Below are 102158 nucleotides of genomic sequence, written 5' to 3' on the forward strand. Positions count from 1 at the left end.
TTTCCTTTAGCGATAGCTTCTAACTTTTGCTCCCATTCACCAGTTAGTGTAGGAGATTTCAGTTCTTCTGGCACTAAATCAAGTAACTGACGGCCTTTTGAAGTAATATGAATATCTTTACCACGTTTTTCAAGTAAGAACGAATTGAATAACTTGTCGATAATATCAGCACGCGTTGCTACAGTACCTAATCCACCAGTTGACTTTAACGTGTCAGCAAGTTGTTTGTTTTGCGTATCCATGTATTTTGTTGGGTTTTCCATCGCTGAAAGTAATGTTGCTTCATTAAAGCGTGCAGGTGCTTTCGTTTGACCTGATGTTTGGACAATTAGTTTTATGTTTAATGTATCGCCTTTTTCGATTCGAGGTAAGATTTGTTCTCTAACATCATCGATTGCATCATCATCTTCAAATCGATTTTCATAAACCTCTTTCCAACCAGCATGTAAAATCGTTTTTCCGCGTGCGATGAACGTTTCGTCACCAATTTTCGTGCGCAATGTTAGTTGTTCATATTCAAAGGCCGGGAATAAAACAGCTAAGAAACGTTTTACAACTAAGTCATAAATTTTACGTTCTTTATCTGTGAAAGCTGAGAAGTTTACATAGCTCTCTGTTGGAATAATTGCGTGATGATCACTTACTTTACTATCATCAACAAATGATTTATTAGATTTTACAGGTTTCTGCAATACTTTATGTGCTAAAGGACGGTATTCTCCAACTCCGCAAGCTTTCAGACGCTCTGGAAGTGTTCCGACAATATCAGATGAAATATAGCGTGAATCTGTACGAGGGTACGTTAAAACTTTATGCTGTTCATATAATTTTTGCATAATGTTTAATGTTTCTTTCGCAGAGTAACCAAATATTTTATTCGCATCACGTTGTAGCTCAGTTAAATCGTAAAGACCAGGAGCGAACGATTTCTTTTGTTTTTTATCAATGTCTACAACAGTAGCATTTTGCTTACTGATTTTATTCACAAGTGCATCGATTTTTTCTTTATTGAAGCTGCGACTATTTCCTTTTGTATCTTGCCAAGTTAGTTTTAATCTCTCAGCTGTTTGAGCTTCGATACCATAGTAAGTTTGAGCTTTGAAATGTTTGATTTCATCTTCACGGCTTGCAATCATGGCTACAGTAGGTGTTTGGACACGACCACAATTTAGTTGAGCATTAAAGCGAGTAGTTAATGCTCGAGTCGCATTAAGGCCGATATACCAGTCAGCCTCTGAACGTGCGACAGCAGAAGCGTATAGATTATCATATGCTTTTCCTGGTTTTAAATTTGCGAAGCCATCTTTAATTGCTTTATCGGTAACAGATGAAATCCATAGACGTTTAATTGGTTTCTGCATTTTAACTTTATCGATAATCCAGCGTGCGACCAACTCTCCCTCACGACCGGCGTCAGTAGCTATAATGATTTCATTTACATCTTTTCTAAGAAGCTGACTTTTTACAGCGTTAAACTGTTTTCCTGTTTGTTTAATAACGGTTAGTTTTAAACGCTCCGGTAGCATTGGTAAATCTTCTAAATTCCACTGTTTGTATTTTACATCATAGCTTTCTGGATCAGCTAATGTAACGAGATGACCTAAAGCCCAAGTAACAATATATTTACTACCTTCAAGATAGCCGTTCCCTTTTTTATCACATTTCAGTACACGTGCGATATCACGTGCAACAGAAGGTTTTTCAGCAATTACAATACTTTTTGCCATATTTAAAAACATCCTTTCAAATTTCCATACGTTAAATATAGCATACATCTTTGTTCTATTCAGTCTCGCGGAAGGTTTGAGTTATTTGTGATGAAATATACCGGGGAGAGTTTTACTTATGTAAATAAAAGATTTATATAAATGTCAGATTTTAAAGGGTATCCATTGACATTGTAAATGAATTTCATTTTTATTATATAAAGGCGAAAAATGGTTGAACCAGGAGAGTTAAGATCTCTATCATTCTTAAAAGGAAAGAACTTGTTATTTTATTAGAATAAGAGTAGACTCTGAAGTAGATGAATAAGTAACACATGGGAGTTTGTGGATGCAAACTGAGAGTATGACTAATCCGTCATTGACCATTTGAACCTGTTGGATAATGCCAGCGTAGGGAGAGTGTAAAAGCACATGTTCAGGCACTTTGCGTACGCGCAAAGTGCCTTTTTGTGTATCTCCCATCATTATAGTTAGGGGATGAGAAGGATGAATAGGAAAGAAATTAGTAAAGTAGTGGATTTGGTGAGAGAGTCTAATCCGCTCGTTCATAATATTACAAATGTTGTTGTAACAAATTTTACAGCTAACGGTTTGTTGGCGTTAGGGGCATCGCCTGTAATGGCGTATGCAAAAGAAGAAGTAGCAGAAATGGCTAGCATTGCTGGAGCGTTAGTATTAAATATGGGGACACTTCGTCCTGAAGAAGTAGAAGCGATGTTACTTGCGGGTAAATCAGCAAATGTGAATAATGTACCAGTATTGTTTGATCCAGTTGGTGCAGGAGCAACATCGTATCGGACAGAAGTTGCGAGACATATTCCGGCTGAAATCGATTTAGCGATTATCCGCGGAAATGCAGCTGAAATAGCGAACGTTATTAATGAAAGATGGGAAATTAAAGGGGTAGACGCCGGTGCTGGAAATGGCAATGTTGTAAATATTGCAAAACAGGCAGCGGATGAATTAAATACAGTTGCGGTAATTACTGGAGAAGAAGACGTTGTTACAGATGGAGAGCGAACTATTCTTATTCGAAATGGTCATCCCATTTTAACGAAAGTTACGGGAACTGGTTGTTTACTAACTTCTGTAATAGGAGCATTTGTAGCAGTAGAAAAGGATTATGTAAATGCAGCAGTAGCGGCATTAACTTTTTATGGTGTAGCTGCGGAACTGGCAGCTGCTAAGACAGTGGAAAAGGGACCTGGTAGTTTCCAAATTGAATTTTTAAATCAGTTAGCGAATACAACTTCAGATGATATTGAGAAGTATGGGAAGATTGAGCTTATACAGTAAGGAGGGGAACTAGATGCCGCGTATTACAAAGGCTGAAATGTCTAGATTACTATCGGTATATTTTATTATGGGAAGTAACAATTGTACGAAGGAGCCACTACAAGTATTGAGAGATGCACTTGAAGGCGGTATAACAATTTTTCAATTTCGTGAAAAGGGGGAAGGCGCTTTAACGGGAGAGAAACGTATTTGTTTCGCAAAAGAACTACAGGCAATTTGTAAGGAGTATGGTGTACCATTCATCGTAAATGATGATGTGGAACTAGCTCTTGAGTTAGATGCAGATGGCGTGCATGTTGGACAAGATGATGAAGGAATTACTTCTGTTCGTGAAAAAATGGGAGATAAAATTGTTGGTGTATCTACCCATACAATTGAAGAAGCACGCTGGGCAATTGAAAACGGAGCTGATTATTTAGGTGTTGGCCCTATTTTCCCAACGAGTACGAAAAAAGATACGAAAGCTGTGCAAGGAACGAAAGGTTTAGCTCATTTTAGAGAACAAGGAATTACAATACCGATTGTTGGCATTGGTGGGATTACGATTGAAAATACCGCTTCGGTTATAGAAGCCGGTGCGGATGGTGTCTCTGTTATTTCTGCGATTAGTTTAGCGGAATCTGCGTATGAGAGTACGAAGAAGCTAATAGAGGAAGTAAGTAAGAGTTTGTAGAAAAAAGCTATGTAGTATTAAAACGCTACATAGCTTTTGTTTGTTTTTGATATTAAAAATTAGAAATAGGGAGGAGATTGTTTGAAACGGAATAGGTTTGTAGAGTTGCAAAATGAGTTGTTTCGTTTATTTGAAAAAGGGGAATTTGATGCCGTTTATAGATGCATAGATGAAACGAAAAGGGAGTTTCCTGAAAGAATGGATAAAACGAGTTTTTGGCAAGCTTGTGCATATTCAGTGGAAGGTAAGCATGAAGAGGCAATTGCTATTCTTAATGAAGCCATACAAAGGGGAATTTGGTGGAACCCATATACACTCATGCATGATGAAGATTTAAAAGGATTACAGGATAAAATAGATTTTAAGCCGATAGTCAAAAAGTGCGAAGAGATTTTGAAGGAGCATCAGATGATGAGTCAGTCAAAATTATTTACTTATGGAAATGAAAAAGCGCAGGCAGGTATATTTTCTTTACATTGGAGAGGATCAAACATAAATGATTTTGCACCATATTGGTGTGAAGAAGAAATACTACATGAGTATATGTTAGGTTTTTCTCAATCCTCACAAATATATGGAATGAATTCTTATAGCTGGGATAATCATGAGATAGCTATAAAAGATGTTATGAAAAAATTTAATGATTTTACAAATAAATATAACTTGGAAGATATCATCATCGCGGGAGCTTCTCAAGGGGGGAATATAGCAATAGAGTTAGCGTTAAAGAATATGTTAGCGACTCAAAAGTTTATTGCGGTTATACCTGCTATTCGAGATGTAGAGGCAATTGAAAGTATCGTTATATCGAATGATATAACGAATGTGAAAGGGTATATTGTCACGGGAGATAAAGATCAATTTTATGAAAACACACTTCAAGTAATGTCTATGTTCGAGAAATATAATGTGAACTGTAAATTAATTGTGAGAGAAGGATTAGGTCATCTTTTCCCAGAGGACTTTACACAAATAGTAAAGAACATAATGGAAGAATGGACGGTTAAAAATATTTAAACAAACGTTTGATTAAAAAAGCACAAACCCTTTAAAATTTTAGGTTTGTGCTTTAATTTAAAACATAATGGAAATTAAGAGCATTCCAATTCCGATAGAAGTGAATGTTGCAATTAGGCCCGGAATCATAAAGCTATGATTTAATACATATTTACCGATGCCTGTTGTACCAGTACGATCAAAGTTAATTGCAGCAACGATTGTCCCGTAGTTTGGAATGAAGAAGTATCCATTTACTGCAGGGAACATTGCAATTAGTAAAGCTGGTGGAATACCAAGTGATAGTCCAAGTGGCATTAAAGCACGAACTGTCGCTGCTTGGCTATACAGTAAAATAGATAGAATGAATAATGCGATAGCAAATAGCCATGGTGCACTAGTCACTAAGTGCTGAATTGATCCTTGAATCATATTTAAGTTTCCGTTAAAGAAAGTATCTCCCATCCAAGCGATACCGAAAATAGCAACAACTGCTGTTGCCCCCGCTTTAAAGACGTTACCAGACACAATACTTTCTACATTTGGTTTACAGAAAATAATAATAAGAGCTGCAATAGTTAACATAACCATTTCAATTGTGTTTGGCATGGAAAGACGAGCTAACTTCCCGTCAACCATCCATCCCGGACGAAGTGCTTCAAATGAACCAAGAAGTACGACAAGGAAAGTTCCTACTAGGAACAGGATAACTGATAATTTAGCGCCTTTTGCACCCACAAATTCTTTTTTCTCTTCAAGCTTAGGAATCATTCCCTCTTTCAATCTCTTCAAGTATTCAGGGTCTTCATTTAATTCTTTTCCCATCTTACTAGCAACGAATGCAGCTACCATACAAGCGATAAAAGTAGAAGGGATACTGACTTTCAAAATATCTAATAAAGTGATTTTATAGTCGGCTAACATTGCTAAAAGTGCAACTGTTGCAGCCGATATTGGACTAGCTGTAATTGCCTGCTGTGAAGCGATAACGGCAATTGACATAGGTCGTTCAGGTCTAATTCCTGATTCACGAGATACTTCGGCGATAACAGGAAGTACAGAATAAGCGACATGACCTGTTCCTGCGCATAGTGTGAATAAATAAGTAACAATAGGAGCAAAAAATGTAATGCGCTTTGGATTTTTTCGTAATGCTTTCTCAGCAAGGTGAACAAGGTAATCCATTCCTCCAGCAGCTTGCAAAGCACCGGCAGCTGTAATTACTGCTAAAATCATAAGCATTACATCAATAGGAGGAGCTGTAGGTTGTAAGTGGAAGACGAAAACAAGTATTGCCATACCAACGCCACCCATTACTCCTAGGCCAACTCCGCCTAAGCGTGCGCCAATAAAAATGCAGAGTAGTAACGTAAGAAATTGTAGCCAAAACATGATAAACTACCTCCGAAATTCGTAAGTTAAGATATATTCGAATAGTTTAATTTGAATGAAAATTAAATGAATATCCAGAATAATCCTTGTGTTGTATACATTTTTTATTATATAACACAAGAAATGTAACATTCACGAACTTTGTTAAATTATTTCGAAAAAATAATACATTAAAACTTTATATTTACATCTTTAAATGGGTGGACATTTTAATTTTTATGTTGTAATATTTGGAAGAGAATATTTTAATTCTCATAGAACTCCCATATCGTTCAACTCGTTCAGCGAGAAAGGCAAACTTATGGAAACATGAGGACGCAAAACTACAGGGGCTAAGGTCAAACGACTATGCTAGCCAGTTACCGGACGGATAGGGTTGGTCTTGGCCGATGCTTTTTCATTGGTCTTTTTTTTATTTATAAACAAATGAGAACTGTTATCATTTATTAATAAGGTTTATATTTTAATAGTTTTACTTTATATTAAGTTAATTAAGAAAGGTGATGTTAATGAAAAAATATTGGCACAAACTATCATTTCTTCAAAAAAATGTATTGTTAACTGTGTCAGTTATTTTGACGCTTGTTGGTACTATGGGAGCGTTAAGTTTTAACATGTTTCAAAATAGTATGATGTCTATATTTGAAAGGCATTCTTTTGAAACAGGAGATACGGTGTTACATAAATTAGACGCAGAAATATTGAGAGATGTTGCAAAAGACCCAACGGCAGAAAGAGAAAAAAGAGAGAAATTAACAGAGAAATTAGATGAATCAACGAAAGAATTGAACAGTGTTGGACAAACGTATGTTGTTGGAGCGAAAAAAAATGAAAAAGGTGAGTTACAAATCGTCGGTTTGTCTACAGGTTTAGCAAATGTTGTTGAAGTAAAGCCGGGAGACTATTATAAACAACCAGATCGTTGGATGAAAGCATATAATAAAGTAATGAGCACGAAAAAAGCAAATATGACAGAAGTATATGAAGACGAATTAGGATCATGGGTAACGATATTAGAGCCAATTAAAGATGGAGAAGATAATATTGTGGCAATTGTTGCAGCTGATGTAGATGCCTCTATTGTTCCTATTACAAAGGAAAAATTCATTGTACAAGGTTTAATGTTTATTTGTATTTCTGTTTTAATTGCAACTGTTATTCAATTCTTAATTGTACGTAACGCACTTGCTCCATTGCGAGATTTACGTGAAGGATTACGCAAAGTCGGTGAAGGTGATTTAAGTATTAAATTAGAGGAAAGACCAGATGATATTGGTATTATTAATGCGTATTTTAATAATACCATCGAGAAGTTTAAAGGAATTATAGATAAAGTGAAGCAGACAGCAGAACAGGTTTCTTCATCTTCACAAGAATTGTCAGTGAGTACGAAAGAGAATAGCATGGCAGTCCAAGGAATCGTAAGTTCTATGGTTGAGTTAAGAGCTGGCGCTCAGTCACAAGAAACTTCAGTACCACAGTATTTAGGTATTGTATGTGAAATGGAAGATAAGATGGAAGAGACAACGAATGCTGCAAAACAAATGGCGAAAGAGTCTGAAGGTATGGAGCATCATTCAGTAAAAGGAAATGGTGTTATTGAACAGACGATTAATCAAATGAACATAATACAAAATACAGTACAAGATTTATCTTCTATCATTTATTCTTTGGAAACAAGATCAAAAGAAATTAGTGATATTGTAACAGTAATTACAGGTATTTCAAATCAAACTAATTCGCTAGCTTTAAATGCTTCTATTGAAGCTTCGCGTGCTGAGGAAACCGGAAGGGGATTTGCCGTTGTTGCTGATGAAGTGCGTAAATTAGCAGAGCAGACGGAAGCATCAGCAAAAGATATAGCAAAATTAATAGGGGAAACACAAGCTGAAACGGAAGAAGCTGTTGTTTCAATGCAAAAAGCTTCAAAAGAAGTAGAATCTGGAATTAAACTTGTTCAAAGTAGTGGTGCTTTCTTTGAAAAAATTTCAAAGTCAGCACAATCTGTTACAAATCAAGTTAGAGTTGTTTCTAGCAATTCAAGTGATATATTGCAAAATAGCCAAAATATTGTTCGTGTTGTAAATGAACTATCACTTATCGCAAATACGTATGCGAATAGTGGTAGTAATATTGAAGAAAGTATGAAAGAACAGGAAATGTCTGTACAAGATATTGCTGAATTAGCTAGTTCTTTAAGCTGGCTTTCACAGGAGTTACAAGAGTTAATTGGGGAATTCAAAAGTTAAATGAAATGATTATACATGCTTTTGTTTGTTCAATAAAATAAATCATGCTACAATGAAAACGAATTAAGAACCGGGGAGCCAATTGGCTGAGAGGATGTAAGTATACATCGACCCTCAACCTGATCTGGATAATGCCAGCGTAGGGAGTTACTTTAAAGTGATGTAGCATAAGTTATTATAGAATAACTTGTATACAAGGCTTTCCTACATGGTAGGAAAGCCTTTTCTTTTTTTGAAAACATATTTTGTAAAGGGGATTTTATTATGTCACAACAAGTTACAATTTCATTTTCAGTAGTACCACAAGCGAAGAATAAAGATGTGTATTCCGTTGTTGATAAAGCAATTGAAGTTGTACAACAATCGGGAGTTCGTTATGAAGTAGGGGCAATGGAAACAACGTTGGAAGGAGAATTAGATGTACTTCTTGACGTCATTAAACGCGCGCAACAAGCTTGCGTCGATGCTGGAGCAGAAGAAGTAATCACTTCTATTAAAATTCACTATCGTCCAAGTACGGGCGTAACGATTGACGAAAAAGTTTGGAAGTACCGTGATGAATATGCAAAACCAGAAGCGATCTAAAATAATTACAACAATTTGGCTTATCCTTCTCATTGCTATATGGGAAGGATCTGTTTCATTATTTAAAATTGAGCCGTGGATTTTACCGAAGCCGTCTGCAATTGTGCAAGAGCTAATTGGAATGAAAGATTTACTATTACCGAATACAGTGCAAACGTTACAGGAAGTAATAATTGGGTTGTTTTTTGCAATTATACTTGGGACGAGTATTGCTATCATTATGGATGTTATCCCTTTATTTCGGATTTTAATGAATCCGTTGCTCGTTATTTCGCAAACAATTCCCATCGTTGTGCTCGCTCCATTATTTATTATTTGGTTTGGGTACGGGATGTTGCCAAAAGTAATGGTTGTTATTCTTGTTTGTTTCTTCCCAATTGCGCTTAGCATTTTAGAAGGTTTCCAAACGGTAGATAAAAATATGCTGAAACTGTTACAAACAATGAAGGCAACGAAATGGCAAGTTTACCAGAAAGTAAAGTTTCCAGCAGTACTCCCATACTTTTTCTCAGGTTTAAAAATTGCAGTTACATATAGCGTAATGGGGGCAATTATCGGAGAATGGCTCGGTGCAAGTGAAGGGTTAGGGGTTATGCTTACGAGAGCGACAAAATCCTTTTTAACTGCTCGAGTATTTGGTGTTGCAGCGATTATCGTCATGGTGACATTATGCCTGTACTTTATTGTTGAATTTATGGCAAGAATAACAGCACCATGGATATACAGAAAGGGCGGCAGAAAATGAAAAAAGGTTTAAAAATTATGTTAGCTGCATTATTAGCAGTTGGTGTTGTCGGATGTAATCCGGCGAAGAAAGAAGAAAGTTCAAGTAAAGATAAAAAAGTAAAAGTCGTTTTAGATTGGTTTCCAAATACGAATCATACTGGCTTATATGTAGCGCAAGCGAAAGATTATTACAAAAAGCAAGGGCTTGATGTAGAAATTATCCAGCCTGGTGATAATGTAACGGCAGAGCAGATGATTGCTTCTGGGAAAGCAGACTTTGCGATAAGCGCACAAGAAAATGTAACGTTGGCTCGTGTAGAAGGTATTCCTGTTGTATCTGTAGGAGCGATTATTCAGCATAATACCTCTGCTTTTGCATCGCTAAAAAAAGATAATATGACGTCACCGAAAGATTTTGAAGGTAAACGTTATGGCGGCTGGGGAGGACCAGCAGAAGAAGCGACGTTAAAAACGATTATGGAGAAACATCAAGCTGATTTTAATAAAGTCGAAAAAATTATTCTTGGACAAACGGACTTCTTCAAATCAATCGGTCGTGATGCAGATTTCGAATGGATTTATTACGGATGGGATGGAATTGAAGCGAAGCGTCAAGGAAAAGAGTTAAATACGATTATGGTGAAAGACTTAGATCCAGCGCTTGATTTCTATAGTCCTGTTATTATTACAAGTGAAAAACATACGAAGCAAGATAAAGATTTTGTGAAAAAGTTTATGACTGCAACGACAGAAGGTTATGATTTTGCAATTAAAGAACCGAAAGAAGCTGCGGATATTTTAATTAAAGCTGTTCCAGATGTGAATAAAGAATTAGTGAAAGAAAGTCAAAAGTGGTTAAGTACAAAGTATCAAGATGATGCAAAAGCGTGGGGAGTACAGAAGGAAGAAGTTTGGACGAATTACATGAATTTCTTATATGACAACAAAGTTATTAAGAAGAAAATTGATGTGAAAGATGCCTTTACAAATGAATTCCTTCCAAGTGAAAAATGAGTGGATTACTAATAAAAGAGGTTGTAAAAGCTTTCGATGGAAAGAATGTATTAAAAAATATTAGTGCTTCTATACAAGAGGGGGAATTCGTCTCTTTTGTAGGTCCAAGTGGTTGTGGAAAAAGCACTTTGTTAAATATGATCGCGAGTGTTGAAGAGCCAACGAGTGGAGAGGTATTTTATAACGAGGAACATGTGACAAAACAAGATGTTGTAAGTTATATGCCGCAACAAGATTTATTACTACCGTGGCGATCGGCTTTGCAAAATATAGTACTTCCATTAGAAATTGAAGGAAAGCCGAAAAAACAAAGGTTAACAGAGGGAATGGAAGCATTAAAGCAGTTTGAGCTAGATGAATATGCAGACCATTATCCAGATGAACTGTCTGGTGGTATGCGTCAAAGAATTAGTTTTTTGCGCACATATTTATGTGAAAAACCAATTATGCTACTTGATGAGCCTTTTGGAAAATTAGATGCCTTTACAAAAATGGAAGTACATAGTTGGCTTTTAAACTCTTGGCACCAAGAGAAGCAAACAATCGTTATGGTTACACACGACTTAGATGAGGCAATCTTGCTTTCTGATCGCGTATTTATTTTATCTCAAAGACCAGCATCAATAGTTGGTGAGGTACAAGTGAAATTACCTAGACCACGAACGATGGATATGTTGACATCACTTGAGTTGAAGAAGGATAAGGAAGAAATTCTGAGAGTGTTAGCTCCTTATATGAAAAAATAGAAAAAGTCTTTTAACAGTTTTTGGTATAATCGCTGTTAAGAGGCTTTTTTATATAGGGGGAGAAAGATGAAATCTATAGAGAAAATGGTCGATTCATTAACAGCTGATAATCTTGAAGAAGGAAAGGTTTTATTAAAAAATCATATTTTATTAATGAAGTATGGTATGGAACGCCATGAATTAAAAGAAGAAGAAATGACAAAAATTTTAAAGTGGGTTCAAGGTCGAGATCAATTGAGAGAAGATGTTCCAGAATTACGTGATTTACATTTAGTTAAAAAGTTTCAAGCGGTATTAGATGAATTTATTCATTCTATAATTTCAAATGGTTATGTAGAAGACGCAGTAGAAATTTTAGAGAGTGTATTAAAAAGTATGGGGGCAGTCGCTCATATTGTAAAAATTATGTTTGTCGGCAAAATGACAGTTAATAGAAATTCTTTAGAAATGGTAGAAGTATTAAAGCGAGAGTGCTACAACTTAATGGAACAGCGTGCTGCTGTCGGATTACATGCTCAAATCTTTCACGTTTTAGGTTTTGTGCATTCAATTCAGTTTGATTTAGAAGAAAGATCACAGGAACATGGACGAACTGTAATAGGCTTTTTAACGGATTTTAAGACGAAGGAATTGAAATCTGTACAACAATTTCAAAACGAAGAGCATATTTCAGAAGTGAAAAATATGGTTAGTAAAGAGTATGGGATAGAATTACAAAGAAGAATTTATATTTGGAAATCGTTAACGCTCATCTTTACAAGTCCATACGCATTAGAAAAGATGTATAAAGAAATTTACGCAGAATATGAAAAAACTGAGAAGGAACAAAAGAAAAAATAGAGAATAGAATATAAGAGAGTAGTTTATACTCTTAATATAACAAATGTTAAAGGAGTGAAAGGATAAAATGACTTTATCAACTGTTCTTCAAATGGTTTTAGCTTGATATGGGAGAAGTCTGCCCATTTTTAACAAATAAGCTAAATTGAAGACAGCAGGTAAAGAACCTTAATCCTTTCTTACGATAATATGTAATGGGTAAGGTGTATTCACCTTACCCATTTTTTATATGTATAACTAAATAAGGCTTTATACTGTTGTTCTCTCTATTTAGCTTATGGATCATAAGAAAAGGAGAGAGAAAAAATGAGTATATTAACAGTAGAAAATGTAAGTCATTCATATGGTGAGAAAACCATTTTATATAATACATGCTTTCGATTATTAAAGGGTGAACATGTTGGGCTAGTAGGGAAAAATGGAATTGGAAAATCAACATTATTACGCTTGTTAACAGGAGAACTTATACATGATGATGGGAAAATTGAATGGTTTCCACATGTGAAGATTGGCTTTTTACAACAACATATAGATTTGCAAGAAGGTATAACAATTGAAGAATACTTGCAAAGTGCGTTTTCTAATCTGTATGAGTTTGAACGTGAAATGTTAAAACTTACAGAAGAGATGGCTGGAGCAGGAGAAGTAGGGAAATTGTTAGTAAGGTATGGAGAGTTACAAACTATATTGGAGAATTCTAATTTTTATCAAATTCATACAGAAATTGAAGAAGTAGCGATTGGCTTAGGGTTGTTTGAAGTAGGAATGGAAAAGGATGTTTCAAAGTTAAGCGGTGGTCAACGGACAAAGTTATTACTTGGTAAACTCCTTTTAGAAAAAGCTGATGTTTTATTATTAGATGAGCCAACTAACTATTTAGACACAGCTCATATAGAATGGTTGCAATCATATTTACAAATGTATGAAAAAGCTTATATTATCATTTCGCACGATGAAGTATTTTTGAACAATATTACGAAAGTTATTTACCATCTAGATGAGCGCACAATTAAGCGCTATGTAGGTGATTATAATAGTTTTGTGCGTAATTATGAACTGCAAAAGAAACAATTACAGGCAGCATATACGAAACAGCAAAAGGAAATTGCACATTTAGAGAGCTTCATTCAAAAAAATAAAATTCGTAAAGCGAAACAAGCAAAAAGTCGTGAAAAAGTATTAGAGAAAATGCAAAAGGTTGAAAAGGTTAACTATGTACCTCGCGCTCGTTTTGATTTTAATGTTTATACTGAGCCAGTGAGTCGTATATTACAGGTAGAGAAACTGAAAATTGGTTATGGTGAACCGTTATTTTCGGAATTGGATTTTCAAGTGAAAAAAGGGGAAAAGATTGCGATTATTGGTCATAATGGGATTGGAAAAACAACAATGTTAAAAACATTACTAGGACAAATAAAACCGTTAGGCGGTTCAGTTTCTATTGGGGAACGAGTAAAACCCGCTTATTTTGCACAAGAGGAATTTTCCTCAGAAATAACTGCACTAGAGAGAGTATGGGCAGGAAGGCCAGACATGACAAGAAAAGAAATCCGACAAGCATTAGCAAAGTGCGGATTGAAAGAAGAACATGTATTAAAACCTATTCAATTATTAAGTGGAGGAGAACAAACAAAAGTACGGTTATGCGAACTTATCGTAACTAAAAGCAATGTTTTAATTTTAGATGAACCAACTAACCATTTGGATACAGAGACTAAGAGGGCTTTACAGGAAGCGTTAAAACAATATAAAGGTACGGTTTTAATTGTTTCACATGAGCCTTCTTTCTATGAAGCGTGGATAACGAAAATATGGAATATCGAAGAATGGAACGTTTAACAATATGAATAAAGAAAAGGCATTAGCTTTTATGAGCTAATGCCTTTTCTTTGTGATTAACATGATTTTCGAAAATTCTTACATGAGAATTGTATGAAGAAGCACTCTTATGGTGCGCTTATATAAGAAGGAATGTGACCATTTTTTTATACATTATTAATTTTATATATCGTTTAAAAGAATTTTCGGTGAATTTATAGAGTCAATTTTGAATGACGTAGCAGGATGATGAAATTTCATGTAAAATAATAGTAAAAATATGTAAAGGAGGGGATAGTGTGGATGTGTTTTTGAACATTGCTGAGGAAAAAATTCGTCAAGCGATACGGAATGGTGATCTTGATAATATTCCGGGACAAGGAAAACCACTACAATTAGAAGATCTTTCAATGGTACCTCCAGAATTAAGAATGAGTTATAAAATCTTGAAAAATGCAGGCATGATTCCACCAGAAATGGAATTGCAAAAAGATATATTGAAAATAGAGGATTTAATCGCTTGTTGTTATGATGAAGCAGAGAGAAAAAAATTACAAGAAGAGTTAACAGCAAAAACACTACGCTTTCAGCAGGTAATGGAAAAGAGAAAGATTAAAGATAGTTCAGCATTTCGTATGTATCAAGATAAAGTATTTCGTAAATTACGTTAAGAGGGATAAGATGAATAAATTTGAAACGATAGAAGAATTAGCACTATATATTGAAAAACAACAATTGGTACTTCTATTTATTAAAACGGAAAATTGTGGCGTTTGTGATGTTATGCTACGGAAAGTAAACTATGTATTAGAGAATTATGATTACGTAGAGAAAGTAGAAATATTACTACAAGACATGCAAGAGATTGCAGGGCGATATGCGATATTTACAGGACCGACAATTTTATTATTTCATAATGGAAAAGAGATTCTTCGTGAATCGCGCTTTATTTCGCTTGAAAATCTAGAGAGGACTATTCAATTATTCGAGGATTAAGGGAGGCTTTTATATGGAATTTATTATTGTCATACTATTATTTGTTGTAGTTGGAACAATTGTAACAGCAGTTCGATCAAACAAAAAGAAGGTAAATCTTACGAAACAAAATAACATTCATAATTCATCTAACAGCTCATCACCATTATTTTTCTTTGCTGGATCTGATAATGATAGCTCGCACGGAGGTTCACATGATTGTGGAGGGTCTTTCGGTGGAGATAGCGGAGGCAGCTGCGATGGTGGTGGAGGTGGCGGTGATTGATGAGAATACGCCCTATAGGGGGCGTATTTCTTTTTAAACAAACGTTTGATTAGTTGGCTTACATATGCATAAAAACAGTTAAACAAACGTTTGTTTAAATACTTTTAATATACTAAGGGGAATGGAAATGAAAAGGGAACCGAAAGTGAAAAACAAGGGGAAAGTAATGTTATTTTTATTAGCTGCGGGAGGCTTATTTCTTGTTAAATTAGGATTTAAAATTGGAATAATACATATGATTCGAACGTGGTTTGAGAATACGTTTTCTTAAATAAGGAATATAGCCTCTTGTAATAGAGGTTTTTAATTTGTTATTATTAGACTGAATGGTCGGTTTAAAGAGGTGTGAATATGAGAAGAAGTGCAGAAGAGATAAAGAAAGAAATTGCATATAAAGTAGAAAGTTTGTTTTCACAGCAGGGCTATGCAGCTACATCTATGGAAGAGATTTGTGAAATTACAGAGCGAAGTAAAGGCAGCATTTATTATCACTTTAAAAGTAAAGAAGAATTATTTTTATTTGTAGTGAAACAGCATACGTATGATTGGCTTGAAAAATGGAATGAAAAAGAGAAGTTGTATAGTACTAGTACTGAAAAACTATATGGTCTCGCGGAATATCATGTAGAGGACATACAGCAACCAATTTCAAATGCAATAGAGGAATTCTCTATGAGCCAAGTTGTAAGTAAAGAGATCTTGGATGAACTATTAGCTTTAACAAGAGAATCATATGTTATGTTCGAGAAACTAATTGAAGCAGGCATACAGTCTGGAGAGTTTCGTGAAGATAATACGCGCGATCTTATGTATATTGTGAATGGATTATTATCAGGGCTTGGAGTACTTTACTACGAGTTAGATTATAAAGAGTTGAAACGTATTTATAAAAAGGCAATAGATGTATTGTTAAAAGGAATGGCAGCTGAATAATAGGTCAGTTGCTTTTCTTACAAATTAAATTAGACCGAACGGTCGGTTTATGAAAGGGGAATGAAAATGAACGATTTATTTAAAAACCGAGCATTTATGCTCGTTATGGCGTCTGATATTTTACAACAATTTGCAATTTGGATTAGAAATATGGCTCTTTTGTATTTCATAATGGAGCGAACGAATAATGACCCGGTTTCTGTTTCGTTGTTATCAGTTATGGAATATGCACCTATTTTTATTTTCTCGTTTATCGGTGGTGCGCTAGCTGATCGCTGGAATCCGAAAAGAACAATGGTCGCTGGAGATGTATTAAGTGTACTGTCTATTATAGGAATTGTCCTGTTGTTAAAACTGGATTATTGGCAGGCTATATTTTTTGCAACACTCATTTCCGCGATTGTAGGTCAGTTTTCTCAGCCATCATCTTCGCGTATATTTAAGCGCTATGTAAAAGAAGAACAGGTAGCAAATGCGATTGCATTTAACCAAACATTACAGTCATTATTTCTGATTTTTGGACCAGTGGTAGGATCGCTTGTGTATACACAACTTGGTTTATTTACGTCACTATATAGCTTAATCATTTTATTTTTGTTATCTGCTATCGCTCTTTCATTCTTACCAAAATGGGTTGAAAAAGAGCAAGTGGTGAGGGATTCATTAAAAAATGATATAAAAGAAGGTTGGAAATATGTCCTTCATACGAAAAATTTACGTATGATTACGATCACTTTCACCATTATGGGCTTAGCTGTTGGATTAACAAATCCATTAGAGGTGTTTCTTGTAATGGAACGTCTTGGAATGGAAAAGGAAGCAGTTCAATATTTAGCTGCAGCTGATGGAATAGGTATGTTAATTGGTGGTATTGTTGCTGCAATTTTCGCTTCAAAAGTGAACCCGAAAAAGATGTTCGTATTCGGTATGGGCATATTAGCGATATCATTTTTAGTAGAAGGGCTATCTACATCATTTTGGATTACCAGTTTCATGAGATTTGGAACAGGTATTTGTTTAGCCTGTGTTAATATTGTTGTCGGTACGCTTATGATTCAACTTGTACCAGAAAATATGGTTGGAAGAGTAAATGGGACGATTTTACCGTTGTTTATGGGGGCAATGTTAATTGGAACCTCACTAGCTGGAGGATTAAAGGAGCTGACCTCACTAGTTACCGTATTTTGTATAGCAATGTTACTTATTTTATTAGCAATAGGTCCGGTTTTACGTATGCAAATAAAGAAAGAAGATGTTGTTAATCGAGAGGAAATGACGAATTCATTGGTTTCGAAATAGCTATTGCAAGGGGGCTGAATTGCTCCTTTTTTCATGGCGATCTTTTGACAATGAAATGTACCGACTATATACTAATGTTGTAAAAACGATTTTACATGTTAGGAGAAAAGATGTGAAAAATCAAATTTATGAATTACGCACTGAGAATAATATTTCACAAGGTGCATTAGCTGATAAGTGTAAAGTTTCAAGACAGACGATAAATGCAATTGAGAATAATAAATATGATCCAAGCTTAGCGTTAGCTTTTCGTTTAGCGGAAGTATTAGGAACAACTGTTGATAAACTATTTTTGTATAAGATGTAGCGTCTTTCATAGTGGGGCGCTATAAGAAAAAGATCCTCTTCTTATGTGAAGAGGATCTTTTTCTTATAGCGTTTTAGTTTTTGGACTAGGTGGTGTAACAGATGTATCATTTTCAGGGACTTTAGTTAATAGGAATCCACCTATAATAAACAATACAATAATACTAAGGACACCAGCGTTCGTTTTTCCTGTTAATTGCGTTGTGACACCGACTAATACTGGACCCATAATGGCTGCGAATTTACCAAAGATATTATAAAATCCGAAGAATTCATTAGCGGATTCTTTAGGTACTAGTTTTGCAAAATAGGAACGACTAAGTGCTTGAATACCACCTTGAGAAGTGGCAACTAACATTGCTAAAATCCAGAAATCGAGTGTTGTTTTTAAGAAATAAGCATATGTGCAGATAATGATATAAATAATAATACCGACATATAGCATTTTTTTACCTGTAAATGTTTCTGATAATTTTCCGTATAATAAAGCGAATGGACAAGCTACAATTTGTGTGACAAATAAGATGATTAATAGATTAGTTGCACTAATACCGAGATCTGTTCCGTAAGCGGTAGACATAGTAATAATTGTATCGACCCCGTCAATATAGAAAAAGTAAGCTATTAGGAACATAAATACAGTTTTATATTCTTTAATATTTTTAAAAGTATCAGCAAGGCGCTTGAAGCTCATTGCAATTGGTCTTGGGTGGCGTTCAATATAGTGTGTTTGCTCTACATTTTTTAGCATTGGAATTGTAAATAACCCCCACCAAAGTGCTGTTATCGCGAATGAAATTTGACTAGCGATGCCAACAGATAAAGGAATAGTTCCTTTTTGAGCAAGAATAATAAGAGCGATACAACCGATAAAAGGGATAGTACTCCCAATATAGCCTAAAGCGAAACCTCTCGTAGAAATTCGGTCCATTCTATCTTTAGAGGTAACATCTACTAAAAATGCATCATAAAAAATATTTGCTCCAGCAAAGCCAACTAATGCAAGCATATAGCATCCTAGTAATAAGTACCACTGAGATGTTGGCACAACTGCTAGCATACTTGTAAATACGATGCCAAGTCCAAAAAAGAATGTGAAAAATCTTTTTTTAAACCCTTTATAATCAGCAACTGTGCCGAGAATAGGAGCAAGTATAGAAATTAAAAGTGTAGCGAACGAGTTTGCATATCCCCAATAGGCTGTTGAAGTTGCACCAGATAGTCCAGCTTCTTTTGCAGCTGCCTTAAAGTAAATTGGGAATAATGCAGTTGTAATGACGAGCGAATATACGGAGTTCGCCCAATCGTATAATATCCAGCTTTTTTCTTGTCTGGACATTTTTTTCATATAGTGTTCCCCCTTAAATTTGTTCTACTAACAGTGTACAAAAATAAAAATTATAAAAAGAGAAACAGTGATGATTTTTACATAACTTTTACATATATACACAGTTCTTTACAATTGAAGTAAATCCTCTACAATTGATCCGTCTGTTTCACCTAAGTGTAAACCGAGTAGTCTAGCGATAGTTGGACCTTCATCAATAAGTCTCATATACGGGATAGTAACACCGCTTTTTATCCCTTTCCCAGCAGCGATAAAAATTGTTTCATAGTTAGGTTTTGTTGGAGAGTATCCATGTGTACCAAATGTATATTTTTTACTAGGCGTAACATCTTTTTCAGTAATTTCTTTTATAAAATCTCCTATATAGTTTTCAGTGAAATAATATCCTTCACGCGCTTCTAACATAAATAAACAATTACCATCTGCACCGCAGTCTTTTGCAGCTTCATCATGAAGCATAAATTCAATACCGTTTTGTTTATTTTGAAGCAGTTCATCAAGTAGTAGCTGTACGTCTCGAATTGTATCGGTATCGTTCTTATCTTTCACATATACATAGGCAGATCCGTCACAACTTTGGCAATAGGCCTTCCAGTCTACTAATTTTCCTTTGGAATTTATAGATATAAGCCCTTTTTGATGAAATAGTACATTTAATTGAATGGCTTTGTTTTCACTTAAAGCGCTATGATCACCAAGAGCGATAATTGTACTTTCTTCGTATAGGTCACTGTCTTTTAAAGCTTGAATAATTTTCCCTAGTCGCTCATCATGTCTATGAATTGCGGCTATTGTTTCTTTTGATTCAAAGCCGTGATAGTGTCTTTGAGTGTCTAAATCGGTGAAATGTACGAACATAACATTAGGCTTTTTCGTATGGATTGTATGTACAGTAGAAGCGAGGACGAAATCATCAAGTTCAGGCTGTGACAGTCCATTTCGTATATGACCGAAACGACGATTTAAATCTAGTTGATATAGCGGACTACCGCTAAATAATGAAACTAAAATTTGATTTTGCCACGGTCTATTTGGAAAGATTTCTGGTAAATTGTAATCAATATTTGCTCTTCCAGTAACAGGCCATAGAAGGGCAGCTGTCGTTAAATTTGCTTTGCGTGCTTCATCGTATAAAGTTGTTCCTTTAATGGACTTTCGATACCAATGCCAATCTGGTGACTCACGTCCTGGTTGAAGTAATGTATTGCTGACAACGCCATGTTTATTAGGATAGTTTCCAGTAACGATTGTTGAGTGACTTGGATATGTTACAGAAGGATAAATAGGTTCCACTTTTTTTGCAATCGCACCCCTGTTTATTAATGTTTGGAAATTAGGGAGTTTTTGTAATATAGGAAAATCTAAAGCTGATAAGCAATCGAAAGATAAAATAATGACGTGGTTTGTTAATGCTTTATCCATAAAGTTCCCTCCTGATTATATAAAACCTATTCTTATATATTACTATTAATACCTAGTGATAAAAATATATTTCTAGGTGAAAATTTATTATTTATTTTCAGAAAAATTAAACATATAATTAAGTATAAGAGAATCCATGGAAGGAGGAAACAATATGGATTGGCTAGATGGATTTGGTATCTTTTATATCATTGGCGGAATTACGATTATCCTTGTATTTGCTATTTCGTATTTACTAAAGAAACGGTTTCCAAACAAACAGTTCGATATTATATTTGCACTTAGTTTAATACTTCTTTGCTTAGCATCCTTTCCGGTTACAATGATGGTAATTGGTGGATGGGAAGGAATGGGATATGGATTTATTGGTTTCTTCGTTCTACTTGGTACACTTATCGGTATGATTGCACATCAACTTGTAAAAATCACGAGAAAAAGCTACGTATAAAACTGCAAAAAATGAAAAGAATATATAAAAATGAGAAAATTAGCTATTGTTTAAAAAAAGAATTTGTATTATGATAATCAACAAATTTATTTCGTTATAACGATGAAAAAGGACTAGTACATGTTCAACCTTTTTATCAGAGAGAGAATCCGCCCGGCTGAAAGATTCTTAAAAAGGCGATATGGAACCTACCTTTGCGTTCTGTATATGCAGCGGGAATTCCCCGTTATCAAAAAGAGAGCATGCGCAATTTTTGTGCATGAATCAGGGTGGTAACGCCGGCAAAGCTCGGTCCCTATTTAGGGGCACGGGCTTTTTTGTATTTTCAAAAGGAGGAAGACGGACTATGGCAAAAGAACAAGTACAAGCGATTACGAAGATGGAAGAGGACTTTGCACAGTGGTACACAGATATTGTAAAAAAAGCAGAACTTGTTGATTATTCAAGTGTAAAAGGATGTATGATTTTACGCCCGTACGGCTATGCCTTATGGGAAAATATGCAAAAAGTGATGGGTGAGAAGTTGAAAGCAACTGGTCATGAAAATGTGTATATGCCAATGTTTATCCCAGAGAGTTTATTGCAAAAAGAGAAGGATCATGTAGAAGGATTTGCTCCTGAAGTAGCATGGGTGACACATGGTGGGGATGAAAGGTTAGCGGAAAGACTTTGTGTACGCCCTACATCTGAAACGTTATTTTGTGAGCATTTTTCAAAAATTGTACAATCCTATAATGATTTGCCGAAGCTATATAATCAGTGGTGTTCAGTAGTTCGTTGGGAGAAAACAACGCGACCATTCCTTCGTACGACTGAATTTTTATGGCAAGAGGGTCATACAATTCATGAAACAGCAGAGGAATCTCAAAATGAAACATTAAATATTTTAAATTTGTATGCTGCTTTTTGTGAAGATTACCTAGCCATTCCAGTTATTAAGGGGCAAAAAACAGAAAAAGAAAAGTTTGCCGGAGCGAAGGCAACTTATACGATTGAAAGCTTAATGCATGATGGAAAAGCACTTCAAACAGGAACATCTCATAACTTTGGGACGAACTTCTCAGAAGCATTTGATATTAAGTTTTTAGATCGTAACGGTAAATGGCAATATGTACACCAAACATCTTGGGGTGTATCAACAAGGATGATAGGTGGACTGATTATGGTTCATAGTGATAACAATGGGCTTGTAATGCCACCAAAAGTTGCTCCAGTGCAAGTTGTTATCGTACCGATTGCGCAGCATAAAGAAGGTGTGTTAGAAAAGGCAACAGAGTTACAAGGGCGTATTCAAAACGTTGCACGTGTAAAAGTAGATGCTAGCAATAAAACACCTGGTTGGAAATTTAATGAGTATGAAATGAAGGGAATTCCAATCCGATTAGAAGTTGGTCCAAAGGATATTGAAAAGAATCAAGTCGTACTTGTAAGAAGAGATACGAAGGAAAAAGAGTTTATATCAATGGATCAATTAGAAGAACGCATTCCATCATTACTTGAGGAGATTCATCATTCTTTATTTAATAAAGCAAAAGTATTTAGAGATGAGAGTACTTATAGTGTGACGAATTTCGAAGAGATGAAAAAAATAGCTGATGAAAAACAAGGTTTTATTAAAGCAATGTGGTGCGGAGAACTAGCTTGTGAAGAAAAATTAAAAGAAGAAGTTGGAGTATCTTCACGCTGTATGCCTTTTGAGCAAGAGCATTTAGCTGACGAATGTATTTGTTGTGGTAAAGAAGCTAAGCAAATGGTGTATTGGGGAAAAGCGTATTAATACTCTTTTTTATAGATGATAAAAAGGACCTTGGATTGTATGATAAAATGCGATCCAAGGTCCTTTTTCATTTTATTGTTTGTATCATGTAATTTTTAGATGGAAGGATGTTATTTTTTTATTTTGCGTTTTTACGACGAATAAATAGTAACATACCAATTAGGAATGTTGAAAGACCAATTAAAATAGAAGCAGGATAATGTGTTGCAGTATTAGGTAACTTATCGCCTTGTTTTACTGAATTATCTTTTACTTTGCCGTTTTGAGAGCCGTTATCACTTTGAGAACTGCTGTCGCCTTTAACACGGTTGCCCCCCTGAGAGCCACCACCTTGAGAATTGCTGTCGCCTTTAACACGGTTGCCTCCCTGAGAGCCATTGCCGCCTTGAGAACCGTTACCACCAGAACCGTTGCCACCAGAGCCACTGCCACCAGAGCCACTGCCACCAGAACCGTTGCCACCAGAACCACTGCCGCCAGAACCACTGCCACCAGAACCGTTACCACCAGAACCGTTGCCATCAGAGCCACTGCCACCAGAGCCACTGCCACCAGAACCACTGCCGCCAGAACCACTGCCACCAGAACCGTTGTCACCAGAACCGTTGCCGCTAGAACCACTGCCACCAGAGCCACTGCCACCAGAACCGTTGCCACCAGAACCACTGCCACCAGAGCCACTGCCACCAGAGCCGTTGCCACCAGAACCACTGCCGCCAGAACCATTGTCACCAGAACCGTTGCCGCCAGAACCACTGCCGCCAGAACCGTTGCCACCAGAGCCACTGCCGCCAGAGCCGCTACCGCCAGAACCGTTGCCACCAGAACCACTGCCATCAGAGCCATTGCCACCAGAACCATTGCCGCCAGAACCACTGCCATCAGAACCGTTGCCGCCAGAACCACTGCCATCAGAGCCATTGCCACCAGAACCGTTGCCACCAGAACCACTGCCACCAGAACCGTTGCCACCAGAACCACTGCCACCAGAACCGTTGTCATCAGAACCGCTACCACCGGAGCTGTTGCCGCCAGAACCACTATCGTCTTGAGAACCGCTGTTTCCTGGTGGTTTATTATTATCTTTTGAGTTGCCTTCTGCTAAATGATCGTTATTTTGTACAATTGCGTTTGTTACTGGAGAGAAGTTTTCCGTTGCTGCATTACCGATATTTAAACCACTAAAAAAAGATAAAGAGAGTGTTGATGCTAAAATGAAGATTTTCGTCATTGTTTTCCTCCTAAGAAATTAATATTCCATCTAAAATACATCCCTTTGTAATATTTCATAGGAAAAAGAGTTTTATGCAAAAAAAACTATATATAGAAAAAGGTGGTGTATTTCTAAAGAGAGAAAAGAGTTAGTGTAAACTCTTTACCCCGCTATTCGCCGGGCAGTAAGACCCCCACCTCAAAATTCAGCGAAAGCAAAGAAGTTAGGTGGGGGGCGGGCTGCCCGTAAAAGCCCGATTGGTGAGAGCTGATTAAAGTTTCACTTTATAAATAGTAGAGCAATGAGAATTTTACATTTAGTACAGTAGAGGAAGTGACAGCAGATGAAAGAATATATTGCATTTGATATTGGTGGTACACAAATTAAATATGGAATTGTTTCAGAAACAGGAACAGTACTAAAGCATAAAACAGCTCCAACAGAAATTCATTTGGGTGGGGAACAAATCATTCAAAAACTTATTCTTCTATCCCGAAAATTAATGAATGAACATACGATTTCGGGAATTGGCATTAGTACTGCGGGAATTGTTAATATTCATAAAGGAGTTGTAACGGGAGGGGCGGAGCATATTCCGAACTACGCGACTATTCCTATTATTGATAGATTGCAAGAGGTATTACAAGTTCCTGTGTCCGTTGAAAATGATGTGAATTGTGCAGCTTTGGGTGAGAAGTGGAAAGGTATTGGAAACGGAAAAAGAAATTTTATTATGCTTACTCTTGGAACTGGTATTGGAGGAGCGATTTTTATAGATGGAGAGTTATACAGGGGACATTCTTTTAGTGCTGGTGAATGGGGAAATATGTTAATAGAAGGAAAGCAGTTTGAAGAGGTCGCTTCCATTTCAGGGTTAATTCGTCTTGTGCGAAAATACAAAGGGGAAAGTGATTGGAATGGAAAAACAATTTTCGAATTGTATGATAAAGGAGATAGGGAAGTTACGCAAGCAGTTGAGGTTTTCTTTAAACATTTAGCGATTGGAATTAGTAACCTTGCTCATATTTTTAATCCAGAAATGATTGTTATAGGTGGCGGAATTACTGATAGAGGAAATCAGTTCTTAAAAGAAGTAAAAGAAGAGGTAGAAAAATATTTAAACAAAGAGATTTATAATAATTGTGAGATTAAACTTGCACAAAACGGTAATTGTGCAGGAATGATTGGTGCTATTTACCACTTCTTACATCATCATAAGTAAATTATATGAATGTTTTCATATAACTGAGAATTTATCCTTTTTATCACTAGGTAAATAATGCTACAATATAAGGGAAGAATACAATATTTTCCGCCTTGGAAAATGCTTTGTAGAAAGGAAGAAACTGCATGCCTATTATTTTAGAAAAAGGTCAAAAAATCGATTTAACGAAAGGACAACCAAAAGTAGCAAAACTACAGGTTGGCTTAGGCTGGGATCCAATTGGGCAATCAGGTGGGTTTCTGTCTTCATTATTTGGAAGTAAACCAAATGTAGATTGTGATGCATCTGTTGTTATGTTAGAAGGGGATCGTTTTTTAAACAAAAACGATTTAGTTTACTTCGGAAACAAACTTTCTACTTGTGGTAGTATTATTCATTCAGGAGATAATTTAACAGGTGAAGGCGCTGGTGATGACGAAACAATTTTCGTAGAATTACATAAAGTTCCGAGCCGTATTAATCGTTTAGTATTCGTTGTAAATATTTATGACTGTGTAAATCGTCGTCAAGATTTCGGGATGATTCGTAATGCATATATTCGCATTCAAAACCCGCAAACTGGTGAAGAATTAGCACGCTATAATTTATCGGATAATTATGCTGGCAAAACGACTCTAATTGCAGGTGAAATGTATCGCCACGGAAGTGAATGGAAGTTTTCAGCTGTTGGAGAAGGTACACAAGATAAAAACTTAAGTGAGATTGTATCACGTTATCAATAAAATAAACCGGGGAGGAATTGAATATGGCATCAATTTCATTGAAAAAAGGACAAAAAGTAGACTTAACAAAAACGAATCCAGGTCTTTCAAAAGTTCTTGTAGGACTTGGTTGGGATACGAATCGTTATGACGGACAAAACGATTTCGATTTAGATGTTAGTATTTTCTTAGTAGGTGCGAATGGTAAAGTTTCAGGAGCAGAGGATTTCGTCTTCTATAATAACCCAAAAGGTGCGAATGGTGCTGTAGAGCATTTAGGAGATAACCGAACTGGTGAAGGTGAAGGCGATGACGAATCGATTAAAATAGACTTGAAAAATGTTCCTGCACATATTGAACGTATTTGTTTCACAATCACAATTTACGATGGAGAAGGCCGTAGCCAAAACTTCGGACAAGTTTCTAACTCTTTCGTACGTATTCTAGATGAAGAAAAGAATGCAGAATTAATTCGTTACGATTTAGGAGAAGATTTCTCTATTGAAACTGCTGTAGTAGTAGGAGAGTTATACCGTCACGCAGGTGAGTGGAAATTCAATGCAATCGGAAGTGGATTCCAAGGTGGATTAGGTTCTCTATGTAATAACTTTGGTTTAGATGTAGAGTAATAGACTTATATATCCATCAGTGAAATGTATATTTACTGATGGATATATTTTTAAAGATTAAAATATAGAGGTGAATATAAATGGTTATTCAGTTACAAAAAGGACAGAAGATTGATTTAGGTAAGACAAGCCCTGGTTTAACAAAAGCGGTAATTGGTCTTGGGTGGGATATTAAATCTTATGATGGTGGATCTGATTTTGATTTAGATGCATCGGCATTCCTATTAGATGCGAATGGAAAATGTACGAAGGAAACTGATTTTATTTTCTATAACAATTTACAGTCTCCTTGTGGATCTGTTCTGCATACAGGAGATAACCGCACAGGTGAAGGTGAAGGCGATGATGAGCAACTTGTTGTAGATTTGAAAAAGGTTCCAGCAGATGTTCATAAAATTGCTATTACAGTTACAATTTATGATGGAGAAGGCCGTAATCAAAACTTTGGACAGGTTGCAAATGCATTTGTTCGCCTAGCAAATGAAGAAACGAATGAAGAAGTTCTTCGTTTTGATTTAGGAGAAGATTTTTCTATCGAAACAGCAGTTGTCTTTTGTGAATTATACCGTCATAATGGACAGTGGAAGTTTAATGCAGTAGGAAGCGGTTTCCAAGGTGGATTAGGTGCGCTTGTAAGAGCGTACGGCCTGGACGCATAGGAAAGGAAACGACATTCGTTTCCTTTTTTTGACCTTTCTATAAATCTAGCAAAGAATAGGGGATAAATGTAAGATGAGTATTTTGCAAGGAATCCTTGATACGTATGCTCAGTTTTTCGACTTGGACATGTGGATTAAAGTGTTGCAAGATCCAGTATCTTGGGGATTAATTGGTACACTTGTTGTACTTGAAGGATTGTTATCTGCTGATAACGCACTTGTGTTAGCAGTAATGGTAAAACACCTTCCGGAAGAGAAACGTAAAAAAGCATTATTCTATGGACTTATTGGAGCTTATGTATTCCGCTTTATTGCAATTGGAATCGGAATGTTCTTAATTAAATTAGCATGGGTAAAGGTGTTAGGTGCACTTTACTTAGCTTGGCTTTCAATTAAATACTTCATTGATAAACGAAAAGGTAATGCAGAAGAAGAAGAGGCTCATGGTATGAACCAAAATAGCATTCTCTTCAGAATGTTTGGTGTCTTCTGGGGAACGGTTGCGATGGTTGAGTTAATGGATATTGCGTTCTCTGTAGATAGCGTACTTGCTGCATTTGGTGTATCGAATGAAGTTTGGATTTTATTATTAGGCGGAATGCTTGGTATTTTAATGATGCGTGGTATCGCTGGCGTATTCTTAAAATTGTTAGAGCGTATTCCAGAACTTGAAACGACAGCATATATTTTAATCTTAATTATTGCGGCAAAAATGCTGTTGTCTGTCATTCATATTGAAATAAGTCATATGCTGTTCTTTATTATTTTAGTTGTAGCGTTTGGAGCAACATTTATACTTCACTACATGAAGAATTCTGGACAAGCTAAAGAAGAAGTTGCAGCTACTAAAAATGAACATAAATAATTGAAATGGGTTTGCTCGTTATACGAGCGCCCATTTTTTATAACTAAAAATAGTTTATAATAGAAGAGAGACTTTATAAAAAACGTAAATGTTTTTGGAGGTGAACTGTTGTGTTCTCACGTTTTACACTTCAACCATGTGCATTAAAAGAAGAATCAGATTTAAAGCAATTTGAAGCGCTTTTAGAAAAACGCCCACAATATGAACTGACAGAGAATGAGATGAAATTTAGTTATATAGCGACTCGTATTCTTGGTGTTCCCAATGATGTAGATGAATATTTCAATGAGCTATTTGATTATAGTGAAGCAAAAGGGATCGAGGTTTTGCATGAACGAAATTTAAATAAGGTAATTGATCCCGAAAAACTGCGCCATATTCAAGAAGTTTTTACATTACATCAAGAAGCACCGAATGGACTTACAGTAAATAGACTTGTAGCCCATTTGTCTGGAAAACAACTATTACCGCAAGTAGACAATCCTGATTTACAGCATTATATACATACGACGTTTATTTCGGTATTAAAATTGTATGAAAAACAACATAATCAATCTTTAAAAACAGAAGGGTTCCGTCGTTTCTTAATCGATATGATTAAATTAAGTGAAAATTACGTAGCGAAGTGGTTCTCTACGATTAATTATAAGAAACAAATGCCGCGTATCGTTTGGTATGGTGATGCGCAGGAAAGTCGTATATATTTCTTATATTTTCTTATTATGCTCGGTTGTGATGTGCTTTATTATCACCCGGAAGGAAAAGATGGCTTTGAGATTATTGATGAAGAGGGAAGGACTTTTATTGTGTCTCATCCAGGTCGTATTTCTCTTGAACCATTCCCAGATCGCCGCCGCGAGCGTGTTGCAACAGTAGCATATCAGGCTTCGAAAGAAATTGAACAAGTACTTCACCACGATAATTCACTACTGTACAAGCCGTGGCAATTCCGTTCATATACACCTGTAGCTCGCACGTTAAAAACGACATACGATGAACTCTTTTTAATTACGAAAGAAAAGGCGTTTGTACGCCCAACCTTCTTTGTTGAAAATAAACACATTTATATCCCTTCTTTATTTGCGAAAATATCAGGTGTTTCCAAAAATGATAAAGAATATTTTCAGCGACTAAAGGCTGTTACATCATTTGATAACAGTTTATTAATTAATACATTTCCATTTACGAAAGAACAAAAAGCAAATTTCCAATATCATTACAGAGATGCATTAGATCGCGGGGGGAAATTACATCCAGATTTAATTATGAATAGTCATTGGTGGCCACATAAACGTTTACCAGAAGGTTTACAACATGGTATTGCAGAGGCAATCATTCATACGTGCGAAAGTGAAATGTGTAAGCCAATTGCAAAAGAGACGAAACAAGATGTAGCATTGTATGTTTTTGCACAGCTTTCTCAAATCCCACCGAACATTTTAGAACAGCTTGAGAAATTTGATTATTCACAAGATGTACCGAAAATTGTTATATTTAATAATGAGAAGAGTGGAGAATTAACTCGTTCTGATGCAGTTTTATTACTATTTTTAAATCAAATTGGAGTAGATGTATTCCACTTTAATCCAACGGGAAGAAACGATATTGAACCGTATATTGAAGCAGGAGCATTTGATTCTCATTGGCTTGAAGAAGTTAATTTCGATCTTGAGTTTCATGGTTCATCAGCCTATAAAAATTTATCACAAACAATAAAAGGACTATTTCGTCCATTCTTATAAGGAAAGGGAGAATACCATATGAATAATCCAGTCGTACTAGATTCGAAAACAGAATTAAATGAGCAAACCGCACAAGATGTGCGTTTACAACTTAGACAAGATGCAGATGTGCAACGTATTTATAACGCAGTAGATATTAAAGACCAATTAGAATTAATTGAACTTGGAAAAGAACCTTCTATGGAAATTTCACGTTTTGCTGATCAAATTTTACATACAATGTCTTTATCAAAAATAGAAGACTCTGGTGAATTATTAAAACAACTTGGTAAAATTATGGACAGATTTGATAGTAAAGACTTTGCTGAAGAGAAAAGTGGTTTCTTCTCTCGCATGTTCAAAAAAGCGGATAAAATGATTGAACAAATCTTTAGTAAATATCAAACGATGGGCCGAGAAATTGATAAAGTTTATGTGGAAATTACGAAGTATCAAGATGAAATGAAAAAATCAATTGGTACATTAGATGGCCTGTATGAGCAAAACTTAAAATATTACTTAGACTTAGAAAAGTATGTAGTAGCAGGAGAAATGTTATTAGATCGTTTAAATACAGAGCTAGTTCCGATGTACGAAGAGCGTGTACGTAATAATGATCAATTAGCAGGTATTGAATTAGAATCTCTGAAAAACTCTGTTGAAATTTTAGAACAACGTATTGACGATTTAGAAAAAGCACGTATGGTTGCTCTACTTACAGCACCACAAATTCGTATGATTCAACGTGGTAACAATAAATTAATCGGTAAGATCAATACGGCATTTATTACAACAATTCCTATCTTTAAAAATGGTATCATCCAAGCTGTAAATGCGAAACGTCAAAAGCTAGTTGCAGATTCTATGGCTGAACTCGATCGCCGTACGAATGAATTACTTAAGAAGAATGCACAAAATATCGCAACGCAAAGTGTGGAAGTAGCGAGATTATCAGGTTCTTCTAGTATTAAGATGGAAACGCTTGAAGAAACTTGGAATATTATTTCGAGAGGTATGCAAGAAACACAACAAATTGAAGAGCAAAATAAACGTGAGCGTGAAGAAAGTCGCAAACGTATGGCTACATTAACAGAGAATATTAAAAAAGAATTACAAGGATAAATGGAAAGGCAATGAGGAACAATCCTCATTGCCTTTTAGTTTCTTCTAACTAATTTAATGATTTCATTCAAAACAAGCGGAATGATACTTAATAAGAGAACAAAGCCCCAATCTCGCATTGTTAATGCATGTACACCGAATATATTTGCAAGAGGTGGGATGGAGATGATACAAACTTGCATAAGAACCCCGATAAGAAGTGAGAAGACTAAATATTTATTTGTAAATAGCCCAATTGAAAAAATGGATTTCGTTCTTGAACGCAAGTTAAATGAATGAACGAGCTGAGAAAAACTAAGAACAACAAATGCCATCGTTTGAGCATGTAATAGAGCATCTTCATCAATTTTCTCTGGGAAAAGAGGAAATAAGTTTGTATCTCCGGTATAGAATTTTGCCCCGACGATAAAGGCTGCTAACGTTAAAAGTCCAATTACAACCCCGTTGAAAATAAGAAAAGGAACGCTACCACTAAATAGGCTTTCTTTCGCGCGTCGTGGCTTTTCTTTCATCACATCTGAATCTTCAGGGTCAACACCAAGTGATAGCGCAGGAAGTGTGTCGGTAATTAAATTGACCCACAAAATGTGGATTGGGCGTAAAGGTGTCGCCCAGCCAAGTAAAATTGCTAAAAATAACGTGATAATTTCTCCAAAGTTACAAGACAGTAGGAAGAGAATAGATTTTTTTATGTTCCGGTAAATATTTCTACCTTCTTCAACGGCTTTCACGATAGATGAGAAGTTATCGTCTGTTAAAACGACATCTGCTGCGCCTTTTGCGACATCTGTCCCTGTAATGCCCATTGCTACTCCAACATCTGCTTGTTTTAAAGATGGAGCATCATTGACGCCATCACCAGTCATAGAAACGATATTTCCTTTAGCACGTAATGCTTTTACGATCTTTACTTTATGCTCTGGAGAGACTCTAGCGAATACATTTAAGTGATTAATTTTGCTTGCTAGTTCTGTATCTGAAATGTTATCTAGTTCAGTTCCGATCATAATTTCAGATTTTTCTTCAGCGATACCAAGTTCTTTGGCAATTGCAAAGGCGGTATCCTTATGATCGCCAGTAATCATAACTGTACGAATACCAGCTTTTTTACACTCTGTAATGGAATCTTTTACTTCTGTACGTGGTGGATCAATCATACCGACAAGACCGATAAAGATGAGGTTTTCTTCGAGATGATTTATATCTACATCGTTCGCATTATGTTGTTTAAATGCGAATGAAAGTACTCTTAAAGCTTCTTGAGACATTGACCCGGCAGCTTCTAATATTTGATTTTTATCAGCATCTGTTAGAACTTCGATTTTACCGCTTTTAAATATGTGGGTACATCGAGGTAAGAGTTTATCAATAGCACCTTTCGTCATGCTATAGTAGCTTTCATCGTATGTATGCACGGTCGACATCATTTTACGATCTGAATCGAAAGGCAATTCGTTAACGCGTTCATGTATTTTTTCTAAATGATCCTTTTGCATGTTAAAAGTGTTTCCAGCAACGAGAAGCGCAATTTCAGTCGGGTCTCCAGTTTGTGAGTCATTATTGTAAGACGCATCATTACATAGCACCATATTTTCTAACAATAGACGTTGCGCATCATTATTTACATCTAGATTTTCTAAATGATCGTATGTGTTATCACTATAAAAGTGAGTAACAGTCATTTTATTTTGTGTTAACGTACCTGTTTTATCTGAACAAATAATTGTGACAGAACCGAGAGCTTCAACAGCTGGTAGTTTACGAATAATAACATTTTGTTTAATCATACGCTGAACACCAATTGCAAGAACGATGGAAACGATAGCTGGTAAGCCTTCTGGAATGGCTGCAACAGCTAAACTAATTGCAGTCATAAACATTTCTAACGTATCTCGTCCTTGTAAAAAACCGATGAGAAACATAATGACGCAAATAGCTACAGCGACAAAGCCTAAATATTTTCCTACCTGTGCTAAGCTTTTTTGAAGTGGTGTCATATCATCGTCTGCTTCATGTAAAAGGGTAGCAATCTTACCAATTTGTGAGTGCATCCCAGTTTCAACAGCAACGCCGACGCCACGTCCGTATGTTACTAGCGTCGACATAAAGGCCATATTTTTTTGATCGCCTAATGGTACTTGCTCATCACTTTGCATGGAAGGGTGGTAGATTGCATCTTTATCGACAGGGACAGATTCACCAGTTAGGGCAGATTCTTCAACCTTTAAATTAGCAGTTTCGATAAGCCGTAAATCACATGGTATATATCGTCCGGCATCAAGCATAACGATATCACCTGGAACGACGTACTCAGATGGGATTTCTTTAAGTTCGCCGTCTCGTTTTACGATAGCTTTAGGTGTCGCCATTTTCTTTAGTGCTTCTAAAGCTTGCTCGGCCTTGGATTCTTGGATGACACCAATAACTGCATTTAAAATAACAACGAGCGCGATAATACTTGCATCGGCCCATTCACCTACAAAGGCGGAAATAAGGGCAGCAATAATAAGGACGTATACGAGGACGTCGTTAATTTGGGAGAAAATGCGTTGCCATAAAGTACGTTTTTGTTTTGTTGTTAATTCATTAGGGCCATATTGCTTTAAACGTTCATTTACGATTTCATCTGTTAAACCGTGTTGTTCATTTGTTTCTAGATCGATTAATGTTTGATCTTTCGTCTTACTGTACCAATTGCTCATAAGTAAGCACCCCCAGTAAAAACAGTTAGCAATGGTAGTGTGGCAATTTTTTTAGAGTAGTATGTATGGAGAAAAAAATCTAAGATGAGGTTCTACTTTCATTGTACAGTATTTTAGAATGTGATGAGGAAAAGCGCAGAGTTGTCATGAATTTGTTGAAATTAAAAAGAGCCTCTATTTATGAGGCTCTTTGTTATTTTTTAATTAATGTACCTAACTCTTCTGTAATAGCTTGCATTTCACTAATGCTAAATGTTTCACGTTTCATAACATGCTCATAAATGTCACGTAAGTCCTCGTACATTTCTTCGTTAAAGCTAGCTGCTCTCATTGCCCCAGCATTAACCATGCGTAGTTTTTCTTTAATAGCTTCTACCATGTATTCAACGTTTTCTTCTGATTTTACGGATAAATCCACCGAAGTGTCCCCCTTTAAAATAACATAAGGATATCTTAACATTTTTTATCATTTTCGTTAATGAAACTTTTCAATCCTATTAAATTAGTAGGGATTTCCTTTATAATTAATAATTGGTTGTTTATACTATAAGTATATATAAAGAAATGCACCAAGAAGGGAAGAAACAAAAATATGGTCCAAGTATTGTTTGTTTGTTTGTCTTGGGAACATTTGCCGTTCTCCAATGGCAGAAGCGATTTTTCGAGATTTTGTCGTAAAAGAGGGACTCGAAGAGAAAATTGTCATTGATTCTGCAGGAACTGGAGATTGGCATATTGGTCATCCACCACATAAAGGAACACAAAAAATTTTAAAAGAAAATGAAGTCGCTTTTGAAGGAATTAAAGCAAGGCAAGTAGAAAAAGAAGACTTAACAAAGTTTGATTATATTATTGCCATGGACAACAAGAATATAGCAGATTTAAAAAGTTTAGGTAAAACTGGAGGCTATATTGGTATGCTGTCCGATTTTGTTCCAGACGGTGGCTGGACAGGCGTTCCTGACCCTTACTTTACAGGGAACTTCCAAGAAGTGTATGACCTTGTAACAGAAGGGTGTGCAAAGCTATTAGCTTTCATTCGAAATGAACAAGGAATATGAGGAAGCTTAGAAAGAAATACTTTCTAACATAAGAAATGAAAGGGTGAAGGAATATGGCAAAGAAAAATAATATTGCTCGAAATATTGCGATTGGTGTAGCTGCAGGTGTAGCTGTATCTATGTTAAAGAAAGAAAACCGTGAAAAAGTAAAAAATACGGCAGAAAAAGCAAAAACAAAGATGATTGAAATTGGTGAAAATGCGAAAATCAAAGAAAAAGTGCAAACTGTTACAGATAAAGGACGCGAGCTTGCTGATTTCAATGTAGTGAAAGCGAAAGTAGCAGAAATTAAAAAATTGACGCCGTCTGTTGTAGAAACGTTAAAAGAAACGAAAGAAATTTTTAGTAAGAGAAAAGTTGAGCGAGAAGAAAAGCCAGAAACGATTGAAATTCAAGCTGTATCTCCGAAGGTAGATGAGCTTAAAGCAGAAGAAGAGCCGGTAGTTGCTGAAGATGGCGGTATGAAAGAAGCGCGTGAATTATTTATGAAAGACTCAAATGCAGAGGAAAAAAAAACTGAAGCGTACATTGAGTTAAAGCAAGATAAAGAAGAGAAGAAAAGCGTTTAAACATATATGAGAAAAATTTTAGAAAAGGTGAGAAGAAATCGCACTTATTCGTTTGGAAAAGATTTATATGACCGGACAATGCGCGATGATGTAGCGGGCTTGGCAGCACAGCTCGCTTATTTCTTCTTGCTTGCAATTTTTCCTGGGCTCGTTTTCTTAATTACGCTTCTTGGATTTATTCCCATTCAAACAGAGGATGTGCTTAGTTTATTAGAGGTTTATGTACCAGATGATGCGATGAACTTAATTGAAGTAAACGTAGATAAAGTTGTAAATCAGCAAAATGGTGGTTTATTATCATTCGGTTTACTATCGATGTTATGGTTTGCTTCAAACGGGGTGAATGCGGTTATGAACGCTTTTAACCGCGCCTATGATGTGAACGAAACACGATCTTTTATTAAAACAAGAGCGTTATCAATTGTGTTTACATTAGCTATTATTTTTATGATTGTCTTTGCTTTAATTGTCCCGGTATTCGGACAAGTTATTGGAGCAGCGGTGTTTAAAGCGCTCGGTTTATCAGATAGTTTTTCTTACGTGTGGAGTATTACGCGGTTAGTAGCGAGTTTCTTCGTTTTATTCGCATTGTTTAGTTTTTTATATACATTTGCACCAGATCGAAAGTTAAAAAGAAGAGAAGTCATTTCAGGAGCAACATTTGCTACTGTAGGATGGATTGTGGTATCGTACTCATTTGCTTATTATGTAGATAAGTTTGCGAATTACGCAAATACATATGGTGGTCTCGGTGGTATTATTATTTTAATGTTATGGTTTTACTTGACTGGGTGGGTAATTTTACTTGGCGGTGAAATTAATGGCTTACTCCATCATTATAGAACGGGTGACAATAATTCCCGTAATGAAAAGTGAGCTCTTGTTCCATAATAAAAGGGAACAGGGGGGATATTTCATGAGTAATAATAAAAAGAATCACAACAATAAAAATAACAATAAACAAAAGAGCAGTTCGCATCCAAAGCATAAAACGAGTAGTAGTGCGAACGGGCATAATAGCTACCATTAGAAAAAAACGGGTCCTCTATGAGGGACCCGTTTTTATTTGTTTCCTTTTAATAATCGTAAGCCATTCAAAATGACAAGAATCGTACTTCCTTCATGCCCAATAACACCGAATGGAAGAGCTAAAAATTGCAAGAAGTTTGAACAAATCAGCATTGCAATTACAGCTAGCGAAAAGATTACATTTTGCTTCACAATACGGTTCATTCGTTTTGATAAACGGATTGCTTGAGAGAGACGAGATAATTCGTTCTTCATGAGAACAACGTCTGCAGTCTCTAATGCTACATCTGTTCCTTCACCCATTGCCACACCAATACTAGCAGTAGCGAGCGCAGGTGCGTCATTTATACCGTCTCCGACCATTGCTACTGTACCGTACTTTTCTTTTAACTGCTTTATCGTTTCAACTTTCGTTTCTGGTAAACATGATGCGTAATATTCTTTTATATTACTTTCATTGGCAATTGCTTTTGCTGTTTCTTCATTATCACCAGTAATCATGATTGCTTCTACACCAATGCTTTGCAAATCACGAATAGCGGCTATTGTTTCTTGGCGAAGGGTATCTTTTAAAGCGATCAGTCCAAGAATACCATCCTCATCACTAATATAAACGACAGTTTTTCCCTCTTTTTCAAGTGAGGTAGAAATGCCATTATGAAATGTTTTTGTTTCTTCTCCGATAAAATCAGCTTTACCAATTTTATAAGCGTTGTTTTCTAATATTCCTTTTAATCCAAAACCAGTTACATCTTCAACGTTTTCTGGTTTTTTTATCGTAATGTCGTAAGCATGTTTTGCATATTTAACAATTGCTTCTGCTAAAGGATGTGTAGAGTGACTTTCAATCGCTGCTGTAATAGAAAGTACTTCACTTTCTGCTATGCCTTCTCGAACATATACATCTGTTACAGTAGGTTTTCCTTGTGTTAATGTTCCTGTTTTATCAAAGGCAATCGCCTTTACTGAAGCTAGACGTTCTAAATGAATACCACCTTTAAAGAGAATACCATTTCTCGCTCCGTTTGAAATTGCTGATAAAGTTGCTGGTGTAATGGCTGCAACTAGCGCACAAGGAGAAGCGACTACAAGTAAGATCATAGCGCGATAAAACGTTTCATTCCAGCTCCAATCAAGTAAGAAATGAGGGACGAACATCATAAGCGCAACAACGAGTAGTACACCTTTTACGTATGTTCCTTCAAATTTTTCGATGAATAGTTGTGATGGTGATTTTTCGCTTTGTGCACTTTGAACGAGACGAATAATCTTTTGGAATAATGTTTGATCGCTCGGTTTCGTAATTTTAACTTCGATAGCACCACGTAAATTTACAGTGCCGGCAAATACTTCATCGCCGAATTTTTTCTCATTCGGAATAGGTTCTCCTGTAATAGCTGCTTCATCAATATTTGTTTCACCATTATGAATTGTGCCATCAGCAGGAACACGCTCACCTGGCTTAATTAAAATAATATCGTTAATTTCTAATTGTCCAACGGGAATACGTTCCTCAGTTCCGTTGGAAATACGTAATGCTTCTTCCGGTTGTAGATCAAGAAGCGCTGAAATTTCTTTTTGGCTTTTACTTAATGTATAAGATTCCATTGCTCCACTTAATGCAAAGATGAAGATTAAAATAGCACCCTCTGCCCAGTAGCCAATAATTGCAGCACCGATAGCTGCAAAGAGCATGAGCATTTCAACATTTAGCTCTTTCTCTTCAATTGTGTCTTCGATACCTTCTTTCGCTTTTGCAAATCCTCCAACTATATAAGCAAGGATATAGAAAGTAATACCTGCACTTATTGCCTCATTTTTTGTGAATAACCAACCAGCTAAAATGAAAATACCAGATGCGATTGCAAATATAAGTTCATAATGTTTCTTTAATGTGTCCCATAAAGAGGGATTGGGAATATCTTTTTTTTCTTGTAATGTTTTTACTTCTGAGTTCATTAATACTCGCTCCTTCCGAATTCTTATTGAGAAAAAGAATCAAAATCGAAACCCCTATAAAACGACGAAAGCTGCCATCCGTAACGGATAGCAGCATTTCTGTTGAAACTGATTTTAATAGTTATTAAGTTGTAATTATTCTACAGTATAGCATATGTTTTTATGAGATGATATGTTTTTGTTTCTATTATAAACGGAAAACTTGTGTTTTTGCACTTCCTTTGGTATATATGAATATTGTTCATAAAAAGATCGGAAAGGAAGACAGCAAGTTGAAGACAGAGAAATTTTTCACCCATCCGATTGGCGTATTTATTGCTGCAATAGTAGCAACCTTTTTATGGGGAAGCGCATTTCCCTTTATTAAATTAAGCTATGTTGAACTTGGAATTCAGCCACAAGAAGTCGGAGAACAAATATTATTTGCGGGTTATCGCTTTTTCTTATCTGGTGCAATGCTCTTATTATTTTTTAAAGCGTTAGGAAAAGATATGCAGTTCAAAAAGGGAACAGGGAAGCAGTTAGTTCAAATTGGTTTGTTCCAAACTTTTCTTCAATATATATGTTTTTATATTGGAATGAGTTACAGTTCAGGAATTGAAGGAGCGATTATTTCAGGAACATCATCATTCTTTCAAATTTTACTCGCGCACTTTTTATATAAAGATGATGCTCTAAATATGAGAAAAGTAATTGGGGTATCTATCGGTTTTTGTGGTGTGATTTTGGTGAATGTACCGAGTGATGGAAGCTTATCATTCCACTTTGGAATAGGTAGCTTATTACTTCTTGGGGCAGCAATGATGTATTCGTATGGAAATATACTAGCAAAAGAAGGTAGTAAAACGTTAGATATTGGGTATATGACAGCATACCAAATGATTTTTGGATCAATTGGGTTACTATGTATAGGGGCATTTCAAGTTGGAGTAATACCATTTACATTTAACCTACATGCAATACTTATGCTCATATATTTATCGTTCTTATCGGCAGCGGGATTTTGTATATGGAATACAATTATGAAGTATAACAAAGTAGGAAAAGTTTCGATGTATATGTTCTTTATACCAGTGTTTGGTGTGTTACTATCCAGTCTAATTTTAGGTGAAGCAATTCATTCCTTTGTACTATTTGGATTAGCATGTGTTGCAGCGGGAATTATTGTAGTAAATCGTGCTCCGGCTAAACAGAAAATTGAGCAAGAAAAACAGGTAGCATAGAGAACAGAAAAACGATTAAAATGGAAGAACAGCACTGTTCTTCTTTTTTTTACATAGAAAAAGGAAAACGTGCTATATGTAACGAAAAAAAGATAGAAAAAGCATTTATTGAGGAGAACATATTATGAATGTACTTTACATTGTGTTAGTCGGGCAAATTATTCTTTTTTTAATGGGAGCAATTTATGCAATAGGACAGACGAAAAGAACGAGAAATAATATGCCGTTGCCGTTAGTGGTTCGTCTTATTCTGAGTTTTTCTTTAACTGGTAGTGCAATTTGGATATGGTTACAAGATCCGTCGGTAGAATACAGTACATGGGTTGCACTTGGTATGACTTTATCAACTATAGGAGATTTATTTATGGCAGGATTGATTCCAATTGGTCATCGATTAATTGGAGGAATGGTTACTTTCGCTCTTGCACATTGCTTCTATGTGAAAGCATTTTTACAAACAGGTATTTCATGGAATGGTTTTTGGATTGGTTTACTCGTATACGGACTCTTTTTAATTATAGGATGGTTCTTTTTTATCCGAAATGAAAAACAGGATAAATTATTTACGATAGGGGCTCTAATTTACGGTTTGTGGGTCGGAGGAATGGCTTGTTTTGCATTCGCCTTATATTACGAGAATACAGGAATATGGTGGGTGCCAGCACTTGGTGGTTTATTGTTCGTGATTTCTGATTTTATTATCGGTGTTACAGATATCGGGGGGCGCAAACTGAAGTATGAACCACTTTGGATTTGGTTTACATATGTCGCAGCGCAGATGTGTATTGTATATGTAGGATTATAAAAAGATACTCTCAAAAATAGTAGATAGGCTATTTTGAGAGTATCTTTTTTATTACTATGCTACTATATTTTTCTGTTTGATTTATGTAGTACTTTATATTTTCTAAGCATGAATTTAATAGAAAAAGTCCCGCTTGGTAGATAGGGGATATAGTATATAAAAATAGCAAATTTATGAGAGTTATTATTTTTATATTTGTAATATTCTAATGTTGTAATTCAGAATTTTGTGGAAATTAATCGGTCGGAGTACTTATAATAAAAATAAAAAGATGATGAGATGGTGGAATGATGCAAAAGAAAAAACGTTTGCGTGAATTCTTTGAAATAATTGCAATAGCATGTTTATTAGTGTTTTTGGCAAAAATCTTTTTGTTTTTTCCTACGACTGTAAAAGGAGCATCGATGAGGCCGACGTTACAAGATGGAGATAAAGTAATCATTAATAAACTTGCCAAGAAATTTGAAAGTTATGAGAGAGAGGATATTATTGTCGTGAAGACAGATAATTTTTACGTGAAGAGAGTTATTGGATTGCCAGGAGATGTAATTGAGATGAAGAATGATCAATTATATGTTAATCATCAAGTGAAAAACGAAGAGTATTTAAATAATAATAAAAAACAGGCAGAAAAATTACTTATCAATTTAACTGAAGATTTTGGACCGATTACAATTCCTAAAAATAAAATTTTTGTGATGGGAGATAATCGTTTAGTTAGTAGGGATAGTAGGAACGGCTTAGGGCTCATTGATAGAACAGAAGTATTAGGAAAGCTCATGGCGATATATTATCCATTTGAACATGTGAAAATTGTAAATTAAAAATAAGAAAAACCAAGCGAATTAGTTGCTTGGTTTTTCTTGTTTAAACAGTTGATGTTGTATTTATCCCGCATCCACTGCCCATAAACGCCCGATTGATGCGGGCTAATAATCAGTGGGGGATGAACAAAAACCCCACTGATTAAAGTTTCACTTTATTGTTTCTTGTGAAGCGATAGTTTCAATATTTAACATGAATTTTTTTTGTAACAATTGCAATTTAAATAGTGTTAAAGGATCATGATAAGTTTCTGGATTGGTTCTTAGCTTTGTTAATGTTTGCTCATCTTCTTGTATTTCAAGTTGGGCCGCTTCTACAGTTTGTTTCAATATGCTAAGAGGGTCTTTAAAGAACATCATGATATCACGTTCTAGCGCACCTTCAAATACTTCAAATTGAAGGAAGAATTGTTTTGAAATCATCTGAGCAACTTCTGTATAATCTTCTGTTTCAATATATTGTTTATATTTATTTGATAGCATAGATTGGTTTTTTTGCATATTACCGAATAATTTCCCTGCACTTTTTAAGAAAAATTGTGTTGGTGTAAAGCGTAATAAAATATTGATGTTAGCCACTGTAATTCTGTTCGTCATTCTTGCAACATCTCTATCCCAGTCATCTAGTAATTTGAAATCGCAAGGAAGTTTAATACGCTCTTCCTCATAGAGTTTATTAAAGGTATCGCCCATTTCATCTAAATAAGCCTGAGCTTGGATGAATTCATTATGAGCAGTTTCAATCCACTCTTGAATAGACTGAGTAAACTTAGGAAGAAGCACTTGCTGTACATGCTTTTGAATTCTTTCATTCATTGCTACATTTAGTTCTTCATGGACTAATTTGAAATCACTATCTTCTTGAACGAGATCAGAGCAACTCTGCAACAATTCAGGGATTTGAGAATGTATATCCCGCGTAATCTCTTCTTTCGTTAAAAGATAAGATTCTGTAATAGAACGAATTTTATCTTTTTGGATGGCAGTAAGATTATTAATAAAACCATCAAGTTTCACTAAAATATGCTTATTCCAGCGGACTGATTTCACTAACGTATTTTCTAATTCCACACGTTCATTTAAAAGGTATGCAATTGTTTTTTGGATAAACCATAATAATTTTTCAATGCGTTCTTTTTCCACGTTACGCTGAGTAAGGTTAGAAAGAATAGAGTCTGTTACATTACCTAGCTGTTCACTACTCTCTTGGGAAGGAGAATAAGGGAACAATTGTGCTTCAGGGAAATGTACGAGTATTTTCTTTTTAATGTTGTTCGTGATGTTTTCGCTAGTATTCGTATCAATTGTTTGTAAGATGAATTGAATCTGTAAATTAGGTACTTGCTCACGAATATATAGTAATGTATTGAGCTCTTCATCATGTAATGGTGAAGCTGAATTTAGTACATAGATGAGACTATCTGCTGCCTGTAAGTATTCGAAATGAGAGCTGTTTTTGTCAAGTTGTCCATGCATAGTAGGTGTGACAAGGAATGAAAACTTATTTTTTCGTAAAAATCTACTTGGTAATTTAACTTCAATACATTTTTTTTCTAGTTCTGACTGAGAAGGTACCGCCAGTATGTTATGAAGTTCGTCAAAGTTTGGTATATTTCGTATATCTAGCTCTGTAAGCTCAGTTATTTCAGTTTGACTATCATCTTTAAATGTAATTGCAGTTGTTATAGTCTCATTTAATATATTTTCGCCTAGTATAGAGTTAATAAAGGCTGATTTATCATAATCGCTAGCTCCTGCTACTAGAAGTTGTGCAACGTTTAAATCGTATAACTCACGAACAAGTAGTGTGAATTGATGACCTAAATCTACATCATTCTTCTCAGCCCATACAGCAATCGTTTCAAATAATGTTGATACGTCAGCCATATCAACATTTGAATGAGCTGATGCATTTGAGAGTAAGGCACCTGCACTTTTTACAAGTAATGATTCTAGGGTTGTCGGTGAAACTTCATTCCATGCTAATACTGCTGCGGAGACAAGTAAAGAATCTTCCGCTTTTGTTAAACTAAACCAATTTGTTAATAAATCTGGTACAAGTCCTTGTAATTCGTGCATGAAATGTTGTCCAGTAATCAATTCGAAGTACGTCTCTTGATAGCGAGTAGAAATTTCATTCCAATCGTCATTAGCATCTACTTCAATATGTAAGAATAAGTGATTTATTGTTTGAATCCAAGGTAGATGGAATGATTCATTTTCATAGCTATTCCAAAGTGAAATAACAAGTTCTTTAAACTGAACTTGATCAATAGCGTATAAGGCTTTTAAAGATTCATAGAAATACTCAGGTTTTATTTTGTTGGTAAAGCCTCTGTTTACATAATTGATTAAAGTATCAAACCAGTGTAATGATTTTGTTCGAATTCCTTCTTGAACAGCGAGTTCAATAGCATTATTCCAATCTTCTTGTTTTTCATAGAATGATCGAGCGATTGCAGTAATATTTGGATAGTTCGGTTGAAACGCAACAGCTTCACTAATCGTCTTAAATGCTAGACCTAAACGATTTTGCTCGATATAAAGAGAAAGAAGTTGTAGGGAAACTTCCATCGTAAGAGTTGTATCTTCTGTTTGGATAGATGTATAAATTTCTTCTGCTTTTGGTAAGAAATCTAATTCGAAATAAGCATCTGCAATATTCTTCATGGCCCAGAGAGCAAGTTCATTATTTACTTTCTCCCATTTGAATATAGCGGCTTCAAAGTCTTTAGTTTGAAAATAAACTTCACCTTGTGCAAAGCGAATATTAGATATATTGGAGAATTCATTTTTCGATTCATTTATATATGCTTCACCGAGTACTTCCGTTACCGGGATGGAAGGGTCTTCTGTTAAAAATGTTTTATAGTAAATCTTTTGGATAAATTGTTTTTCAATGGTCATGTTCGTTCCCCCTGTATAATTTAGAAAAATGATGTTGTATGTAAAAGGGTGCGTGTTACTCTAATAGGTAGAAGTTGCATCATATAGACCAAACTATGTTTTTGCTAGATATATCATTTTTCCTGAGAGTTAAACCGTTGCAAAAAGTAACTTTCCTTTATTGTAACAAAAAAATAAGCCTATGAATTTTTATTTTTTAATCCTGCTATTTGCGGGCTGTCCGTAAAAGCCCGATTGCTGTGGGCTAATAATCAGTGGAGATGGACAAAACCCTACGGATTAAAGTTTTACCTTATCTCTGTTAAAGGAATGAATAGAAGTAGAGTTCAATATAAAAACACTGTATATTGAATATGTATACCATGTTTGCCTTAAAGATAGAACGGGCACAATATGGAATAACGATCGTGCATAGGATGTGTCTTCCGAATGGAACAACATGTTGGCGAGTTAATCGCACATTATGGGTATTTTGGAATTATTATAGCTTTAGCTGGTGGGATTGTTGGATTACCGATACCGGATGAGTTTTTATTGACTTTTATCGGTTATAATATTTCAAAAGGAGTTATGTCAGGAACAGCTGCATTTTTAAGTGGAATGGCAGGTGCGATGATTGGTATTACATTAAGTTACATCTTAGGTTTAAAACTCGGGCTCCCTGTTTTAAAAAAATACGGTCCGAAAATTAGAATTAAAGAACATCATATTGAAAAAACACATATCTTATTTGAAAAATACGGTCCGTTTCTTTTAATGATTGGCTACTTTATACCGGGAGTACGTCACCTAACAGCATATTTTGCTGGGGTTTCGAATTTAACATGGTGGCGTTTTTGTCTGTATGCTTACGGTGGTGCACTAATTTGGATAAGTGTTTTTATTGGCCTAGGTTGGAAACTAGGAGAGAAGTGGCGCTTCGTTGAGTATAGTTTACATCATTATGGAATGTGGATTTTATTTATTTCGGCAATTGTAACATTGATTGTGTGGATTTACATAAGGAAAAGAAAAAACCGCTAATAATAGCGGTTTTTTAGCTGAAAGCAACAAATAATACACCAGCTGTAATAAAGACTACACCAATACCAGTCATAAAGTTTAACTTTTCCCCCAATATAATCATTGCGAGAATAATGGAAAATACTACACTTAATTTATCGATAGGTGCTACTTGTGAGACTTTTCCTGTTTTTAGTGCAAGAAAATAAAATAGCCATGACGAAGCACCAGCGATTCCACTTAATGTGATAAATAGCAGTGCTTTTTTATTTAGGAGGACATCACCGATATTTTGAAATTTACCTTGTATAATAATAACCCCTACCATAAATAATGCCATAATAATAGATCGAATAGTTGTTGCAACGTTAGCATCGATTCCATCTAAGCCAATCTTTCCAAAAATAGATACGAGGGCGGCAGCAATTGCTGATAATAGTGCGAATAATAGCCATGAACTCATAGTGAAATTCCTCCAATCTTACATTATTATACATGAAAATCATTCTCATGTATAAAAACGAAACAACCCCCCACTTTATATTTTTAATAAGGTGGGGGGGTATTATACTACTCTGCTATTTCTTCATATAAAAAGTACGTTACATTATAAATATGCTCTACTTCATCATCCGTCATAAATAATAATTCGTCACGTTCAATCCCTTTTTTCTTTTCAATAAACTCAATCATGTTTTTTCGTTCTTCTCTTTTCATCAATTTTTATTTCTCCTCTCAATCTGTTTTAATACAGTTTATTTAAGTTACTGCTATTATATAACAGAATCTTTAGAAAGTTCCACCTATTTTATTGTTTTTTTCAGAAGAACCTTTCGACAAAACAAGCCCACCTAAGGGGGCTTGTTTTTATTTTATAGTCGTAAAAACTCGGGCTCGGTCGTACCAGCACCATCGATGTAATAAATTGTGTCGGGATTGATTTTAATTAGTACATAATTAGGATCTTCCGCACCGAGTAACCAGCGTTTTAAGCTATTAGTCCAAAACTTGTTTTTTAACGTTTGATCTTCTTCAATGGAAGCTATACCTTCAACTTCAATGTAATCTTCATCTAATTTCTTTCCCTCTCGCCCAAGTAGTACATGTACATTTGGATTCTTTTCGATATCTGTTATCTTTTTTGAATTTCGATCTGTTGCAACATATAGTACAAAATCTTCGTGGAAAAACATCATAAAGGCACCATGTGGCTTATCGTTACGTACAGTAGATAATACGCCAGTACGTTGACCTTGAATAATAGTTGCGATTTTTTCTTTTAAGTGCATATTTTTAACCCCTTTTCATAATTTATAATTTTCTCCGTTTAAACAAGATAATTTAAATATCTTTCATACTGTTTTCTTCAATCTGATTTTTTAAACACAATTGTGATGAAATCGGACAAGTTAGGAGAAGAATAATATTAATGATGAGGAGAAATACATACGATGGAAGGATGGAAAGCATGTTTAATAAAATATTTCTTATAGTAGCGCTTATAGGTGTACCACTTTCTGTACTCGGGAAAACAATGCATTGGCCTCAAACAATTATGTTTGCTGTATATTGCATTACGATTATCGCATTAGCGGGGTTTATGGGGAGAGCAACAGAAAGTTTAGCAATTGTCTCTGGACCTCGGATAGGTGGATTATTAAATGCAACGTTCGGTAATGCCGTTGAACTTATCATTTCAATTTTCGCACTTCAGGCAGGATTAATTGAAGTAGTGCTAGCATCTTTAACTGGTTCTGTACTTGGAAACTTACTATTAGTAGGAGGGCTATCCTTCTTTATAGGAGGCCTTAAATATAAAAGACAAAGCTTTAATGTTTATGATGCAAGGCATAATTCAGCTTTATTAATATTTGCTGTTGTTGTAGCCTTTGTTATTCCAGAGATTTTTTCAATGAAGATGGATGCTGGAAAGACGTATCAATTAAGTATTGGTGTTTCTATTATCATGATTCTTATGTACCTTGCTGCATTGTTATTTAAGTTAGTTACGCACCGTGGTGTATATCAACATAAAAGTGATGAAGTAGCACATGAGGAAGAGCCAGAGTGGTCCAGAGGTAAAGCGTTACTCATTTTAGCGATAGCAACACTTGCAGTTGCTTATGTGTCAGAGGCTCTCGTACATACTTTTGAAACGGTCGCAAAGTCGTTTGGCTGGTCGGAGTTATTTATCGGGGTTATTATCGTTGCAATTGTTGGTAATGCAGCAGAACATGCATCTGCGATTATTATGGCGTATAAAAATAAAGTGAATATCGCAGTAGAAATTGCAGTAGGTTCTACATTACAAATCGCGATGTTTGTTGCTCCTGTATTAGTACTACTATCCATGTCCTTTGCACAAAGGATGCCTTTAGTATTTACAATACCAGAACTCGTGTCCATGATTACAGCCGTTTTCTTAACGATTGCGATTTCAAATGATGGAGATACAAACTGGTTTGAAGGAGGCACTTTATTAGCAGCGTATGTCATTATGGGAATTGGTTTTTATTTATTATGAAAAATAGGCATAACAATTGTGCCCAGAGAAAACAATAAACAAAGTAGCATATATACCTTTATGTAGGAAGGAGCCAGACAGGTGAAACGAGTATACAGCATATGTCTTTCAACCATGGTCTCGTTTATTTTATTATTTCCTAACAGTAGTTTTGCAAAGACAACGGTAGAAGTAAAAATGCCTTCATCTGTTTTAAATATTTCAAAAGATAATACATTTCCAAATGACGCACAAGATTTACCGCGTTTACAGCCAAGTAAGTTTGCGCAAGAACTATTGAAAACAGCAAATATCAAAATTGAAAACCCTGATTTAATTCGAATGTTTAATGAAACAACAATTTCGAATGCGCCACTTGCAGTAGGATACCGAGCAAAAATTTATTTAGGTCAATGGGCATTAAATTATGAATCAATAGATACATCGATTAACTGGGAATATAAGCAAGTGAATCGAAATGTATATGACAATCGCGGGGGGGATCGCTTATACCCACTTCGCTATAAACAAGAAACCCAAAAGACAATCGAAGGTGATTTAACAGCAGATATGAAAGATGCTGCAGATGTGAAAAAAATGATGCTTTTAAAAGCGCTTGAAAAAGTACAATTGCCACTTTCATTTAAAACGACAATTGGTTATGGTACAGGACATGAGCGTGTATATAATATTAGTCCGAGTCAACTTGGATATTTATACGCTTATACACCAGCAGTAAATGAAAAAGGAAAAGTAACATTTGGCGAAGTCTACCTTGTGTTAAAAGGGAATCAAAAAAGGCTTGTCGTGAAAAATATTACATCTCAAGGAATTGGGGCAGCTATTCCAATTCATGATCATTTGTTTTTTAAATTTATTTCTTCATCGCATTCGCAATAATATGAAAAACGTCAGCTTATAAGCTGACGTTTCTATTTATAATGTAATATTTGCTGTTTTTGATAAGAAATCTTCTGTCGGATAGTAGCTGTTTTTTACAAGAACATTTGGTCCAAGACATTTTACTGCAGGACAGTGACAGCTTAATGATTTTGCTGTTTTTGAAGCGCTCCATTTTTCATACGCTTCTTGTAATGTGTTTGTTTGTATGTTTCCTAGAAGTGGAACATCACCAAAGTCGGTCACAATAATATTTCCATCGAAAATATTTACGTTTAAACGAGAACGGCCATCGGGGTCATTACGAACTGTTACATTTTTGCTTTCTTGTAATTTTTTAAATGTAGCGATGTCTCGCTCATCATCACTGCAAGCATAGAAAGGTAATGTTCCGAATAACATCCATACATTTTCATCGCGAATTTCTAGTAAATGCTCAATTGCATCACGAATTTCAGCTTTCGTTAAAATTTCTAAATTGCTCGCGAAGTCACTCGGATACATCGGATGAACTTCATGACGCTTACATCCCATTTCTTCGACAATTTGACGATGAATATGTTCCATATGTGGTAGGGTTCTTTTGTTTAACATTGTTTCTGCTGATACGAGTACACCTGCATTTGATAGAGCTTTACTATTTGTAATCATTCTTTCGAATAATTTTGCGCGTTGTTCATAAGTAGGTTTACGCTCCATCATTGCAAATCCGCCTTCAACAAAGTCATCAATTGTTCCCCAGTTATGTGAAATGTGCAATACATCTAAGTAGGGAATAATTTGTTCATAACGTGCTAAATCTATAGTTAAGTTTGAGTTGATTTGAGTGCGAACGCCTCGTTCATGAGCGTATTTTAAGAGTGGTGTTACATAGTTGTCGACGGATTTCTTTGAAAGCATAGGTTCTCCGCCAGTAATACTTAAAGAACGTAAATGAGGAATCTCATCTAATCGTTTTAATAAAAGCTCCATCGGAAGCGGATTTGGATCTTTCGGCTGTAATGTGTAACCAACAGCACAATGCTCGCAACGCATATTGCATAACGTTGTCGTTGTAAACTCAACGTTTGTTAATAGTAGTTTGCCGTACTCTTCAAGGTCCATATACGCTTCCCATGGATCGTAAGAAGGAGTAATCGGCTTCATTTTTTGTGATATCGTCATATGAAATACTCCTTTGACTATTGAAATAACAATTTGTCCATTCTCTATAATAGAAGAATATGTACTTTTTATAAAGTGAAACTTTTTAGCGGAAAAAGAGAGAGGGCTTACATTATAGCGGATGACCGTGACAAAATTGATGAAATTTCATGCCCATAGCAATCATTTTTGCGGTATAATAAAAGCAACTCGAATTAAAAGGAGAGTGCCTTCATGGGAAAAGCAATTCAAGATAAAGATACACAATTAGTATATTTAAAAGAGCGTTTAAATATGTTCATTGAAGTAATTGATACAATTGAACCTGAAGAAGTAGAGTTAGAAGATGTAGATCGTCTTCTTGCGATGTTAGATGAATTAGAATTAAAATGTGAGCAATTTAAAAAAGACGAATAATATATTAAAAAGGCTGCCAATACAAAATTGGTAGCCTTTTTCTGTACGGATAATAGAAGGAATATAGAAAAAAAGGTATAATCAAGTTGTGAAAAATTTCATTTATACTTTAATAGCGTGATAAATAAAAAGCTGAAGAGCATAACAATGGAATTTTCATCTCATAACGTTTTGGTAGCGTTCACAATTGAGGGGGAAGTAACAATGGAAAAGCTTCAAGAAAGCATGTATCAACTAGTTGTTGAAACGTCAACGAACTTACCGAAAGATGTTCGTCGTGCGATTCAACAAGCGAAAGAGCGAGAAAACGCAGGGACTCGTTCAGCGATGGCACTTGGCACAATTACGAATAACATTAAAATGGCAGATGATAATATCTCGCCAATTTGCCAAGATACAGGGATGCCAACGTTTAAAATTTATACACCAGTTGGTGTGAATCAATTAAAACTGAAGGAAGCTATCTATAGTGCGCTTGAGCGGGCGACAAAAGATGGTAAACTTCGCCCTAACTCTGTTGATTCTCTTTTTGGAGATAATAGTGGAAACAATTTAGGACCGGGAACACCAGTTATTAAGTTTGAGCAATGGGAAAAAGATTACATTGATGCACGTTTAATTTTAAAGGGCGGCGGCTGTGAGAATAAAAATATTCAATATAGTTTACCGTGTGAATTAGAAGGGCTTGGACGTGCAGGTCGTGATTTAGAAGGAATTCGTAAATGCCTTCTTCATGCAGTATATCAAGCACAAGGCCAAGGGTGTAGTGCAGGTGTAATCGGCGTCGGTATCGGGGGAGACCGCACATCAGGTTACGAATTAGCAAAAAATCAATTATTCCGCACATTAGATGATGTCAATCCAGTACCAGAGTTACAAAAACTTGAAGAGTACGTATTAGAAAATGCGAATAAACTTGGCATTGGTACGATGGGATTCGGCGGAGAGACAACTTTACTTGGTTGTAAAATTGGCGTATATAATCGCCTGCCAGCTAGCTTCTATGTATCTGTTGCCTATAATTGTTGGGCATATCGCCGCCTTGGTGTAAAAATCCATCCTGAAACAGGAGAAATTATGGATTGGTTATACCAAGAAGGTGAAGACACACTTCAGCAAGAAGCTGCACAAGAACAATCAGAGCAGCGTGAAATCGTATTACAAGCTCCAATTACAGAAGAGCAAATTCGTGAACTTCGTGTTGGTGATGTTGTTACAATTAACGGCATGATGTATACCGGACGTGATGCGATTCATAAACATTTAATGGATAATGATTGTCCAGTAGATTTAAATGGACAAATTATTTATCACTGTGGTCCAGTTGTAGTGAAAGATGAAAATGATAATTGGCAAATTAAAGCGGCAGGTCCAACGACAAGTATCCGTGAAGAGCCATATCAAGGCGATATTATGAAAAAGTTCGGTATTCGTGCTGTAATTGGTAAGGGTGGTATGGGTGCTAAAACATTAGCTGCTTTAGAAGAACACGGTGGTGTGTACTTAAATGCAATTGGTGGTGCAGCACAATATTATGCTGAATGTATTAAAGAAGTGAAAGATGTTGATTTCTTACAATTCGGTATCCCGGAAGCAATGTGGCATTTACGTATCGATGGTTTTAAAGCAGTTGTAACGATGGATTCTCATGGGAAAAGCCTACATGCTGATGTTGATAAAACATCACTTGAAAAATTGGCGAGCTTTAAAGAACCTGTATTTAAGTAAAGAGAAATACACCTCGAATCATTCGAGGTGTATTTTTTTGGTATATATAGAAAAACATGTTCAGCATGAAAGGAAGAACGAAAACAGAAACTACAGGTACGATTATATATGGAAAGGAGACTATTTATGAAATATAAATGGTTATATATAGGTCTCATTTTTTCAATTATGATGGCACTTGTTCCAGTTTCAACATTTGCTTATACGAATACACCACATAACTGGGGAATCCCACGCCCTAAAAATGAAACGGTGCCAGATGCAGGGAAATTATATACAGAATTACTACAAAAAAATGGTGGGTTTTACTTAGGCGATACGAAGAAAAAAGATATTTATTTAACATTCGATAATGGATACGAAAATGGATATACAGGGAAGATTTTAGATGTACTGAAGGAGAAAAAAGTACCAGCAACTTTCTTTGTGACGGGACATTATATAAAAACACAAAAAGATTTATTATTAAGAATGAAAAATGAAGGACATATTATCGGTAATCATTCTTGGAGTCACCCTGATTTTACAACGGTAAATGACGCAAAACTTCGTGAAGAATTAACGAGTGTAACGGAAGAAATTAAAAAAGTAACTGGGCAAAAAGAAGTGAAATATGTACGTCCTCCGCGAGGGGTGTTTAGTGAAAGAACGCTAGCTCTTACGAAAGAAATGGGATACTATAACGTGTTTTGGTCGCTTGCATTCCTTGATTGGAAAGTAGATCAGCAAAGAGGATGGCAATACGCTCATAATAATGTAATGACTATGATTCACCCAGGATCTGTTTTGTTACTTCATGCGATATCAAAAGATAATGCGGAAGCACTTGCGAAAATCATTGATGATTTGCGCGAGAAAGGGTATCATTTTAAAAGCCTAGATGATTTAGTAAACAGCAATCAACCGTAAGCATGTATGCTTGCGGTTTTCTCATGCTATAATGATGTGTAAAAAGGATGGGGAAACGTATGTGGAGCGAACATGTTACGTTAGAATATCCGTACCATTTTGAGGAAGTACTAAAGCGTTTATCTTTCGATCCGTTAAACGTCATTCAATTAGACGAGAAAGTAATTTATGTCCCGCTTTTTATAGACGAAGAACAGATTGTTGTTCGTTTGCAAGGGATTGGTACTGTTCAAAATCCACAGTTTTGGATTTCTAGTCAGACAGGAGATCCAGAGAAAGTAATGAAACGAATGAGGTCCATCTTTCATTGGAATGATTCGTTTCAAGATATACAAAATCATTTTTCAAACACATCATTACGTCCACTATTTGAAATGTATGCCTATACTCCAATTATTTTAGAATTCGATTATTTTGCATGTTTACTTCGCTGTATCATTCATCAACAAATAAATTTGAAATTTGCTACTGTGTTAACAGAACAATTTGTAAAACGATATGGAATAGAGAAGAACGGTGTATTCTTTTTCCCCACTCCGGAAATAGTAGCAAATATTTCAATAGAAGAATTGAGAGAGCAGAAGTTTAGTCAGCGGAAGGCTGAATATATAGTAGGATTGGCAAAACATATTGTAGACGGTAAATTAGATTTAGCGAGTATAGAAACCAGGGCGGAAGAAGAGGTTTCGGCACAATTGTTACCAATTAGGGGGATTGGTGCATGGACAGTGCAAAACTTTTTAATGTTTGGGCTTGGACGGAAAAATATGTTTCCAAAAGCAGACATCGGAATTCAGCGCGCAGTGCAAGGTATATTTCAATTAGATGATAAACCGGATGATGCATTTTTAGAAAACGTGAAACAAGAGTGTGAACCATACTGCAGTTATGCAGCGTTATATTTATGGAAAAGTATAGAGTAGAGGTGTAATAATGATACAAAAACAACAAGAGAGTAAGTTGGAAGTTGGTCAAACGTTTCCTGTGACAATTAAACGTCTTGGGATTAACGGAGAAGGCGTTGGTTATTTTAAGAGACAAGTTGTATTCATTCCAGGGGCATTACCAGGAGAAGAAGTTGTTGCTGAAGCAACGAAAATTCAGCGTGGCTTCGCTGAAGCAAAAGTGAAAAAAGTTCGTAAATCGTCACCACATCGTGTGAAAGCACCGTGCTCAGTATATGAGGAATGTGGTGGCTGTCAATTGCAACATTTAGATTATAAAGAACAATTAAATCAAAAGCGTGATATCGTTGTACAAGCATTCGAGAAGTATATGAATAACAGTCTAGAAGAGAAAATTCGTCCAACGCTTGGAATGGAAAATCCATGGCATTATCGTAATAAAAGTCAATTACAAGTGGGACGTAAAGATGAAAAGGTTATTACAGGATTATATAAACAAAACTCACATCAGTTAATTGATATTTCTCATTGTATGATTCAACATAAAGCAACGAATGAAGCGACAAAAGTCGTAAGACGTATATTAGAAAAATTAAATGTTTCTATTTACAATGAGAAAAAACAAAAAGGTTTAGTACGTACAATTGTGACACGTACTGCAGTTCAAACAGGGGAAGTACAAGTCACACTTATTACAACAAAAGAAGAATTACCAAATAAAGAGCAGTTTATCACAGAAGTACAAAAGCAGATGCCAAGTGTGAAATCAATTATGCAAAACGTGAACTGGCGTAAAACATCTGTTATTTTCGGTGATAAAACATTTAAATTAGCTGGAAAAGACGTAATTCAAGAAACACTTGGTGATTTATCATTTGAATTATCAGCGCGTGCATTCTTCCAGTTGAATCCAGAACAGACGGTTGTTTTATACGATGAAGCGAAAAAAGCAGCTGCTTTAACAGGCAATGAGAAAATTGTAGATGCTTATTGTGGTGTTGGTACGATTGGACTTTGGCTTGCGAATGATGCAGCGGAAGTACGTGGTATGGATGTAATTCCAGAAGCGATTGAAGATGCAAAGAAAAATGCAAAACGCCACGGATTTACAAACACAAAATATGAAGCTGGAAAAGCGGAACAATGGTTACCAAAGTGGGTAAAAGAAGGCTGGCGTCCAGATGTCATTGTTGTCGATCCACCGCGTACAGGTTGCGATGATAAATTACTTGAAACGATTTTAAAAGTGAAACCGAAACAAGTTGTTTATGTGTCTTGTAACCCGTCATCGCTAGCACGTGATGTAAATGCATTAATGCAGAGTTATGAAGTGGAGTATGTGCAACCAGTTGATATGTTCCCACATACAGCTCATGTAGAAAATGTAGTGAAGCTTGTTAGAAAGTAAAGTTTATTCATATTCCCTCATGGTATGAGGGAATATTTTCTATGAAGGAGAATACTATGCACAATTATAAATTAACGATTCAGTATGACGGTGCGCGTTATAAAGGGTGGCAACGTCTTGGTAATAACGATAATACGATTCAAGGGAAAATCGAAAGCGTAATATCTGAAATGGTCGGGAAAGAAATTGAAATTATCGGCTGTAGTAGAACAGATGCGGGTGTACATGCTTTGAATCAAGTAGCTAATTTTAAAAGTGATGAAAAGTTAGTGGAACATAAAGTGAAAAAGTATTTAAATCAATACTTACCAAATGATATTAGTATTACGAGTGTAGAAGAAGTATCAGATCGTTTCCATGCTCGTTACAATTCTAAAGCAAAAACATATCTTTATAAAATTTGGAATGAAGAGCATACGAACCCATTTATGCGTAAACACAGCATGCACGTGAATAAACAATTAAATGTGGAAAGTATGAAAGAAGCGGCGAAACATTTAGTTGGTTCACATGACTTTACTGCTTTTTCGAATGCAAAATCTAAGAAAAAGTCTATGGTTCGTGAAGTGTATACACTTGATGTGATAGAAGAGGCAGGATTTGTACAAATTAGAGTAAGTGGTAATGGATTCCTTCATAACATGGTGCGAAAAATTGTTGGGGCATTAATTGAAGTTGGATTAGGACAATTAGATGCTGAAGCAATTCCAAACATTTTGGAGGAAAAACAGCGCAATCAAATTAATTGCCTTGCTGAGGCGAGTGGTTTGTATTTGGAGAATGTTGAATTTTAATAATAAGTAAAAAAATCGAGCTGATAAGGCTCGATTTTTTTATGTTTTGGCGTTAAGAAGATTTCTCTCTCTTCATACGCAACTTCAAATTCCAAAAAGCAGCAAGCATAATAGCTGCAAAGGAGCCGCTAATTGTTCCTAAAAGTTTTGCATAAGGAAAACTACTCATATCAGTATTAATAAATAACATCATACATAGCATGGCAGGGAAAAAGTATAAATATTGTAATAGCTTTAACTTGTTATTATTACTCATATATATCGCCCCCTTCTAGCATGTTATATGTTTATCATAACATCAATTTCCATTTTTTTGCACCTGGTGAAATATTCATTTCATATGTGTAAATGCAATTTTTTAATTCGATATTGTAAGTTTTGCCTACTTAATCCTAAAAACTTTGCAGCTTGTGAGATATTACCATGATTCTCTTTAAGGATTTGATTGATGTAGTTCTTTTCCATTTCTTCTATTGTGCGCTTTAAAGTTTTAGGTGTATCAGCAGTCTGACTAGTTAGGGAAGGTTGTATATGGAATTCTTTTTTTATTCGTTCGCGAAAGCGAGTGGGAAGATGAAACGCTGTAATGACATTTTCATCTTCTATTAAGTTCATTGAACCTTCTATTATATGTTCCAATTCTCGTACGTTTCCGGGCCAATCGTGTGCATAAAAGAATTCTCTTACATGTACATCTATATCCGTTACGCTGAGCCCAAATTGAGTGTTATACTTTTCGATAAAGTGCTGAATAAGAGCTGAAATATCTTCTTTTCTTTCACGTAAAGGTGGAAGACATAAAGTAACGACGCTTAATCGATAATATAAGTCTTCCCTTAAGCGATTGTGCGTAATAGCTTCAAGAGGATCTTCATTAATAGTTGCTATAATACGAACATCAATTTCTTTTTCTTGTGTGCCTCCGATTCTTCTTATTGTTTTTTCTTGTATAGCTCGTAATAACTTCGCTTGAAGTGCTGGACTTAATGAATTGATCTCATCTAATAATAAAGTTCCTCCGTTTGCTTCTTCAAATAAACCAGCTTTATCGATAGCTCCTGTAAAAGCACCTCGGTTCGTACCAAATAATAAGCTTTCCATGAGTGTATCAGGTATAGCGGCACAGTTTTGTGAAATAAATGGTTTTGTTGAACGCTGACTTTCATTATGGATACTTTGTGCAAATAGTTCTTTACCGGTCCCTGTTTCTCCTACGAGAAGTATGGATGAGGAGGTACGAATTACCCTCTTTGCTTCTGTAATGACCGATTGAATAGCACTAGAATCACCGATTATGTGATCAAAGGTAAACTTAGTATTTTGTTTTCGAGAAAGGCTCGTTTTCATTGTTTGCTTTAAATAGCTTATCTCTTTGGAAATTTCAATAGCACCTTTAATTTTTCCATTTTCTATTATAGGAAAAGTATCATTAATCGTCGTAATTTCTTGCCCTTTATTGTTAAAATACGTTTGTTTTATATTTTTGTTTGTTTTTCCAAGCTTTAATGCCTCTATAAGAGTACTACTTTTATTTTCTTCAAATGCAAATACTTCTAAAGGATTTTTATATAGCACATCTAAGCGGTCCATTGATTCAATTTCCATCATTTTGCGGTTATAGATAATCGTTTTACTTTCCTCATTAATAATATGAATCCCAATATCTAGTTCATTGAGTAAAGTTTCGTATAGCATATTCATTTCAATAATCTTTTTAAAATTGATTTCTTCTGTATACATGTATTATCTTCTCCTCGTTATACCCTATGAAGACTGACTTTTTATAATTTTATTAAAATTCTTATAAAATCGCAAAAATTTTTTGCTATTTTCCCTTAAAACTTTTCAAATGATAGAAAAATTTTGCGGTTATGCAGATTTTTTTCGTAAGAAATCCTAATTTTACATAGGTGTTGAGGTTGGTACGTATTTTGCATGAATAGTAGTTGAAATCTTTAAATTGAAGGAGTGGGTGGATTAGAATTTTTCATAGGGTATACGACATTTCAGTGCAAATTAATTAAGAGGAGGAATTTATAAAGTGAAGACGGTTATAGAAGGCGTGTATAGTCCTTGTTACGGGAAAGTAGAGAAATTATTTGTTACTGAAAGTTCTTACGTATATGAGTGGGAGAAATTAGCGTTAATTGAAACAAAAGATAAGCAGCAAGTGGAAATTAAAGTGGGAATCAGTGGTTATATTGAATCATTAGAAGTGGTAGAAGGAGAAGCTATCGCTGATCAAAAACTATTAATAACAGTGAGGGATGATCTATTAATAACAGGAAGTGATTAATAGAAGTAATATGTATTTTGCACTTTTTAATAATTATTTTTACTATGAAGAATCTTAAAAGCGCTTACATTAAATGGGTTTGCAAAGTGAAAAGGGGGGAGTTATATGATGGATCAAAACCAAGGATTAAAAAGGGAATTGAAAAGTCGGCACATATTTATGATTGCACTCGGGGGAGTTATTGGTACAGGACTTTTTTTAGGATCGGGTTATACAATTCATGAAGCTGGACCTGGAGGAGCAATTGTAGCGTATCTTGTTGGTGGGTTTGTTATGTATTTAACGATGCTCTGTCTAGGAGAGTTAACGGTTGCGATGCCTGATGCAGGATCTTATCAAACATATGCTACAAAGCACATTTCTCCTGCAGCAGGTTATGTAGTCGGATGGATGTCGTGGCTAAACTGGTCCGCTACGATAGGTATTGAATTAATTGCAGTTAGTATTTTGATGAAACGATGGTTTCCTGATGTACCGTCATGGATTTGGTGTGTAGTGTTTGCAGTGTTGCTCTTTGGTATTAATGCGTTATCTTCAAGAAGTTTTGCGGAAGTTGAATTCTGGTTTGCAAGTATTAAAGTAATTACAATCATTGCATTTATTATTTTGGGCGGGGCAGCAATGTTTGGTTTTCTAGATATGAAAGGAAATGAACCAGCACCGATGTTTTCTAGCTTTACTGATTATGGTGGATTGTTCCCAAATGGATTATCAGCAATTTTAATTACGATGATTGCAGTTAACTTTTCCTTCCAAGGAACAGAACTAGTTGGTATTGCAGCTGGTGAGAGTGAAAATCCAGAGAAAACGATCCCGAAGGCAATTAATAATACGGTTTGGCGCATACTTGTTTTCTTTGTACTATCTATTTTTATTCTTGCGGGACTATTTCCTTGGCAGCAAGCAGGCGTGATAGAAAGTCCATTCGTAGTTGTATTTGATAAAATTGGTATTCCTTATGCGGCTGATATTATAAATTTCGTTATTATTACAGCGGTACTATCAGTTGCGAATTCAGGATTATATGCAACTTCCCGTATGCTATGGTCGATGTCTAAGCAAGGAATGATTAGCCCGATTTTTAGTAAGTTATCTAAAAACGGTGTTCCTATTTATGCATTGATTGTAAGCACGATTGTAGGGTGTCTCTCATTACTATCAGGTATTTATGCGGAAGATACAGTTTATTTATGGCTTCTTTCAATTGCAGGGTTCGGAGCGATATTAGTTTGGGCATCAATCGCTCTATCTAATCTATTAGCTAGAAGGACATACGTGAAGCAAGGTGGGGATATTAAAGACTTGAAATTTAAAACGCCATTGTATCCATTCGTACCACTGCTTGCTTTAGTATTAAATTTAACAGTAATTGTAGCTATGGCTTTTATTCCAGAACAAAGAATGGCATTGTATTGTGGTATTCCATTTATGATAGTTTGTTTACTGTTTTATCGTGCTACCAAAAATAAAAGAAGTAAAGTAGAACTTATTGAAAAGACAAATACAACCGAATTAGAAAGTTTATCCCGCATTAACGGGCAGTAAAACTCCCACCTCAAAATTCGGCTGGAGCAAAGAAGTTAGGTGGGAGTCGGGCTGCCCGTAAACGCCCGATTGGTGAGGAATGATAATTAGTGGGGATGAACACCCCCACTAATTATAGTTTCACTTTATAATATTGATTGATTTGGAGACTGTAAGATTGTAAACAGTCTCTTTTTTTGTGAAAATAAAGCTGGAAACATACTACGTATGCAAAGGGGAATTAGCAATGAATCAAGAAGTTTCACAGCTATTAGAACAGATTGATTTACGAAAAGAGGAGCTACTAGAACTCACAAAAACTTTAATTCGTTTTGAAACACCAGCACCGCCGGCGAGAAATACAAATGAGGCGCAAGAATTTGTTGCAGAGTTTCTAAAAAAACGAAATTTCAGTATTGATAAATGGGATGTATATCCAAATGATCCGAATGTTGTTGGGGTAAAAAAAGGGACGGAAAGTGAGTTGTATAAAAGTCTTATTATTAATGGCCATATGGATGTAGCTGAAGTATCGGTAGATGAGGCGTGGGAAACAAATCCGTTTGAGCCATTTATAAAAGATGGTTGGTTAGTTGGGAGAGGCGCGGCAGATATGAAAGGTGGACTAGCTGGAGCCTTATTTGCAATTCAGCTTTTAGAAGAAGCGGGAATTGAATTGCCAGGTGACTTAATGTTTCAATCGGTAATTGGAGAAGAAGTGGGAGAAGCAGGAACACTTCAATGTTGTAAGCGTGGTTATGATGCTGATTTTGCAGTAGTAGTTGATACAAGTAATTTACATATGCAAGGGCAGGGTGGCGTAATTACTGGATGGATTACAGTGAAAAGCCCGCAAACGTTTCATGATGCAACACGTAGACAAATGATTCATGCTGGAGGCCGTTTATTCGGGGCGAGTGCTATTGAGAAAATGATGAAAATTGTTCAAAGCTTACAGGAGTTAGAGCGTCATTGGGCAGTCATGAAAACGTATGAAGGGTATCCATCAGGGACGACAACAATTAATCCAGCTGTCATTGAAGGAGGGCGTCATGCGGCATTTATTGCGGATGAGTGCCGGTTATGGATAACGGTTCACTTTTATCCAAATGAAACGCATGAACAAATAATAAAAGAAATAGAAGAGTATTTAGGAAAAGTGGCAGCAGCAGATCCATGGTTAAGCGAGAACCCACTACAATTTAAGTGGGGCGGAGAATCAATGATTGTTGATCGAGGTGAGATTTTCCCCTCTTTAGAAGTAGATAGTAATCATCCGGCTATTCAGAAACTAAGTTCCACACATGAATCTATATTACAGAAAGTTGCAACTTTAGATATGTCTGCTACAGTAACGGATGGCGGATGGTTTAGTGAGTTTAATATTCCAGCTATTATTTACGGACCAGGCACATTAGAAGAAGCTCATTCAATAAATGAGAAAGTTGAAGTTGAGCAGTTAGTTGAGTTTACAAAAGTAATTACTGCTTTTATATATGAATGGTGTCATATGAATAAATAAGAAAATAGTTTGATTTTTGAATTGTGCGAGTAAGTATGCTTGTACGATTTTTTTGTAACTATTTCAGAGGCGGATAAATTCAATATCTGAAATAGCTTGTTATGCTTTCTATGTTTTTCGTTTTATTTCAATTAATTTTTCCTTAGCTAATTCAACGGCAATTGCATCATCTAAATAGCCGATTGGAAAAAGATAATCAGGGATAATGTCTGTTGATAAAATGAAATATAGTAAGGCACCCCCAAGAATCGCACGCTCTTCGGTTGAAATGGTTTCTGTACAAAATTGTTGATACATATCTGTTAATTGTTCAATAAAAGGACCAGCGCTATCAATTTGTTCTAATTTACTTGCGAAACTTTCGTGAATACGTTTTTCACCTTCTGTTGTTTGAGCATAGCGTTCATAGTTTTCAAGTTCTTGTTTTACGCGCGTTGTTGTGTAGTCGAAATCAAATAAGTTAGAGGATTGCAGAGTTTGCTGAATTGTATCAAGAGATGTGTACATATCCGTCTTTTCTTTATTTATGTGAGGAGAATCAGGATACATCGCATCAAATAACAATTGTGGTGGAACTTGTAGACATTCTGCAAATTTTTGTAGATGTTTTTGTTTTGGCGGTTGTTTGCCATTCATAATTCTTGAGATTGTTGCGGGATCAATATTTGTAAGCATTCCTAATTGGCGCATGGATAAAGCACGTTCTTTTAAAAGCTTTTTTATTAATGTACTAAGCCGCTCATTCGAATTTTCTTTAGGCATAGTGAAGGCACTCCTTTTTTATTGTTGAAAAAATGTTGAGCATTTATTACAAGTATATGAAACAGACAGGCACAGTTGCTCAACATTTTCATAATATGCATTGAAAAGTAAGAAAAAGGGGTGACTGTTTATGAGTACGGCAGGTCTATTTTCAATTTTTTTAATCGGAATTGCTTCTAATTTAGATAATGCAGGTGTTGGGATTGCATATGGCATTCGTAAAATTCGAATTTCGTGGTTTAATAATTTTATCATTGCATTTTTTGGATTTTTATTTACTTTATTAGCTGGATTTTTTGGGAATTGGATCGCATTATTTATTTCAGAGTCTACGGCAAATTTGATTGGGGCAATTGTTTTAGGAATAATTGGAGTGTTTATTTTATGCCAGCCTTTTTTGAGTAAAAAAGAAACCATAGAATCTAAAGATGGTAGTGTACTTATGGGGATCTTACGTGATCCAGAAAAAGCAGATTTTGATGGATCTAAAACAATTAGTTTTTCTGAAGCTATCATTTTAGGGGTGGCATTATCTATTAATAATATTGCAGGTGGATTTGATGCTGGAGTAACAAATTTAAATCTTTGGCTTACAGCATGTATTTCTGGGGCGTTTAGTTTTATTTGTATTAGTGGTTTTGCGTATGTAGGAAAACGATTTTTAGCTGAATACTTAGGGAAATGGGCTACAGTTATTGCAGGCGTGTTATTAATTCTTATAGGGATAGATCAGTTATTATAAAAAATACAATGTTCGAGCATTTCCTCGGAAATACTCGAATGAATCGCATATATCGACATCGGATATTTTCTTCTGTAAATGTAAAGTAGATATCGTATAAAAGTGCATTATGTATAAATATTTGTTAATAAACATTAAAAGCACCTACATAGGTGCTTTTTTAACGTATATCTTCAATTAATTGTTCCGATTCTTCATGCATACTGTACTCACTTAATACTTGGATGCAAAGCCACTTTAATTCTTCGATAGTATGCTCAAGTTCTTCAGGAAGCACATGATGAATGTCTTCAAGTCCCATTCCGAAATGAATAAGCTCTAGTACTTGATCATCGATGTTCCGATCCATTAATAATTCAAGCACCTCTAAATTGAATATGTATCGGTGAGCTTCATCGAGTGAAACAACTTTTAACTTCAAGCTTTCTACAATACTCAATATAAAAAGAAGAATTGTCTTTTCAAGAACAGGTTGTTTTTCCATTTGAAATATCAGTTTCATCTTTTACACCTCCACATATAGCGTTAGGTTGTACTATATTATTCAGGAGGGGGGAGCAAATATGCATAATAAAGCGAAACTTTCATTATTGTTTTTGTTTTGTTATTGATGATTGGTGAAACTAAATTTTTCGTGAAATAAAAAATCCTGCTAGTATAGCAGGATAACTTCCGAATTTAAAATATACTCCAACCTTCTTGGGCAGAAAGTAATTCAAGAATTTTAAAACCAGCGATACTATTTCCGTTTGCATCTAAAGCGGGTCCGAAAATGCCGATTCCCATTTCGCCTTTTATGCAGCCGAAAATACCGCCCGCTACACCACTTTTTGCAGGGATTCCAACGCGAATTGCAAATTCACCAGATTCATTATACATCCCGCAAGTAACCATAAATGTTTTACAAATTTTTGTAATATGTTTAGGGATAATTTGTTTTTTCTTGTATGGATCGTAGCCGTCCATTGCAAAAATTAAACCAATACGTGCTAAATCGATACAGTTTACTTCAACTGCACATTGACGAGTGTATAAATCCATAAGTTCTTCAATGTCACAATCGATAATGCCGTTTTGTTTCATATAGTAACAAAGTGAACGGTTTAAGTAAGCAGTCTCTAATTCTGAATTGGCAACTTTAGAAGAATAGTTAATTGTAGGATTATCTGTTATTTCACGTACAAAATGAAGAATACGCTCCATTTTTTCTTCGTTATTTTTTCCAGCTAACATGCTTGTAATAGCTAGTGCACCTGCATTAATCATTGGATTAAGCGGTTTGGAAGGACTTGTCGTTTCTAACTTAATAATAGAATTAAAAGGGTCACCAGTTGGCTCCATTCCAACTTTAGAAAATACATATTCTTCACCACGATCTAAAAGGGCAAGTGCAAGTGTAATTACTTTGGAAATACTTTGAAGAGTAAATAGTGTTTGTGAGTTGCCAGCATGGATATATTCTGTTTCTTTATGGAAAATGGCAATCCCTAGATCATCTGGATTTGCATTTCCTAGTTCGGGGATATAAGTAGCAAGTTTTCCTTTTTTCGTATATGGTTTTACTTGTTCTAACAACTGTTGTAAGTTGTTTGTTTCAATGCACTGCATAGTACCAACGCTCCTATTTCGAATTAACTAAGTTTACTTTTCCCGATATGCTCGGAAATAAATAATAACATGAAAAAGTGGAATGATAAAACGAAAGTTATTTGTGTTATAATAAGTTTTTTTGTCTGTGTATTGTGTAGCTAACAAGGAGAATTTCCCTTTTATATAACAGTTTGGAAATAGAAAACTTATCCATAAAAAGTTCGAAAATAAAAACTACACATCTATACAACTATATGTTATTATGATTATGTAATAGAAAGCGTTTTCTAAAGCGTACTTATAATGATAACGATTTCATAAATTTGATAGGGGGAATTAAAATGTTGCAGTTTTTACAACGTATTGGTAAAGCGTTAATGCTTCCAATCGCCGTACTACCAGCAGCAGGATTATTGCTTCGTTTAGGACAAGAAGACGTATTTAATATTCCTGTTATGGCACAGGCCGGTGCAGCAATTTTTGATAATTTAGCACTTATTTTTGCAATTGGTGTTGCAATCGGTTTGTCTATTGATGGTAGTGGAGCAGCTGGACTTGCTGGGGCAATCGGATATCTTGTTTTACAAAATACAACGAATGCTTTAAGTAAGGCGTATTCAGCAGCAGAGCTGAATGATAAATTAAAAAGTGTTCAAGATTTAGTCGGTTCAGTAGATCCAACTAAATTAGCAGATACAATGACAAAAGTTTCAAAAGCAGCGGCGTTAACGCCGAAAATAAATATGGCCATACTTGGTGGTATTATTGCTGGGGTTGTTGCTGGATTACTATATAACAAATTCCATAAGATTAAATTACCAGAATGGTTAGGTTTCTTTGCGGGGAAACGTTTCGTACCAATCATTACTTCTATTGTAATGCTTCTTTTAGGATTAGTATTCGGTCAAGTTTGGCCAACAATTCAAAGTGGTATTGATGCGGTAGCACACGGCATCGTGAACTTAGGTTCAGTTGGTGCTGGTTTATTCGGATTATTAAACCGTTTATTAATCCCAATCGGTTTACACCATGTAATGAACACATACTTCTGGTTTGTACTTGGTGACTTTACAAATGCAGCTGGTGATATCGTTCATGGTGATATTGCACGCTTCTTTGCAAAAGATCCATCAGCAGGTATGTTCATGACTGGTTTCTTCCCGATCATGATGTTCGGTTTACCAGCAGCGTGTTTCGCAATGATTGCGGCTGCTAAACCAGAGAAACGTAAGATGGTTACAGGTATGTTAGGTGGTCTAGCATTAACTTCATTCTTAACTGGTATTACAGAACCAATTGAATTCTCATTCATGTTCTTATCACCAGTATTATACGGTATTCATGCAGTGTTAACAGGTCTTTCTTTATTCATTACAACAACACTTGGCATTCACGATGGTTTCTCATTTAGTGCCGGTGCAATCGATTACGTTTTAAACTTTGGTATTGCAACAAAACCAGTACTGCTAGCCGGAATCGGTTTAATTTACGCAGCAATTTACTTCGTTGTATTCTACTTCTTAATTAAGAAGTTCGATTTAAAAACTCCTGGTCGTGAAGATGACGATGAGTTAGCTGAAGAGGGTGATGCACCAGTTGCAGGCTCAATTGGTGAAACTTACGTAGCAGCTTTAGGTGGAAAAGAAAACTTAACAGTTATTGATAACTGTGCAACACGTTTACGCTTACAAGTGAAAGATGCTGGTCAAGTAAACGAAGCAGCATTAAAACGTGCTGGTGCAAAAGGTGTTATGAAATTAAGTAACACAAGTGTACAAGTTATCGTAGGTACAAATGTTGAATCTGTTGCCGATGATATGAAAAAACACGTATAAATAGTTAGATAAGAGGATATCCAAAAAGATTGATAACACCAGTCTTTTACAGGATATCCTCTTTTATTATGTTGAAATTTTAAAGGGAATCTTACTTTTGTAAATTTTCTTTTTCTTTTTTACACATATAGGTTGGTAATATGTTCAGCGCGTGATAAAGTAGGGATGACATAGAATGGAGTGTCTATAATCTACTGAAATGATTTGGAAAAAGTCTTATGTAGGTGAATTAAATTATCGGTAAATAAGGGGAAAAAGGCAATCATGGATCAGGAAAAAAATAATGCGAATGGGAAAGCACGTCGGCCGATTGTATACATAAAAAGAACAATCATTCTCGTCTTACTATTATCACTTGTATATTTCATGTATACAAAAATTGTTGCGCATAATAAGAAAGAGGAAACTTTAAAAGCGGCAGCAGAAATGAAAAAACAAGAAGAGCTAAAAAAGAAAGAAGAAGAAAAAAAGAAGCAAGAAGTACAAAAACAAAAAGAGCAGGAAAAACAAGTGAAGCAAGCACAAGCTGTGGAGAAGCCTGCTGAGGGACCACCTCAAGAAATTAATGAAAATGCTCAATTGGATCAATATTTACAGAGCATGGGATTTAGTGGGACAGCTGTTATTGTGAAGAATGGGAAAGTTCTTGTGAATAAAGGATACGGCATGGCGAATAAAGAGAAGCAAGTGCCGAATAATTCAGAGACGACCTTTTATATTGGTTCTATTTCAAAAGCATTTGTAGCGACTGCTATTATGCAATTAAAAGATCAAAATAAGTTACAAGTAGAGGATACAGTTGCAAAGTATATTCCAGACTTTCCTCAAGGTAATAGCATTCAGTTAAAACATTTATTAACACATACATCAGGCATTCCGGAATATGAGCAGGGAAAAGAGGATATTTCTCATGAAGAACTGATAAAGCGGATAGGAAATCAAAAGCGTATCGGGAGTCCAGGAGAGAAATGGAAGTATTCCGATTCGAACTACTCTATACTTGCTTACATTGCTGAGAAGGTAAGTGGACAGTCGCTCGAAGAATATATAAAACAACATATTTTTGCGATTGCGGGTATGAAACATTCTGGTTTTGGTACAGCGTTGGAACAAACAAGATTCCCATCAACGGGTTATAAAATAGTGAATAACAATATGACAACACCTAATATTCCGAGCATGTCACAACTATATGGTTGTGGTGATATATATACGAGCGCACATGATTTATATTTATTTAATGAAGCACTCTTTTCTGGAAAATTAATTTCAAAAGAGAGTTATAATCAAATGTTTACAGCCGTGAAAAAGGATTATGGATTTGGCTGGTATGTAGATCCAGGAAGCTATTCAAATCATGGTGTAATGCCAGGTTGGAATTGCTTAAATGGTTTTAGTAAAAATGGCAGTGTATATGTGGTTTTATTATCTAACATTCAAAATAACATTAAATCATTTGGAAAAGTGAATAACGATATTTATACGATGTTGCGGAATATTGAAGTGTAAAAGACTATCCTTTTGGATAGTCTTTTTTCATGCTCAGGAAATATATCCACAATTATTACTTAATGTAATACAAAAATAATCAATATATTCTAGAAAATGTATGCCTTACCTATCACAAAAAAAGCCTGCTTTGTATAAATTAAGATGTATGGATGTAAATTTTATACTTTAAAAATAATAGGAGGAGAAGCATATGTGTCTGTTCAGAAAATATTGGCATAAATTATCCCGACTGTTTAATAGACAATTAGGCTATTTTTTAGATGACAAGTTACTGCCTGCTGTGGAACGACTTTTATTTTCACAAAACTTCGCAAAGTTTATTCAAAGAAATTCTAAGCAAGCTACGGAAGATTTTATAGAATCAAGTCAATTCCAATCTATTATTTGTAACATTTTAAAAGAATGTAATACATCACCATTTAAAGAAATTGCAAAGCAGTATTTAGGTAAAAACGTCGAAATTACTGTGACAGTTGGACAGTTAACGGGTGTTATTGTAGCAGTTGGTGACGATTTCTTAACACTACAAGAAGGAATAGGAACTGAAGTTTTATTACCATTTACAAGTATTATATCAATTAAAGAAGTGTAAGAAAGGAGACTTATATATGTTATTTACTGATGAATTGCGTAACCATGTTGGTGAGTTAGTGCAAGTTGTGACAGCTGTAGAAATTGTTGCAGGCATTCTTTTATCTGTGACGGATGGAGCAGTAAGTGTTCGTACTTCTCCTTCTTATGGACCACCGGAAGATGTACTTGTACGCATGCCTATTATTTCTTATGTTCGCTTGGAAGGGTAAGAGTGATGCAAGTATGAAAGTATCAGTTGTTATTCCAGTGCATAATGAAGCAAGTACTTTATCACAAGTTTTAGTAGAAGTGGAGAAGCTCGAGCCTTATGAAATTATCGTAGTAGATAATGGATCGACAGATGAGACAAAGGAAATAGCCGTCCAACATCATTGCCATGTAATTTATTATAAATATTCTCTTGGCAATGATGTTGGACGGGCAATTGGAGCTAGAGAAGCAAAAGGTGACATCGTATTATTTTTAGATGGTGATATCGTTATTGATAATATAGAGCTACAACGTTTTGTGAAAGGAATCCAGCAGGGGCATCAAATTGTTGTGAATAATTTAACTTGGTCTGTGTATTTAAAGGTGAGACCACATTATACGACAGTTGGAAAATGTATGTTGAATCGTTATTTGAATAAAAAAGAGCTTGTTGTCGGATCTTTAATCGCAATTCCACATGCGATGAGTAGAGAAGTTATCAAGAGGCTTGGATGGTGGAATTTAGCAGATCCAGCATTATTTCAAGCAATGGCGATGTCTAGAGGAGTAGATATTGTCGATATGGCTTCGGTCGATGTAATTCACACAAATAAAATTCGTCCTGTGCATACTGGCACATCACCTGGTTCTCCTTATCCGAAAGCGACTAGTCGTATTATGGGTGATCATTTACGTGCTTTGCAATATGTAATCGAAACATATGGTAAACGTGGCGGTTTTTCGGAGGGAAACAGGGATAGAGAGTTTATAGGGAAGTATAAACCAGCTTTATTACAAAAGGAAAAGGCGAAATATAGTGCGATTATACCAGTGTCAGAAGAAAAAATGACTATCAGATCTGTTATACAAGAAGTGAAAAAAGCAGGTGTAGATGAAATTATAGTTGTTGCGAATGGAGCAGATGATGAGACGATTAAACAAGCAAAGTTAGAGAATGTTATTGTAGTGGAATTCACGAAGGCGCTTGGACATAATGTAGCACGAGCGATAGGGGCTATGCATGCTACGGCAGATATTTGTTTATTTGTTGATGGTGACTTTGCTATTCCGGCAAAAAAACTAATTCCATTTTTGCATGCTATTGAAGACGGGAATGATGTGGCGTTAAATGATTTGCAATGTTTGTTAGATATGTTTCATCCAGCAGATCCAATTAGTATGGGGAAATATTTCGTGAATTTGGTAGCAAAACGACCAGACTTATGGAACAACTCGTTAACGGCAGTACCACATGCTATGCGTAAAAAGGTAATAGAGAAAATTGGGTATGATTCTCTTATCATTCCACCATTAGCTCAAATGAAAGCTATTTTAGAAGAGTGTTCTATTACAGCAGTGGAATTTGTAGATGTTATAAAAACAAATCGAGTACGCCCAGAGCAACATGGGTTTGTAAATGGACGTATTCCAGCATTTGACCGTATTTTTGGTGATCAGCTTGAGGCGATTGCGTATTTATTACAATATAAGGACGAACGCGGAGGATTTACAGATGGAGAGCGGGATAGAGATATAATTCAACAATTGAGAAAGGAAGAAGAAAATATAGATGGATGCTAGTAGTAAAGTAACCATTATTGGATTAGGATATGTTGGTCTTCCTTTGGCTGTCCTTTTTGCAGAAAGAGGACATGCTGTACTTGGATTAGATAAAGATACTAGGAAGATAGAATTAATAATCAAAGGAGAAAGTTATATTCCTGATGTTTCTTCTAGCGTATTACAAAATTTATTGAACGAGAGAAAATTAATAGTAAATACACCAGATAAAGGTGTTACGGAGTTCCAAAATAGTGAGTATGTTATTGTGACTGTGCCAACGCCAATTAATGAGAATAAAGAACCCGATTTAAGTGCCCTCGTTTCAGCCTCTTATTATATACAACAACACCTTAAAAAAGGACAAACCTTCATTTTTGAAAGCTCCACATATCCAGGTACACTGGAGGAAGTTATCATTCCTATTATTTCTCAAACAGGTAAAAAGGTAGGAGAAGATTATTATATTGGGTATTCTCCAGAGCGAATTGATCCAGCGAATAGCCAGTATTCAGTCGAAACAATTCCAAAAGTTATTAGTGGACAAACCGAGCAGTGTAAACAAAAAGTACAGGATTTGTATAGCACTATATTTGATGTAGTCGTTCCAGTTAGCTCTCCGAAAGTAGCCGAGATGTGTAAGCTATTTGAAAATATTCAGCGCTTAGTTAATATTTCATTAGTAAATGAGTTAAATATACTTTGTGAAAGTTTGAATATTAATTTTTATGAGGCGCTTGAAGCTGCATCTACAAAACCGTTTGGATTTACTCCGTATTGGCCAGGTCCAGGAATAGGGGGACATTGTATCCCGGTAGATCCTTTGTATTTTCAATGGAGAATAAGAAAGGCTGGAGCAATTAGTCAATTAATTGAGGCAGCACATGTAATTAATGAAGAAATGCCAGAGAAAATAATCGGGAAAGTAAAAGGTGTGATGCAATCACCAGCAACGGTTTTAATTGTAGGGATTGCATATAAGAAAGATGTAAATGATTTGAGAGAATCACCAGCGTTGCCAATTATTCAATTATTAATAAAAGAAGGATACAAGATAGAATATCATGATCCGTATATTTCTACAGCGAAAATTGGAGATACACTATATCAATCCGTCCCATTAGATGAACAAATAATTAAAGAAGCGGATTGTATTTTAATTGTAACGGATCACTCTAATATCGATTGGAATCTATTTAAAGGAATTGAGCGATTAATAGATACACGTGGAATTATAAAGAAGGTGAGTGTATGAGTAAGAAATGTTTAATTACAGGTGGGGCAGGATTTATTGGATCGCATTTAGCTGAAGAGCTGGTGAAAAGAGGTTATGTGGTCACAATCGTTGATAACTTCTATAAAGGAAAAAATAAATATCATGATGAGTTAATGAAAGAAATTCGGGTTATTCCAATAAGTGTTTTAGATAAAAATTCTATTTATGAATTAGTAAATCAACATGATGTAGTATTTCATTTAGCGGCAATTTTAGGTGTAAAAACGACAATGGAAAAGAGTATAGAGCTTATTGAAACGAATTTTGATGGAACGAGAAACATTTTACAAGCAGCGCTAAAAGGAAAGAAGAAAGTAGTCTTTGCGTCTACTTCAGAAGTATATGGTAAGGCAAAGCCACCCTTCTCTGAAGAGGGGGATCGATTATACGGGGCAACTTCTAAAATACGTTGGAGTTATGCGGTGTGTAAAACGTTAGAAGAAACATTATGTTTAGGATACGCTTTAGAAGGTTTACCTATAACGGTTGTTCGTTATTTTAATATTTATGGTCCAAGAGCGAAAGATGGTCCGTATGCAGGGGTAATCCCACGATTTATCAGTGCGGCCTTGCAAGGAGAAGACATCCTTGTATATGGAGATGGAATGCAGACGCGTTGCTTTACGCATGTAAGTGATGCGGTAGAGGCAACGATTCGAGCGATGGATGAGAAGGTAAATGGTGAGATTATTAATATAGGTTCTGAGAATGAAAAAAGTATAAAAGAAGTAGCAGAAGTAATTAAAAAGCTAACGAAATCTTCTTCAAAGATTGTCCAAGTTCCTTTCGAAGAGGTATACCCATATGGCTTTGAAGAAATTCCAAATAGAAGACCGGATGTAACGAAATTAAAAGAACTTGTGCAGTTTCAAGCGACAGTAACGTGGGAACAAGGATTGAAAGAAACTATTAAGTGGTTTCGTGAAGAAAATAATGGCTAAGTCGCTATCAATTATTATACCTGTATGTAATGAAGTGGATACGATTTCAGACGTTATTCAATCGGTAAAAGGATTAAATCCAGTAGAGATTATTGTAGTAGCAAACGGTTGTAATGATGGTACAGAAGAGGTTGCTGATCGATTAGGATGTAAAGTAATCAAGTATACAGAGTTACTAGGGAATGATGTTGGTCGTGCAGTTGGCGCAAAACACGCCATAGGTGATGTATTACTATTTATAGATGGAGATTTTGCTATTCAAACTTCAAAATTACAATTATTCCTAAATCCAATTTTACATGATCAGGCCGACATCGTTTTAAATAATTTGGACGCACTATTTTTAAAAAAACAAAAACCGCACTCTGTGACAGTATGGCGTCAAATATTAAATGCAATGTTAGAGCGTGAAGCGTTAAAAATTGATTCTTTATTATCCGTACCTCATGCGTTGACGAAAGAAGTTGTTCAAAGTATTGGATATGAATGTTTTGTTAATCCTATTGTGGCTCATTTACGCCTAGTTCAAAGTAAATGGAGAATTAGTCGTCATTGTGCAATTGATGTTATTACGCCAAATAAATTTCGGCCGACTGAGCATGCTGCGTATGGCACGGGTCTTTCTCCATCTGAAAAACGGATGATAGGTGATCATATAGAAGCTGTAGCGGAGCGGATAGTAGGCAGTGATGAGCGCGGAGGATATTATGACGGAAATAGGAAAAGAGAAAGTGTCTATCATACGTTAAGTTTCGAAGATTTTTATCAAGGATGGGGCGTTACATCTAAGTTGTATAAAGGAAAGCAATTATCGGTCATTATTCCTGTACAAGATGAAGAAAAAACGATTGGAAATGTTATAGAAGAGATTCGCAAAATTGAACCTTTTGAAATTATCGTTGTTGTAAATGGGTCGTCTGATCAAACAGTAACGATTGCAAAAGAAAAGGGAGCAACAACAATTGTATATAAAGAAGCACTTGGAAACGATGTAGGGCGTTCACTTGGAACTTATTTTGCAAAAGGGGATATTGTGTTGTTTATAGACGGTGACTTTGTTATTCCGGCTAGAGAATTATATCCTTTCGCAAAAGCTATTGCAGATGGAATGGATGTCGCATTAAATGATCTAAATCATTATTTAGATTTAAGAGTACCGCTTCATCTTGTAACTGCATTTAAATATGCATTAAATTTAGCTTGTGATAGAAAAGATCTAGGAGTAGGCTCTCTTATCGCTGTACCGAATGCGTTTAGCCGTAAGTGTTTGAAAGAAATCGGGTATAGATCTTTACTGTCACCGTGTGTAGCACAAGTGAAAGCTATTCTGTCAGGATTCGAAATTGCATGTGTAAGTCGTATAGAGGTAGATAAGATGAATCGTATTCGTCCCAATGAACATTTTGCAAAAATAGGTCATCCTCCAGCTGTTTTGCGTATTATAGGTGATCATATAGAAGGATTAGAGCAATTAATTGTATTAGAAGGCAGTCGTGGTGGATTCTATGATGGGAATAGAAAAAGAGATGTTTTAGAGTAGTAACAAAAAAAGTGTACAACATATGTACACTTTTTTGTTCTGTTATAAAAACTATAACAGATTAGGAGATAAGAGTATTACAGCTCTACAATGGGTATTGTTCTTATATTACAAAATAGGACTCGTATATAAGGATACCAAAAAAATACAATTAAGGAAAGGGTTAATTATAAAGACTTTTAAGTGAAGTTAACACTATACATATAGTAGTTTGCTCAACATTTCACAAACATGTCACAACTATTTCGTTCACTTTCGCCAAAAAGTAGTATTCTAAGTGTGTAAGCTGTTATATAAAAAATCTTAGTCCTGTACTAATCAAAAATGGAGGAGATTAGGATGACTCAAGTATTAGAAAATGTTAAAAACGCATGGGAAAACTTTAAAGGTGAAAAATGGAAAGCAGAGATTGATGTTCGCGATTTCATTTTAAATAATGTAAACGTTTACGAGGGAGAGGACTCTTTCTTAGCGGAGGCAACTGAAGCAACGAAGAAACTTTGGGATCAAGTAATGGATTTAACAACAAAGGAACGTGAAAACGGTGGCGTTCTTGATATGGATACAAAAATTGTTTCTTCTATTACATCACATGAACCAGGATATTTAAATAAAGATATTGAGAAAGTGGTCGGTTTCCAAACTGATAAACCATTTAAACGTTCTTTACAACCATATGGTGGTATTCGTATGGCGGAACAAGCTTGTGAAGCGTATGGATATGAAATGGATAAAGAACTTAGCAGTATTTTCAGAGACTGGCGTAAAACTCATAATCAAGGTGTATTTGATGCATACACACCAGAAATGAAAGCGGCTCGTAAGTCAGGTGTTATTACTGGTCTTCCAGATGCATATGGACGTGGACGTATTATCGGTGATTATCGCCGCGTAGCATTATATGGTATAGATCGTTTAATTGAAGCGAAAAAAGCTGATTTTAATTTAACTGGTGGTGTAATGAGCGAAGAGACAATGCGCTTACGCGAAGAATTATCTGAGCAAATGCGTGCACTTCAAGAGTTAAAACAGATGGCTGCTTCTCATGGATTCGATATTTCTAAGCCAGCTACAAATACACAAGAGGCTTTCCAATGGTTATACTTTGCTTATCTTGCAGCAATTAAAGAGCAAAACGGGGCAGCAATGAGTCTTGGACGTACATCTACATTCTTAGATGTTTACATTGAAAGAGATTTAGCAAATGGTACTTTAACAGAAGAAGAAGCACAAGAAATCGTGGATCATTTCATTATGAAGTTACGTCTTGTGAAATTCGCAAGAACACCTGATTATAATGAACTATTCTCTGGTGATCCAACTTGGGTAACTGAATCTATCGGTGGTATGGCGTTAGACGGTCGTCCGTTAGTAACAAAAAACTCATTCCGTTTCTTGCATACATTAGATAATTTAGGACCAGCTCCAGAACCAAACTTAACAGTTCTTTGGTCTAAACAATTACCAGAGAACTTTAAAAACTACTGTGCGAAAATGTCTATTAAAACATCAGCAATTCAATATGAAAATGATGACATTATGCGTCCTGATTACGGCGATGACTACGGTATTGCTTGTTGTGTATCTGCAATGAGAATTGGTAAACAAATGCAGTTCTTCGGAGCACGTGCAAACTTAGCGAAAGCATTACTATATGCGATTAATGGCGGTAAAGATGAAAAATCGAAAGCGCAAGTTGGTCCTGAGTATGCACCAATTGCTTCTGAAGTATTAGATTACGAAGAAGTTATGCATAAGTTTGATATGACAATGGAATGGTTAGCAGGTCTATATTTAAACACATTAAATGTTATCCACTACATGCACGATAAATATAGCTACGAACGTATTGAAATGGCGCTTCATGATACAAATGTTCTTCGTACAATGGCAACAGGTATCGCAGGATTGTCTGTAGTAGCAGACTCATTAAGTGCAATTAAATACGCAAAAGTAAAACCAGTTCGTGATGAAAATGGTATTGCAGTTGACTTCGAAATTGAGGGGGATTTCCCTAAATACGGTAACAATGATGATCGTGTAGATGAAATCGCAGTAAATCTTGTGAAAACATTTATGAACAAGATTCGCAAACATAAAACATACCGTAACTCTGTTCATACAATGTCAATCTTAACAATTACATCTAACGTCGTATACGGTAAGAAAACTGGTAACACTCCAGATGGCCGTCGTACTGGAGAACCATTTGCACCGGGTGCAAACCCAATGCATGGCCGTGATACAAAAGGTGCATTGGCGTCATTATTATCTGTAGCTAAATTACCATATGAAGATGCACAAGATGGTATTTCAAATACATTCTCTATTATTCCAAAAGCACTTGGTAAAGAAGATGATGTACAAGTACGCAACTTAGTATCTATGCTTGATGGATATGCAATAAAAGAAGGACATCACTTAAATATTAACGTATTTAATCGTGAAACATTAATGGATGCAATGGAGCACCCTGAAAAATATCCACAATTAACAATTCGTGTATCTGGTTACGCTGTTAACTTTATTAAATTAACTCGTGAACAACAAATTGATGTAATTAACCGTACAATGCATGAAAGCATGTAAGTGAAAAAAGTGTCCCTCCGCTTTTAATCTATATAGCGGAGGGGGGCTGTTTCAATAAAGGAGGAAGTAACATGGTAAAAGGAAGAATACATTCTGTAGAGTCTTGTGGTACTGTTGATGGCCCAGGGATTCGTTATGTCATATTTACACAAGGGTGTTTATTACGTTGTCAATATTGTCATAATGCTGATACGTGGGAAATCGGTAAGGGTAAAGAAATAACAGTTGAAGAAGTGATGCAGGATGTGACATGTTACCTTCCATTTATTGAAGCTTCTGGAGGCGGTATAACAGTTAGCGGTGGAGAGCCACTATTACAGCTAGACTTCTTAATTGAGTTGTTTAAAAAGTGTAAAGAAGCTGGTATCCATACAACGATCGATTCTTCTGGCGGTTGTTATTCTGAAGAACCAGAATTCCAAAATAAGCTAGATATGTTAATGGATTATACAGATTTAGTTTTATTGGATTTGAAGCATATTGATTCAAAGAAACATCGTAAATTAACAGGGAAACCAAATGAACACATTTTACAATTTGCTCGTTATTTATCGGATAAAAAGAAACCAATTTGGGTAAGACATGTATTGGTTCCTGGTGTTACCGATGGTGAAGAGGATCTGCAAAAATTATCAAGTTTTATTCAAAGTCTATCGAATGTTAAGAAAGTGGAAGTGTTGCCATATCATAAACTCGGTGTTTATAAATGGGAGGCACTTGGGCATAAGTATCCACTTGCGGATGTGAATCCACCGACAGAAGAAAATGTTGAGCATGCAAAACATATTTTAAAAGCAGTCTAATCCAAATATTGGATTAGACTTTTTGTTTCTTTATCCCGCTATTTGTGGACAGTAAACACCCGATTGGTGAAGGCTAATAATTAGCGGGGGACGAAAAACCCCCCACTGATTAAAGTTTCACTTTATAATAAAATCTAGAGTATATATTCGGAACAGAGTATACTGAAGATAGAATATCCATATTTTTGTAAAGAATAAGCGGAGAAATTTACATAATTGTAAAGGGAAATCAAAATAGTAAAAAGAATTAAGAAGTAAAAGAGTGAGTATCATGAAATATAGAACATTTGTAAGTTATTGCGAAAGCTCTTATAGGAAAGTATAATGTAAAGATATGAGCACAGATAGGATTAAGGGGTCAATCTTATATGCTTTGCATATCCACGACAGGTACATAGCTAACAGGAGAATATTGGAATCCGAGTATGTAATGTTTAAGGAAAATGTTTTTCCTATTGTCGTATATGCAATATGGAGAAACAAAAAGCTAGGAGTGGATTTGTTTGATAAAAAACCCCAAGGTTTTAATATTAACTGCACATTACGGTAACGGCCATGTGCAAGTAGCGAAAACATTAGAACAAACCTTTCGCCAAAAAGGAATCAAAGATGTAATTGTATGCGACTTGTTTGGAGAATCACATCCAGTTATAACCGATATTACAAAATATTTATATTTAAAAAGTTATACGATAGGAAAAGAATTATATCGTTTGTTTTATTATGGTGTAGAGAAAATTTATGATAAAAAAATAGCATCTTGGTATGCGAATTTTGGGAGAAAGCGTTTGAAATCGCTATTACAGGTAGAGAAACCGGATATTGTTATTAATACCTTTCCAATCATCGCTGTACCAGAATTGAAAAAGCAAATAGGTATTTCTATTCCTGTTTATAACGTATTAACGGATTTTTGCGTTCATAAAATATGGATCCATCGAGAAGTAGATCGTTATTTTGTAGCAACCGATCATGTGAAAAAAGTGATGGTTGATATTGGTGTGCCTGCAGAGCAAATTGTTGAAACAGGGATTCCGATTCGTGGTAGTTTTGAGCTAAAGATAAATCCAGAAATTATATATAATAAATATCAGTTATGTAAGGATAAAAAGATTTTACTAATTGTAGCAGGTGCTCATGGTGTGCTAGGAAGTGTAAAAGAGCTATGCCAGTCATTTATGTCAGTACCAAACTTACAAGTGGTTGTCGTTTGTGGAAAAAACGAAGCTTTAAAGCAGGATTTATTGGGGCTGCAGGAGCAAAGTTCTGATACTTTAAAAGTATTTGGTTATGTTGAAAACATTGATGAATTATTCCGTGTTACTTCTTGTATGATTACGAAGCCTGGTGGTATTACATTAAGCGAAGCAGCAGCATTACAAGTACCTGTCATTTTATATAAGCCTGTCCCAGGACAAGAAAATGAAAATGCGTTGTATTTTGAAAGAAAAGGGGCTGCAGTTGTAATCCGTGATGATAGTGAAGTTTTTGCAAAAACAGAGGCGTTATTGCAAGATGATATAAAGCTTCTCCAAATGAAAGAAGCGATGAAAAGTATTTATCGTCCTGAACCAGCTGGTCATATCGTGGATGCAATTTTGGCAGAAAATCATGCAGAGCCGAGTCGTATACCTATTAAATCACCAGCTCTTGCCGAATCTTTTACTTAATATGAAACCCCTCTTTTAAACTTTTAAAGAGGGTTTTTTTATTATTGTAACAAAAGTAAGCCTGAATTATTAACTTATCCACAAAGGATTACGCTTTCATTAGACAGTAAAATCGGAATATTAACAACTATATCCACATAGTCCACAATTTTTAGAAAATTATCCACAATTCGTGCGTTTGGTGTTTAGTTAAATAAATGAATTCGCAAAAGATTTTTGGAATTTATGCACAATTCTATGGATTTTGTGGATAAAGTTGTCCACAAAAAAGGTTCCTTATTTATAAGGAACCTTTTTTGCCAATTCATTGAAAAATCTTATACAATGAAACTGAATAATTAGGGGGGAAAACCTTCTAATTATTCAGTTTCACTTTAAATACTTTTTGAGCGATATCCCGCTGCACGATCTGCTTTTCGAAATTCTCGTTGATAAAGAACTTCTTGTGTACTAGATAATGTGTTTTTCGCTTTGTCACGTTTCTTTTTATCCATTACAAATCACCTCGTGTCTTAAAGTCACTATCTATCGTTTCCAAAGACATGGGGTGATATACATATATGTCAAACGGTTAATGATTAATTATTATTTCTAAAAATTTAGATTACGCTTCTTTTAAGTGGTGGGCGTCTTGGAATGTTGTATCTCGCATTGTAGCAAGTGTATATTGATCTTTTGGAATTTCATATAGGTTATATACTTCTTCATTTGCGTTAATTTCATCATAAACGGCTTTTCTTGTTTCATTTGCTAGATTTACATATTGTAGTTTTTCGGCAGCTTTAATAGAACGAATATTTATTTTGCGAATACGCATAAAAATTGTTTCAATATCTAATTCGTAGAAAAGTTCGCTAAAAAATGAATCTTTCGCCAATTTATTATAGCCTTTGCCATGGTATGGTTTTCCAAGCCATGTTCCAAGGAATCCGGCTTTTTCTTGCACATCAAATAAGGTAATTGTTCCGATAGGGTTACCCCATTCATCTAAAATTGTGCGTGAAATTAATTCCCCACGCTCTTCAGCTTCAATCGTTTGTTTCGTTAAAAATAAATATTCCTCATAAGAATAAGCCTTTTGACGCACAAAAGGGAAGACAGCTGGATCCACCATTAATTCGTATAGAACGTGGCTGTCGTGTAAGTCGCGTTTTTTCAACACACTAACTCCTCCTCACACGAGGGTAGCATGACGAAAAAGCACCCCACCCTCGAAATTTTTATATCAATCTTTAAAAAATTTCGGGGTGGGAATCGAACCCACTAGAACCAGTTTATAACGCTGGTGGCGCACCATTTGCCTTCCCCATTCATCAATTTGAAAATGATAATCACGACACAAATTGATTATGGTTTCATTCAGTTTATAATCGTATAATACTTTATCTAGTCAAAAAAATAAACTAGTTTTTTTTATTTTTTTTGTAAATTATTTTCCCATCAATCATAGTTAGTACAGGCTTGGCTAAATAATGGAAAGGATGATGTGTCCATAACACGAGATCGGCGTCTTTTCCAACCTCAATGCTTCCAATTCTATCCTCTAAACGTAAATTTCGCGCTGGAAATATAGTGATTCCTTCCAATGCAGTTTTCTCGTCTAATCCTTCCCTTACTGCGACAGCAGCACAAACATTTAAATATTGAATGGGTGTATAGGGATGATCTGTTGTTATAGAAACTTCCACTCCATTTTTTGATAATATATGGTAAGTATCCCATGTTTTGTTTTTTAGTTCGATTTTAGAACGGCGTGTAAGAGTGGGGCCAACTGAAACCTTCAAATTGTGTTTCGAAAGCTCTTCAACAATAAAGTGTCCTTCTGTACAATGCTCAATACGTAAATCAAGATTGAATTCTGTTGCAAAGCGTAAAGCAGAACTAATATCGTCAGCACGGTGAGCGTGAATACGTACCGGTATTTCGCGGCGTAGTGCTTTTAAAATAGGAAGCATTCGAAAATCTGCTTCATGCCCGTAGTGCTGTGCTTCATAGAATGATTCGCGAAGTACCCCCATAATCCCCATACGTGTTATGGATTCTTTTGTTCCATTACTATGGATCTTTTTGGGATTTTCTCCAAAGGCAATTTTTAAACCAGCAGGTTCTTGAATAATCATGTGATCAATACAAGTTCCAGCAGTTTTTATTACACAAGTAGTACCGCCGATAATATTTTGACTCCCAGGCATAACGTGAACAGTTGTGATCCCGTTTTGTACAGCGTCTTGAAATGCAATATCAAAAGGATGGATTCCGTCTAAAGAGCGGATATGTGGTGTTGAAACTTCAGATGTTTCATTTGCATCATTGCCAGCCCAACCAGTGCCTTCATCATAGAGACCAAGGTGAGTATGGACATCAATAAATCCAGGTAAGAGATGAAGGGCTCGTGCATCTATAACGGTCATATCTTGAGTAGGCTGAATAGAAGGTTTGACCTCAGCAATTCGTTCTCCTATAACAAGTACATCCCCTTGAAATTTTTGAGATGTAATAGGATATACAATGGCTTGTTTGAGCAATATTTTCATAGGTACCTCATTTCTGTTACTTTACAATGTTAATGGAATTTAAGAAAAAGTAACTGAAAGGTTATTTGTGCAGTAATGCTCTGGATCCTAGAAAATGAAAGTTTTGAAAGGGGACCCCCTTGTAAAGCTGTGTTTTAGAAGTACTACATTGTATGCGAAAGTATATTTTGTAATGCATGGTTTACTGTCGGAAATGTGTATTGGTACCCATGTTCAATTGCTTTAATAGGTAATACATGTTGCCCTTCTAGTACAAGTATACTCATCTCACCCAATAAAGCGTGAAGCATAAATGAAGGGACAGGTAACCAATGAGGCTTTCCCATTATAGTTGCAATGGTTTCTCCAAATTCCTTCATTCGTATAGGTAGGGGGGCTGTAATATTAAGAGGACCATCAATTTCTTCTTTGTGTATGATGAAGTCAATCATGCGAACGACATCGTCTATATGAATCCATGATAACCATTGGTTTCCAGATCCAATTGTACCTCCGATATAGAATCGATAGGGAAGTAGCATTTTTGGAAGAGCTCCTCCGTCGGCACCTAATACGACTCCGAATCTTGAGTAGATTGTTCTTATTCCAAGAGAATGTGCTTTAGATGATTCTTGCTCCCATAAAAATACTGTTTCTGCTAAAAAGTCATTTCCTGGAATTTCTTGTTGCTCGGTAAAAGACTCTGTTTCAGATGTTCCGTAGTATCCAATAGCGCTTGCGTTAATAAATGTGTGTGGTTTTGTACCAAGTGCTTGCAATTGTTTAATGAGTCCTTTTGTTGTTTGAATTCTACTGTTTAAAATTGCTGCTTTTTGTTTCTTTGTCCATCTACCATTAATAGACTCTCCAGCTAGATTAATAACTACATCGATAGAAGAGAGGGGGAAGGTCTGTAAATCCGGTGTCCATTGTACGTATTGAAGGTTAGTGTGTGAAGTTTTAGTAGTTTTTTTTCGAGTGAGAATGTAAACAGTATATCCTTTTTGAATAAAAAAACTAGAAAGGTATTTGCCGATAAAGCCAGAGCCACCAGAAATTGCGATTTTCACAATCATTTCCTCCTCATTATATATATTCTTGAAAAACAAAAATGTTTCTCGACTATGTTAAAATAGTAGAGAGGTGAGAGTATGGCTGTCATTACAAAAATAGAAGTGCAAAAACGATCGAAAGAACGATTTAATATTTATATTGATAAAGGTCAAGGTGAAGAGTACGGATTTAGTGTGGATCAAGTAATCTTAATGAAACACGGATTACAAAAAGGCTTAGAAATTGATGAAATAGCGTTAGGAAATATTTTGTACAATGAAGAGGTACAAAAAGCATATTTACAAGCAATCTCCTATTTATCCTATCAAATGAGAACAAAACAAGAAATAGAAGATTTTTTACGAAAAAAAGAAGTGGGACAGGCCATCATCTCTGAAGTCGTTTCGAAATTATTACATGACCGATATATTAATGATAAAGAGTACGCCATTTTATATACGCGAACGCAAAGTAATGTGAATCGAAAAGGTCCAACTGTTATAAAGAGAGAGCTGTTAAATAAAGGTGTTCAGGATCTAATCATTACACATAGTTTACAAGAGTATCCAAAGGAGAAGCAAATTGAAAATGCTTTGGTTCTTATAGAAAAGAAGAAAAGATCTTATCAAAAACATTCTTTTTTACAAATGAAGCTAAAGTTAGACGAAATGCTTGTGCGTAAAGGATATTCTAGAGATGTGATTCAAATTTGTCTAGAAGAATTGAAAGACGAAAAAGATGACGAACAGCAACAAGAAGCGTTACACTATCATGGGAATAAATATTATGAGAAATATAAGAAGTATGATGGATGGATATTCGAAAATAAGATGAAACAAGCGTTATATCGAAAAGGATTCTCTATTGATGAGATAGAGATATTTTTACAAATGAAACGTGAAGAGGGATGAGGAGAATAATAAAATGAATATGCCAAAACGCTACAGTGAAATGACAACGCATGAGCTTAGAGAAGAAATTGGGGCTTTGAAGGAGCAAGCAGTAAAGGCTGAGCAACTTGGAATTGTAAATGAATTCGATGTGTTAATGAGAAAGATGGCCATGGCCCGTGCTTACATGACTGATATAAATAAATTCCATATTGGTGAGACATATGAATTAGTAGAAGAACCTGGTGTATTATTTAAAATCACGTACTTCAATGGGGTATTTGCTTGGGGTTATAAGCAAAATGATAATGAAGAGATTGGGATACCAATTTCCTTGTTGCAAGAAAAATAAAAACCAGAGAGCGAATATCTCTCTGGTTTTCATCTTTGGTAGGCGTTAAAGGAGATAGGAGATTCTAAAATTGGCGTTTTTTACATTCATTGGCCAATATAATGAGAGACTGGGTTTGTTGCGTCTGTCCGTTAACTTGCGCTTTCGCATGTTTCGGACGAGTCCACGTATGGTTAAATAATTCAGAACGACTATCTAAACGATCACGGTAGCTCATCTTTATCACCTCGTGTAGGAAGTTAATTTTTTAGGTTGTACCTGTATTACTCTTCCTGCTGATTTGCAGCACGCATACGTTCTTGTGGGTGCGTGTTAATTGTGCCGTTAGGTCGTTTCGAAGCGAAGCGTGATTTCGCTTTCGGCTGACCATCGATTTTGCTGTTGTTTTTTGACTCAGACCAAAATTCGGCTTGTTTACCCATTGCGAACGCCCTCCTCATCATCAGTTGATACCTCTTTAAGAAGTATCACTTATAGAATGTGCAAAATAGAAGAAACTATCCTTTAGAAATGAAGGTATAAATAGGTAAAAGGAGATTAGAACATGAATGATATTTATGAAGCATTAACGAAAGAATTATTAGACAAGAATGACAAGCTTTCTTATGGACAAGCTCGTGCGTGGGTTGAATTACTGTGGGAAGATTTTCAAACAACTTATGCGAAATCGGGTCGTTATCAAGGTGAGGAAATGACTGAGCAAGTAGTACGAACATGGATTAATAATCATGGAGCGCGTCTTCATGAAATGCGTACAAATAATCCGAAGTATAGCCATTTAATCAATCAAGAAGATCATTTGAAACATTAAAAAAAAGCGACTTAAGTCGCTTTTTTTAATGTGGAAGCAATTCTAATTTCTTTCGAAGTTTTTCTTCGCTGAAAATCCATCCCGTATATGAATTAATAATATTTAAATTTTGATCGAGTTGAACGATTGCGACGAATGGATAATAATCTTTGCTTCGATACCGCAAATCAATGAACCGAACTTCATAATAGTTATCATAATCGAAAATATCCCAGCGATATACAGGTGAAAAAGATAAGAAAGCAGATATATTTTCATCTCGCACAGCAGCCTGCATAATGGCAGTATTCGGGAATGGTACGCGATCAAATTTATCGTATACGAGAATGTTACCGCGGTGCCATCTTGCGACGTAGTAATGTTCCGTTGTAACGACGGCTAAATGATAATGGTAAAATTTATAAGAAGGAGAAATAATTACTTTCTCTACATTTTTGAAACGTTTGTATACTACACTTTTAATATTTCGATGCATCATAACGCGGCCGATGTAGTAAACAAACATTAATATATACGCTGCTAAAGCAGTATATCCTTTATGTGATCCGACAAGCATACAAGCAATCGCAAGTATATGGATAAAGAAAATGACAGTATCGAACGTATTAATTATGCCAAGTGCTACCCATTTTTTGGTGAAGGGCCTTAATGCCTGTGTACCATAGGCATTGAAAATATCCACAAAGACATGAAGAAAGACGGCAATAAATGACCAAAGTAGTAGATGCAGATATGGAGCGTCTGAAAAGAAGGCGAACGAGATGCCGCTTATAAGGAATGACCAAAGAATTACTGCAGGAATGGAATGAGTAATCCCGCGATGATTTCTTATATATTTAGCGTTATTACGCAATTTTAAAACTGTATCGATATCAGGAATATTGGAACCAGCAATTGTTGCAAGCATCACTGCTTGAGGCCCAATATCACTTTGTGCTATGGTTGGATCTAATGTTGCCAAACTGCCTAGAGTAACGCCCATAACAAGGTGAGTGGCTGTGTCCATAGAAATCCACCTCCGTTTTTTATTAATGTAACTCTTTTTATTCGATACCTCAAGTCCTTTGCCTTCTATTTCCTATGTCATCTTACTTAAATTTTTTCCTAAAATCTTTATAATAGTACGTATATGCAAAAAAATGAGGAGGATCAAGTTTGACACTTGAAATATTAAATAAGTTTAACATAGAGCAGTTTCAAAATGATTTAATTGGTTGGTTTGAAAAAGAACAACGTGATTTACCGTGGCGAAAAAATAAAGATCCATACCGTGTTTGGGTTTCGGAAATTATGTTACAGCAAACAAGGGTGGAAGCTGTAAAACCATATTACGCAAATTTTATGGGGAAGTTTCCTACGCTTGAAGCGTTAGCAAATGCCGATGATGAAGAAGTATTAAAAGCATGGGAAGGCTTAGGGTATTACTCTAGAGCACGAAATTTACATGCAGCAGTAAAGGAAGTAAAAGAAGTATACGGCGGGGAAGTACCGAGCGATGTAAAGAAAATCGAAAAACTAAAAGGAGTGGGACCATATACAAAAGGTGCCATTTTAAGCATTGCATACGGTATACCAGAGCCGGCGGTTGATGGAAACGTTATGCGCGTATTATCTCGTATTTTATCAGTGTGGGATGATATTGCAAAACCAAAAACTAGAAAAGTGTTTGAAGAGATTGTGCGTGAAATTATTTCGGCTAAAAATCCATCTTATTTTAATCAAGGTTTGATGGAATTAGGAGCATTAATTTGTATACCGAAAAATCCATCTTGCTTACTTTGTCCTGTACGTGAACATTGCAGGGGATATGCTGAAGGCGTTCAAAAGGAGTTACCAGTAAAAAGTAAAGCGAAGGCTCCTACGATGGTACCGATTGTTGCAGGGGTGCTTCAAACGGAAGATGGTCGTTACGTCATTAATAAACGTCCAAGTACCGGATTATTAGCTAACATGTGGGAGTTTCCGAATGCCGAACTTGGCGAAGGGATTCGGAATCAGAAGGAACAGCTTACAGATTATATGAAAGAAAAATTTGAGCTTTCGATTTCTATTGAAGAATACGCAATGAATGTGCAACATACGTTTACACATCGCACTTGGGATATATTCGTATTTTACGGAAAAGTAACCGGTGATATTGTTGAAACAGATACATTGAAATTTGTATCAAAAGAAGCATTTGAGCAGTTACCTTTCTCGAAATCGCATCGTACAATTTACGAAAATTGTGTGGAGAAAATTACAATGCAATAAAGTGAAACTTTAATCAGTGGGGGTTTTCTTCATCCCCCACTGATTATTAGCCCGCCCCCAACCTAACGTCTTTGCTTTCGCTGCATTTTGAGGGGAGGGTCTTACTGCCCGGCGAATAGCGGGATAAATGAAAAAAACGTGTTCTAGAACTTTGGAACACGTTTTTTTATTGGGGGAAATTTGTATTTCGAGGCTAAAAATCCATGCTTTTATAATCCGCCACGTGACTCAATTTCTTTCACAATTTCTTTATAAATTGTTTGTCCCTCTACATTTAGATAAGGCATAATTTGCTGAAATGAATGATGAAAATGAGCTAATTCATCCTTGTTCCATTCATTTTTGGAAATCATAGTTAGCTCAGTCATATCACGTCCAGTATACATCTTCCCACCTCCATCATATGTAGTTTGAATGAGTGATAAGAGATATATTCGTGAATTTTTTAAAAGAAAATTAAGGATAATTTCTAAATGAATTGGTTACATTATTGGTTGTGGAGGTGAGAAAGATGAGTAAAAAACAACAAGGTTATAATAAGGCAACTTCTGGTGCTAGCATTCAAAGTACAAATGCTAGCTATGGTACAGAGTTTGCAACTGAAACGAATGTACAAGCAGTAAAACAAGCGAACGCACAATCAGAGGCACAGAAAGCACAAGCTTCTGCTGCTCAAAGTGCAAATGCTAGTTATGGTACAGAGTTTGCAACTGAAACAGATGTGCATGCAGTGAAAAAACAAAATGCACAATCAGCTGCAAAGCAATCACAATCTTCTAGCTCAAATCAGTAATGATGGAAAAACACTTCTCCGTTCGAGAGAAGTGTTTTCTATGTGTGCGGGTCATTGTAATGAAAATAAAGGGAACGACATAACTTCTAATAAGTCAACAAATGTAGTCAAAGGAGAAAGAAGTGCGCGATTAGAAATATGTAATAGGAATTATAACTGGTGAATGAATTTAAAAGGGGGTAAGTGATGAACGATTTTGATAAGTTGGTAGGAGAGCAGTTGGAAACGATGGATGAGCTTTTAAAGTTACAATCCCATTTAGAGAAGTATCAGCAAATTGAAATGAGTGAAAGGGATACGTGCGATAAAAAAGAATTGCATTTTATCCGTCAAGAAATATATAGAACAGAAATAGCATTAAAACTTTTACATGAAAAATTTGAACAGCAAACGAATAATGTGATTCAATCTTTTGAAACAGAAAAAATAATTTCAAATTAAGGGTGAGATATGTTGTCGATTTTAGGTGAAAAGTCCTTTCTTAAACAGAGGTGAGGGGGCTTTTCTTTTTGTTATATCTTCGTTTGATCTTCTAAAATATGTATTGCTAATTCATAGGAAAAGTTCCTTTGTTAAAAGGGTTGGTGATATGGTATTCAATAATACAAACTTTATTATATTCCTCATGAAAACAAGTGCCCTATCGCTTTAGTTTTAAAATTTTGACAAAAAAGTTATAATAGAAAAAAAGTGAATGCAGTTCAAGGGGTAGTTAAGACAACTTAAGAAAAGCATTTGCGGTTGAAAGAAGGGAGCATATATGGGATTTCCCAAAGAAGGAGAAAAGGTACAAATACATAGTTATAAACATAATGGCTCCATTCATAGAATGTGGGAAGAGACAACAATTTTAAAAGGGACGCAGAGCCTTGTGATCGGAGCAAATGATCGTACAGTAGTTACGGAATCAGATGGTCGAACATGGATTACTCGCGAACCTGCGATTTGTTACTTCCATGCTAATTATTGGTTTAATGTGATTGGAATGCTGAGAGAAGAAGGAGTATATTATTATTGTAATTTAAGTTCTCCTTTTGCATATGACTCTGAAGCATTAAAGTATATTGATTACGACTTAGACATTAAAGTGTATCCAGATATGACATATACACTTTTAGATGAAGATGAGTATGAAAAGCATAGTCAGATCATGCAGTATCCGCCTGTTATTGATACAATTTTAAAACGAAATGTAGCACATTTAACACAGTGGATTCATCAAAGAAAAGGTCCATTTGCACCGGATTTCGTAGATATGTGGTACGAAAGATATTTAATGTACAGAAATTAAAACAAACCTGCAGGGGATTCCCCGGCAGGTTTGTCCTATTAGAGGGGGGATTATGTGCAAGATATAAAAAGATATTTACAATTTGTTAAACCATATCGATGGCTCATTGCTATTACAATTATTATTGGTCTTGTTAAGTTCGGTATCCCGCTTATTATGCCATGGTTATTAAAGTATATTATTGATGATGTTATTCAAGGCACAGCCTCACTTCAAGAAAAAACGTCGCAATTAATAACCGCAATTGGGATTGCTTTTTTTATCTTTGCGGTATTAAGACCACCGATAGAATATTATCGTCAATATTTCGCGCAACGTATCGCCAATACAATACTATACGATTTACGAAAACATATTTTTGGACACTTACAAAAATTGAGCTTACGTTATTATTCGAACACAAAAACAGGGGAGATTATTTCACGTGTAATCCATGATGTAGAACAAACGAAGGATTTTGTAATTACCGGTCTTATGAATGTCTGGTTAGATACTGCAACAATTGTTATTGCCATTATCGTTATGTTTTCTATGAATATAAAATTAACCTTTGTTGCTTTATTAATCTTACCTATTTATGTAGTTGCAGTGAAATATTTTTTCGGACGCCTTCGAAAATTGACGAAAGAGCGCTCGCAAGCTTTAGCAACGATGCAAGGATATTTACATGAACGTATTCAAGGGATGCAAGTGACACGTAGCTTTGCATTAGAAGAGTATGAAAGAGGACAGTTTGAAAAGAGAAATAATGAATTTTTAACGAAAGCACTAACACATACAAGTTGGACGGCGAGAACGTTTTCGGCAGTGAATACGTTAACGGATTTAGGGCCGTTACTCGTTATTGGTTTTGCAGCGTATGAGGTAGTTCAAGGATCATTAACACTGGGGACTATGGTGGCCTTTGTTGGATATATGGATAGTTTATATAGTCCGCTTCGTCGCCTCGTTAATTCATCTACAACATTAACACAATCTTTCGCCTCAATGGATCGAGTGTTTGAACTGTTAGATGAAAAATACGATATTGTTAATGTGCCAAATGCGGTGCAAACGAAAAGGCTAGATGGAGAAATTATATTTGATAATGTTTCTTTTCGTTATAATGCGGGTGAAAAAGAAATATTGCATAATCTGTCATTAACTATGCTGCCAGGAGAGAAGGTTGCGCTTGTAGGGGCAAGTGGTGGAGGAAAGTCATCGATCGCCAGTTTAATCCCGCGTTTTTATGATGTTTCTGAAGGAGCAGTTTATATAGACGGGATAGATGTAAGAAAGTATGATATGAGAAATTTACGTAGTAATATTGGAATTGTACTGCAAGATAATTTGTTATTTAGTGATACAATCGGGGCAAATATTTTATATGGAAATCCGAAAGCTACAAAGGCGGAAGTAATTTCAGCTGCTAAAGCTGCACAAATTCATAATTTTATTACAGAGTTGCCAGGCGGCTATGATACTGTTGTTGGGGAACGCGGTGTGAAATTATCCGGTGGACAAAGACAGCGTGTAGCAATCGCACGGGTTTTTCTAAAGAATCCGTCTTTACTTATATTAGATGAAGCAACTTCAGCTCTAGATTTAGAGAATGAACGATATATTCAAGAGGCACTTCAAACGTTAGCTGCAGATCGAACGACAATTATTATTGCACATCGATTAGCGACGATTACGCATGTCGATACAATTATTTATGTTGAAGATGGTGAAATAAAAGAAAAGGGTTCCCATGAAGAGTTAATGAAAAAAAGGGGATTTTATTACGATTTATATCAACTTCAGCATATAACAGAAACAGCTCCTTTAGCTTAAAAGGAGCTGTTTTTTATTCGTCTTCTTTTTTATCATCGATTCTGAGTTCTGTTTCTGGTTTATGGTATGTGTAGAAGCTATCTACAAGTAAATCTAAATGCTCTACTTCTTCACTATAGTTAATAATGGCAGAAATAAGAGGGAAGAGGTGTAGCCATGTTTTATACGCTTCCTCATCGTCCTTGTTTTGATAATCCATAAAGATATCAATTAACTCTTGTTTACCTGTTTCAACTTCATCAAGCATCTCAACGGATTGTTGTTTCTTTGCTTTACCAATAAATTTTAATAGCACTTGTTCGTGATAATGCGTTAATGAATCAAGTTCGTTTTGAATAGATTCCTGAAATTCTTCTGGCATATAGCGTAGTTCATTTTCAGTACGATGTAATGACTTTAACGTACTTAAAGCACGGCTTGTTGTCGCTAACATTTGTCTGAATAAAACGAGCTTACGAATTTTTGCAAACTTTACTTTTTTCGTGTAGCTTCTTTCTTCTTTATACAGCAAATAGTAATGGTTTAGTTTGATCATTTTTTCTTTCATACGATCAATATCAGTTTTTAACGTTGTGAAATCAGAAGCTTGCCTACTGTTCATACGAATCCATTTAACAATTTCCTCTGTATTATCAACGATGCGATGGTAAAGTTTTGTTTCATATTTTGGCGGCATAAATACTAAATTTACAAGCGAAGCCGCAATAATTCCAATCATAATCGTCGCAAATCGAAGTAAGGCAAAATTAAAGAAATCTTCGCCTTGATACTCCATAATGGCGATAACTGTTACTAAAGCGATTGATATTGTGTTTTCTAAACGTAATTGTAAAGTAAGAGCAATTACTAATATACACGTTAATCCAATAATAAAAGGATTATGTCCAAAAGCAGTAGCAAATACGATAGCGAATACCGCACCAATTACGTTTGCTTGAATTTGCTCAAGAGCTGTTAAATACGAGCGATATACAGACGGTTGCACAGCGAATATAGCTGAGATTCCCGCAAATACTGGACTCGGTAATTGAAGTAAAATACAAGCAAATAAAGCTAATGTGATGGCAATACCCGTTTTTAAAATGCGAGCACCAAGTTTCATACCCTTATTGATATCCTTTCTCTTGTCATAATGAATGTACAACATGATACTATACATTCATTACAATATGTTAGCAAGTGATATTTTAGTGACGTTAAAAAGTTTAATAAAGAAATTAAGATTAATTTATAATTTATCCAAATTCTCTTTAAACATCTATTCTTTAATAAAAAAACCTGCTGAAATTCAGCAGGTTTCAAATTGTTATTATAGATTACTATGCGATGCTTGCTTCGTCAATTTTTTTTATGAAAATAAATATTGTACATATCCCGCATTAACGCCCGATTGGTAAAGGCTAATAATCAGTGGGGGATGGACAATCCCCCCACTGATTAAAGTTTCACTTTATCATTCAGTTGAGATAGATGGGTCCGCCTGTTCTTTTTTCGGGATAATTTCATAGAAGTGAAGCTGGATATCATCTAATAATGGTGTTACTAAAGCGACTTCTTCATATTGTTCATGCTCATTTAATACACGAATGTAGTCTAATAATAATTCATTTACATCTTGCAAACCACTTTTACTAATCGGCTGCAATGTTACATTTGCACCTTTAGCGATTCTTTGTTTTAAGGCTTGCTCTGTTAAACCTAAGTTTGGCTCATGACGTAAATAAACAACACCACCAGTCATGCCGGCACAAATCCATGGACCAGGATCTCCTAAAACAAGAGCACGACCATTTGTCATATATTCAAAAGCAAACCCTTTTATATTGGAATATGCGCCTATATTCCCTTGTTTTTTTTCACGGAGTGGTTTTGTAATTCTACCTCCAATTATCATATCTGCCCCAGAAAGGCGAATGCCAGCACGAGCATCAGCGTTACCTTGCACGTATAATGCGCCTTTTTGAGCGCCGTACCCAAATCCTTTTCCGACAGAACCGTTATAATATGTTCCATCTTTTCCTTTTGCTTTCGTTATATAAATGCCACCACCAAATGAAGTTTTCCCAATGCCGTCTTGCGCACCGCCATTTACGTGTATAAATAAGTTCTCGCTATTGTACGCGCCTAATCCGTTTCCAGGAACAGAACCGTTTGTATACTTTAATGTAAGTGGTTCAAGATGAGTGTTTTCATATAATTTACTACGAACACGATAACAGGATTCTAGACCGCCCATTACACGGTGCTCTACGCCGACGCTTACTAATTCTTTTGACTGGAGAGAATTAGTTGATTCAAATTGTTTTTCTTGTACAGATTCCGTTATTTTCACGGAGGAATCTTCTATCGTTTGTATTAAGTTTTGTAAGTTTAATAAGTTCTTGCCTCGAGTTTGTTCTAATAAATCTGATCGCCCGACAATATCTTGTAAGTTTGTGTAACCGAGCTGCCCTGTTAAACGTTTTAGTTCTGTACCGAAAGTAGTGAATAGGTTTAATAGCCCGGCAACTGCGCTTTCTAATTCACGTGGAACGAAACGGCGCAGTCCATGTTCTTTTGCTTGAGCTTCAGATTCAATTTGTGTTGCAATTCCGACGTGGCACGTATCGAGATGACAACCACGGCAAGTTGTACAGCCAATGGCAATCATTGATAATGTACCAAATCCAATCCGGTTTGCTCCAAGGAGCATGATTTTTAAGGCATCGTTTACGCTTCGGATACCACCGTCTGCCCAAATCTCTACTTTATGTCTCATATGTGCTTCTAATAGAGCGTTATGTGCAGCTTTAACACCGATTTCTACAGGAAGACCTACATGTTGCAATGCATGAATACGTGCAGCACCTGTTCCGCCATCAAACCCGCTAATGTTAATAAAATCAGCACCAGCTTTTGCAATACCGACAGCAATTGTTCCAATGTTAGGAACGACAGGGACTTTTACGGCTACTTTTGCAAGGTGATTAGCCGTTTTAATTTCTGTAATCATTTGAGCTAAATCTTCAATTGAATAAATATCATGGTTGTTAGAAGGTGAAATTAAATCCGAACCAATTGTCGCATTACGTGCTTCAGCAATTTTGGCAGTTACTTTTGAACCAGGCAAATGTCCACCTTCACCAGGCTTTGCTCCTTGACCGATTTTTATTTCAATTAAATTTGATGAATTTAGTAGTTCAGCGTTTACTCCAAATCGACCAGATGCAACTTGTTGTCCGCGTGTATTTGGGTATTTGCCAATCATATCTTTAATTTCGCCGCCTTCACCGTTCAAACTAATCATATTTAGCTGATCGGCAGCTTCTGCATATGCACGGAAGGCTATTTCATTTTGAGAACCGAATGACATGGAACTAATAATAAATGGTAAATCATGATTGTGAATGCCGATGGACACTTCTTCAGTCGGAATTACATGTTTTGTTTGTTTTGTTTGAATAAGGTGCCTGATTGCGATAGAGTTATTTTCTTCTAATTCACTTAACTTGTCGCGGTAATCATCATAAGAGTTTCCTTTGGCAACATCACCAATTGCTTTCCAAATCCGCGGGAATATATGAAATGATTTTCTCATTCTAACTTGTGGATTGTTATAATCAATCGCACGAATTTTTGCATCTTCAGCAAGTGATTCAAGTGAAAATGCTAAATCATTTGAACCGAAGAAATTTGTAATTTGTAATGTGTTTGCGATTTCCTCATGTAATCCAATAGAGGAAAAGAGGCGACCGTAACCGCGTAATTCATGAATTCCAATCGTTGAAATTACTTTCTCTAGTCCTTTATTAAGTGCGGTATACAAATTAGTAATTGATGCTTTTGTTCCATCATTTACAGTTGCGAATAATAAATATGGATTAATACTGTCTGCCCCTAATCCGTATAGCGTGACGATATCGTGTAAGGAACGAAGGGCACCGGAACGTATAATGAGAGAGCATTTCCGGCGCAAGTTATTTTCAGTTAATGATTGATGTACTTTAGCGGTAACTAAATGTGGATCAATCCATAATAGTTCATTTTGATGAGAGTTAGCGTCATCTAATAATAGTAGGGAAGCCCCATTTTTCACGGCTGCTATCGCTTCGGAACTAATTCGATTTAACGCGCTTTGTAAAGTTTCTGATGGACTAAATGTAACAGAAATTGTAGAGACAGAGCTATGAGTGGTGAATAGCTGTATAAGTTGTTCGTACGTAATCGTCTGTAAGTCTGCCGCAATAGGCTGAGCTAAACTTCCTTCTAAAATAATTGGTGAAAGCATCTCGATTACAAATGGTTGTTTAGAGTTATCTAATAAACTTGGACGTTCTCCGAGTACAGTGCGTGTGGAGAAGTGCTCGACTTCTCGATCACGATCGATGGCTGGATTTGTCACAACGGCTACACTTTCCTTAATGAAATCGGCAATATTTCGTCTATCTGTATCAAGTGCGGCAAGTGGTGAGTCATGCCCAAGTGAACGAATTGGTTCGACACCTTTTGTCGCCATCTGTTCAAGGAGCTGAATATGTTCTCGATCCCAGCCGAAAGCGACGTATTGCTTCGTTTCAACTTGAACAGAATCACATAATCCTTGGGTTTCTTTCGTTTCAGGGATAGATAAGTTTAAATGATAATTGGTAACATCGATTCGTTTCTTAAAACGGTTGAATACTTCAATTTGATAATTGTCGTATTCATAGAGAACGAGCTCATCTTGTTCATTCCATTTTAATCCAACCTTTTCTCCAGGAGCGAGTGGTTTCGGCTCTGCTACATACTCAGTTGGTGATACAACTCCAGGTTCAGAAGAGAAAATATAGGAGCTCTCTGTCTCTACTTTCCAAACTGGGCGTAATCCAAGAGAATCGACACTGAAAACAGCTTCATCTTTATAACGTGAAATGATGCCAGCTGGACCTTGGGCGAAATGCCCCCAAGCCTCACGTATATAAGTGTATAAGTTTTGTAAGTTTGTTTCGTAAAGTTTTATTTCATTAATAATTGGTGGGAATAATATATCCATTGCTTCAAATAGGCTGTAGTTATACTGAACGAGAAGGGTTTCTAAGGTGCGATTTAAATCTTGGGAGTCACTGCCCCCAGCAGTAAGTGGTACATGAATCATTTCGGCTTGATCACGTAATTTGGCAATTGTATTAATTTCACCATTATGTCCGAGAATGCTAAATGGTTGTACACGAAAAAAATTAGATAATGTATTAGTAGAATAGCGATTATGTCCTAGTGTCATGGTTGAAGCGATAAGTGGGTGTTGTAAATCGTTGTAATAGGCAACGAGTGTATCTCCAGCACCTAGAACTTTATATACAACATGATCACGACTTAATGAAGCAACGTGAATCGCTTCGTTTTTCTCTATTTTTATCGTTACAGCAAATAATGTTTGCTCAATATTTTTAACTTCATTTTCAGCGATAAGGGCAACTTGCCAAAATAAAGGTTCTTCTTGTTTACCAAGTGGCCCGAGTGCATCGGAATTTATGACATCATCACTTTCGAAAATAATTGTAAAGTTTTCATTGTTTAGTTGTGTACGAATTTGATTTTTTAAATCAGCAATATTTTCTTTTTTGTTTAGAAAAAAATGTCCAACGATAAAGTGGGGATGATCCACAATCGTTGGATTATATCCGCTACTTTTCAGTTTTTCATTCCAAAGTGCTTTTGGTACATCAATATGGATTCCAATACCATCTCCTTCGCCATTGATGAAACCAGCTCTATGGTTCATTTTGATTAGTGATTGTATACAAAGGTCGATATTTTCTTTTGTAGGAATTTTTCTTTTTTCCATAACGGAAACGATTCCACACGCATCATGTTCTGTATTTCTATAATCTCGAAATAAAGACGGTGTCCATGTATTTTTTTTATTGAGCATCCGTCAATCCCCCCCCTTGTAAAAGATTGAATAATCTTACTATTTAAGGTGTAAATCACCTTGTACACAGAGATAATAACGATCTAAAAGAATATAAAACAGATAATTATGAATAATTATACTATTAATATGAGATTTATGAAATAGAAAAAAGGAAAAAAGAAAGGTGAGCTTTCTTTTTTCCTTGTAATGACAGTATTATTTATTGTCTGCTAAAGCAGCAAATGCTCTTCCAACAGCTTCAATTGTATATTCGATATCTTCTTTTGTATGTTCTGTCGTTAAGAACCATGCTTCATATTTAGATGGTGCTAAATTAATACCTTCTTGAAGCATAAGTTTGAAGAATCTACCGAACATTTCACCATCTGTATTTTTGGCTGCATCGTAATCTTCAATTGTATTTGTCGTGAAGTATACAGTTAATGCACCTTTTAGACGGTTTACTGTAATATCGATGTTATGTTTTGTAGCTTGCTCTAAAATTCCTTTTTCAAGCATTGCGCCAAGTTCATCTAATTTCTCGTATACGCCTTTTTGTTGAAGTACTTCAAGGCATGCGATACCTGATGCCATAGAAGCAGGGTTTCCTGCCATTGTACCTGCTTGGTATGCAGGTCCGAGTGGAGCAACTTGTTCCATAATTTCTTTCTTACCACCGTAAGCGCCAATTGGAAGTCCACCGCCGATAACTTTACCGAGTGCTGTTAAGTCTGGTGTCACGCCAAGTAAGTCTTGAGCACCACCGTACATAAAGCGGAAAGCAGTAATAACTTCATCATAAATTACTAATGCACCAGCTTCATGGACAAGCTCATTTACTTTCTCAAGGAATCCAGGTTTAGGCTCTACGATACCGAAGTTTCCAACGATTGGTTCTACAAGAATAGCTGCTACTTCATGTCCCCATTTATCTAACGCTTCTTTTAAAGTTTCTACATTATTAAAGGGAACGGTAATAACTTCTTGTGCAATACTTTGTGGCACACCAGCTGAATCAGGAGTTCCAAGAGTAGAAGGACCAGAGCCAGCTGCTACAAGTACTAAATCGGAATGACCGTGGTAACAACCAGCGAATTTCATAATTTTTGTGCGACCAGTGTAAGCGCGGGCAACACGAATGGTTGTCATAACGGATTCTGTACCAGAGTTTACGAAGCGGACTTTATCTAATGCGGGCATTGCTTCTTTTAGCATTTTTGCGAATTTTACTTCTAGTGCTGTTGGCGTTCCGTATAGTACACCATTTTCAGCAGCTGTTGTAATTGCTTTTGTTATATGCGGGTGAGCATGTCCAGTAATAATAGGGCCATATGCTGCTAAATAGTCGATATATTTATTGCCATCTACATCCCAGAAATAAGCACCTTTTCCGCGTTCCATTGCAACTGGAGAACCGCCTCCAACTGCTTTGAAAGAACGGGAAGGACTGTTAACACCACCAACGATATGTTCTAAAGCTTCCTTATGTAACGCTTCTGATTTTGTGAAATTCACTTCAATTCATCTCCTTACAAAAATCTATGTATTATTCTAACATGTTTTTTGAAAAGACGTATTGTTTGTGATAGAAGGAGCAGTTGGGTAAACTATTCGTTGTGACATTTAGGAAGGGGGTCCGATTATGAAATCGGTAATTGAGGTACAAGGGTTACGTAAAGAGTTTACAGCCTATTCAAGTCGTCCGGGATTAAAGGGTGCATTTCGCGATTTATTAAATCGTAATTATAAAATAGTACCAGCAGTAAATGATGTTTCTTTTACTGTGAAGCAAGGTGAAATGGTCGGTTATATTGGTGAGAATGGTGCTGGTAAATCAACGACGATTAAAATGCTTACAGGGATTTTGACTCCGACATCAGGAGAAATTACAGTGAATGGAATGAATCCGCACAAACAAAGAGAAGAATTTGTAAGAACAATCGGTGTTGTGTTTGGTCAGCGTTCTCAGCTTTGGTGGGATATCGCTGTACAAGAATCGTTTCGTTTATTGAAGAAAGTGTACGGTGTATCGGATGCTCAGTATAAGGAACATATGGAACATGTTATTGAAACATTAGATATTGGTCCTTTATTGGATAAACCGGTGCGGAAATTATCTCTTGGTCAAAGAATGCGTTGTGAATTGGCAGCGGCATTAATTCATAATCCGCCATTATTATTTTTAGATGAGCCAACAATAGGACTTGATGTTCTTGTGAAACTGAAAATACGAGAATTTTTAAAAGAGATGAATGAACGTTATAAAACAACAATTTTATTAACGACACATGATATTACTGATATTGAAGCTTTATGTGAACGTGTCATCATGCTTGATGAAGGAAACATTATGTATGACGGATCTTTAGATAATCTTCGCACACAGTGGGGAGCGGAAAAAGAAATACATTTTCAGTTTATTGCCCCGGTTTCATACCAGGAGTTATCGATGGTTATGCCAGATAATCATGTCGTTTGGTCAAAAGCGAAAGAGGAAAATGCGTGGATTGCAAAAATACCGAATGAAGAGGTTATCATTTCTATGCTGATTTCTAAAGTAGTACAGGCCTTTCAAATTAAAGATTTAAAAATTAATGAAGTGTCTACAGAGGAAATTATTCGTAACATTTATGAAGAAGGTATTATGCATGGGTAAGTATATTGAAATGATTCGCATTCGCTTTTTAATGATGCTCGCCTATCGTACAAATTATTACAGCGGGATTTTAATTTATACGATTAATATCGGTGCGTATTATTTTTTATGGCAAGCGATTTATAGCGGGAAAGAGAATATTGAAAGTTTATCTATTTCGCAAATGACTACGTATATTGCGATCGCATGGATGGCACGTGCTTTTTATTTCAATAATATAGATAGAGAAATTGCGATGGAAATTCAAGAAGGACGTGTGGCGGTAGAGCTAATTCGTCCGTATAACTATTTAGGTATGAAAGTTATGCAAGGTCTTGGAGAAGGGATATTTCGTTTTGCTTTCTTTTCAATTCCAGGTATGGTCATCGTTACATTGTTATTTTCATTACAAATTACAACGGATTTTCAAACGTGGTTATTTTTCTTCTTATCTTTAATATTTAGTTTTATCATTAATACACAAATAAATTTAATGACCGGAATGCTTACATTCTTCTTATTTAATAATAGTGGAATTATGTATGCGAAACGTGTTGTTATTGATTTATTTTCTGGTTTATTATTACCGATTAGTTTTTATCCGTTATGGGCCCAAAAAGCAATGGTGTTTTTACCGTTTCAAGCAATTAGTTATATTCCGAGTATGATTTTCTCTGAAGGTATACAAGGGAGTAAGTTATATGAAGCTTTATTATTTCAATTGATTTGGGCAATTATACTTATTATTCCAATTGTACTAATGTGGAAAACGGCGAGAAAACGTTTAATTGTACAAGGGGGATGATGAGATGCTATATATAAAATTGTTTTTACAATATGCAAGTCAATATATAAAAACAAAATTGGAGTATCGGGGCGATTTTATCGTCGGATTACTTTCAGATTTATCACTGCAAGCCGTTAATTTAATCTTCATTCTTGTTGTGTTTGGACATACCCAAGCACTAAAAGGGTGGAGCCGAGAAGAAGTAATCTTTATTTACGGTTTCTTTTTAGTACCGTTTGCCATTTTTTCAGCTTTCTTTAATATATGGGACTTTAATGATCGTTACATTATTAAAGGTGAAATGGATCGTGTATTGACGAGACCAATTCATAGCTTATTTCAAATTATATTAGAAAGAATGGAACTTGAATCTTTAATTGGAGCGGTTACAGGAATTATTGTAATGGGCTATGCAGCAGCGGAACTAAATTTATCTTTTTACTGGTATGATTTCTTCCTATTCTTACTGATGGTAGGGGGAGGGGCGCTTGTGTACGGTGGGATATTTGTTACACTTGCAAGCCTTGGGTTTTGGTCGGATGCGAAAAGTTCGATTATGCCGCTTATGTATAACATAGGGAATTATGGACGCTATCCTGTTGATATTTATAACCGTGTTATTCGCTTTATTTTAACGTTTGTTTTACCGTTTGCATTTGTGGGGGTATATCCAGCAGCATACTTTTTAAGAAAAACAGAGTGGAATAGCTATGCTTTTGCGACACCATTTGTTGGTGTTATCTGTTTTACTATTGCAATTACCCTTTGGAATCAAGGGGTCAAACGATATCGCGGTGCAGGAAATTAATTATAGAAGCTTGTTCGTTTCTAAGGGATAAATCATCTATAGTCCTCATACATATAAAATGAGGTGGAGGACATGTTATGGGGATTTATTCTATTAATTGTAGCAATAGCTATTTTGAGAAGTGTCCAATTATTATGGAGTTCATATTCAGATTCCAAACGTTTCTTTTCGCTGTATAATTTAGCCACGTTGTTTTTAATTTATACAACGGTATTGATTGCGTTTGGATTAAGTTATGTTGTATTAGAGGAAATGGGTTTTGCAGTTTTGAAAGAAGATGGGGATAGGTTAAGTGCTCATTCCTTTCAACTTGTTGAAATATGTTTATATTTTAGCGCAGTTACTTTATTGTCCGTTGGATATGGGGATATAGCTCCGATTGGAATCGGAAGATGGATTGCAATTGGAGAGGCGTTAATTGGATATACATTACCGTTTGCCTTTGTGGTAAGGACTGTAATGGATAATGAAAAATAAGGTAGTATTTGTTATAGTAATGGAAAAGAGAAGGAGTGACAACAATGATCACAGTAGGAGAAATGGCACCGGAATTCACATTAGAGGGAAGTAACGGAGAACAAGTTCGTTTAGCTGATTTCCGAGGTGAAAATGTAGTTTTATATTTTTATCCGAAAGATATGACTCCAGGGTGTACAACTGAAGCATGTGATTTTCGTGATGCATATGGATTATTCCAAGAGAAGGATACGGTCATCCTTGGTGTAAGCCCTGATTCAGTGAATAGGCATATGAAATTCATCGAGAAGCATGAGCTTCCATTTGTCCTTTTAGTAGATGAAGATCATAAAGTAGCAGAATTGTACGATGTTTGGAAGTTGAAAAAGAACTTTGGAAAAGAGTACATGGGAATCGTGCGTTCTACATTCCTTATTAATAAAGACGGCGAACTTGTAAAAGAATGGCGTAAAGTGAAAGTGAAAGGGCATATTGAGGACGTTCTTTCTTATATAAAATAAATCCATATTAATGTGGAGAAAAAATACATATGTAAGGCATGCGTCTATACATATTTTCTTACGATACATAAAGTGAAAGTGTAGGGCATACCTCCTCAGATGATAGTATTCCAAGTGCGATTATGTCGCACTTTTTTCTATGCAAATGTATAGAAACTGGGGAAAGATACATAAGAATAAGGCTATATACAAAAATAAACCACATACTTATAGTAGAAATATTGACGATTTATAAGAAAAGGAGTACACTCTTTATAAGAATTATAAAATAATAATCCGTATAGAATCGGGGTGCATGACGGTGGTCAAAGAAGAATTAAAAGAAGCGCTAGAAATGCTGAAAAATACGGGTGTACGCATTACTCCACAGCGTCATGCTATTTTAGAGTACCTTGTGGAATCTATGACGCACCCAACAGCGGATGACATTTATAAAGCATTAGAAGGTAAGTTTCCAAATATGAGTGTTGCAACTGTTTATAATAACTTACGTGTATTTAAAGAAGTTGGACTTGTAAAGGAATTAACTTATGGAGACGCTTCAAGTAGATTTGATTATGTTACAAGTCAACATTATCATGTGA

General features: G+C 35.7%; 99 protein-coding genes, 3 riboswitches and 1 other annotated feature (2 of these 103 only partly in view). Of the genes, 70 read left to right on the forward strand and 29 right to left on the reverse strand.

Going from position 1 to position 102158, the window contains the following annotated elements:
* A protein-coding gene (gene topB, locus LUS72_RS02190) for a DNA topoisomerase III (protein ID WP_264448556.1) crosses the window boundary here: on the reverse strand, window positions 1-1727 show its 5' portion. The gene continues 463 nt to the left of window position 1, outside the view; only the first 1727 of its 2190 coding nucleotides appear in the window; it begins with the start codon at window positions 1725-1727; its stop codon lies beyond the left edge, outside the window.
* Between the two features lie 304 nt (window positions 1728-2031).
* Window positions 2032-2141, forward strand: a riboswitch (TPP riboswitch).
* A gap of 72 nt (window positions 2142-2213) precedes the next feature.
* Here topB and thiM point away from each other — a divergent pair.
* The 3 genes from thiM (at window position 2214) to LUS72_RS02205 (ending at window position 4713) form a co-directional block, all read left to right on the forward strand.
* A complete protein-coding gene (thiM, locus tag LUS72_RS02195; RefSeq protein WP_264448557.1) occupies window positions 2214-3023 on the forward strand; it encodes a hydroxyethylthiazole kinase in 810 nt (269 codons plus the stop codon).
* Window positions 3024-3036: 13 nt separating this feature from the next.
* Entirely contained in the window at window positions 3037-3696 is a 660-nt protein-coding gene (gene thiE, locus LUS72_RS02200) for a thiamine phosphate synthase (RefSeq protein WP_097828943.1), read from the forward strand.
* Between the two features lie 81 nt (window positions 3697-3777).
* On the forward strand, window positions 3778-4713 hold the full coding sequence (locus tag LUS72_RS02205; protein WP_264448558.1) for an alpha/beta hydrolase: 936 nt from the start codon (window positions 3778-3780) through the stop codon (window positions 4711-4713).
* Window positions 4714-4770: 57 nt separating this feature from the next.
* Here LUS72_RS02205 and LUS72_RS02210 read toward each other — a convergent pair whose 3' ends face one another.
* Complete coding sequence (locus tag LUS72_RS02210) at window positions 4771-6084, reverse strand: anaerobic C4-dicarboxylate transporter family protein (protein WP_000498716.1); 1314 nt, start codon at window positions 6082-6084, stop codon at window positions 4771-4773.
* Window positions 6085-6366: 282 nt separating this feature from the next.
* A riboswitch (cyclic di-GMP riboswitch) is annotated at window positions 6367-6451 on the forward strand.
* Window positions 6452-6593: 142 nt separating this feature from the next.
* Between LUS72_RS02210 and LUS72_RS02215 the strand changes: the two genes are divergently transcribed.
* From LUS72_RS02215 to LUS72_RS02280, 14 genes are all read left to right on the forward strand, one after another.
* A complete protein-coding gene (locus LUS72_RS02215) occupies window positions 6594-8333 on the forward strand; it encodes a methyl-accepting chemotaxis protein (protein WP_264448560.1) in 1740 nt (579 codons plus the stop codon).
* Window positions 8334-8394: 61 nt separating this feature from the next.
* A riboswitch (TPP riboswitch) is annotated at window positions 8395-8496 on the forward strand.
* A 101-nt stretch (window positions 8497-8597) separates the two neighbouring features.
* Window positions 8598-8918 carry an MTH1187 family thiamine-binding protein gene (locus LUS72_RS02220; protein ID WP_000082898.1) on the forward strand — a complete coding sequence of 107 codons (321 nt, stop codon included), beginning with the start codon at window positions 8598-8600 and terminating at the stop codon, window positions 8916-8918.
* Window positions 8890-9663: an ABC transporter permease gene (locus LUS72_RS02225; protein WP_002139486.1), complete on the forward strand. Its 774-nt coding sequence runs from the start codon at window positions 8890-8892 to the stop codon at window positions 9661-9663. Before LUS72_RS02220 ends, LUS72_RS02225 begins: the two co-directional genes overlap by 29 nt.
* Window positions 9660-10658 (forward strand): ABC transporter substrate-binding protein, encoded by a 999-nt coding sequence (locus LUS72_RS02230; RefSeq protein ID WP_264448563.1) that lies wholly within the window; start codon window positions 9660-9662, stop codon window positions 10656-10658. The genes LUS72_RS02225 and LUS72_RS02230 overlap by 4 nt, the downstream gene beginning before the upstream one ends.
* The gene (locus tag LUS72_RS02235) at window positions 10655-11404 is read left to right on the forward strand and encodes an ABC transporter ATP-binding protein (protein ID WP_097828939.1); all 750 of its coding nucleotides are present in this window, start codon (window positions 10655-10657) and stop codon (window positions 11402-11404) included. Before LUS72_RS02230 ends, LUS72_RS02235 begins: the two co-directional genes overlap by 4 nt.
* A 66-nt stretch (window positions 11405-11470) precedes the next feature.
* Window positions 11471-12244, forward strand: coding sequence for a hypothetical protein (locus LUS72_RS02240; protein WP_097828938.1), 774 nt, complete (start codon window positions 11471-11473; stop codon window positions 12242-12244).
* A 306-nt stretch (window positions 12245-12550) separates the two neighbouring features.
* On the forward strand, window positions 12551-14083 hold the full coding sequence (locus LUS72_RS02245; protein ID WP_097828937.1) for an ABC-F family ATP-binding cassette domain-containing protein: 1533 nt from the start codon (window positions 12551-12553) through the stop codon (window positions 14081-14083).
* 278 nt (window positions 14084-14361) lie between these two features.
* Window positions 14362-14733, forward strand: a complete 372-nt coding sequence (locus LUS72_RS02250; RefSeq protein WP_000382366.1) for a DnaJ family domain-containing protein — start codon at window positions 14362-14364, stop codon at window positions 14731-14733.
* A 10-nt stretch (window positions 14734-14743) separates the two neighbouring features.
* Complete coding sequence (locus tag LUS72_RS02255) at window positions 14744-15058, forward strand: thioredoxin family protein (protein ID WP_097828936.1); 315 nt, start codon at window positions 14744-14746, stop codon at window positions 15056-15058.
* 13 nt (window positions 15059-15071) lie between these two features.
* Entirely contained in the window at window positions 15072-15323 is a 252-nt protein-coding gene (locus LUS72_RS02260; protein WP_060486913.1) for a hypothetical protein, read from the forward strand.
* 127 nt (window positions 15324-15450) lie between these two features.
* Complete coding sequence (locus LUS72_RS02265) at window positions 15451-15594, forward strand: histidine kinase (RefSeq protein ID WP_097828935.1); 144 nt, start codon at window positions 15451-15453, stop codon at window positions 15592-15594.
* Between the two features lie 80 nt (window positions 15595-15674).
* Window positions 15675-16256 (forward strand): TetR/AcrR family transcriptional regulator, encoded by a 582-nt coding sequence (locus LUS72_RS02270; protein ID WP_097828934.1) that lies wholly within the window; start codon window positions 15675-15677, stop codon window positions 16254-16256.
* Between the two features lie 66 nt (window positions 16257-16322).
* Window positions 16323-17555: an MFS transporter gene (locus LUS72_RS02275; protein WP_264448565.1), complete on the forward strand. Its 1233-nt coding sequence runs from the start codon at window positions 16323-16325 to the stop codon at window positions 17553-17555.
* Window positions 17556-17610: 55 nt separating this feature from the next.
* Complete coding sequence (locus tag LUS72_RS02280) at window positions 17611-17862, forward strand: helix-turn-helix transcriptional regulator (protein ID WP_002078892.1); 252 nt, start codon at window positions 17611-17613, stop codon at window positions 17860-17862.
* Window positions 17863-17925: 63 nt separating this feature from the next.
* Here the strand turns inward: LUS72_RS02280 and LUS72_RS02285 are convergent, their stop codons facing one another.
* Window positions 17926-19209: an MFS transporter gene (locus LUS72_RS02285; RefSeq protein ID WP_264448566.1), complete on the reverse strand. Its 1284-nt coding sequence runs from the start codon at window positions 19207-19209 to the stop codon at window positions 17926-17928.
* 108 nt (window positions 19210-19317) lie between these two features.
* The gene (locus LUS72_RS02290; protein ID WP_264448567.1) at window positions 19318-20631 is read right to left on the reverse strand and encodes an alkaline phosphatase family protein; all 1314 of its coding nucleotides are present in this window, start codon (window positions 20629-20631) and stop codon (window positions 19318-19320) included.
* 154 nt (window positions 20632-20785) lie between these two features.
* Here LUS72_RS02290 and LUS72_RS02295 point away from each other — a divergent pair, with 154 nt between their 5' ends.
* Together LUS72_RS02295 and proS are read left to right on the forward strand one after the other, a co-directional pair.
* Window positions 20786-21079 (forward strand): YesK-like family protein, encoded by a 294-nt coding sequence (locus tag LUS72_RS02295; protein ID WP_141533598.1) that lies wholly within the window; start codon window positions 20786-20788, stop codon window positions 21077-21079.
* A gap of 93 nt (window positions 21080-21172) precedes the next feature.
* Window positions 21173-21379, forward strand: a binding site (T-box leader).
* A 46-nt stretch (window positions 21380-21425) separates the two neighbouring features.
* Entirely contained in the window at window positions 21426-22856 is a 1431-nt protein-coding gene (gene proS / locus LUS72_RS02300; RefSeq protein WP_264448568.1) for a proline--tRNA ligase, read from the forward strand.
* Window positions 22857-22974: 118 nt separating this feature from the next.
* Here proS and LUS72_RS02305 read toward each other — a convergent pair whose 3' ends face one another.
* Entirely contained in the window at window positions 22975-24087 is a 1113-nt protein-coding gene (locus LUS72_RS02305; protein WP_264448569.1) for an LPXTG cell wall anchor domain-containing protein, read from the reverse strand.
* Between the two features lie 325 nt (window positions 24088-24412).
* Between LUS72_RS02305 and LUS72_RS02310 the strand changes: the two genes are divergently transcribed.
* From LUS72_RS02310 to LUS72_RS02340, 7 genes are all read left to right on the forward strand, one after another.
* Entirely contained in the window at window positions 24413-25291 is an 879-nt protein-coding gene (locus LUS72_RS02310) for an ROK family protein (RefSeq protein WP_264448570.1), read from the forward strand.
* Between the two features lie 128 nt (window positions 25292-25419).
* The gene (locus LUS72_RS02315) at window positions 25420-26016 is read left to right on the forward strand and encodes a TerD family protein (RefSeq protein WP_001121586.1); all 597 of its coding nucleotides are present in this window, start codon (window positions 25420-25422) and stop codon (window positions 26014-26016) included.
* Between the two features lie 23 nt (window positions 26017-26039).
* Window positions 26040-26624: a TerD family protein gene (locus tag LUS72_RS02320; protein ID WP_141533322.1), complete on the forward strand. Its 585-nt coding sequence runs from the start codon at window positions 26040-26042 to the stop codon at window positions 26622-26624.
* An 80-nt stretch (window positions 26625-26704) separates the two neighbouring features.
* Window positions 26705-27283 (forward strand): TerD family protein, encoded by a 579-nt coding sequence (locus LUS72_RS02325; protein ID WP_097828925.1) that lies wholly within the window; start codon window positions 26705-26707, stop codon window positions 27281-27283.
* Window positions 27284-27356: 73 nt separating this feature from the next.
* Entirely contained in the window at window positions 27357-28148 is a 792-nt protein-coding gene (locus tag LUS72_RS02330) for a TerC family protein (RefSeq protein ID WP_097828924.1), read from the forward strand.
* A gap of 110 nt (window positions 28149-28258) precedes the next feature.
* Window positions 28259-29890 (forward strand): YceG family protein, encoded by a 1632-nt coding sequence (locus LUS72_RS02335; protein WP_128856016.1) that lies wholly within the window; start codon window positions 28259-28261, stop codon window positions 29888-29890.
* Window positions 29891-29908: 18 nt separating this feature from the next.
* On the forward strand, window positions 29909-30991 hold the full coding sequence (locus LUS72_RS02340) for a toxic anion resistance protein (protein WP_001064411.1): 1083 nt from the start codon (window positions 29909-29911) through the stop codon (window positions 30989-30991).
* Window positions 30992-31026: 35 nt separating this feature from the next.
* Here LUS72_RS02340 and LUS72_RS02345 read toward each other — a convergent pair whose 3' ends face one another.
* Window positions 31027-33693 (reverse strand): cation-translocating P-type ATPase, encoded by a 2667-nt coding sequence (locus LUS72_RS02345; protein ID WP_264448573.1) that lies wholly within the window; start codon window positions 33691-33693, stop codon window positions 31027-31029.
* A 193-nt stretch (window positions 33694-33886) separates the two neighbouring features.
* Window positions 33887-34111, reverse strand: coding sequence for a DUF1128 domain-containing protein (locus tag LUS72_RS02350; protein WP_000366197.1), 225 nt, complete (start codon window positions 34109-34111; stop codon window positions 33887-33889).
* Window positions 34112-34337: 226 nt separating this feature from the next.
* Here LUS72_RS02350 and LUS72_RS02355 point away from each other — a divergent pair, with 226 nt between their 5' ends.
* From LUS72_RS02355 to LUS72_RS02365, 3 genes are read left to right on the forward strand one after another with little or no spacing between them, the layout of a single operon-like run.
* Complete coding sequence (locus LUS72_RS02355; protein WP_264448574.1) at window positions 34338-34754, forward strand: low molecular weight protein-tyrosine-phosphatase; 417 nt, start codon at window positions 34338-34340, stop codon at window positions 34752-34754.
* A gap of 53 nt (window positions 34755-34807) precedes the next feature.
* Window positions 34808-35323, forward strand: a complete 516-nt coding sequence (locus LUS72_RS02360; RefSeq protein WP_002010240.1) for a DUF4075 domain-containing protein — start codon at window positions 34808-34810, stop codon at window positions 35321-35323.
* A gap of 6 nt (window positions 35324-35329) precedes the next feature.
* Window positions 35330-36199, forward strand: a complete 870-nt coding sequence (locus LUS72_RS02365) for a YihY/virulence factor BrkB family protein (protein WP_097828920.1) — start codon at window positions 35330-35332, stop codon at window positions 36197-36199.
* Window positions 36200-36385: 186 nt separating this feature from the next.
* Here LUS72_RS02365 and LUS72_RS02370 read toward each other — a convergent pair whose 3' ends face one another.
* Window positions 36386-38311, reverse strand: a complete 1926-nt coding sequence (locus LUS72_RS02370) for a heavy metal translocating P-type ATPase (RefSeq protein WP_097828918.1) — start codon at window positions 38309-38311, stop codon at window positions 36386-36388.
* A gap of 272 nt (window positions 38312-38583) precedes the next feature.
* Here LUS72_RS02370 and LUS72_RS02375 point away from each other — a divergent pair, with 272 nt between their 5' ends.
* The 3 genes from LUS72_RS02375 to lepB all read left to right on the forward strand — a co-directional run bounded on the left by LUS72_RS02375 (window position 38584) and on the right by lepB (window position 41163).
* Window positions 38584-39534 carry a DMT family transporter gene (locus tag LUS72_RS02375; RefSeq protein ID WP_097828917.1) on the forward strand — a complete coding sequence of 317 codons (951 nt, stop codon included), beginning with the start codon at window positions 38584-38586 and terminating at the stop codon, window positions 39532-39534.
* A gap of 124 nt (window positions 39535-39658) precedes the next feature.
* Entirely contained in the window at window positions 39659-40339 is a 681-nt protein-coding gene (locus LUS72_RS02380) for a lysoplasmalogenase (protein WP_097828916.1), read from the forward strand.
* 287 nt (window positions 40340-40626) lie between these two features.
* Entirely contained in the window at window positions 40627-41163 is a 537-nt protein-coding gene (gene lepB / locus LUS72_RS02385) for a signal peptidase I (protein WP_097828915.1), read from the forward strand.
* A gap of 150 nt (window positions 41164-41313) precedes the next feature.
* Here the strand turns inward: lepB and LUS72_RS02390 are convergent, their stop codons facing one another.
* Window positions 41314-44070 carry a tetratricopeptide repeat protein gene (locus tag LUS72_RS02390; protein ID WP_264448575.1) on the reverse strand — a complete coding sequence of 919 codons (2757 nt, stop codon included), beginning with the start codon at window positions 44068-44070 and terminating at the stop codon, window positions 41314-41316.
* Between the two features lie 429 nt (window positions 44071-44499).
* Here LUS72_RS02390 and LUS72_RS02395 point away from each other — a divergent pair, with 429 nt between their 5' ends.
* On the forward strand, window positions 44500-45093 hold the full coding sequence (locus tag LUS72_RS02395; protein WP_097828913.1) for a DedA family protein: 594 nt from the start codon (window positions 44500-44502) through the stop codon (window positions 45091-45093).
* A gap of 13 nt (window positions 45094-45106) precedes the next feature.
* Here LUS72_RS02395 and LUS72_RS02400 read toward each other — a convergent pair whose 3' ends face one another.
* The 3 genes from LUS72_RS02400 to LUS72_RS02410 all read right to left on the reverse strand — a co-directional run bounded on the left by LUS72_RS02400 (window position 45107) and on the right by LUS72_RS02410 (window position 46361).
* Window positions 45107-45535, reverse strand: a complete 429-nt coding sequence (locus LUS72_RS02400; protein ID WP_002091176.1) for an EamA family transporter — start codon at window positions 45533-45535, stop codon at window positions 45107-45109.
* Between the two features lie 107 nt (window positions 45536-45642).
* Window positions 45643-45789, reverse strand: coding sequence for a BH0509 family protein (locus tag LUS72_RS02405; protein WP_000817786.1), 147 nt, complete (start codon window positions 45787-45789; stop codon window positions 45643-45645).
* Window positions 45790-45944: 155 nt separating this feature from the next.
* Entirely contained in the window at window positions 45945-46361 is a 417-nt protein-coding gene (locus tag LUS72_RS02410) for a pyridoxamine 5'-phosphate oxidase family protein (RefSeq protein ID WP_002151666.1), read from the reverse strand.
* Window positions 46362-46540: 179 nt separating this feature from the next.
* Here LUS72_RS02410 and cax point away from each other — a divergent pair, with 179 nt between their 5' ends.
* Both cax and LUS72_RS02420 read left to right on the forward strand, forming a co-directional pair.
* Window positions 46541-47596 (forward strand): calcium/proton exchanger, encoded by a 1056-nt coding sequence (cax, locus tag LUS72_RS02415; protein WP_141533323.1) that lies wholly within the window; start codon window positions 46541-46543, stop codon window positions 47594-47596.
* Window positions 47597-47677: 81 nt separating this feature from the next.
* On the forward strand, window positions 47678-48475 hold the full coding sequence (locus tag LUS72_RS02420) for a YfkD famly protein (protein WP_002094746.1): 798 nt from the start codon (window positions 47678-47680) through the stop codon (window positions 48473-48475).
* Between the two features lie 36 nt (window positions 48476-48511).
* Here LUS72_RS02420 and yfkAB read toward each other — a convergent pair whose 3' ends face one another.
* A complete protein-coding gene (gene yfkAB / locus LUS72_RS02425; protein ID WP_097828912.1) occupies window positions 48512-49639 on the reverse strand; it encodes a radical SAM/CxCxxxxC motif protein YfkAB in 1128 nt (375 codons plus the stop codon).
* A gap of 213 nt (window positions 49640-49852) precedes the next feature.
* On the opposite strand from yfkAB, the gene LUS72_RS02430 reads away from it, so the two are divergent.
* The 6 genes from LUS72_RS02430 (at window position 49853) to truA (ending at window position 55779) form a co-directional block, all read left to right on the forward strand.
* Window positions 49853-50035 carry an SE1561 family protein gene (locus LUS72_RS02430; protein WP_000513558.1) on the forward strand — a complete coding sequence of 61 codons (183 nt, stop codon included), beginning with the start codon at window positions 49853-49855 and terminating at the stop codon, window positions 50033-50035.
* A 204-nt stretch (window positions 50036-50239) separates the two neighbouring features.
* Window positions 50240-51763 (forward strand): class I fumarate hydratase, encoded by a 1524-nt coding sequence (gene fumA, locus LUS72_RS02435; RefSeq protein ID WP_097828911.1) that lies wholly within the window; start codon window positions 50240-50242, stop codon window positions 51761-51763.
* A gap of 126 nt (window positions 51764-51889) precedes the next feature.
* Window positions 51890-52672 (forward strand): delta-lactam-biosynthetic de-N-acetylase, encoded by a 783-nt coding sequence (pdaA, locus tag LUS72_RS02440; protein ID WP_097828910.1) that lies wholly within the window; start codon window positions 51890-51892, stop codon window positions 52670-52672.
* A gap of 59 nt (window positions 52673-52731) precedes the next feature.
* On the forward strand, window positions 52732-53595 hold the full coding sequence (locus LUS72_RS02445; protein ID WP_097828909.1) for a DNA-3-methyladenine glycosylase family protein: 864 nt from the start codon (window positions 52732-52734) through the stop codon (window positions 53593-53595).
* Between the two features lie 10 nt (window positions 53596-53605).
* Entirely contained in the window at window positions 53606-54985 is a 1380-nt protein-coding gene (rlmD, locus tag LUS72_RS02450; protein WP_097828908.1) for a 23S rRNA (uracil(1939)-C(5))-methyltransferase RlmD, read from the forward strand.
* 56 nt (window positions 54986-55041) lie between these two features.
* A complete protein-coding gene (gene truA / locus LUS72_RS02455) occupies window positions 55042-55779 on the forward strand; it encodes a tRNA pseudouridine(38-40) synthase TruA (protein WP_097828907.1) in 738 nt (245 codons plus the stop codon).
* A gap of 52 nt (window positions 55780-55831) precedes the next feature.
* Here the strand turns inward: truA and LUS72_RS02460 are convergent, their stop codons facing one another.
* Together LUS72_RS02460 and LUS72_RS02465 are read right to left on the reverse strand one after the other, a co-directional pair.
* Window positions 55832-56035, reverse strand: a complete 204-nt coding sequence (locus LUS72_RS02460) for a hypothetical protein (protein WP_097828906.1) — start codon at window positions 56033-56035, stop codon at window positions 55832-55834.
* Between the two features lie 80 nt (window positions 56036-56115).
* Window positions 56116-57519 (reverse strand): sigma-54 interaction domain-containing protein, encoded by a 1404-nt coding sequence (locus tag LUS72_RS02465; protein WP_264448578.1) that lies wholly within the window; start codon window positions 57517-57519, stop codon window positions 56116-56118.
* A 301-nt stretch (window positions 57520-57820) separates the two neighbouring features.
* Here LUS72_RS02465 and LUS72_RS02470 point away from each other — a divergent pair, with 301 nt between their 5' ends.
* The 3 genes from LUS72_RS02470 (at window position 57821) to LUS72_RS02480 (ending at window position 61121) form a co-directional block, all read left to right on the forward strand.
* Window positions 57821-58075 carry a biotin/lipoyl-containing protein gene (locus tag LUS72_RS02470; protein WP_071745373.1) on the forward strand — a complete coding sequence of 85 codons (255 nt, stop codon included), beginning with the start codon at window positions 57821-57823 and terminating at the stop codon, window positions 58073-58075.
* 105 nt (window positions 58076-58180) lie between these two features.
* Window positions 58181-59620 carry an amino acid permease gene (locus tag LUS72_RS02475; protein WP_097828904.1) on the forward strand — a complete coding sequence of 480 codons (1440 nt, stop codon included), beginning with the start codon at window positions 58181-58183 and terminating at the stop codon, window positions 59618-59620.
* 226 nt (window positions 59621-59846) lie between these two features.
* Window positions 59847-61121, forward strand: a complete 1275-nt coding sequence (locus LUS72_RS02480) for an acetylornithine deacetylase (RefSeq protein ID WP_097828903.1) — start codon at window positions 59847-59849, stop codon at window positions 61119-61121.
* A 108-nt stretch (window positions 61122-61229) separates the two neighbouring features.
* Here the strand turns inward: LUS72_RS02480 and LUS72_RS02485 are convergent, their stop codons facing one another.
* The gene (locus tag LUS72_RS02485; protein ID WP_097828902.1) at window positions 61230-61883 is read right to left on the reverse strand and encodes a helix-turn-helix domain-containing protein; all 654 of its coding nucleotides are present in this window, start codon (window positions 61881-61883) and stop codon (window positions 61230-61232) included.
* Between the two features lie 130 nt (window positions 61884-62013).
* Here LUS72_RS02485 and ytaF point away from each other — a divergent pair, with 130 nt between their 5' ends.
* Window positions 62014-62625 carry a sporulation membrane protein YtaF gene (gene ytaF, locus LUS72_RS02490; protein ID WP_097828901.1) on the forward strand — a complete coding sequence of 204 codons (612 nt, stop codon included), beginning with the start codon at window positions 62014-62016 and terminating at the stop codon, window positions 62623-62625.
* Window positions 62626-62785: 160 nt separating this feature from the next.
* Here the strand turns inward: ytaF and LUS72_RS02495 are convergent, their stop codons facing one another.
* Window positions 62786-63127 carry a DUF3969 family protein gene (locus LUS72_RS02495; protein WP_000766602.1) on the reverse strand — a complete coding sequence of 114 codons (342 nt, stop codon included), beginning with the start codon at window positions 63125-63127 and terminating at the stop codon, window positions 62786-62788.
* A 176-nt stretch (window positions 63128-63303) separates the two neighbouring features.
* A complete protein-coding gene (gene glsA / locus LUS72_RS02500; RefSeq protein ID WP_097828900.1) occupies window positions 63304-64233 on the reverse strand; it encodes a glutaminase A in 930 nt (309 codons plus the stop codon).
* Between the two features lie 323 nt (window positions 64234-64556).
* Between glsA and nagE the strand changes: the two genes are divergently transcribed.
* The 11 genes from nagE to LUS72_RS02555 all read left to right on the forward strand — a co-directional run bounded on the left by nagE (window position 64557) and on the right by LUS72_RS02555 (window position 78724).
* Complete coding sequence (gene nagE / locus LUS72_RS02505; protein WP_097828899.1) at window positions 64557-66050, forward strand: N-acetylglucosamine-specific PTS transporter subunit IIBC; 1494 nt, start codon at window positions 64557-64559, stop codon at window positions 66048-66050.
* A gap of 264 nt (window positions 66051-66314) precedes the next feature.
* Window positions 66315-67559 (forward strand): serine hydrolase domain-containing protein, encoded by a 1245-nt coding sequence (locus LUS72_RS02510; RefSeq protein ID WP_097828898.1) that lies wholly within the window; start codon window positions 66315-66317, stop codon window positions 67557-67559.
* A 193-nt stretch (window positions 67560-67752) separates the two neighbouring features.
* Window positions 67753-68154, forward strand: a complete 402-nt coding sequence (locus LUS72_RS02515) for an LSm family protein (protein ID WP_097828897.1) — start codon at window positions 67753-67755, stop codon at window positions 68152-68154.
* A 16-nt stretch (window positions 68155-68170) separates the two neighbouring features.
* Window positions 68171-68365 (forward strand): hypothetical protein, encoded by a 195-nt coding sequence (locus LUS72_RS02520; protein ID WP_097828896.1) that lies wholly within the window; start codon window positions 68171-68173, stop codon window positions 68363-68365.
* The gene (locus tag LUS72_RS02525; RefSeq protein WP_141533326.1) at window positions 68316-69926 is read left to right on the forward strand and encodes a glycosyltransferase family 2 protein; all 1611 of its coding nucleotides are present in this window, start codon (window positions 68316-68318) and stop codon (window positions 69924-69926) included. Before LUS72_RS02520 ends, LUS72_RS02525 begins: the two co-directional genes overlap by 50 nt.
* Window positions 69916-71160, forward strand: a complete 1245-nt coding sequence (locus LUS72_RS02530; RefSeq protein WP_097828894.1) for a nucleotide sugar dehydrogenase — start codon at window positions 69916-69918, stop codon at window positions 71158-71160. Before LUS72_RS02525 ends, LUS72_RS02530 begins: the two co-directional genes overlap by 11 nt.
* On the forward strand, window positions 71157-72122 hold the full coding sequence (locus LUS72_RS02535; protein WP_097828893.1) for an NAD-dependent epimerase/dehydratase family protein: 966 nt from the start codon (window positions 71157-71159) through the stop codon (window positions 72120-72122). Before LUS72_RS02530 ends, LUS72_RS02535 begins: the two co-directional genes overlap by 4 nt.
* Window positions 72115-73662, forward strand: coding sequence for a glycosyltransferase family 2 protein (locus LUS72_RS02540; protein WP_141533327.1), 1548 nt, complete (start codon window positions 72115-72117; stop codon window positions 73660-73662). The genes LUS72_RS02535 and LUS72_RS02540 overlap by 8 nt, the downstream gene beginning before the upstream one ends.
* 339 nt (window positions 73663-74001) lie before the next feature.
* Entirely contained in the window at window positions 74002-76251 is a 2250-nt protein-coding gene (pflB, locus tag LUS72_RS02545) for a formate C-acetyltransferase (RefSeq protein WP_097828891.1), read from the forward strand.
* Window positions 76252-76322: 71 nt separating this feature from the next.
* The gene (pflA, locus tag LUS72_RS02550; RefSeq protein WP_097828890.1) at window positions 76323-77054 is read left to right on the forward strand and encodes a pyruvate formate-lyase-activating protein; all 732 of its coding nucleotides are present in this window, start codon (window positions 76323-76325) and stop codon (window positions 77052-77054) included.
* Between the two features lie 503 nt (window positions 77055-77557).
* On the forward strand, window positions 77558-78724 hold the full coding sequence (locus LUS72_RS02555) for a diglucosyl diacylglycerol synthase (protein WP_097828889.1): 1167 nt from the start codon (window positions 77558-77560) through the stop codon (window positions 78722-78724).
* A gap of 374 nt (window positions 78725-79098) precedes the next feature.
* Here the strand turns inward: LUS72_RS02555 and LUS72_RS02560 are convergent, their stop codons facing one another.
* From LUS72_RS02560 to LUS72_RS02575, 4 genes are all read right to left on the reverse strand, one after another.
* Complete coding sequence (locus LUS72_RS02560) at window positions 79099-79218, reverse strand: YfhE family protein (protein WP_000358484.1); 120 nt, start codon at window positions 79216-79218, stop codon at window positions 79099-79101.
* A 110-nt stretch (window positions 79219-79328) separates the two neighbouring features.
* A complete protein-coding gene (locus tag LUS72_RS02565) occupies window positions 79329-79886 on the reverse strand; it encodes a GNAT family N-acetyltransferase (RefSeq protein WP_000914736.1) in 558 nt (185 codons plus the stop codon).
* A gap of 241 nt (window positions 79887-80127) precedes the next feature.
* Complete coding sequence (locus LUS72_RS02570) at window positions 80128-81258, reverse strand: amidohydrolase (RefSeq protein ID WP_070140777.1); 1131 nt, start codon at window positions 81256-81258, stop codon at window positions 80128-80130.
* A gap of 143 nt (window positions 81259-81401) precedes the next feature.
* Window positions 81402-82307: a TIGR01777 family oxidoreductase gene (locus LUS72_RS02575; RefSeq protein WP_098361681.1), complete on the reverse strand. Its 906-nt coding sequence runs from the start codon at window positions 82305-82307 to the stop codon at window positions 81402-81404.
* An 81-nt stretch (window positions 82308-82388) separates the two neighbouring features.
* Between LUS72_RS02575 and recX the strand changes: the two genes are divergently transcribed.
* Entirely contained in the window at window positions 82389-83201 is an 813-nt protein-coding gene (gene recX, locus LUS72_RS02580) for a recombination regulator RecX (RefSeq protein WP_097828887.1), read from the forward strand.
* 13 nt (window positions 83202-83214) lie between these two features.
* Window positions 83215-83532: a YfhH family protein gene (locus tag LUS72_RS02585; protein WP_071745392.1), complete on the forward strand. Its 318-nt coding sequence runs from the start codon at window positions 83215-83217 to the stop codon at window positions 83530-83532.
* 64 nt (window positions 83533-83596) lie between these two features.
* Here the strand turns inward: LUS72_RS02585 and LUS72_RS02590 are convergent, their stop codons facing one another.
* Window positions 83597-83749, reverse strand: a complete 153-nt coding sequence (locus tag LUS72_RS02590; protein WP_000122093.1) for a YpzG family protein — start codon at window positions 83747-83749, stop codon at window positions 83597-83599.
* Between the two features lie 46 nt (window positions 83750-83795).
* On the reverse strand, window positions 83796-83954 hold the full coding sequence (locus LUS72_RS02595; protein ID WP_000517891.1) for a small, acid-soluble spore protein K: 159 nt from the start codon (window positions 83952-83954) through the stop codon (window positions 83796-83798).
* A gap of 122 nt (window positions 83955-84076) precedes the next feature.
* Between LUS72_RS02595 and LUS72_RS02600 the strand changes: the two genes are divergently transcribed.
* Complete coding sequence (locus LUS72_RS02600) at window positions 84077-84343, forward strand: YfhJ family protein (protein ID WP_000998161.1); 267 nt, start codon at window positions 84077-84079, stop codon at window positions 84341-84343.
* A 25-nt stretch (window positions 84344-84368) separates the two neighbouring features.
* Here the strand turns inward: LUS72_RS02600 and LUS72_RS02605 are convergent, their stop codons facing one another.
* Window positions 84369-85349: a metal-dependent hydrolase gene (locus LUS72_RS02605; protein ID WP_097828886.1), complete on the reverse strand. Its 981-nt coding sequence runs from the start codon at window positions 85347-85349 to the stop codon at window positions 84369-84371.
* Window positions 85350-85498: 149 nt separating this feature from the next.
* Here LUS72_RS02605 and mutY point away from each other — a divergent pair, with 149 nt between their 5' ends.
* Entirely contained in the window at window positions 85499-86596 is a 1098-nt protein-coding gene (gene mutY / locus LUS72_RS02610; protein WP_097828885.1) for an A/G-specific adenine glycosylase, read from the forward strand.
* Window positions 86597-86805: 209 nt separating this feature from the next.
* On the opposite strand, the gene LUS72_RS02615 is transcribed toward mutY, so the two are convergent.
* Window positions 86806-86982 (reverse strand): hypothetical protein, encoded by a 177-nt coding sequence (locus LUS72_RS02615; RefSeq protein WP_002094743.1) that lies wholly within the window; start codon window positions 86980-86982, stop codon window positions 86806-86808.
* Between the two features lie 125 nt (window positions 86983-87107).
* On the opposite strand from LUS72_RS02615, the gene LUS72_RS02620 reads away from it, so the two are divergent.
* From LUS72_RS02620 to LUS72_RS02635, 4 genes are all read left to right on the forward strand, one after another.
* Window positions 87108-87389 (forward strand): gamma-type small acid-soluble spore protein, encoded by a 282-nt coding sequence (locus tag LUS72_RS02620; protein ID WP_000039043.1) that lies wholly within the window; start codon window positions 87108-87110, stop codon window positions 87387-87389.
* Window positions 87390-87575: 186 nt separating this feature from the next.
* Window positions 87576-87830 carry a YgaB family protein gene (locus LUS72_RS02625; RefSeq protein ID WP_000997589.1) on the forward strand — a complete coding sequence of 85 codons (255 nt, stop codon included), beginning with the start codon at window positions 87576-87578 and terminating at the stop codon, window positions 87828-87830.
* Window positions 87831-88149: 319 nt separating this feature from the next.
* Window positions 88150-88680, forward strand: coding sequence for a nucleoside tri-diphosphate phosphatase (locus LUS72_RS02630; protein ID WP_000506627.1), 531 nt, complete (start codon window positions 88150-88152; stop codon window positions 88678-88680).
* 54 nt (window positions 88681-88734) lie between these two features.
* Entirely contained in the window at window positions 88735-90495 is a 1761-nt protein-coding gene (locus tag LUS72_RS02635; RefSeq protein WP_097828884.1) for an ABC transporter ATP-binding protein, read from the forward strand.
* A gap of 13 nt (window positions 90496-90508) precedes the next feature.
* Here the strand turns inward: LUS72_RS02635 and LUS72_RS02640 are convergent, their stop codons facing one another.
* The 3 genes from LUS72_RS02640 to hemL all read right to left on the reverse strand — a co-directional run bounded on the left by LUS72_RS02640 (window position 90509) and on the right by hemL (window position 97882).
* Window positions 90509-91597: an aromatic acid exporter family protein gene (locus LUS72_RS02640; protein ID WP_097828883.1), complete on the reverse strand. Its 1089-nt coding sequence runs from the start codon at window positions 91595-91597 to the stop codon at window positions 90509-90511.
* Window positions 91598-91948: 351 nt separating this feature from the next.
* Complete coding sequence (locus tag LUS72_RS02645) at window positions 91949-96385, reverse strand: glutamate synthase-related protein (RefSeq protein WP_097828882.1); 4437 nt, start codon at window positions 96383-96385, stop codon at window positions 91949-91951.
* Window positions 96386-96583: 198 nt separating this feature from the next.
* A complete protein-coding gene (hemL, locus tag LUS72_RS02650; RefSeq protein WP_002125067.1) occupies window positions 96584-97882 on the reverse strand; it encodes a glutamate-1-semialdehyde-2,1-aminomutase in 1299 nt (432 codons plus the stop codon).
* Between the two features lie 127 nt (window positions 97883-98009).
* On the opposite strand from hemL, the gene LUS72_RS02655 reads away from it, so the two are divergent.
* The 6 genes from LUS72_RS02655 to perR all read left to right on the forward strand — a co-directional run.
* Window positions 98010-99023, forward strand: coding sequence for an ABC transporter ATP-binding protein (locus LUS72_RS02655; RefSeq protein WP_097828881.1), 1014 nt, complete (start codon window positions 98010-98012; stop codon window positions 99021-99023).
* Window positions 99016-99807, forward strand: a complete 792-nt coding sequence (locus tag LUS72_RS02660) for an ABC transporter permease (RefSeq protein ID WP_097828880.1) — start codon at window positions 99016-99018, stop codon at window positions 99805-99807. The genes LUS72_RS02655 and LUS72_RS02660 overlap by 8 nt, the downstream gene beginning before the upstream one ends.
* 4 nt (window positions 99808-99811) lie before the next feature.
* Entirely contained in the window at window positions 99812-100597 is a 786-nt protein-coding gene (locus LUS72_RS02665; protein WP_097828879.1) for an ABC transporter permease, read from the forward strand.
* A 72-nt stretch (window positions 100598-100669) separates the two neighbouring features.
* The gene (locus tag LUS72_RS02670; RefSeq protein ID WP_097828878.1) at window positions 100670-101074 is read left to right on the forward strand and encodes a potassium channel family protein; all 405 of its coding nucleotides are present in this window, start codon (window positions 100670-100672) and stop codon (window positions 101072-101074) included.
* A gap of 44 nt (window positions 101075-101118) precedes the next feature.
* Window positions 101119-101574: a thioredoxin-dependent thiol peroxidase gene (bcp, locus tag LUS72_RS02675; RefSeq protein ID WP_097828877.1), complete on the forward strand. Its 456-nt coding sequence runs from the start codon at window positions 101119-101121 to the stop codon at window positions 101572-101574.
* A gap of 301 nt (window positions 101575-101875) precedes the next feature.
* Window positions 101876-102158: the 5' portion of a peroxide-responsive transcriptional repressor PerR gene (perR, locus tag LUS72_RS02680; protein ID WP_000237831.1), read on the forward strand. It continues 146 nt past the right edge of the window; 283 of the gene's 429 nt are visible here — the first part of the coding sequence; its start codon is at window positions 101876-101878; its stop codon lies off the right edge, out of view.

The organism is Bacillus cereus, from assembly GCF_025917685.1.
Lineage (GTDB): Bacteria > Bacillota > Bacilli > Bacillales > Bacillaceae_G > Bacillus_A > Bacillus_A cereus_AT.

Excerpts from the sequence above, each read along its gene's own strand:
- thiM (WP_264448557.1), top strand. The coding sequence starts at position 2,214 with ATGAATAGGAAAGAAATTAGTAAAGTAGTGGATTTGGTGAGAGAGTCT.
- thiE (WP_097828943.1), top strand. The coding sequence starts at position 3,037 with ATGCCGCGTATTACAAAGGCTGAAATGTCTAGATTACTATCGGTATAT.
- LUS72_RS02210 (WP_000498716.1), bottom strand. The coding sequence starts at position 6,084 with ATGTTTTGGCTACAATTTCTTACGTTACTACTCTGCATTTTTATTGGC.
- LUS72_RS02215 (WP_264448560.1), top strand. The coding sequence starts at position 6,594 with ATGAAAAAATATTGGCACAAACTATCATTTCTTCAAAAAAATGTATTG.
- LUS72_RS02220 (WP_000082898.1), top strand. The coding sequence starts at position 8,598 with ATGTCACAACAAGTTACAATTTCATTTTCAGTAGTACCACAAGCGAAG.
- LUS72_RS02225 (WP_002139486.1), top strand. The coding sequence starts at position 8,890 with ATGAATATGCAAAACCAGAAGCGATCTAAAATAATTACAACAATTTGG.
- LUS72_RS02230 (WP_264448563.1), top strand. The coding sequence starts at position 9,660 with ATGAAAAAAGGTTTAAAAATTATGTTAGCTGCATTATTAGCAGTTGGT.
- LUS72_RS02235 (WP_097828939.1), top strand. The coding sequence starts at position 10,655 with ATGAGTGGATTACTAATAAAAGAGGTTGTAAAAGCTTTCGATGGAAAG.
- LUS72_RS02240 (WP_097828938.1), top strand. The coding sequence starts at position 11,471 with ATGAAATCTATAGAGAAAATGGTCGATTCATTAACAGCTGATAATCTT.
- LUS72_RS02245 (WP_097828937.1), top strand. The coding sequence starts at position 12,551 with ATGAGTATATTAACAGTAGAAAATGTAAGTCATTCATATGGTGAGAAA.
- LUS72_RS02255 (WP_097828936.1), top strand. The coding sequence starts at position 14,744 with ATGAATAAATTTGAAACGATAGAAGAATTAGCACTATATATTGAAAAA.
- LUS72_RS02260 (WP_060486913.1), top strand. The coding sequence starts at position 15,072 with ATGGAATTTATTATTGTCATACTATTATTTGTTGTAGTTGGAACAATT.
- LUS72_RS02265 (WP_097828935.1), top strand. The coding sequence starts at position 15,451 with ATGAAAAGGGAACCGAAAGTGAAAAACAAGGGGAAAGTAATGTTATTT.
- LUS72_RS02270 (WP_097828934.1), top strand. The coding sequence starts at position 15,675 with ATGAGAAGAAGTGCAGAAGAGATAAAGAAAGAAATTGCATATAAAGTA.
- LUS72_RS02275 (WP_264448565.1), top strand. The coding sequence starts at position 16,323 with ATGAACGATTTATTTAAAAACCGAGCATTTATGCTCGTTATGGCGTCT.
- LUS72_RS02280 (WP_002078892.1), top strand. The coding sequence starts at position 17,611 with ATGTACCGACTATATACTAATGTTGTAAAAACGATTTTACATGTTAGG.
- LUS72_RS02285 (WP_264448566.1), bottom strand. The coding sequence starts at position 19,209 with ATGAAAAAAATGTCCAGACAAGAAAAAAGCTGGATATTATACGATTGG.
- LUS72_RS02290 (WP_264448567.1), bottom strand. The coding sequence starts at position 20,631 with ATGGATAAAGCATTAACAAACCACGTCATTATTTTATCTTTCGATTGC.
- LUS72_RS02295 (WP_141533598.1), top strand. The coding sequence starts at position 20,786 with ATGGATTGGCTAGATGGATTTGGTATCTTTTATATCATTGGCGGAATT.
- proS (WP_264448568.1), top strand. The coding sequence starts at position 21,426 with ATGGCAAAAGAACAAGTACAAGCGATTACGAAGATGGAAGAGGACTTT.
- LUS72_RS02305 (WP_264448569.1), bottom strand. The coding sequence starts at position 24,087 with ATGACGAAAATCTTCATTTTAGCATCAACACTCTCTTTATCTTTTTTT.
- LUS72_RS02310 (WP_264448570.1), top strand. The coding sequence starts at position 24,413 with ATGAAAGAATATATTGCATTTGATATTGGTGGTACACAAATTAAATAT.
- LUS72_RS02315 (WP_001121586.1), top strand. The coding sequence starts at position 25,420 with ATGCCTATTATTTTAGAAAAAGGTCAAAAAATCGATTTAACGAAAGGA.
- LUS72_RS02320 (WP_141533322.1), top strand. The coding sequence starts at position 26,040 with ATGGCATCAATTTCATTGAAAAAAGGACAAAAAGTAGACTTAACAAAA.
- LUS72_RS02325 (WP_097828925.1), top strand. The coding sequence starts at position 26,705 with ATGGTTATTCAGTTACAAAAAGGACAGAAGATTGATTTAGGTAAGACA.
- LUS72_RS02330 (WP_097828924.1), top strand. The coding sequence starts at position 27,357 with ATGAGTATTTTGCAAGGAATCCTTGATACGTATGCTCAGTTTTTCGAC.
- LUS72_RS02340 (WP_001064411.1), top strand. The coding sequence starts at position 29,909 with ATGAATAATCCAGTCGTACTAGATTCGAAAACAGAATTAAATGAGCAA.
- LUS72_RS02345 (WP_264448573.1), bottom strand. The coding sequence starts at position 33,693 with ATGAGCAATTGGTACAGTAAGACGAAAGATCAAACATTAATCGATCTA.
- LUS72_RS02355 (WP_264448574.1), top strand. The coding sequence starts at position 34,338 with ATGGCAGAAGCGATTTTTCGAGATTTTGTCGTAAAAGAGGGACTCGAA.
- LUS72_RS02360 (WP_002010240.1), top strand. The coding sequence starts at position 34,808 with ATGGCAAAGAAAAATAATATTGCTCGAAATATTGCGATTGGTGTAGCT.
- LUS72_RS02365 (WP_097828920.1), top strand. The coding sequence starts at position 35,330 with ATGAGAAAAATTTTAGAAAAGGTGAGAAGAAATCGCACTTATTCGTTT.
- LUS72_RS02370 (WP_097828918.1), bottom strand. The coding sequence starts at position 38,311 with ATGAACTCAGAAGTAAAAACATTACAAGAAAAAAAAGATATTCCCAAT.
- LUS72_RS02380 (WP_097828916.1), top strand. The coding sequence starts at position 39,659 with ATGAATGTACTTTACATTGTGTTAGTCGGGCAAATTATTCTTTTTTTA.
- lepB (WP_097828915.1), top strand. The coding sequence starts at position 40,627 with ATGATGCAAAAGAAAAAACGTTTGCGTGAATTCTTTGAAATAATTGCA.
- LUS72_RS02390 (WP_264448575.1), bottom strand. The coding sequence starts at position 44,070 with ATGACCATTGAAAAACAATTTATCCAAAAGATTTACTATAAAACATTT.
- LUS72_RS02395 (WP_097828913.1), top strand. The coding sequence starts at position 44,500 with ATGGAACAACATGTTGGCGAGTTAATCGCACATTATGGGTATTTTGGA.
- LUS72_RS02400 (WP_002091176.1), bottom strand. The coding sequence starts at position 45,535 with ATGAGTTCATGGCTATTATTCGCACTATTATCAGCAATTGCTGCCGCC.
- LUS72_RS02405 (WP_000817786.1), bottom strand. The coding sequence starts at position 45,789 with ATGAAAAGAGAAGAACGAAAAAACATGATTGAGTTTATTGAAAAGAAA.
- LUS72_RS02410 (WP_002151666.1), bottom strand. The coding sequence starts at position 46,361 with ATGCACTTAAAAGAAAAAATCGCAACTATTATTCAAGGTCAACGTACT.
- cax (WP_141533323.1), top strand. The coding sequence starts at position 46,541 with ATGTTTAATAAAATATTTCTTATAGTAGCGCTTATAGGTGTACCACTT.
- yfkAB (WP_097828912.1), bottom strand. The coding sequence starts at position 49,639 with ATGACGATATCACAAAAAATGAAGCCGATTACTCCTTCTTACGATCCA.
- LUS72_RS02430 (WP_000513558.1), top strand. The coding sequence starts at position 49,853 with ATGGGAAAAGCAATTCAAGATAAAGATACACAATTAGTATATTTAAAA.
- fumA (WP_097828911.1), top strand. The coding sequence starts at position 50,240 with ATGGAAAAGCTTCAAGAAAGCATGTATCAACTAGTTGTTGAAACGTCA.
- pdaA (WP_097828910.1), top strand. The coding sequence starts at position 51,890 with ATGAAATATAAATGGTTATATATAGGTCTCATTTTTTCAATTATGATG.
- LUS72_RS02445 (WP_097828909.1), top strand. The coding sequence starts at position 52,732 with ATGTGGAGCGAACATGTTACGTTAGAATATCCGTACCATTTTGAGGAA.
- rlmD (WP_097828908.1), top strand. The coding sequence starts at position 53,606 with ATGATACAAAAACAACAAGAGAGTAAGTTGGAAGTTGGTCAAACGTTT.
- truA (WP_097828907.1), top strand. The coding sequence starts at position 55,042 with ATGCACAATTATAAATTAACGATTCAGTATGACGGTGCGCGTTATAAA.
- LUS72_RS02460 (WP_097828906.1), bottom strand. The coding sequence starts at position 56,035 with ATGAGTAATAATAACAAGTTAAAGCTATTACAATATTTATACTTTTTC.
- LUS72_RS02465 (WP_264448578.1), bottom strand. The coding sequence starts at position 57,519 with ATGTATACAGAAGAAATCAATTTTAAAAAGATTATTGAAATGAATATG.
- LUS72_RS02475 (WP_097828904.1), top strand. The coding sequence starts at position 58,181 with ATGATGGATCAAAACCAAGGATTAAAAAGGGAATTGAAAAGTCGGCAC.
- LUS72_RS02480 (WP_097828903.1), top strand. The coding sequence starts at position 59,847 with ATGAATCAAGAAGTTTCACAGCTATTAGAACAGATTGATTTACGAAAA.
- LUS72_RS02485 (WP_097828902.1), bottom strand. The coding sequence starts at position 61,883 with ATGCCTAAAGAAAATTCGAATGAGCGGCTTAGTACATTAATAAAAAAG.
- ytaF (WP_097828901.1), top strand. The coding sequence starts at position 62,014 with ATGAGTACGGCAGGTCTATTTTCAATTTTTTTAATCGGAATTGCTTCT.
- LUS72_RS02495 (WP_000766602.1), bottom strand. The coding sequence starts at position 63,127 with ATGAAACTGATATTTCAAATGGAAAAACAACCTGTTCTTGAAAAGACA.
- glsA (WP_097828900.1), bottom strand. The coding sequence starts at position 64,233 with ATGCAGTGCATTGAAACAAACAACTTACAACAGTTGTTAGAACAAGTA.
- nagE (WP_097828899.1), top strand. The coding sequence starts at position 64,557 with ATGTTGCAGTTTTTACAACGTATTGGTAAAGCGTTAATGCTTCCAATC.
- LUS72_RS02510 (WP_097828898.1), top strand. The coding sequence starts at position 66,315 with ATGGATCAGGAAAAAAATAATGCGAATGGGAAAGCACGTCGGCCGATT.
- LUS72_RS02515 (WP_097828897.1), top strand. The coding sequence starts at position 67,753 with ATGTGTCTGTTCAGAAAATATTGGCATAAATTATCCCGACTGTTTAAT.
- LUS72_RS02520 (WP_097828896.1), top strand. The coding sequence starts at position 68,171 with ATGTTATTTACTGATGAATTGCGTAACCATGTTGGTGAGTTAGTGCAA.
- LUS72_RS02525 (WP_141533326.1), top strand. The coding sequence starts at position 68,316 with ATGTACTTGTACGCATGCCTATTATTTCTTATGTTCGCTTGGAAGGGT.
- LUS72_RS02530 (WP_097828894.1), top strand. The coding sequence starts at position 69,916 with ATGGATGCTAGTAGTAAAGTAACCATTATTGGATTAGGATATGTTGGT.
- LUS72_RS02535 (WP_097828893.1), top strand. The coding sequence starts at position 71,157 with ATGAGTAAGAAATGTTTAATTACAGGTGGGGCAGGATTTATTGGATCG.
- LUS72_RS02540 (WP_141533327.1), top strand. The coding sequence starts at position 72,115 with ATGGCTAAGTCGCTATCAATTATTATACCTGTATGTAATGAAGTGGAT.
- pflB (WP_097828891.1), top strand. The coding sequence starts at position 74,002 with ATGACTCAAGTATTAGAAAATGTTAAAAACGCATGGGAAAACTTTAAA.
- pflA (WP_097828890.1), top strand. The coding sequence starts at position 76,323 with ATGGTAAAAGGAAGAATACATTCTGTAGAGTCTTGTGGTACTGTTGAT.
- LUS72_RS02560 (WP_000358484.1), bottom strand. The coding sequence starts at position 79,218 with ATGGATAAAAAGAAACGTGACAAAGCGAAAAACACATTATCTAGTACA.
- LUS72_RS02570 (WP_070140777.1), bottom strand. The coding sequence starts at position 81,258 with ATGAAAATATTGCTCAAACAAGCCATTGTATATCCTATTACATCTCAA.
- recX (WP_097828887.1), top strand. The coding sequence starts at position 82,389 with ATGGCTGTCATTACAAAAATAGAAGTGCAAAAACGATCGAAAGAACGA.
- LUS72_RS02585 (WP_071745392.1), top strand. The coding sequence starts at position 83,215 with ATGAATATGCCAAAACGCTACAGTGAAATGACAACGCATGAGCTTAGA.
- LUS72_RS02590 (WP_000122093.1), bottom strand. The coding sequence starts at position 83,749 with ATGAGCTACCGTGATCGTTTAGATAGTCGTTCTGAATTATTTAACCAT.
- LUS72_RS02595 (WP_000517891.1), bottom strand. The coding sequence starts at position 83,954 with ATGGGTAAACAAGCCGAATTTTGGTCTGAGTCAAAAAACAACAGCAAA.
- LUS72_RS02600 (WP_000998161.1), top strand. The coding sequence starts at position 84,077 with ATGAATGATATTTATGAAGCATTAACGAAAGAATTATTAGACAAGAAT.
- LUS72_RS02605 (WP_097828886.1), bottom strand. The coding sequence starts at position 85,349 with ATGGACACAGCCACTCACCTTGTTATGGGCGTTACTCTAGGCAGTTTG.
- LUS72_RS02615 (WP_002094743.1), bottom strand. The coding sequence starts at position 86,982 with ATGTATACTGGACGTGATATGACTGAGCTAACTATGATTTCCAAAAAT.
- LUS72_RS02620 (WP_000039043.1), top strand. The coding sequence starts at position 87,108 with ATGAGTAAAAAACAACAAGGTTATAATAAGGCAACTTCTGGTGCTAGC.
- LUS72_RS02625 (WP_000997589.1), top strand. The coding sequence starts at position 87,576 with ATGAACGATTTTGATAAGTTGGTAGGAGAGCAGTTGGAAACGATGGAT.
- LUS72_RS02630 (WP_000506627.1), top strand. The coding sequence starts at position 88,150 with ATGGGATTTCCCAAAGAAGGAGAAAAGGTACAAATACATAGTTATAAA.
- LUS72_RS02640 (WP_097828883.1), bottom strand. The coding sequence starts at position 91,597 with ATGAAACTTGGTGCTCGCATTTTAAAAACGGGTATTGCCATCACATTA.
- LUS72_RS02645 (WP_097828882.1), bottom strand. The coding sequence starts at position 96,385 with ATGCTCAATAAAAAAAATACATGGACACCGTCTTTATTTCGAGATTAT.
- LUS72_RS02655 (WP_097828881.1), top strand. The coding sequence starts at position 98,010 with ATGAAATCGGTAATTGAGGTACAAGGGTTACGTAAAGAGTTTACAGCC.
- LUS72_RS02660 (WP_097828880.1), top strand. The coding sequence starts at position 99,016 with ATGGGTAAGTATATTGAAATGATTCGCATTCGCTTTTTAATGATGCTC.
- LUS72_RS02665 (WP_097828879.1), top strand. The coding sequence starts at position 99,812 with ATGCTATATATAAAATTGTTTTTACAATATGCAAGTCAATATATAAAA.
- LUS72_RS02670 (WP_097828878.1), top strand. The coding sequence starts at position 100,670 with ATGTTATGGGGATTTATTCTATTAATTGTAGCAATAGCTATTTTGAGA.
- bcp (WP_097828877.1), top strand. The coding sequence starts at position 101,119 with ATGATCACAGTAGGAGAAATGGCACCGGAATTCACATTAGAGGGAAGT.